96 protein-coding genes (2 of these 96 cut by a window edge) are annotated in these 115,343 nt (G+C 72.3%); 41 read left to right on the forward strand and 55 right to left on the reverse strand.

What is annotated here, in order from left to right:
• Window positions 1-393, forward strand: the end of a protein-coding gene (locus RM704_RS00225; RefSeq protein ID WP_033528624.1) for an ROK family transcriptional regulator. The gene continues 768 nt to the left of window position 1, outside the view; 393 of the gene's 1,161 nt are visible here — the last part of the coding sequence; its start codon lies off the left edge, out of view; it ends in the stop codon at window positions 391-393.
• 90 nt (window positions 394-483) lie between these two features.
• The gene (locus RM704_RS00230; protein ID WP_438828873.1) at window positions 484-660 is read left to right on the forward strand and encodes a hypothetical protein; all 177 of its coding nucleotides are present in this window, start codon (window positions 484-486) and stop codon (window positions 658-660) included.
• A 291-nt stretch (window positions 661-951) separates the two neighbouring features.
• Here RM704_RS00230 and RM704_RS00235 read toward each other — a convergent pair whose 3' ends face one another.
• The 3 genes from RM704_RS00235 to RM704_RS00245 all read right to left on the reverse strand — a co-directional run bounded on the left by RM704_RS00235 (window position 952) and on the right by RM704_RS00245 (window position 3,784).
• Window positions 952-2,328 carry a S1 family peptidase gene (locus RM704_RS00235; protein WP_033528626.1) on the reverse strand — a complete coding sequence of 459 codons (1,377 nt, stop codon included), beginning with the start codon at window positions 2,326-2,328 and terminating at the stop codon, window positions 952-954.
• A gap of 98 nt (window positions 2,329-2,426) precedes the next feature.
• Window positions 2,427-2,948, reverse strand: coding sequence for a GNAT family N-acetyltransferase (locus RM704_RS00240; RefSeq protein ID WP_192829704.1), 522 nt, complete (start codon window positions 2,946-2,948; stop codon window positions 2,427-2,429).
• Window positions 2,948-3,784, reverse strand: a complete 837-nt coding sequence (locus RM704_RS00245) for an SAM-dependent methyltransferase (RefSeq protein ID WP_033528627.1) — start codon at window positions 3,782-3,784, stop codon at window positions 2,948-2,950. The genes RM704_RS00240 and RM704_RS00245 overlap by 1 nt, the downstream gene beginning before the upstream one ends.
• A 268-nt stretch (window positions 3,785-4,052) precedes the next feature.
• Between RM704_RS00245 and RM704_RS00250 the strand changes: the two genes are divergently transcribed.
• Both RM704_RS00250 and RM704_RS00255 read left to right on the forward strand, forming a co-directional pair.
• Entirely contained in the window at window positions 4,053-4,688 is a 636-nt protein-coding gene (locus RM704_RS00250; protein ID WP_033528628.1) for an HAD family acid phosphatase, read from the forward strand.
• Between the two features lie 77 nt (window positions 4,689-4,765).
• On the forward strand, window positions 4,766-5,155 hold the full coding sequence (locus RM704_RS00255) for a PPOX class F420-dependent oxidoreductase (RefSeq protein ID WP_033528629.1): 390 nt from the start codon (window positions 4,766-4,768) through the stop codon (window positions 5,153-5,155).
• A gap of 3 nt (window positions 5,156-5,158) precedes the next feature.
• Here the strand turns inward: RM704_RS00255 and RM704_RS00260 are convergent, their stop codons facing one another.
• From RM704_RS00260 to RM704_RS00275, 4 genes are all read right to left on the reverse strand, one after another.
• Complete coding sequence (locus tag RM704_RS00260; protein WP_033528630.1) at window positions 5,159-5,842, reverse strand: response regulator; 684 nt, start codon at window positions 5,840-5,842, stop codon at window positions 5,159-5,161.
• A 190-nt stretch (window positions 5,843-6,032) separates the two neighbouring features.
• The gene (locus RM704_RS00265; protein WP_033528631.1) at window positions 6,033-8,036 is read right to left on the reverse strand and encodes an FtsX-like permease family protein; all 2,004 of its coding nucleotides are present in this window, start codon (window positions 8,034-8,036) and stop codon (window positions 6,033-6,035) included.
• A 137-nt stretch (window positions 8,037-8,173) separates the two neighbouring features.
• On the reverse strand, window positions 8,174-8,857 hold the full coding sequence (locus RM704_RS00270) for an ABC transporter ATP-binding protein (protein ID WP_033528632.1): 684 nt from the start codon (window positions 8,855-8,857) through the stop codon (window positions 8,174-8,176).
• Window positions 8,858-8,930: 73 nt separating this feature from the next.
• A complete protein-coding gene (locus tag RM704_RS00275; RefSeq protein WP_033528633.1) occupies window positions 8,931-9,299 on the reverse strand; it encodes a hypothetical protein in 369 nt (122 codons plus the stop codon).
• 162 nt (window positions 9,300-9,461) lie between these two features.
• Between RM704_RS00275 and RM704_RS00280 the strand changes: the two genes are divergently transcribed.
• The 3 genes from RM704_RS00280 to RM704_RS00290 all read left to right on the forward strand — a co-directional run bounded on the left by RM704_RS00280 (window position 9,462) and on the right by RM704_RS00290 (window position 14,079).
• Window positions 9,462-10,715, forward strand: coding sequence for a sensor histidine kinase (locus tag RM704_RS00280; RefSeq protein WP_033528838.1), 1,254 nt, complete (start codon window positions 9,462-9,464; stop codon window positions 10,713-10,715).
• A 71-nt stretch (window positions 10,716-10,786) separates the two neighbouring features.
• On the forward strand, window positions 10,787-11,593 hold the full coding sequence (locus RM704_RS00285) for a peptidoglycan-binding domain-containing protein (protein WP_033528634.1): 807 nt from the start codon (window positions 10,787-10,789) through the stop codon (window positions 11,591-11,593).
• 95 nt (window positions 11,594-11,688) lie between these two features.
• Complete coding sequence (locus tag RM704_RS00290) at window positions 11,689-14,079, forward strand: SpoIIE family protein phosphatase (RefSeq protein ID WP_033528635.1); 2,391 nt, start codon at window positions 11,689-11,691, stop codon at window positions 14,077-14,079.
• A gap of 54 nt (window positions 14,080-14,133) precedes the next feature.
• Here the strand turns inward: RM704_RS00290 and RM704_RS00295 are convergent, their stop codons facing one another.
• The gene (locus tag RM704_RS00295; protein WP_033528636.1) at window positions 14,134-16,044 is read right to left on the reverse strand and encodes a phosphatase PAP2 family protein; all 1,911 of its coding nucleotides are present in this window, start codon (window positions 16,042-16,044) and stop codon (window positions 14,134-14,136) included.
• Window positions 16,045-16,140: 96 nt separating this feature from the next.
• Window positions 16,141-17,055 (reverse strand): BadF/BadG/BcrA/BcrD ATPase family protein, encoded by a 915-nt coding sequence (locus tag RM704_RS00300; RefSeq protein ID WP_033528637.1) that lies wholly within the window; start codon window positions 17,053-17,055, stop codon window positions 16,141-16,143.
• A gap of 244 nt (window positions 17,056-17,299) precedes the next feature.
• Here RM704_RS00300 and RM704_RS00305 point away from each other — a divergent pair, with 244 nt between their 5' ends.
• The 6 genes from RM704_RS00305 (at window position 17,300) to RM704_RS00330 (ending at window position 25,589) form a co-directional block, all read left to right on the forward strand.
• Window positions 17,300-18,421 carry an ROK family protein gene (locus tag RM704_RS00305; RefSeq protein ID WP_033528638.1) on the forward strand — a complete coding sequence of 374 codons (1,122 nt, stop codon included), beginning with the start codon at window positions 17,300-17,302 and terminating at the stop codon, window positions 18,419-18,421.
• Window positions 18,422-18,695: 274 nt separating this feature from the next.
• On the forward strand, window positions 18,696-20,018 hold the full coding sequence (locus RM704_RS00310; RefSeq protein ID WP_033528639.1) for an extracellular solute-binding protein: 1,323 nt from the start codon (window positions 18,696-18,698) through the stop codon (window positions 20,016-20,018).
• 127 nt (window positions 20,019-20,145) lie between these two features.
• Window positions 20,146-21,066, forward strand: a complete 921-nt coding sequence (locus tag RM704_RS00315; RefSeq protein WP_033528640.1) for a carbohydrate ABC transporter permease — start codon at window positions 20,146-20,148, stop codon at window positions 21,064-21,066.
• A complete protein-coding gene (locus RM704_RS00320) occupies window positions 21,063-21,965 on the forward strand; it encodes a carbohydrate ABC transporter permease (protein WP_033528641.1) in 903 nt (300 codons plus the stop codon). Before RM704_RS00315 ends, RM704_RS00320 begins: the two co-directional genes overlap by 4 nt.
• A gap of 2 nt (window positions 21,966-21,967) precedes the next feature.
• The gene (locus RM704_RS00325; RefSeq protein ID WP_033528642.1) at window positions 21,968-23,686 is read left to right on the forward strand and encodes a hypothetical protein; all 1,719 of its coding nucleotides are present in this window, start codon (window positions 21,968-21,970) and stop codon (window positions 23,684-23,686) included.
• Window positions 23,687-23,756: 70 nt separating this feature from the next.
• Window positions 23,757-25,589, forward strand: a complete 1,833-nt coding sequence (locus RM704_RS00330) for a hypothetical protein (protein WP_033528643.1) — start codon at window positions 23,757-23,759, stop codon at window positions 25,587-25,589.
• A gap of 81 nt (window positions 25,590-25,670) precedes the next feature.
• Here the strand turns inward: RM704_RS00330 and RM704_RS00335 are convergent, their stop codons facing one another.
• Entirely contained in the window at window positions 25,671-26,354 is a 684-nt protein-coding gene (locus RM704_RS00335; RefSeq protein ID WP_192829705.1) for a nucleoside/nucleotide kinase family protein, read from the reverse strand.
• Window positions 26,355-26,446: 92 nt separating this feature from the next.
• On the opposite strand from RM704_RS00335, the gene RM704_RS00340 reads away from it, so the two are divergent.
• Genes RM704_RS00340 through RM704_RS00350 form a run of 3 tightly spaced genes read left to right on the forward strand, consistent with a single transcriptional unit; the run spans window position 26,447 to window position 30,543 of the window.
• A complete protein-coding gene (locus RM704_RS00340; protein ID WP_033528645.1) occupies window positions 26,447-27,325 on the forward strand; it encodes an ANTAR domain-containing protein in 879 nt (292 codons plus the stop codon).
• Window positions 27,326-27,382: 57 nt separating this feature from the next.
• Window positions 27,383-28,186: an HAD family hydrolase gene (locus tag RM704_RS00345; RefSeq protein ID WP_438828874.1), complete on the forward strand. Its 804-nt coding sequence runs from the start codon at window positions 27,383-27,385 to the stop codon at window positions 28,184-28,186.
• On the forward strand, window positions 28,183-30,543 hold the full coding sequence (locus tag RM704_RS00350; RefSeq protein WP_033528839.1) for a glycoside hydrolase family 65 protein: 2,361 nt from the start codon (window positions 28,183-28,185) through the stop codon (window positions 30,541-30,543). Before RM704_RS00345 ends, RM704_RS00350 begins: the two co-directional genes overlap by 4 nt.
• A 1-nt stretch (window position 30,544) precedes the next feature.
• Here RM704_RS00350 and RM704_RS00355 read toward each other — a convergent pair whose 3' ends face one another.
• The 5 genes from RM704_RS00355 to RM704_RS00375 all read right to left on the reverse strand — a co-directional run bounded on the left by RM704_RS00355 (window position 30,545) and on the right by RM704_RS00375 (window position 35,217).
• Window positions 30,545-31,663, reverse strand: coding sequence for a serine hydrolase domain-containing protein (locus RM704_RS00355; RefSeq protein ID WP_033528647.1), 1,119 nt, complete (start codon window positions 31,661-31,663; stop codon window positions 30,545-30,547).
• Between the two features lie 129 nt (window positions 31,664-31,792).
• Window positions 31,793-33,169, reverse strand: a complete 1,377-nt coding sequence (locus RM704_RS00360; protein ID WP_033528648.1) for a CAP domain-containing protein — start codon at window positions 33,167-33,169, stop codon at window positions 31,793-31,795.
• Between the two features lie 40 nt (window positions 33,170-33,209).
• A complete protein-coding gene (locus tag RM704_RS00365; protein WP_033528649.1) occupies window positions 33,210-33,527 on the reverse strand; it encodes a YkvA family protein in 318 nt (105 codons plus the stop codon).
• Between the two features lie 107 nt (window positions 33,528-33,634).
• Entirely contained in the window at window positions 33,635-34,018 is a 384-nt protein-coding gene (locus RM704_RS00370; RefSeq protein WP_033528650.1) for a hypothetical protein, read from the reverse strand.
• Between the two features lie 275 nt (window positions 34,019-34,293).
• On the reverse strand, window positions 34,294-35,217 hold the full coding sequence (locus RM704_RS00375) for a MurR/RpiR family transcriptional regulator (RefSeq protein ID WP_033528651.1): 924 nt from the start codon (window positions 35,215-35,217) through the stop codon (window positions 34,294-34,296).
• 155 nt (window positions 35,218-35,372) lie between these two features.
• Between RM704_RS00375 and RM704_RS00380 the strand changes: the two genes are divergently transcribed.
• Both RM704_RS00380 and RM704_RS00385 read left to right on the forward strand, forming a co-directional pair.
• Window positions 35,373-35,762, forward strand: a complete 390-nt coding sequence (locus RM704_RS00380; RefSeq protein WP_033528652.1) for a hypothetical protein — start codon at window positions 35,373-35,375, stop codon at window positions 35,760-35,762.
• Window positions 35,762-36,589: a DUF1206 domain-containing protein gene (locus tag RM704_RS00385; RefSeq protein ID WP_192829706.1), complete on the forward strand. Its 828-nt coding sequence runs from the start codon at window positions 35,762-35,764 to the stop codon at window positions 36,587-36,589. The genes RM704_RS00380 and RM704_RS00385 overlap by 1 nt, the downstream gene beginning before the upstream one ends.
• A gap of 67 nt (window positions 36,590-36,656) precedes the next feature.
• Here the strand turns inward: RM704_RS00385 and RM704_RS00390 are convergent, their stop codons facing one another.
• Window positions 36,657-38,369 (reverse strand): cholesterol oxidase substrate-binding domain-containing protein, encoded by a 1,713-nt coding sequence (locus tag RM704_RS00390; RefSeq protein WP_052146183.1) that lies wholly within the window; start codon window positions 38,367-38,369, stop codon window positions 36,657-36,659.
• A gap of 146 nt (window positions 38,370-38,515) precedes the next feature.
• Between RM704_RS00390 and RM704_RS00395 the strand changes: the two genes are divergently transcribed.
• Both RM704_RS00395 and RM704_RS00400 read left to right on the forward strand, forming a co-directional pair.
• Window positions 38,516-39,037, forward strand: coding sequence for a DUF6328 family protein (locus tag RM704_RS00395; RefSeq protein ID WP_033528655.1), 522 nt, complete (start codon window positions 38,516-38,518; stop codon window positions 39,035-39,037).
• A 120-nt stretch (window positions 39,038-39,157) separates the two neighbouring features.
• Entirely contained in the window at window positions 39,158-42,388 is a 3,231-nt protein-coding gene (locus RM704_RS00400) for an amidohydrolase family protein (protein WP_033528656.1), read from the forward strand.
• Here the strand turns inward: RM704_RS00400 and RM704_RS00405 are convergent.
• The 7 genes from RM704_RS00405 to RM704_RS00435 form a co-directional block, all read right to left on the reverse strand.
• Window positions 42,382-43,605 (reverse strand): 4-hydroxybenzoate 3-monooxygenase, encoded by a 1,224-nt coding sequence (locus RM704_RS00405; RefSeq protein ID WP_033528657.1) that lies wholly within the window; start codon window positions 43,603-43,605, stop codon window positions 42,382-42,384. The genes RM704_RS00400 and RM704_RS00405 overlap by 7 nt on opposite strands.
• Before the next feature lie 86 nt (window positions 43,606-43,691).
• Window positions 43,692-44,678, reverse strand: a complete 987-nt coding sequence (locus RM704_RS00410) for a pyridoxal-phosphate dependent enzyme (RefSeq protein WP_033528658.1) — start codon at window positions 44,676-44,678, stop codon at window positions 43,692-43,694.
• 138 nt (window positions 44,679-44,816) lie between these two features.
• On the reverse strand, window positions 44,817-46,034 hold the full coding sequence (locus RM704_RS00415) for an esterase/lipase family protein (RefSeq protein ID WP_033528659.1): 1,218 nt from the start codon (window positions 46,032-46,034) through the stop codon (window positions 44,817-44,819).
• Window positions 46,035-46,223: 189 nt separating this feature from the next.
• Entirely contained in the window at window positions 46,224-46,574 is a 351-nt protein-coding gene (locus RM704_RS00420) for a UBP-type zinc finger domain-containing protein (RefSeq protein WP_033528660.1), read from the reverse strand.
• A complete protein-coding gene (locus RM704_RS00425) occupies window positions 46,571-48,091 on the reverse strand; it encodes an ATP-binding protein (RefSeq protein WP_052146156.1) in 1,521 nt (506 codons plus the stop codon). Before RM704_RS00425 ends, RM704_RS00420 begins: the two co-directional genes overlap by 4 nt.
• Window positions 48,092-48,110: 19 nt before the next feature.
• Window positions 48,111-49,787: an NAD(P)/FAD-dependent oxidoreductase gene (locus RM704_RS00430; protein WP_033528661.1), complete on the reverse strand. Its 1,677-nt coding sequence runs from the start codon at window positions 49,785-49,787 to the stop codon at window positions 48,111-48,113.
• A gap of 97 nt (window positions 49,788-49,884) precedes the next feature.
• Complete coding sequence (locus tag RM704_RS00435; RefSeq protein WP_033528662.1) at window positions 49,885-50,241, reverse strand: VOC family protein; 357 nt, start codon at window positions 50,239-50,241, stop codon at window positions 49,885-49,887.
• Between the two features lie 57 nt (window positions 50,242-50,298).
• On the opposite strand from RM704_RS00435, the gene RM704_RS00440 reads away from it, so the two are divergent.
• Window positions 50,299-51,171 (forward strand): universal stress protein, encoded by an 873-nt coding sequence (locus RM704_RS00440; RefSeq protein ID WP_033528663.1) that lies wholly within the window; start codon window positions 50,299-50,301, stop codon window positions 51,169-51,171.
• A gap of 55 nt (window positions 51,172-51,226) precedes the next feature.
• Here the strand turns inward: RM704_RS00440 and RM704_RS00445 are convergent, their stop codons facing one another.
• A complete protein-coding gene (locus tag RM704_RS00445; RefSeq protein ID WP_033528664.1) occupies window positions 51,227-52,474 on the reverse strand; it encodes a DUF4032 domain-containing protein in 1,248 nt (415 codons plus the stop codon).
• 139 nt (window positions 52,475-52,613) lie between these two features.
• Window positions 52,614-54,536, reverse strand: coding sequence for an AMP-dependent synthetase/ligase (locus RM704_RS00450; protein ID WP_033528665.1), 1,923 nt, complete (start codon window positions 54,534-54,536; stop codon window positions 52,614-52,616).
• Window positions 54,537-54,849: 313 nt separating this feature from the next.
• On the opposite strand from RM704_RS00450, the gene RM704_RS00455 reads away from it, so the two are divergent.
• Window positions 54,850-55,374, forward strand: a complete 525-nt coding sequence (locus RM704_RS00455; protein WP_033528841.1) for a hypothetical protein — start codon at window positions 54,850-54,852, stop codon at window positions 55,372-55,374.
• A gap of 15 nt (window positions 55,375-55,389) precedes the next feature.
• On the opposite strand, the gene RM704_RS00460 is transcribed toward RM704_RS00455, so the two are convergent.
• From RM704_RS00460 to RM704_RS00470, 3 genes are read right to left on the reverse strand one after another with little or no spacing between them, the layout of a single operon-like run.
• Window positions 55,390-56,889, reverse strand: coding sequence for a tripartite tricarboxylate transporter permease (locus RM704_RS00460; protein WP_033528666.1), 1,500 nt, complete (start codon window positions 56,887-56,889; stop codon window positions 55,390-55,392).
• Between the two features lies 1 nt (window position 56,890).
• Window positions 56,891-57,436 carry a tripartite tricarboxylate transporter TctB family protein gene (locus tag RM704_RS00465; protein ID WP_033528667.1) on the reverse strand — a complete coding sequence of 182 codons (546 nt, stop codon included), beginning with the start codon at window positions 57,434-57,436 and terminating at the stop codon, window positions 56,891-56,893.
• The gene (locus RM704_RS00470) at window positions 57,433-58,416 is read right to left on the reverse strand and encodes a Bug family tripartite tricarboxylate transporter substrate binding protein (protein ID WP_033528668.1); all 984 of its coding nucleotides are present in this window, start codon (window positions 58,414-58,416) and stop codon (window positions 57,433-57,435) included. The genes RM704_RS00465 and RM704_RS00470 overlap by 4 nt, the downstream gene beginning before the upstream one ends.
• A 335-nt stretch (window positions 58,417-58,751) precedes the next feature.
• On the opposite strand from RM704_RS00470, the gene RM704_RS00475 reads away from it, so the two are divergent.
• Both RM704_RS00475 and RM704_RS00480 read left to right on the forward strand, forming a co-directional pair.
• On the forward strand, window positions 58,752-60,395 hold the full coding sequence (locus RM704_RS00475) for a sensor histidine kinase (protein WP_052146184.1): 1,644 nt from the start codon (window positions 58,752-58,754) through the stop codon (window positions 60,393-60,395).
• Window positions 60,392-61,096: a response regulator gene (locus RM704_RS00480; protein ID WP_033528670.1), complete on the forward strand. Its 705-nt coding sequence runs from the start codon at window positions 60,392-60,394 to the stop codon at window positions 61,094-61,096. The genes RM704_RS00475 and RM704_RS00480 overlap by 4 nt, the downstream gene beginning before the upstream one ends.
• A gap of 37 nt (window positions 61,097-61,133) precedes the next feature.
• On the opposite strand, the gene RM704_RS00485 is transcribed toward RM704_RS00480, so the two are convergent.
• The 6 genes from RM704_RS00485 to RM704_RS00510 form a co-directional block, all read right to left on the reverse strand.
• Window positions 61,134-61,883: a thioesterase II family protein gene (locus RM704_RS00485; RefSeq protein WP_033528671.1), complete on the reverse strand. Its 750-nt coding sequence runs from the start codon at window positions 61,881-61,883 to the stop codon at window positions 61,134-61,136.
• Window positions 61,880-62,758, reverse strand: coding sequence for an STM4011 family radical SAM protein (locus tag RM704_RS00490; protein ID WP_033528672.1), 879 nt, complete (start codon window positions 62,756-62,758; stop codon window positions 61,880-61,882). Before RM704_RS00490 ends, RM704_RS00485 begins: the two co-directional genes overlap by 4 nt.
• Before the next feature lie 7 nt (window positions 62,759-62,765).
• Complete coding sequence (locus tag RM704_RS00495; protein WP_033528673.1) at window positions 62,766-64,154, reverse strand: STM4012 family radical SAM protein; 1,389 nt, start codon at window positions 64,152-64,154, stop codon at window positions 62,766-62,768.
• Window positions 64,151-64,957, reverse strand: coding sequence for an STM4013/SEN3800 family hydrolase (locus RM704_RS00500; RefSeq protein WP_107072338.1), 807 nt, complete (start codon window positions 64,955-64,957; stop codon window positions 64,151-64,153). The genes RM704_RS00495 and RM704_RS00500 overlap by 4 nt, the downstream gene beginning before the upstream one ends.
• Before the next feature lie 49 nt (window positions 64,958-65,006).
• Entirely contained in the window at window positions 65,007-66,185 is a 1,179-nt protein-coding gene (locus RM704_RS00505) for an STM4014 family protein (RefSeq protein ID WP_192829707.1), read from the reverse strand.
• A 125-nt stretch (window positions 66,186-66,310) separates the two neighbouring features.
• Window positions 66,311-67,279 carry an STM4015 family protein gene (locus RM704_RS00510; protein WP_033528675.1) on the reverse strand — a complete coding sequence of 323 codons (969 nt, stop codon included), beginning with the start codon at window positions 67,277-67,279 and terminating at the stop codon, window positions 66,311-66,313.
• 257 nt (window positions 67,280-67,536) lie between these two features.
• Here RM704_RS00510 and RM704_RS00515 point away from each other — a divergent pair, with 257 nt between their 5' ends.
• Window positions 67,537-67,863: a DUF8820 family protein gene (locus RM704_RS00515; protein WP_033528676.1), complete on the forward strand. Its 327-nt coding sequence runs from the start codon at window positions 67,537-67,539 to the stop codon at window positions 67,861-67,863.
• A gap of 72 nt (window positions 67,864-67,935) precedes the next feature.
• The gene (locus RM704_RS00520; protein WP_033528677.1) at window positions 67,936-68,961 is read left to right on the forward strand and encodes a DUF6745 domain-containing protein; all 1,026 of its coding nucleotides are present in this window, start codon (window positions 67,936-67,938) and stop codon (window positions 68,959-68,961) included.
• A 22-nt stretch (window positions 68,962-68,983) separates the two neighbouring features.
• On the opposite strand, the gene RM704_RS00525 is transcribed toward RM704_RS00520, so the two are convergent.
• The gene (locus tag RM704_RS00525; RefSeq protein WP_033528678.1) at window positions 68,984-69,604 is read right to left on the reverse strand and encodes an L-threonylcarbamoyladenylate synthase; all 621 of its coding nucleotides are present in this window, start codon (window positions 69,602-69,604) and stop codon (window positions 68,984-68,986) included.
• Window positions 69,605-69,751: 147 nt separating this feature from the next.
• Window positions 69,752-71,116 (reverse strand): FAD-dependent oxidoreductase, encoded by a 1,365-nt coding sequence (locus tag RM704_RS00530; protein WP_033528679.1) that lies wholly within the window; start codon window positions 71,114-71,116, stop codon window positions 69,752-69,754.
• A 227-nt stretch (window positions 71,117-71,343) separates the two neighbouring features.
• Between RM704_RS00530 and RM704_RS00535 the strand changes: the two genes are divergently transcribed.
• Window positions 71,344-71,829: a hypothetical protein gene (locus RM704_RS00535; RefSeq protein ID WP_033528680.1), complete on the forward strand. Its 486-nt coding sequence runs from the start codon at window positions 71,344-71,346 to the stop codon at window positions 71,827-71,829.
• A gap of 53 nt (window positions 71,830-71,882) precedes the next feature.
• On the opposite strand, the gene RM704_RS00540 is transcribed toward RM704_RS00535, so the two are convergent.
• The gene (locus RM704_RS00540) at window positions 71,883-72,866 is read right to left on the reverse strand and encodes an aldo/keto reductase (RefSeq protein ID WP_033528681.1); all 984 of its coding nucleotides are present in this window, start codon (window positions 72,864-72,866) and stop codon (window positions 71,883-71,885) included.
• Window positions 72,867-72,895: 29 nt separating this feature from the next.
• On the reverse strand, window positions 72,896-73,861 hold the full coding sequence (locus tag RM704_RS00545) for a DUF1152 domain-containing protein (RefSeq protein WP_033528682.1): 966 nt from the start codon (window positions 73,859-73,861) through the stop codon (window positions 72,896-72,898).
• Between the two features lie 120 nt (window positions 73,862-73,981).
• Here RM704_RS00545 and RM704_RS00550 point away from each other — a divergent pair, with 120 nt between their 5' ends.
• Entirely contained in the window at window positions 73,982-74,764 is a 783-nt protein-coding gene (locus RM704_RS00550; protein WP_033528683.1) for an alpha/beta fold hydrolase, read from the forward strand.
• Here the strand turns inward: RM704_RS00550 and RM704_RS00555 are convergent.
• The 3 genes from RM704_RS00555 to RM704_RS00565 form a co-directional block, all read right to left on the reverse strand.
• Entirely contained in the window at window positions 74,745-75,539 is a 795-nt protein-coding gene (locus RM704_RS00555) for a hypothetical protein (protein ID WP_033528684.1), read from the reverse strand. The two genes, RM704_RS00550 and RM704_RS00555, sit on opposite strands and share 20 nt — an antisense overlap.
• A 106-nt stretch (window positions 75,540-75,645) precedes the next feature.
• Window positions 75,646-76,533 (reverse strand): Gfo/Idh/MocA family protein, encoded by an 888-nt coding sequence (locus RM704_RS00560; protein ID WP_033528685.1) that lies wholly within the window; start codon window positions 76,531-76,533, stop codon window positions 75,646-75,648.
• Between the two features lie 100 nt (window positions 76,534-76,633).
• Window positions 76,634-79,411, reverse strand: a complete 2,778-nt coding sequence (locus RM704_RS00565) for a SpoIIE family protein phosphatase (protein WP_311588659.1) — start codon at window positions 79,409-79,411, stop codon at window positions 76,634-76,636.
• A 329-nt stretch (window positions 79,412-79,740) separates the two neighbouring features.
• Here RM704_RS00565 and RM704_RS00570 point away from each other — a divergent pair, with 329 nt between their 5' ends.
• Complete coding sequence (locus tag RM704_RS00570) at window positions 79,741-81,807, forward strand: DUF1996 domain-containing protein (RefSeq protein WP_033528686.1); 2,067 nt, start codon at window positions 79,741-79,743, stop codon at window positions 81,805-81,807.
• A gap of 536 nt (window positions 81,808-82,343) precedes the next feature.
• Window positions 82,344-83,858 carry a hypothetical protein gene (locus tag RM704_RS00575; protein WP_311589024.1) on the forward strand — a complete coding sequence of 505 codons (1,515 nt, stop codon included), beginning with the start codon at window positions 82,344-82,346 and terminating at the stop codon, window positions 83,856-83,858.
• A gap of 39 nt (window positions 83,859-83,897) precedes the next feature.
• Here the strand turns inward: RM704_RS00575 and RM704_RS00580 are convergent, their stop codons facing one another.
• A complete protein-coding gene (locus RM704_RS00580) occupies window positions 83,898-84,362 on the reverse strand; it encodes an SRPBCC family protein (protein WP_033528844.1) in 465 nt (154 codons plus the stop codon).
• A 309-nt stretch (window positions 84,363-84,671) separates the two neighbouring features.
• On the opposite strand from RM704_RS00580, the gene RM704_RS00585 reads away from it, so the two are divergent.
• On the forward strand, window positions 84,672-85,649 hold the full coding sequence (locus tag RM704_RS00585) for a hypothetical protein (protein ID WP_078937218.1): 978 nt from the start codon (window positions 84,672-84,674) through the stop codon (window positions 85,647-85,649).
• A 102-nt stretch (window positions 85,650-85,751) separates the two neighbouring features.
• Here the strand turns inward: RM704_RS00585 and RM704_RS00590 are convergent, their stop codons facing one another.
• The gene (locus RM704_RS00590) at window positions 85,752-86,117 is read right to left on the reverse strand and encodes a cupin domain-containing protein (protein WP_033528688.1); all 366 of its coding nucleotides are present in this window, start codon (window positions 86,115-86,117) and stop codon (window positions 85,752-85,754) included.
• Between the two features lie 146 nt (window positions 86,118-86,263).
• Here RM704_RS00590 and RM704_RS00595 point away from each other — a divergent pair, with 146 nt between their 5' ends.
• Complete coding sequence (locus RM704_RS00595; RefSeq protein ID WP_033528689.1) at window positions 86,264-88,558, forward strand: MMPL family transporter; 2,295 nt, start codon at window positions 86,264-86,266, stop codon at window positions 88,556-88,558.
• 32 nt (window positions 88,559-88,590) lie between these two features.
• Here RM704_RS00595 and RM704_RS00600 read toward each other — a convergent pair whose 3' ends face one another.
• Both RM704_RS00600 and RM704_RS00605 read right to left on the reverse strand, forming a co-directional pair.
• Window positions 88,591-90,870 carry a M4 family metallopeptidase gene (locus RM704_RS00600; RefSeq protein ID WP_311588663.1) on the reverse strand — a complete coding sequence of 760 codons (2,280 nt, stop codon included), beginning with the start codon at window positions 90,868-90,870 and terminating at the stop codon, window positions 88,591-88,593.
• A 197-nt stretch (window positions 90,871-91,067) separates the two neighbouring features.
• A complete protein-coding gene (locus RM704_RS00605; RefSeq protein ID WP_052146157.1) occupies window positions 91,068-91,751 on the reverse strand; it encodes a hypothetical protein in 684 nt (227 codons plus the stop codon).
• 187 nt (window positions 91,752-91,938) lie between these two features.
• Between RM704_RS00605 and RM704_RS00610 the strand changes: the two genes are divergently transcribed.
• Window positions 91,939-92,262 carry a hypothetical protein gene (locus RM704_RS00610; protein ID WP_052146158.1) on the forward strand — a complete coding sequence of 108 codons (324 nt, stop codon included), beginning with the start codon at window positions 91,939-91,941 and terminating at the stop codon, window positions 92,260-92,262.
• Between the two features lie 92 nt (window positions 92,263-92,354).
• Here RM704_RS00610 and RM704_RS00615 read toward each other — a convergent pair whose 3' ends face one another.
• Complete coding sequence (locus RM704_RS00615; protein WP_033528691.1) at window positions 92,355-93,170, reverse strand: SAM-dependent methyltransferase; 816 nt, start codon at window positions 93,168-93,170, stop codon at window positions 92,355-92,357.
• Window positions 93,171-93,389: 219 nt separating this feature from the next.
• On the opposite strand from RM704_RS00615, the gene RM704_RS00620 reads away from it, so the two are divergent.
• The 4 genes from RM704_RS00620 to RM704_RS00635 all read left to right on the forward strand — a co-directional run bounded on the left by RM704_RS00620 (window position 93,390) and on the right by RM704_RS00635 (window position 96,506).
• On the forward strand, window positions 93,390-93,608 hold the full coding sequence (locus RM704_RS00620; RefSeq protein ID WP_033528692.1) for a hypothetical protein: 219 nt from the start codon (window positions 93,390-93,392) through the stop codon (window positions 93,606-93,608).
• Between the two features lie 170 nt (window positions 93,609-93,778).
• The gene (locus tag RM704_RS00625) at window positions 93,779-94,666 is read left to right on the forward strand and encodes a class I SAM-dependent methyltransferase (RefSeq protein WP_033528693.1); all 888 of its coding nucleotides are present in this window, start codon (window positions 93,779-93,781) and stop codon (window positions 94,664-94,666) included.
• 202 nt (window positions 94,667-94,868) lie between these two features.
• Window positions 94,869-95,948 carry an enoyl-CoA hydratase/isomerase family protein gene (locus RM704_RS00630; RefSeq protein ID WP_033528694.1) on the forward strand — a complete coding sequence of 360 codons (1,080 nt, stop codon included), beginning with the start codon at window positions 94,869-94,871 and terminating at the stop codon, window positions 95,946-95,948.
• 96 nt (window positions 95,949-96,044) lie between these two features.
• Window positions 96,045-96,506 (forward strand): GNAT family N-acetyltransferase, encoded by a 462-nt coding sequence (locus RM704_RS00635; protein WP_192829715.1) that lies wholly within the window; start codon window positions 96,045-96,047, stop codon window positions 96,504-96,506.
• A 25-nt stretch (window positions 96,507-96,531) separates the two neighbouring features.
• Here RM704_RS00635 and hemC read toward each other — a convergent pair whose 3' ends face one another.
• From hemC to RM704_RS00655, 4 genes are all read right to left on the reverse strand, one after another.
• Window positions 96,532-97,464, reverse strand: coding sequence for a hydroxymethylbilane synthase (gene hemC / locus RM704_RS00640; protein ID WP_033528696.1), 933 nt, complete (start codon window positions 97,462-97,464; stop codon window positions 96,532-96,534).
• Window positions 97,465-97,537: 73 nt separating this feature from the next.
• Window positions 97,538-99,778: a bifunctional serine/threonine-protein kinase/ABC transporter substrate-binding protein gene (locus RM704_RS00645; protein ID WP_033528697.1), complete on the reverse strand. Its 2,241-nt coding sequence runs from the start codon at window positions 99,776-99,778 to the stop codon at window positions 97,538-97,540.
• Window positions 99,778-102,195, reverse strand: a complete 2,418-nt coding sequence (locus tag RM704_RS00650) for a bifunctional serine/threonine-protein kinase/ABC transporter substrate-binding protein (RefSeq protein WP_033528698.1) — start codon at window positions 102,193-102,195, stop codon at window positions 99,778-99,780. The genes RM704_RS00645 and RM704_RS00650 overlap by 1 nt, the downstream gene beginning before the upstream one ends.
• A complete protein-coding gene (locus tag RM704_RS00655) occupies window positions 102,195-102,809 on the reverse strand; it encodes a hypothetical protein (protein WP_311588673.1) in 615 nt (204 codons plus the stop codon). Before RM704_RS00655 ends, RM704_RS00650 begins: the two co-directional genes overlap by 1 nt.
• Window positions 102,810-103,195: 386 nt before the next feature.
• On the opposite strand from RM704_RS00655, the gene RM704_RS00660 reads away from it, so the two are divergent.
• Genes RM704_RS00660 through RM704_RS00670 form a run of 3 tightly spaced genes read left to right on the forward strand, consistent with a single transcriptional unit; the run spans window position 103,196 to window position 106,186 of the window.
• Window positions 103,196-104,740, forward strand: coding sequence for a phytoene desaturase family protein (locus RM704_RS00660; protein ID WP_063774491.1), 1,545 nt, complete (start codon window positions 103,196-103,198; stop codon window positions 104,738-104,740).
• Window positions 104,737-105,570 carry a fatty acid desaturase family protein gene (locus tag RM704_RS00665; protein ID WP_052146159.1) on the forward strand — a complete coding sequence of 278 codons (834 nt, stop codon included), beginning with the start codon at window positions 104,737-104,739 and terminating at the stop codon, window positions 105,568-105,570. The genes RM704_RS00660 and RM704_RS00665 overlap by 4 nt, the downstream gene beginning before the upstream one ends.
• A complete protein-coding gene (locus RM704_RS00670; protein ID WP_033528699.1) occupies window positions 105,563-106,186 on the forward strand; it encodes a TetR/AcrR family transcriptional regulator in 624 nt (207 codons plus the stop codon). The genes RM704_RS00665 and RM704_RS00670 overlap by 8 nt, the downstream gene beginning before the upstream one ends.
• Before the next feature lie 69 nt (window positions 106,187-106,255).
• On the opposite strand, the gene RM704_RS00675 is transcribed toward RM704_RS00670, so the two are convergent.
• The 3 genes from RM704_RS00675 to RM704_RS00685 form a co-directional block, all read right to left on the reverse strand.
• A complete protein-coding gene (locus tag RM704_RS00675; RefSeq protein WP_052146160.1) occupies window positions 106,256-107,614 on the reverse strand; it encodes an MFS transporter in 1,359 nt (452 codons plus the stop codon).
• Between the two features lie 107 nt (window positions 107,615-107,721).
• Window positions 107,722-109,926, reverse strand: a complete 2,205-nt coding sequence (locus tag RM704_RS00680; protein WP_078937219.1) for a GAF domain-containing SpoIIE family protein phosphatase — start codon at window positions 109,924-109,926, stop codon at window positions 107,722-107,724.
• Between the two features lie 109 nt (window positions 109,927-110,035).
• Complete coding sequence (locus RM704_RS00685; RefSeq protein ID WP_438828875.1) at window positions 110,036-111,235, reverse strand: PucR family transcriptional regulator; 1,200 nt, start codon at window positions 111,233-111,235, stop codon at window positions 110,036-110,038.
• Window positions 111,236-111,385: 150 nt separating this feature from the next.
• On the opposite strand from RM704_RS00685, the gene RM704_RS00690 reads away from it, so the two are divergent.
• A complete protein-coding gene (locus RM704_RS00690) occupies window positions 111,386-112,873 on the forward strand; it encodes a long-chain-fatty-acid--CoA ligase (protein ID WP_033528700.1) in 1,488 nt (495 codons plus the stop codon).
• A 73-nt stretch (window positions 112,874-112,946) separates the two neighbouring features.
• Here the strand turns inward: RM704_RS00690 and RM704_RS00695 are convergent, their stop codons facing one another.
• Both RM704_RS00695 and RM704_RS00700 read right to left on the reverse strand, forming a co-directional pair.
• Complete coding sequence (locus tag RM704_RS00695) at window positions 112,947-113,288, reverse strand: VOC family protein (protein ID WP_033528701.1); 342 nt, start codon at window positions 113,286-113,288, stop codon at window positions 112,947-112,949.
• A gap of 119 nt (window positions 113,289-113,407) precedes the next feature.
• Window positions 113,408-115,343, reverse strand: partial view of a GDSL-type esterase/lipase family protein gene (locus RM704_RS00700; RefSeq protein ID WP_033528702.1) — the 3' portion only. Its footprint extends 65 nt past the window's final position; only the last 1,936 of its 2,001 coding nucleotides appear in the window; its start codon lies off the right edge, out of view; its stop codon occupies window positions 113,408-113,410.

Consider the following 115,343-nt stretch of genomic DNA (forward strand, 5'->3'; position numbering starts at 1 on the left):
GGCAGCGCCGTCTCGCTATTGAGCATCCCCAGCATCCGGTACCAGGTGCGGGCGGCGACCGGGCGTGAGGTGACGTACGAGGAGATCCTGGACGGTGCGGCCGAGGGGGAGCCGATGTGCGCGCGGGTCGTCGGCGAGGCGGGGCGGGCGCTGGGGATCCTGGTGGCCCAGATCGCGAACTTCGTGATGCCGCAGAAGATTTTGCTCGCGGGGGAGGGGGTGGGGCTGATGGCGGTGGCGGCGGAGGCCGTGCACGAGGCCGTCCGCGCTCATCGGCATCCGCTGGCCGCGCCCGTGCCCCTGGAGACGAAGGTGTCCGACTTCCACGACTGGGCGCGGGGGGCGGCCGTGCTCGCCATTCAGGTGCTGGTGCTCGGTACGACGGAGCCGTAAACGCAGAGTGATCAGCTTCACGGTCCGTAATGTCTGAAGTGGCACCTTTACTCACATCGGCTTCACGTTCGAGGACATATGGTTTACACCATGTCCACTACCCCTGATGTCGTCCTGGAAAGAGCGGAAGTACCGGCGCGAACGGCCGCCGAGGTCAACGAGGAGATCCGGGCGCTCTGGTTCCGGAGCGGTGGGACGTTGAACAGGGAGCAGCGGAGCGAGTACGAGCGTCTGGTCCTGGAGTGGGCGGCGCGCTCCTCCGAGTGACCTGCGGCCGGCATCCCGGCTGCCGGGCCCGGTGGGCGCCCGACCACGGGTCCGGCAGGGCTCGCCGTGTGGTTCTCCACGCCCCTTCGGGCGCCCTGACGGCGCGCCGAAGGGGCGGTCCCGTATCTAGTGCCGCGACAGGCAACGTTCGCCCCGTCGCGACGCCCGGCACGCCCTCTCGCCGCACCGGCCGAAAACCCAAGTACATCCAGTACGAGGGCTTTCGGCCGGCACACCGAGAGCACGCACCGGACGCCGCTCCTTGACGGGCAAACGTTGCCTGCCGCGGCACTAGCCCCAGCTCCGCGAGTACTGGCGGCGGTACGCCTGGCGGTCCTGTTCCGTGCGGATGAAACGGGTGGCCGCCAGGGCGACCATGCTTCCGGCGATCACCAGCAGGCCGGGGCCGACGTTGCGGGGGTCGGCGAGGCGGTCGAGGAGGTCGGAGGCGGCCTCGATGGACTCGACGGATTCCACGGCACCCGGTTCGGCGGAGCCCGGGGCGGCGGCACCCTGGGCGTCGTCCTCGGAGCCGTCGGCCGCGGCGGTCGGTCGGGCGGCGGACTGCGGCAGACCGTTCAGCTGGACGCCGAGGTCGTCGAGGGCGTCGGACAGCGGCTGGAAGAACGTCGTACCGCCCGCCTCGCAGTCGCCGTTGCCGCCCGAGGTCACCCCCAGCGCCACTCCTTCCGAGAAGAGCGGGCCCCCACTGTCGCCCGGCTCGGCGCAGACCGTGGTCTCGATGAGACCGGTGACCGTGCCCTCGGGGTAGTTGACCGTGGCGTCGAGGCCGGTCACCTCGCCGTTGCGGAAGCCGCTGGTGCTGCCGCTGCGGAAGACCCGCTGGCCGACCGCCGCGTCACCGACGGAGGTGATGCGCACGCCGCGGCCGTCGCCGACGGAGACGACGTTGGTCTTGTTGCTCGGCGCGTCCTGGAGGTACTGGACGAGCGAGTAGTCGGCACCGGGGAAGTTGGTCTGGGTCGTCCGGCCGATCTCCTGCCGGCCCTGGTCGTCCGAGAACCAGACGGAGCCCTCGGGGCCGCAGTGCCCGGCGGTCAGCATGAAGTCGTTCTCGCCGTCGGTCACGTTGAAGCCGATCGAACAACGCCCGCCGGTCCCGAAGATCGGCTGCGCGCCGTTGAGCCGCATCGTGTACGCGCCCTCGGTGCGCTCCATCCGCACGGAGCCGCCGATCTCCTCGGCGAGGTCGGTCAGGCTCGACCAGTCCTTCTTGGAGACCGTGCTGTCGGCGCGCACCACCACCTCGTTGGAGGCGGGGTCGATCGACCAGGAGGTGCCCGACACCCGGGGTGCCGAACGCAGCGCCTCCGTGGCGGACTTGAGGTCCTCGCCGCTGTACTCGACCATCTTCGGGCGGGCGCCCGCCCGCTCGACCTCGGCGGCGGCCTTCTCGTCGGTGACGGCGACGACCGGGCTGCCGTCCTCGGCGATCCAGGTGCCCGCCGTCCGCTCGGAGCCGAGTTCGGTCAGCAGACCGTTACCGGTGCCGGACGCGGACAGCACCGCGCTCGGGGTCGCGGGCGGGGTGACGGCGGGTTCGGTCGCCATCGCCGCCTGTGTGACCATCAGGGCCCCGCAGATCACTCCACCGGCGGCCGTCAGCCGCGTCACCCGCTTCACGACTCGTCGTCGTGCGTGCCTCATCGCCTGGCTCCCGAACCCCGTCCGACACGGTGTCAACACCGCCAGGGCGTCCGGTCCTTGAGCGCCCTCCTTTCATACGTGCCGTGGTCGGCACATGTTCACCAGTCCGCGTCGACGTATCCCAACGTCCGGTTCATGGCGATCGCACGGTCGTTGGCCGGGTGGTGGACCGTACGGACGGTGCTCACCCCGCAGATCCCGGCGAACCCGATGCCGAAGGTCTTCATGGCCACCGAGATGCCCCGGCCGCGATGCGCGACCCGCACTCCGGTCATCTCGTTGAACACGAACCCCGAACCGCGCCGGTCCGAGGTGGCCGCCATACCGATCCACCGCTCGCCGTCGAGGGCCAGCACGACACCGCGCGGGTCGTAGGAGGACACCTCGAAGCGGAGCCGGTGGTACTCGTCGTACGGGAAGAAGGCACCGCGCTCGGGGATGTCGGCCGAGCACTCCTTGTTGAGTTCATACAACGCCCGGCGGTGCTCCGGGGTGTCACCGAGTTCGGAGAGCGTCGTCAGCCGGATGCCGGAGGTCCGGCACTTGTCGACGTAGGGCTGGAAACGTGCCAGGTCGAAGTCGGCGACGTCCAGCTGGAGCCGGACCGGGTCGGTCGTCATCAGCGCTTGCCTCCCACTCCGCAGTACATGGCCACTTCCGCCGGCTCGCCGGCCTCCTCGTCGGCGGGCTCCGGGCGCCAGCGCGTGCACGAGACGACGCCCGGTTCGAGGAGGTCCAGCCCGTCGAAGAAGCGGGCCACCGTCTCGGGTGTGCGCTGGTTCAGCCGAGGGGTGCCGTGCGCGTTCCACCACGCCGCCGCGATGTCCACATCGGGCCACCGCGGACTGGTGACGGTGTGCGAGAGCATCAGATGGCTGCCGGTGGGCAGGGCGGCCATCAGGCGGCGCACGATGCCGTGCGGGTCCTCGTCGTCGGTGACGAAGGCCAGCACGTCGAGCAGCATCAGTGCGACCGGCCGGGTCAGGTCCAGGGTCCGCGCGGCGTGTTCGAGGATCGAGTCGACGTTGCGCACGTCCTCGTCCACGTGGTCCGTACGACCCTCGGGCGCGCTCGTGAGCAGGGCCCGGGCGTGCACCAGGACCAGTGGGTCGTTGTCGACGTAGACGATCCGCGCGTCCGGGAGGACGCGTTGGGCGACCTCGTGGGTGTTCTCCGCGGTCGGCAGCCCGGCGCCGATGTCCAGGAACTGGCGGATCCCCACCTCGGCGGCCAGATGGCGCACCGCCCGGCGCAGGAAACGCCGGTCCGCGCGGGCGTAGTCGTGGATGCTCGGATGCAGTCGGCGTATCTCGTCCCCGGCCTTGCGGTCGACCTCGTAGTAGTCCCTGCCACCGAGCCAGTAGTTCCAGATCCGTGCCGCGCTCGGCCGCGTGGTGACGATGCGCCGGTTCAGTGACGAGGAGGGGAAGTCCGAGGCTGCCGGGTTGTCCGTCACGGCATCAACTCCTGGATCTTCTGCGAAGGTGCTTTCGTCCAACGGGCAATGTAGACCCGCCGGTTGGTGTTTGCCGACAGTTCGGCGATCTTCACAGCCCCCGCGGCCCGCTCCCCGGCCGTCGTCCGCCCGAAGAAGGTTCGTCGGGCCCTCTCTACTAATCAGTAACTCTTAGGTAGTCTCCCGGCCACTGTTGGACATGACCATGACCAGTGCGGCGAAGGTTCCGACGACCTCGCCGCTTTGACATGAGAAAAAGGGGACGAACATGACAGCAAGCGGTGTGGGACGCCGCATCACCACGGTCGCCACGGTGGCCGTACTGGGCCTGGGCGCTTCGATGACCGCGGCCGTTCCGGCCGCCGCGGCGCCGAGCACGGCCGCGGTCACCGCGACCGCGGCCGCCGAGGTGGACTACGCGACCTGGCAGAAGGACGTGAAGGCCGTCATCGACACGGCCACGCCCTACATACAGCAGCGCACCGCGAACTCCTCGGGGCAGAAGCTCGCCATCGTCTTCGACATCGACAACACGACGCTGGAGACGCACTACACGCCCTGGTACCAGCTGCCGACCCCGGCCATGAAGCCCTCCCTGGCGCTGGCCAAGTACGCCAAGTCCCGTGGGGTCGACGTCTTCTTCGTCACCGCCCGCCCGGGCATCATCGAGTCGCTCACCGAGTGGAACCTGGAGAACGTCGGCTACCCCGTCGACGGCCTCTACGTGCGCGACCTGCCCGACCTGTTCGGCGAGGTCGCCGCCTACAAGACCGCCTCGCGCGCGGACATCGAGTCCGACGGCTACACGATCGTCGCCAACGTCGGCAACAACACCACCGACCTCGTCGGCGGCCACGCCGAGCGCACCTACAAGCTGCCCGACTACGACGGACTGCTGGACTGACGCCGCTCCACCGTCCGTTCCTCGGGGCACGGCCGCCACGGTCTCCAGGCCGGCGGCCGTGCGCCTAGACTCCGCCCATGGCTGACGAAACCACGCTCGACGTCCTCGGCGCGGGTAAATACCTGCTGGTCACCACCTACCGCAAGAACGGCACCACCGTGCCGACACCGGTGTGGGTGGTGCGGGACGGCGACGCGCTCGGCGTCTGGACGGTCGCCGACTCCTGGAAGGTCAAGCGCATCCGGAACCGCGCCGACGTCGTCGTCGGCCCCTGCGACGTGCGCGGCAACCCCACCGGCGACTCCGTCCCCGCCCACGCGGAGATCCTCGACGCGGCCGGCTCCGCCGCCTACCGCAGGCTCATCGCCCGCAAGTACGGCGTCCTCGGCCGTCTCACCCTGCTCGGCAGCCGACTGCGCCGGGGCGCCGACGGCACGGTCGGCATCCGGATCACCCTCACGAAGTGACCCTCACACGCCGTCACCGGCGTGCCCCGTCCGCCACGCCCACGCCGCGATCTCCACCCGGTTCCGCGCGGCGAGCTTGAGCTGGACGCTGCCGAGGTGGGTCTTGACCGTGGAGAGGGACACGAACATCGAGGCGGCGATCTCCGCGTTGGTGTGCCCCAGCGCGACCAGGCGGACGACGTCCAGTTCCCGTTCGGTCAACGCCTCCCGGGGGCGCGGGGCTTCGGGCCCGGCCCGGTCCTCCTTCTCCGCCGTCACGTGCTTGAGGAGCCGGACCGTCACCGACGGCGACACCAGCGAGTCGCCCACCGCCGCCGCGCGAACCGCCTCGGCCAGCAGGGTCGGCCCCGAGTCCTTCAGCAGGAAACCGCAGGCGCCGCCGCGCAGCGCCCCGTAGACGTACTCGTCCAGGTCGAACGTGGTCACCACGACCACCCGCACCGGATCGACCACACCCGGACCGGCCAGCAGCCGGGTCGCCTCCAGGCCGTCCAGCTTCGGCATCCGGATGTCCAGCAGACACACGTCCGGCCGCACCTCACGGGCCAGCCGCACGGCCGTCTCGCCGTCGGCGGCCTCGGCGACCACGGTGATGTCGGGCTGCGCGTCGAGGAAGAAACGGAAGCCGGTGCGGACCATGTCCTGGTCGTCGGCGATCAGGACCCGGATCGGGCTGCGGTCGTTCATGGGCGCATCATGCCTGAAGGAGAAGGACGCGGGTGCGGAGCCTGTGGGCGAAGGGCCCGCGGGTGCACCAGCCTGGGGGAGAGCCTGCGGATGGAGACCGCGGATGGGAGACCGCGGATGGGAGGCCGCGAGTGGGAGGCTGTGGGCCGGGCGCCTGGGCGTCGACGGCGGACGGCTCGACGAGGGTGTGTCAGTCGGCTTCCTGCGCCCGCTCCGCCGTCACCTTCCGCAGCAGCGGCCGACTCCCGGCGAGCGCCGCGAACATGGTGACCGTGCCGAGGGCGACACAGAGGGCGAGGCGCACGGCCCCCGACGCGTCCGGCTCCAGGTGGAACATCTCGTTCACCTTGATGCCGCCGTAGATCCCGGTCGCCGTCGTACCTCCGGCGAGGACCACCAGCGGCAGCGCGGTCTCCCGTATCCGCGCCCGGTCCAGCACCTTCAGCGGCGTACCCGCCAGCCGCAGCAGCGCGTAGACGCGGCGCCGGTCCAGGACCGTGGCCGCCGCGGTGAGTCCGGCGGAGGCCGCGGCGACGAGGAAGCCCAGGGCCAGTACCGCGAGCCCCATCTCGCCGATGAGCCGGGTCGTCGTGTCGGTCTCGGCGTTGACGTAGTCCTGGGTGAACGGCAGGTTCCCGGGGGAGAGGGAGGACAGCGCGGTCGACGCGGTGTCCAACTGCTCCTGCCCGCCGCGCACATGGGCCACGATGCCCTCGTCGCCCAACAGGAGCCCGTCGTGCGTGTCGGAGTCAGTCGCCTCCACCCTTGCTTTCACACCGGCTTCGGTGAGCAACTCCTGTGCTCTACTGGGGAGTTCGTCCACATCCCCGTGTTCCGCGCGCACGGCGACCTGGCCCCGGTGCTCGTAACCCACGAGGCCGACCTGTCCGACGGTGAAGAACCCGGCGACCAGACCCGCGAGGACCAGACCGCTGACCGTGCGCCAGGCGCCGCGGGGATCGTCGCTGAGCCGGCGCGCGGCCAGCAGCGTCGCCGGACGGCGCGCGAAGCGGCTCAGCAGCCTGCCCAGCATGTCGACGACCCAGGGGCCGAGGGTCCAGAACGCCCCGTACACCAGGACGATCAGCGCGAGTGTCTGTCCCGTGCTCAGCCCGCCGCCGTGCGCGGTGACCGCCACATACAGCCCGATGGCGACGAACAGCACCAGCCGGATCAGCTTCGTCCGGCGCGGATCGGCCTGCTGGGCCACGCCCAGCGGGGAACGCGCCACCCCGCGCAGCGTCGTCACCGCGCTGACGGAGGTGAGCGCGGCCACGGCCGCCACCACCACGAGCAGCCAGGGCAGCCCGACCCACAACTGGCCTGTGTACCAGGTGCCGATGCCGTACGGCACCCGGGCCAGGAGCGGCACCAGCAGCGTGTACACGACCCCGCCGAGGAGACCGCCGGCCAGGCCCACCGCAGCCGACTCGACCCCCGTCATCGCCAGAATCTGGCGGGGGGTCGCTCCGGCCAGCCGTAGGGCGGCGAGCCGCTGCTCACGGCGGGCGGCGCCCAGGCGTCCGGCGGCCGAGGCCAGCACGAGCACGGGGACGACGAGGAGGGCGCCGCCGAACAGGGCTGCCTGCTGGTCGAAGGAGGAGAACGGACTGGGCCCGGTGCCGGTGAAGCCGTCCACACGGGCGCGGGCGGCGAGGGCGTCCAGGGCGCTGCCCTCGGCGGCCCGGGTGATCGCCGGGTCGGTGGGTGCGCGGCCGATGACGGCCACGAGTTCCTCGGGGGAGGCTAGCCCGCCGGCGCCGATCGTGCCGTAGCCGCTCGTGACCGGGAAGCGGTCCGCGAGACGCGTCGCCGGCAGCTCCCGCATCAGCTCCGCCAGGGCGGGCGACAGATAGGTGCGCCCCGGTGCGGGGAAGTCGGCGAGACCGGGCGGGGCGGGTGTCGCGGCCCGGTTCGGCAACTGGGCCAGGGAGACGACGGTGACCGGCCGGTGGTCCACGTACGTCGTCCCCAGTGTCTGTACGGCGGTCGCCTCCTTCGCCGCCACCGCCTCGGGGGTGCGCCAGGCCGTGCGGTCGGCCCGGGTGCCGGAGCCCAGGTAGGCGGCCAGGAGCGTCAGGAGGACGAGGGCGCCGGCCGCGGCGGCCGCGACGGACAGGAGGTGGCTCTGCAGGCCACGCCTGCCGGAGGCGCGGGCCAGGTGCCAGGTGAGGGGCAGGACGGGGGAGCGCATTCTGTGTCTCCGGAGATCGAGGGAAGGGATGACCGGCTGCCTGAACGGCCGGTCGGTTCCGGTTCGAGGGCGGGTGCGGGCTGTCCGAGGCTGGTCGCGCGGTTCCCCGCGCCCTCAAGGCGCCCTGCGTGGGGGGCCTAGGCGACCGTGTACTGGCTGTGGCCGGCGATCCGGCCGTCCCGTACCTGGAGGACGCGGTCGCAGTGGGCGGCCACCTCGGCGTCGTGCGTGACCATGACGAGGCAGGCGCCCTGGTCGCGGGTGACCGAGGTGAGGAGACGGATGACCTCCTCGCCGGTGGTCTGGTCGAGGGCGCCCGTGGGCTCGTCGGCGAAGACGACATCGGGCTCCACGGCGAGGGCGCGGGCGATGGCGACGCGCTGGGCCTGGCCGCCGGAGAGCTGACCGGGCCGCCGGTGCTCCAGACCCGCGAGGCCCAGCGGGGCGAACCAGCGGCGTGCGCGCTGCACCGCCTGGCGGCGCGGTACGCCCTCCAGCATCAGCGGGAGCGCGACGTTCTCCTCGGCGGGCAGCTCGGGCAGCAACTGGCCGAACTGGAAGACGAACCCGAACCGCTTGCGGCGCAGGGCGCTCAGCCTGTTCTCGCCCCAGTGGTCGACGCGTTCGCCGCGCAGCAGCACCTGGCCGTCGTCGGGGCGGATGATGCCGGCGAGGGTGTGGAGGAGGGTCGACTTGCCGGAGCCGGACGGGCCCATGATGGCGAGTGACTCACGCTCGGCGACCGCCACGTCCACGCCGGCCAGCGCGGTGGTGGGGCCGTACTTCTTGACGAGGCCGTTGCCGGCCAGGACGGTGCTCATGACGGTGACGGGTCCTTTCGGGGGGACCGGGGGGGTGCTTCGACAGTGCTGTGCGGGAGCCTCGGAACACCCCCTAGGGGCGCTCGAACTTCCAGGTGACGCTGGAGGCGTCCGCCTTGACGACGGTGACGGGGACGGAGAGGTCCTTGCCGTCGCCGTCCCTGCCCGTGCAGGTCACCTTCGTGCCGGCCACCGCCTTGAGGTCGGGGCACCTCAGACCGGAGGTCTCGCCGCCGATCCAGGGCAGCGGGCTGTACTTCGACTCGGTGCGACCGGCGACGATCTTCCCGCTGAGCGCCTTCTGGCCGTCCACGGTGACGGTGTTGAACGGGTCCAGCCCGGTCGTCGACTCCGTACCGCTCATCGCGTAGGTGAGGGCTCCGCCGCCGACGGCCAGGGCCGCCACGACGGCGGCGGTGATGAGCAGGGGGCTGCGATCCATGAGGTGCTCCTGGTGGAGAAGGGGTGCGGTTGCGACACCCAACCTCTCCCGGGGGCGGGGGCGGCCGCCTCGGCCGAACGGCCAGGCCTGCCGCCCGCCGCGCACGCCTCCTCGGCCGTACGGCCGATACGGGGACCGCAGGCACTGCCTACTGTGATCCGCGTGAACCTCGTGCTCGACACCATGGCATCCCCGGGTGGCGGCCCCGGCCGGCCGGGGCGCCCGGCCAGAGCGGGCTGTGTACGCGTCGGCGGCGTCGTGGCCCTCCTCCTGGCCTGCGGGTCCGACGTCCTCCTCCTGACGGCGGAGGACACCGCCCATCTGTGGCCGCACCTGCTCCCTCTGGCCGTCGGTCTCGCGGCGGTGCTGTGGCCCGAGCACCGCCGGCCGGACTGGCTGACCCCCCAGGTACGCGCGGGCGTCCCCGCCCTCGCCGTCCTGGCGAGTGTCGTGGTCCTGCTTCTGATGCGGGAGACGGGGGGCTTCGGCCCGGGACAGCCGGCCGTACTGCTGTGTCTGCTGGTCGTGGCCGTCCGCACCTGCCCGCCCGGCTGGGCGCCGGCCTGCGGACTCCTCGACGGTCTCGCCCTGGTCGTGCTTCCGCTGCCGTACTTCGTCGTCGAGCCGGGCGACAGCCTCATCGGCGTGGCGCTGCTCCTGGTGCTGCTGGCCGGGATCGCGGCCGCCGTCGCCGCCTATCTGCGCACCCTCGACAACCGGCGGACCCAGGTCGTCACCGAGACCCGCCGGGCGGAGCGCCTCGCCATGGCCGCGGACCTGCACGACTTCGTCGCCCACCACGTCACGGGGATCCTGGTCCAGACCCAGGTCGCCCGGATGATGGCCGCCTCCCAACCCGAGCGACTCGATCCCGTTCTCGCGGGCATCGAGCGCGCCGCGACCGAGGCGCTGGCCTCCATGCGCCGCACGGTCGGGGTGCTGCGCGACCACGAGGAGGAGACCGGGCCCGCCGACCGGCGCCCGGTGGGCGACCTGGCGGGCGTCGACGATCTGGTGCGCGGCTTCGACGGTGTCGGCGGTGTCGACGGCCGCCGCGCCGTGCTGCGCCACGACCCTGCCGTCCCCGACGACCTGCCGCACGAGGTGCAGGCCGCCGCCTTCCGCGTGGTGCAGGAGGCTTTGACGAACGTCCGTCGGCACGCCGCCGACGCCACCGAGGTCACCGTCGACCTGCGCCACGGGCGCGACGGACTGGAGGTCGTGGTCCGCGACGACGGACGCGGCGCCGCCCGGCTGCCGGATGCGGCCCGGGGCGGCGGCTTCGGACTGGTCGGCCTCACGGAACGGGTCACCGCGCTCGGCGGCCGTATCCAGGCCCGGCCGCGCGCGGACGGCCCCGGCTGGGAGGTGGTCGCCGTGCTCCCGAGCGCCCCCCGGAGCCGCCTGCCGGGCTGAACCTCCCGGCCCGGCTTCCCGTATCTCCTCTCGGGGATGGCGGGAGACCGCGTGCACGGAAGGAGAACAGCGTGTCGAAACCGCCCGAACCGGGCCGGACGGCGAAGCGTCCCACGATCGAGCCGACCTACGTCATGCGCCGGCGCAGGACCGAGGCCCTGGCCGAGTTGCTGCGTGAGTTCGAGCAGTTCAAGGGAGCCGACGGCCCCGACGACGAGTACGAGACCGTCGCCGTGCCCCCCACCCCGGCAGCGGTTCCGACACCGCCGCCGTCGGCACGGCCCCCGGCGGCGACGCCCGCACCGGAGCCGAAGCCCGCCCCCGAGCGGATCCTGCCCCGGACGGAGTACGAGACCGAGGAACTTCCCCCGGTCATGGTCGGCGAGGACTTCGGCTCGGACACGGTCCCGCGCGGCGAGGGGCACCGGCGTCGGCAGCGGCGGCGGCCGGCCCCCGGCGACGGATCCGGCCTCAAGCGCGCCGCCGTGATCGTCGGTGTCGGCGCGGCGGCCCTGCTGGGCTTCGGCGCCGCCCTGCTCCTGCCCGGCGGCGGCACGGAGAAGGAGGCACGCGCCGTCACCCCGAGCGCGACCCCGTCGGCCCCCGCGACCTCGGCGCCCGCCCCGGACGACGGCGCCGACCCGGACGGCCCCGGCACCCTCCGCGAGGGCGACAGCGGCCCCGAGGTCTCCGAACTCCAGCAACGGCTGCTGCGGATCCCGAACGTGTACGACAACGGCTCCACCTCGGGGCAGTACGACGTCGTACTGAAGGAAGCGGTGGCGCGCTTCCAGCTCTGGTACGGAATCCGGGGCGACGAGACGGGCGTCTACGGCAACGACACCCGCCAGGACCTCGAATCCCGCACCACCCTCTAGCCCTACGGCCCTCCGTCCCTAGGCGGGGCCAGGACCCGGTACGTCACGGGCGTAGCCGGGTTGTTGCCCCGCCCTGAACGGACCATCCTGGCCATATGGTGACGAAGGCGTCCGGCGCGTCGCGGGCTGCCGCGGCCGGTGAGGCGATGGCGGTGGTCGACGCGCGCGGCCTCGTCGCGGGGTGGAGCGAGGGTGCCCGGCGGCTCACCGGCTACACCGCCGAGGAGGTGACCGGCAGGCCGGCCGACGCCCTGGTGGACGGGGACGCGGCCGCGGTCTGGCGGGCGCTGCTGACGCACGGCGACGCGGTGGTGGACCTGCGCTACCGGGACGGGCGACGGCAGAAGGTCGCGCTGCGGATCTGCCCGGTGCGGGGCGCGGCGGGAGAGCGGCGGCGGTTCGTCGTCCAGGCCACGCCCGACCTGACCGAGCGGGGCCTCGGCGAGCTGGCCTTCAGACAGGCGTCGATGTCCATGTCGGTCTTCGACACCGGGCAGCGGTACCTCCGTATGAACGACTGGGCGTGCCAGGTCATGGGGCAGCCCGAGGAGGAGTTCCGGCACCAGTACTTTCCCGACACCGTGGAGGACGCCGAGCACAGCCGGGGCTTCCTGCGCCATCTGGAGATCGTGGTGGAGACCGGACAGCCGGTCCACTACGAGAGCTGGACCCGCTCCCCGTCCGGTCGGCGCATGCACGCCTGGAGCTTCGAGATGTGGCCGGTGCGGGACCGCTCCGGAGAGCTGATCGGCACCGCGCTCGCCGGCTTCGACAGCAGCGAGCAGTTCTGGGCCCGCCAGCGCCTGGCCCTGCTGAACGAGGCCGCCGGGTCCATCGGCACCAGGCTCGACGTCGTCCGGACGGCCCGTGAACTCGCCGAACTCGTCGTCCCCCGGCTCGCCGACTTCGCCAGCGTCGACCTCCTGGAGTCCGTCCTCCAGGGCGAGGAACCCGAGATGGGACCCGTGGACGAGGGGGTACGACTGCGCAGGGCCGCCCACCACTCCAGTACGCCCGGAGTGCCGGAGGCGGCCATCGCCCTGGGCGCCGCCGACGTCTACCCGCCGTTCTCACCGCCCGCCCGGGCCCTGCGCAGCGGCGAGCCCGTGCTCACCCGCACCGGCGAGCACCACCTCGACTCCTGGTTCGCCCGGCACGGCGCCCGCTCCGCCAAACTCCGGGAGGCCGCGGACCACGACCTCTCCCTGATGGCCGTACCGCTGGTCGCGCGCGGCACCACCCTCGGTGTCGCCGTCCTCGTCCGGCTCCTGACCCCCGAGCACCCCGACGCCTTCGACCAGGACGACGTGTCGCTCGCCGAGGAGCTCTCCAGCCGGGCGGCCGTCTGCGTCGACAACGCCCGCCGCTACACCAAGGAGCGCAGTACGGCGCTGGCGCTCCAGCGCAGTCTGCTGCCGAAGACGGTCGCCGGCCAGGCGGCCGTCGAGTTCGCCTCCCGCTACCTGCCGGCCCTGTCGCAGGCCGGGGTGGGCGGCGACTGGTTCGACGTGATCCCGCTGTCCGGGACCCGGGTGGCGCTGGTCGTCGGCGACGTCGTGGGCCACGGCATCCACGCCTCCGTCACCATGGGCCGGCTGCGCACGGCCGTGTGGGCGCTCGCCGACGTCGACCTGCCGCCCGACGAGCTCCTCACCCACCTGGACGACCTGGTCGAACACCTCGCGGCCGGCGACGGCACGGGGGACGGGGAGATCGGCGCGACCTGTCTGTACGCGGTCTACGACCCGGTGGACCGCAGCTGCTCGATCGCCTCGGCCGGGCATGTGCCGCCCGTGGTGGTGCGGCCCGACGGCAGCGTCCAGGTCGTCGAGGTGGTGGCCGGGCCGATGCTCGGCGTAGGCGGCCTCCCCTTCGAGGCCAGGGAGCTGGAGCTGCCCGAGGGGTCGGTCCTCGCCCTGTACACCGACGGCCTGGTCGAGGCCCGGGACCGTGACGTCGACACGGGCACCGCCGCCCTGTGCGCCGCGCTGGAGGGACAGGCGGACAGTCTGGAGCGCCTCTGCGACACCGTGCTGAAGGCACTGCTGCCCGAGACCCCGGCCGACGACGTGGCCCTGCTGCTCGCGCGTACCCGTGCCCTCGACGCGGAGCAGGTCGCCGTCTGGAACCTCACCGACGACCCGGCGCTGGTCGCCAACGCGCGCAAGCTCGCCACCGAACAGCTCACCCGCTGGGGCCTGGAGGAGGCCGTCTTCGTCACCGAACTCGTGGTCAGCGAACTCGTCACCAACGCCATCCGCTACGGCGGCGCCCCCATCCAGCTGCGCCTGATCCGCGACCGCACCCTCATCTGCGAGGTCTCCGACGCCAGCAGCACCTCACCGCATCTGCGCCGGGCCCGCAGCTTCGACGAGGGGGGCCGCGGCCTGCTCCTGGTCGCCCAACTCACCGACCGCTGGGGCAGCCGTCCGAGCGGCGCGGGCAAGACCATCTGGGCCGAGCAGGCCCTGCCACCGGCTCTGTGAACGCCTGTCGGGGGCGGCGCACGCCACCCCCGACGGACCCGCCGAACCGTGCGGTCACTTCTTGCGCAGGCGCACCGACACCCCGTGCGCCGTGCAGACCTGCTCGGCCGTCCAGCCCTCGACGGCCACGGAGACCTCCGCGAACCGTCCCTGCAGGGACCGCGCCCCGACGACCGCGACCGTGCTGCCGGAACGCGGCGCCTGCGCGGCGTCGAAGCGGACGACCAGCTTGCTGCCCCGCTCCAGGACCGCCCGTCCGTCCACCACGAGGGCGGCGTCGGTGCCCCGGTCCAGCGTCACGTCGAGGACACCGGCCTGCGCGTAGCCGCCGCGCACCCGGACGGTGTGGTCGCCGGTGGCCAGTGTGCCGCCCTTCACCCGGACGTCACCGCGCCCGAACGCCTCCTTCGAGCCCGCCGCGAGGACACCGGCCTCCACGACCGTGCCGCCCGTGTACCGGTTGGCGCCGGCCAGCGTGAGCGTGCCGCTGCCCTGCTTGACGAGCCCGCCCGGGCCGTCGATGTCGTTGCGCCAGGTGTCGGCCGCGTGGAAGCCGCCGAGGGAGGCGTCCAGCGTGACGGTGACATCGGCGTCCAGGGCACCGTAGCCGTCGGCCGCCGCGAACAGGTTGAGCCGCCCCCACTGCTCCCAGCCGTCCAGCAGCACATAGCCCGACGGCAGCGCGGTCGTGCGGAGCACCTCGCGGCGCTGCGCCGCGTCCAGGTAGGGCAGTCGTGTCTCCAGGAGGACCTCGGCGCCCTTCGGCACGGTCAGGTCCTGGGACCTGCCGCGGCGCGGAAGTACGTACGTCAGCTTCGGCTCGACCAGGCGCTCGTTGGCCGCCCGGTCGGCGTACGGGTCCGTATCCGTTCCGGCCGAGTGCGCGTAGGCGAAGAGTGTGTCGGCGGTGGTGCCCGTCTTCGCCTGGAAGTACGTGGCGGCCTGTCGGCGCGCGGCTGCCTTCAGCTCGGCGTTCCTGGGGTCGGCGAGGGCGGCGGCGGCCAGGGCCGTGGCCATGACGCGACCGCCGACGACGTCGAGCGCGGAGTGCATGCCCGAGACGATCCGGTCGTGGCTCGCTTCGAAGGCGCGGGTCACCATCTCCTGGAAGCGCTCCGGCACGGCGTACGCGTAGGCCAGAGCGGCCAGGTGGAGGGCGTTGGTGTGCCCGCTGGGGAAACCGCCGTCCGTGGCCGCGTCCTCGCCGCGCTGGCGCAGCAGCTGGGGGGCGACGACGACGGCGGAGTCGTACACCGGGAACCCGAACTCGTCGGTCCGTCCGGTGTCGACGACCTCGCTGTTCTCGTTCATGCGCCAGGGCCGGGGGTACTGGTAGGAGAACTTGGCGGGGTTGCTCGACGCGAACGGCCCGCGCACGGTGTTGACGAGTTCGGCCACCTTCCCGAGAGCGGAGCTGGTCGAGCCGGCGCCGTTCGCCGATCCGGTGGGAGCGTCGGCGGGGACGGAGTCGCTGATCTTGCCCGAGGGCGTGCCGTCCGGCGCGGAGGTGATCGCGGTGACCGCCATGGCGCCCGTTCGGTACAGCTCGGCGAGGGGGCCGAGACCGCTGATCACCGAGTAGCTCTGGTGCTGCCGGTCGGTGATGAACGCCTCGCGCGCCTGCGCATCCGTCCGGCGGGCGGTGACGCGCTCGCTGTAGCGCACGTTGGCGCGCAGGATCTCGGGCAGCAGCGGGGTGCCGGTGTTCCAGGCGTCGCCGGTCTTCCAGATCTCGGCGAAGCCGCCGAGGGCCCGGACCACGGCGTTGGTCTCGGGGGTGAGGTTCGCCGTGGTGTTGGTCGCGTAGTCGTCGACGAACGCGGCGAACGCGGTGGCGGCCTTCGCCTCGGGGGCCTGCCAGAGGTTCGCGAGGGTCGGAGCGGCGATCAGGCCGGCCGAGACGCCGAGGGAGTTCCTGAGGAAGACACGGCGGTTGAGCGTGTGGTGCCCGGCAGATGACGGCATGGAACGCCGCTCCTTTCGCGGTGGGTTGATCGGGTGCGGGCTGAGCGTGGGGTTGACGCATGACCGGTCGATGTCCGGTCGACGACCGGACGGTAATCAGCGGGTGACCGGTCGGAGGAGAGTACGTGAGAGTGCCAACGCCCCTTCGACCGGCGGCACTTGAAGCACATGCGGTCGCGCGGACGGTACAGCGTCGGCGAGCGCTTCGGCGAATGCCGAGTACAGGGCGGGCCGGGAGAGGATCGTCCCGCCGGCCACCACCACGTCGTCGACGGGGACCTGGCGGGCGGCCAGCCGGGCCACGAGCGCGGCGAGTGCGCGGCCCCCGTCGGTGATCACCCGGTGGGCTGGGGCGGAGCCCTCCTCGGCGGCCTCGAAGACCGCGGGCGCGTGCCGGCCCCAGTCGGCGGACATGGCCGTGGCGGCCTCCAGCGCCCCACCCAGAGCCGGTACCTCGCTCACCCCGAAGGCGGCGACGAGCCGGTCGGCGAGGGCGTCGGGCGCCTCACCCCGGTCGTGCGCGGCCCAGACGGCACGACATGCCTCCCGGACCAGGCCGGCGGCGCCGCCCTCGTCGCCGAGAACCGCGCCCCAGCCGCCGACCTGCACCGAAGCACCGGCGGCGGACCGGCCGACGGCCACCGAACCGGTGCCCGCGACCAGCCCCACCCCCCGCGCGAAACCGGCGGCGGGGACCAGCAGCTCGGCGTCACCCACCACCAGACACGGCACCTGAAGCCGTTCCTGGAGGGCGAGACGTATCCCCTCGCACTGGCGGGGCGTCTCGCAGGCATGGGCGCCGACGGCCACGGCGGACGGCGGGGTGTGCGCGGGCAGCACCTCCCCGACCAGCGTGGCCAGCCATTCGGTCGCGGCCGCCGGGTCGTGCGGCCGCCAGCCACGGCTGGTACGGATGTGGTCGGCGACGGACTCCGTCCCCGCGACAGCGCGGAGATGGGTCTTGGTGCCGCCCACGTCGATACCGACCGCGACGGGCCTCGAATCCGGCACGGAGGGCCTCTTTCGTCGTTGCGTTGCGATGGGCGCAGCGACGGCTGGGCGAAACCGTGCCTGGACACACAGGGTCTGTGGGGGGTGCTAGGGAAGCCCCGGGACGGGCTTCTGTCGGTGCGGCAGGCGAGTACCGCTTGACTTCGTTAGGAAATTAACTAACGAATAAGAGTGCGTCAAGGGTTACGACGCCGGATACCGCACGACCGTGCGGCCGCATGATCGCGGCACGACTGGGGAGACCATGCAACTGAGCGAGAGCGCCCGCGCCGTCTTCGCCGTACTGGCCGCGTCGAGCACCGCCACCCGCCCTCAACTGGCCACCGGGGCACGCCTTTCCAAGCCGACCGTCTCCACCGCCGTGGCCGAGCTGGAGGCCGCCGGACTCGCCGCCCACTCCGGCACCCTCAACGGCGGAACCGGCAGGTCGGCGGCCGTATACGATCTCGGTCCCGCCGCCGGCGCGGTCCTCGCCGTCGACCTCGGCCCCAGCGTCACCCGGGCCCGGGTCTGCGCCCTGGACGGCACCCTGGTGGCCGAGGGCACCGGCCTGCGGGCCGACACCGTCGACGTGGTCGCCGACGCCCTCTCCGGGCTGTCGCCCGGGGCGCCGCTGCGCGCCATCGTCGTCGCCGTCGGCGATGTCACCGTCCAGAGCCGGGAGGGCACGGCCGTCCGCCCCGCCACCGCCAAGGCGGGCCCCATCTTCGACGCGCTGACCGTGGCCCTCCCGCCCGGTGTGCCCGTGCACGTCGAGAACAACGTGAACTGCGCCGCCCTCGCCGAGCTGCACGAGGGCGCGGCCCGCGGCCGGGACACCTTCGGCTATCTGCGGATCGGCGTCGGCATCGGTCTCGGTGTCGTCATCGGAGGTCAGGTGCTGCGCGGCGCGAACGGCGCCGCGGGTGAGGTGGCCCGGCTACCCTACCCGTGGGACGCGGACCGGGAGCCCCGCCACGAGGGCCTGGAGGCGCACATCGGAGCGGGTTCCCTGCTGCGCCGGGCGGCGGACGCCTGGCAGGGCGTGGACGGTGTGTGCCCCGACACGGTGGACGGGCTGTTCGCACTGGCCGACGAGGGGCACGCCACGGCCTGCGCCGTCGTCGGCCGGCACGCCGCCGACGTGGGCCGACTCGCCGCCGCCGCGACCGCCGTCCTGGATCCCGGCCTGATCGTGCTGGGTGGCGCCGTCGGCTCGAAAGCCCGGCTCCTGCCCGGCGTACGGGCCGAACTGGCCCGCCTGAGCTGGCCCACCGAGGTCGTGAGCAGCGCGCTCGGCGACAGCGGCACCGTCGTGGGGGCCAGCCGCCTGGCCGTGGCCCGGGGAATCCAAACCGTGACCGGCGGCGCGGGGGTGAAGCATTGACGGACTCCACCGGCATCTGCCAATGTCCGGACAAGCGCTTTCTAAGTCGGCCGGGACGCCGGCTTGGGGCGAGCGTCCCGCCTGTACTCGAGTACGGCAACCGCACGAGGGCGTGCCCGTGCGGTGACGGCCAGAACGGCCGGGGATACCGCCCCGCGTGGACGACGCGGCCGGGCGAGGCCGCGCCCCCCGGAATGCAGCTTTCCTGCAAAATGCACCCGTGCCGCTCGGTCGGCGCCGTGCTCCGTCCCCTACCGAAAAAAAGGGATCGAAGATGACCACTGTGGGTGTGCGGCGCTCCCGCCGACTCGGCCGCGGCGGTGTGCGCCGCCTGGTTCCCCTCGCTGCCGGCGCCTCGGCAGCCGTCCTTCTGCTCTCCGCCTGCGGAGGGGGATCCGAGTCCGGCGGTACCTCCAAGTCGCTGACGTTCTGGATCTCCACGGTTCCGGGGCAGGACGCGGGCTGGAAGAAGATGGTGGCGCAGTACGAGAAGGAGACGGGCGTCAAGGTCAAGCTCGTCAACATCCCCTACGACGGCTACGCGACGAAGCTGCGCAACTCCGCGCAGGCGAACTCGCTGCCCGACGTGGCGGCCGTGCCGGCGCTCGACCCGATCTGGTCGAACAAGCTGATCGATCTCAGCGACATCGCCAACAACAAGACCAACAAGATCAACGCCAACTTCGTCGCCAAGGACTCGTCCGGGAAGGTGCTGTCCATCCCCTCGGACGTCACCGCCTCCGGCATGTTCATCAACAAGTCGCTCTTCGAGAAGGCCGGCGTCGACTACCCGACCTCGCCCGACAAGACCTGGACCTGGGACGAGTTCATCAAGGCGGCCAACGAGGTCCGGGAGAAGACCGACGCCAAGTACTCCCTGACCTTCGACCAGTCGCCGTCCCGGCTGCGCGCCATGGTCTACGAGATGGGCGGCAAGTACGTCCACGCCGACGACTCCGGCAAGTTCTCGGTGGACGCGGCGACCAAGAAGGCCGTGAACACCTTCGTCGGCTGGAACGACGACAAGACCATGCCGAAGTCGGTGTGGACCAGCGGCGCCGACCCGTCGGCCATGTTCCAGAGCGGTGACGTCGTCGCCTACTGGTCCGGCGTGTGGCAGGTCGCCGCCTACGCGGAGAGCATCACGAAGTTCGAGTGGGCGAGCGTCCCCACCCCCGCGCAGCCGGTGCAGGCCAGTGACGTCAACAGCGGCGGCATGACGGTCGGCTTCAACAACAACGCCGACGCGGCCGCCGCCGCGAAGAAGTTCCTGTCCTGGCTGTACGAGCCCGACCACTACAAGACGCTGTGCGAGACGTCCGGCTTCCTGCCGGTCGAGAGCGGTCTGAACCCGAAGTACCCCTTCAAGTCCGAGGCGGCACAGGCGGCGTTCAAGCTCTACAACGAGTCCATCCCGCTCTACGACCCGATCTCCGGCTACTTCAACAGCGCGCAGACGAACTGGGTGCTGAAGGGCAAGAGCCTCGCCGACGACCCGACCAAGGCGGAGCTCGGCAAGGCGATCAACGGCGAGCAGTCGGCCGACAAGGCCCTGCAGAACATCGTGGACGGCTACAACCAGCAGGTCGGCGGCTGATCGTGGGCCGACGGGCCGGGCGGCGGGGCCGAGACCCCGCCGCCCGGCCCGCGGACCCCACCCACGTGATGCCGGGCTCATGGCCTGAGCCTCCAGGAACCCATTCCACCAGCACGGAGTCAGGAAGATGACCAAACGCGCCCCGGACGCCTCGGACGTGTCCGTGAGCCCGCCCAGGAGACGAAGCAAGTACACCCTCGCCCCGCTCGTCCTCATCTCGGGCAACGTCGTGCTCTTCGCGCTGTTCTTCGTCTGGCCGGCGGTGATCGGGCTCGTCTACTCCTTCACGAACTACACGGGCGTGGGGGCGTTCCAGTTCGTCGGACTGGACAACTACCAGAAGCTGCTCGGGGATTCGACCTTCTACGCCGCGACGACCCGCACGCTGCTGTACACCGTGCTCTTCGTTCCGCTGAACTTCGTGTTGTCGCTGCTCATCGCCAACGTGCTGGTGAGCAAGAACGCCAAGGGCGCGTCGGTCGCCCGCATCTTCTTCTTCATCCCGTGGCTGCTGTCGCCCATCATCGTGGGTGTCCTGTGGCGGTGGCTGTTCGGTGAGAACTTCGGACTGGTCAACTACTTCATCGAGAAGGTCGGCGGCAGCGCCGTTCCCTGGCAGTCGAACGCGGACCTGTCACTGATCGTGGTCGTGGTGGCGGCGGCCTGGGCCTGGACGGGCTTCTCCATGCTGCTGTTCATCGCGGCGATCAAGAACGTCCCGACGTCGTACTACGAGGCGGCCGCGCTCGACGGCGCCGGCCCGTGGCGCCAGTTCTTCAGCATCACCCTGCCGAGCATCGCCCCCACGTCCTTCATCGTCATCCTGCTCAACACGATCCACGCGATGAAGGAATACGCGGTGTTCGCCTCCCTCAACAACGGTGGACCCGGAACGTCGAACAACCTGCTGGTGCAGTACATCTACCAGACGGGGTTCAAGTCGGGCCAGATCGGCTACGCGAGCGCCGCGTCGTTCGTGCTCATGCTCATCCTGATGGCCGTCGCGATCATCCAGATGATGGTGAACCGGCGGGTGGAGAACCGATGACAACCACAGACATGCCACGCAAGGTCGACACCGGGCCCGGACGACCTGTCCGCAAGAAGCGGTCCAGCGGCTCGGCCACCGGTGGGCTTCGGCGCGCTGTTGCCCCGACGACACTCCTGTGGGTCCTCGCGGCCCTCTACGGGGTGCCGGTGCTGTGGTTCGTCCTCAGCTCCCTCAAACCGGCGGGAGACCTGTTCTCCCTGCCGCTGACGGTGTTTCCCGAGGACCCGACCGTGTCGGGTTACAAGGAAGCGTGGGCGAGCGCCAACTTCTCCGAGTACTTCATCAACACGACCATCGTGTGTGTGATCGCGACGATCCTCACGGTGGGAGTCAGCTGCTGCACCGGGTACGCGCTGGCCAAGTACGACAACAAGTGGCTGAAGGCCTTCTTCCTCTGCGTCCTGGCCACCACGATGCTGCCGGCCGAGGTCATGCTCGCCCCGCTGTTCCTGGTGGTCCGCGACCTCGGCTTCTACAACTCGCTCTCCGGCATCATCCTCCCGGCCCTGCTCACCGCGACCGGCTGCTTCATGTTCCGCCAGTTCTTCCTGACGGTCCCCGACGAACTCATCGAGGCCGCCCGCATCGACGGCGCGAAAGAGCTGTCGATCTTCCTGCGGATCATGGTGCCGCTCTCCCGGCCCATCATGCTGACGCTCGCCATCCTGTCGTTCCAGTGGAGGTGGAACGACTACATCTGGCCGCTGCTGATGCTGAACGACCCCGAGAAGTTCACGGTGCAGATCGGCATCCAGAGCCTCGTCGGCGCGCAGAACATCAACTGGTCCGTGCTGCTCGGCGGATCGGTCATCTCCATGGTCCCGCTGATCGTCGTCTTCCTGGTCTTCCAGAAGTACGTCATGAACGCCGACATCAACGCCGGACTGAAGGACTGACCTTGCCCACCCCGCTCGACCACGAGTTCGTCCACGCGGTGGCCCGCGCCGCCGACCGGCAGGCCGGCCCGCTCGCGGCCCGCCCCGACGAGGAACCCGCCGGTGTGCCGCACCGTGGTCTGGCGCGGCGGGTGAAGACCCTGGTCGCGGCGTACCGCTCCCCGGACTCGGCACTGCACGGCAGCGAGCGGGCCGTCGCCGCGGCGACGACCCACCTCCGCGCGCTGCGGGCCACGCAGACCACCACCGGCCTGTTCGCCGGCGGCGACAACGTGCAGTCACCGCCGGACTCCGCGTTCACCGTCAACGACGTGTGCGACGCGCACGTCCTCGCCGCCGACGCGGGACCGGAACTGCGCGATGTCACGGCCGCGCTCGCCGACATCGCCGGCGCCGCCACCGGCAGCCTCCTGACGGGTGGGGTGCACACCCCGAACCACCGCTGGGAGCTGTGCGCGGCGCTGGCCCGGCTGCACCGGTCGTTCCCGGACGACCGGCTGCTCGACCGCGTCGAGGAGTGGCTCGCCGAGGGCGTCGACATCGACGCGGAGGGCCTGTACTCGGAACGGAGCGCCAACTACGCGGCCCATGTGTCCAATCCGTCGCTGCTGCTGCTGGCCGAGGTGCTCGGCCGCGCCGACCTGCTGTACGCCGTCGAACGCAACCTCGCCACGACCCTGGACCTGATCAGGCCGGACGGCACGGTGGAGACCGTCCACTCACGACGGCAGGACCAGTACCACCCGTTCCCGCTGGCGCCCTATCTGCCGCACTACCGGCTGCTCGCGATCCGCACCGGCCGGGGCGACTTCGCCCGGGTGGCGCGGCTAGCGGCCGCCGGCGGCATCGACGACCCCGACCTGCTCGCCGAGACCCAGCTGACCCCGGACCTGTGCCGCGCCCTGCCGGCCCCGACCGCCGAGCCCCTTCCGCGCGACCGGTACCTCACCACCGCACGCCTCGCCTCCCGCGCCTCGGCCACCGCGCACACGGTGGTGTACGGCGGCTCCGACGTGCCCGCACACCGGCGCGTCCGCTCGGGCCTCGCCTGCAACCCCACCTTTCTGCGCCTGTTCGCCGGCGACGCCGTCCTCGACGCGGTCCGTCTCTCGCGGGGCTTCTTCGACCTGGGCCCGTTCCGCGCAGCCGACGTGGAACAGCCCGCCGACAACCGCTACCGGCTCACCGAAACCCTCACGGCCGCCTACTACCAGCCGCTCCCCAAGGAGCTGAGGCGGGACGACGGCGCCTACCGGCTGGGGGACGAGGGACGCTTCTCGGCCGCGATGGCCTTCCCCGACCGGCCCAGGGACGAGGTCTCGCACACGACCCGCGTCGAGGTGGACCTCCGGGAGGACGGCGCCGACCTGCGGATCGACCTCAGCGGACCCCGGGTGCCCTGGGCCCTGGAACTGACCTTCCGGCCGGGCGGCGTGCCCGAGGGCGCCGTCCCCATCGGCGACGGACGCTGGTGCCTGACGACCGGGCCGATGACCTACCGGGTCGGTGACGACGAGATCCGGGTCGAGGCCGACGTCGAGGCGGGCGAACCGCTCGCCGGGCCGGACCGGAGCGACGTACTGCGCTACGACCCGGGCCAGGACCACACCGTGGTGGGCGGCACCGACGCGACGACCGGGAACCGTGTCTACATCGGTGGAGCCGGCCCGCACACACTGACCGTCGCCCTGCGCGCCCGCCGGCCCGCACCCCTCGGGTGACCCCGGCGCACCTCTCCATGGCCACCCCCGGCATGAAGGACTGATCCCCGTGCACCCCACGTCCCCTCCCGTGCACCTCCCGCACCAGCGAGGACCCCTGCACGACCTGCCGTCCACCCCCGAGGCGTACGACGAGGTCCTCGCCTCGGTCACCGAGGAGGCCCTCGCCCGGCTCACCCCCGAGGGCAACCTCGAACACCCCGACTGCGTCGACGACATCGGCGACACCTCCCTCGGCATCACGTCGCTGCTGGCCCTCGCCTGGCAGCGCACGAAGGACCCTCGCCTGCCGGAGGCGGTCGGTCGCAGCACGGACTTCCACCTCCGGGAGCGCGTCTACACGGACGACAACCCCGGCTACCCCAACCTGCGGGTGCGCGACTCCGGCTTCCCGTACGCCCGTTACACCCTGGCTCCCGGCGCCCACCCCATCGGCGACTGGCCGAGCACGGTCTGGGCGCTGCTCCAGGCCGTCAACCTGCTCGACCTCGCCGACGGCCTCCTCACCGACGAACAGACCGCCGCCCTGCGGGAGATGAGCCGCGGCTACTGGCGCTGGCTCACCGAGGCGACCTTCTTCAACCCGCAGGAGGCCGGCAACCAGGCCATCGGCTGCGTCGTCGGCGGCCTGATGCTGGCCCGCCACCTCCCGCCCGAGGACGCCGAGCGGATCCGCGAGCAGGCGATGGCCCTGTACGCCGACGAGATCCGCGCCCACCGGGTACGGGATCGGGGCGCCCTCCTGCCGCCCGAGCACGGCGGCGCCTACGACAACAACTACGGCCCGATCTCCCTGTCCTTCCTCGCCCAGGCCCACCGGGTGAGCGGCGAGCGGATCTTCGCCGAGGACGGGGAGGCGCTCGCCCGCTACATCGACGCACGCCTCACCGTCGGCGGCTTCGACAACGGCGGCCCCCGCTACAGCGAACAGCACTCCGGCTTCGAGTCCGTGCTCGGGCTGCGCTACTTCGGCCACCGCATCGGCGCCGACCTGGGCCGCTACCGGGGCGACACCCTTTGGGGCCGGCACGCGGTCAAGCCGGACGGCGGCGTCGACGGCCACTTCGCGTGGATGCTGGTCTGGCAGATCCAGGACACCACGCCCTGGCACCGCGCCCCGTCCACGCGGCCGGTCCGGCACCAGCTGCGCGCCGGCCGGGTCTCGGTCGCCTTCGACTCCAGGATGACCCCCTCCCTGATCGAGGCCGACGGGACCTACCTCCTCCCCGCCGCCGTCAACCGCCAGCACGGTTTCGGGCCGGTCGTCGACGGCTTCCTGCTCTGCCGCCCCATGGGCGAGATCCGGGTCCGGGACGTCCGGGCCGACGGCCTCGCGGCCAAGCTCGTCACCAAGCCCGTCGTCACCCGCGACCACGTCCTGCGGCACGTCCAGTCCCTGTACGTCACCGACGGCACCCGGCTGTGGACCACGGTCGCCGTCGAACGCCTGCCCGGCGCGCCGTACCTCCTCGCGGGACTGCCGTACGTGGCGGACGACGCCGAGGGCCTGCGCCGGATCGCGGACGCCGACGTGACCTCCGCCGGCGACCTGTGGCTCACGCACCCGGCCGCCGAGGGCCCGGAGTTCTTCGACGCCCGCGCCGACACCACCCAGCAACTCGCCGCGTTCGCCCTAGCCGCCGACCCCCGCGGCTACGGAAACCCCGACGAGGGCTGGTCCCACCTGGTCGCCTCCACGGCCATCGAGGCCACCCCCGCGCCGGGTGCGCCGGACGACCTCGACGTCTTCGCCGTCCGCTACGGCGGCTCCGGCGAGCTCTTCGAGCCCACGTTCGACCGGGTGGCGGAGGGGCTGAGGGTCCGCACGGAGGCGTTCACGGCCGTGATCGGCGACCCGGCGGGCGACGACCGGGGCGAACCGACCCTGACCCTCCGACCCTGACCGCGCCCCGACCCCACCCCCGCGCCCGACCACAGGCCGCACGGACCGGCAGCCCGACGTTCCTGACGACGTCGGGCTGCCTCACCCCCGTTCCGCCCACCCGCCCGCCTCCACTGCGGGCATCGCCGACTCCGGCACCACCAGGTCCGCGCGCGCCCTGGTCGTCGCCACCAGCTCCGCGTTGCGCTCGTCCGTGCGGAGCACCCAGGCGACCGCCTCGTCGTGCCCCTTGCCGAACTCCTCGTGGCGGGCGACCAGACGACGGACGCGCTCGGCCTCGTCGAGATCGCAGAACCACACCTCGTCCAGCCGGGAACGGACACGCGACCAGGGCTCGCCCTCCACCAGCAGATAGTTCCCCTCCGTGACGACCAGGCGCGCGGACGGCGGGACCGGGATCGCCCCCGCGATCGGCTGCTCCAGGGTCCGCTCGAAGCCCGGCGCGTACACGACGTCGTCCTCGTCGTTCCGCAACCGCTCCAGCAGAGCCGCGTAGCCCAACGCGTCGAACGTGTCCGGCGCGCCCTTGCGGTCCCGGCGGCCCAGGCGATCCAGCTCCACGTCGGCCAGATGGAAACCGTCCATGGGGACATGCGCGACCCAGGGCTCGCCGCGCTCGCCGCCCGCGTTGAGCTCCCGGGTCAGCCGCTCGGCCAGGGTGGTCTTCCCCGCGCCGGGGCCGCCCGCGACACCGAGGAGGGCACGGCGGTCGGGGCGGACCAGAGCGGCCGCCCGGCGCAGCAGATCGTCGAAGGTCACAGGCATGAGGAAGACGGTAGACCCGACCGGCGTACTCGGGCACGGACCGGGCAGACGACCCCTGCTGTCGTTCGAGGCGAGGGAAGCGGAAGGTGCCCATGCGTGCAGGACCCTGGTCGGAGCCTCACGGCGACGACGAGGAGGTGCGGGAGGAACTGCTGCGGCTGCGCGCGGAGGCACGGCAGCTGCGCACCCGGACGGAGGGACGGCTCCTGGTCGCCCAGGCCCAGGGCATGCTGCGGGAACGCTACGCCCTGCCGGACGCCGAGACCGCGTTCGCGCTGCTCCAGCGGGCTTCCCAGCAGTACAACGTCAAGCTGCGCACCCTCGTGGAGGCGGCCGTGAGCGCGCCGCGTCCGAGTGACCGCGGCGGGCTGTGGTTTCCCGGCCGGGCCCGGCACGCCGAGCCGACCCTGAGCTTCACCGAGGCACGCGACCGTGGCGTCCGGCGCGGCAACCGGAGCGAGGTCCTGGCCGCCGTCCTCAGCCAGACCCTCGCCGTCGTCGGCACCGACATGGGCAACGTCCAGATCGCGGACCGCACCGAGGGCGGACTGCGCATCGAACGGCACACGGGACACACACCCGACTTCGTCGACTTCTTCGCGTACGTCGGGGACGACGGCACGGCCTGCGCCAAGGCCGCACGGGACGTCGCCCAGGTGACCGTCCAGGACGTGGCGACGGACGCGGTGTTCACCGAGGACGCCCGCTCCGCGATTCTGCGCGCGGGCAGCCGAGCCTGCCACAGCGTGCCGCTCACCAGCGCCTCCGGGCTGTGCGTGGGCATGGTCTCGGCCCATTTCGAGCGACCCCTGAAGGGGTTGACGCGCGCTCAGCTCAAGGCGCTGGCCGTCGCCGCCGCGGAGACGGGCGAGTGGCTGGCCTGGTACGACCGGACCGTCGTCCTGGACGCCCTCGAACACCTGCACGCTCTCGGTCGCGCCCACGCGGGCGACAGCATCAGCCGACGGTGAGAGCGGTTCTCACCCGTGCGACCCACTGACTCCCGCCCAGCGGGGAACCCCCACCCCATGACAGAGACGCCCCGGCCGACCGCCTCGACGGAAGCGACGCACGTGACGGAATCGACGGAATCCACCGAACTGGGCCTGCCCGGGCGGATCCGCGCCTGCCTCTTCGACCTCGACGGGGTCATCACCAAGACCGCCGTCGTGCACGCCGCCGCGTGGCGAAGGGCGTTCGACGAGTTCCTGCGCCGACGCGACGGCGACGCCTTCCGGCCCTTCGACCCCGCCGCCGACTACGACCAGTACGTCGACGGCCTCCCCCGCGCCGACGGCGTCCGCACCTTCCTGGCCTCCCGGGACATCCACCTCCCCGAGGGCACCCCCGACGACCCGCCCGACGCCCCCACCGTGCACGGCCTCGGCAACCGCAAGAACGAGATCCTGCTGGACCTCATCCGCACCGACGGCGTCGAGGCCTACGACGGCACCCTGCGCTACATCGAGCGGGTCCGCGCCCACGGCCTGCGCACCGCGGTCGTCTCCTCCAGCGCCAACTGCCGGGACGTGCTGCGCTCCATCGACGCCGAGCACCTCTTCGACGTACGGATCGACGGAGTGGTCGCCGCCGAACGCGAACTGCCGGGCAAACCACGCCCCGACACCTTCCTCGCCGCGGCCCACGACCTCGGCGTCGAACCCGCCGAGGCCGCCGTCTTCGAGGACGCCCTCGCCGGCATGGACGCCGGACGCGCGGGCCGCTTCGGACATGTCGTCGGCCTCGACCGCGTCGGCCAGGCCGACGCCCTGCGCGCCCACGGCGCCGACATCGTCGTGAAGGACCTGACGGACCTGGGGGAGTGGGCGTGATCGCACACAGGTCGTACGGCGTCGCACCGTGGGCGCTGCGCGAACAGGGGCTCCACCTCGACGTCCTGCCCCAGAGCGAATCCGTCTTCGCCCTCGCCAACGGACACATCGGCTGGCGCGGCAACCTCGACGAGGGCGAACCCCACGGGCTGCCCGGCAGCTACCTCAACGGCGTCCACGAACTGCACCCGCTGCCGTACGGGGAGGCCGGCTACGGCTACCCCGAGTCCGGGCAGACCGTCATCGACGTCACCAACGGCAAGATCCTCCGCCTGCTCGTCGACGACGAGCCCTTCGACCTGCGCTACGGCCGGCTGCGCTCGCACGAACGCGTCCTCGACCTGCGCGCGGGTGTGCTGCGCCGCAGCTGCGAGTGGACCTCCCCGGCCGGCACGACCGTCCGGGTGCGCTCCACCCGCCTGGTGTCCTTCACCCAGCGGGCGATCGCCGCCGTCGCCTACGAGGTCGAGGCCGTCGACGGCGAGGCACGGATCGTCGTCCAGTCGGAGCTGGTCGCCAACGAGCAACTGCCGCGCCGCGAGGGCGATCCCCGGGCCGCCGTCGCGCTGGAGTCCCCGCTGGAGCCGGAGGAGCACCTCGCCGACGGGACGCGGCTCCGGCTCGTCCACCGCACCCGGCGCAGCGGTCTGCGCGTCGCGGCCGCCGCCGACCATGTCCTCACCGCGCCCGGTCACATCACCACCGGCGGCGAGAGCAGGGACGACGTCGCCCGCCTCACCGCCACCACCGTCCTGGCGCCCGGCGAGCGCCTGCGGGTGGAGAAGACGGTCGCCTACGGCTGGTCCGGCACCCGTTCGCTGCCTGCGGTCGGCGACCAGGTGGACGCCGCCCTCTCCGCCGCGGCGTACGGCGGCTGGCCCGGCCTCGTCGACGAACAGCGGTCGTACCTGGACGACTTCTGGGCCCGCGCCGATGTCGAGGTCGACGGCGACGCGGAGATCCAGCAGGCCGTACGGTTCGCGCTCTTCCACGTCCTCCAGGCGGGCGCCCGCGCCGAACAGCGGGCCATCCCCGCCAAGGGCCTCACCGGCTCCGGCTACGACGGCCACGCCTTCTGGGACACCGAGGCGTTCGTGCTGCCGCTGCTCTCCCACACCGCCCCCGGCGCGGTCACCGAGGCGCTCCGCTGGCGCCAGAACACCCTGCCCGCCGCCCGCGACCGCGCGGCCCAACTGGGCCTGGAGGGCGCCGCGTTCCCCTGGCGGACCATCGACGGCTCGGAGCGCTCCGCGTACTGGCCCGCCGGCACGGCCGCCTTCCACGTCAACGCCGCCATCGCCGACGCCGTGGTCCGCCATGTCACCGCCACCGGCGACACCGCCTTCGAACGCGACACCGGCGTCGAACTCCTCGTCGAGACCGCCCGGCTCTGGCGCTCCCTCGGCCACCACGACCACCACGGCGCGTTCCACATCGACGGTGTCACCGGCCCGGACGAGTACAGCGCCGTCGTCGACGACAACACGTACACCAACCTCATGGCGCGCGGGAACCTCCTGGCCGCCGTCGACGCCGTCGAACGCCACCCCGACCGGGCCCGGCGGCTCGGCGTCGACGACGAGGAGAGCGCCGCCTGGCGCGACGCCGCCCAGGCCATGCACATCCCCTACAACCACGAACTGGGCGTCCACGAACAGCACGCCGGGTTCACCCGCCACCAGCGCTGGGACTTCGAGAACACCGGGCCCGACCAGTACCCGCTGATGCTGCACTTCCCCTATTTCGACCTCTACCGCAAACAGGTCGTCAAGCAGGCCGACCTGGTCCTCGCGATGTACAAGTGCGGCGACCACTTCGACGACGACCAGATGGCCCGCGACTTCGCCTACTACGAGCCGCTCACCGTCCGTGACTCCTCCTTGTCCGCCTGTTGCCAGGCCGTCATCGCCGCCCAGGTCGGCCACCTCGATCTCGCCTACGACCACCTGACCGAGTCGGCGCTGATGGATCTGGCGGACCTGGAGCACAACACCCGCGACGGCCTCCACATCGCCGCCCTCGCCGGTACGTGGACGGCGCTGGTCGCGGGCTTCGGCGGGATGCGCCACCACGGCACGACCGTCGGCTTCGCACCCCGCCTCCCCGAGCCTCTGAGCAGGCTCGCCTTCAACGTGGGGCTGCGCGACACGTGTCTGCGCGTGGAGATCGAGCACCGCCACGTCACCTACGTCCTGCTCTCCGGCGACTCCCTGACGATCCGCCACCACGGCGAGCCGGTCACCCTGCACGGGGACAAACCCCGGCGCCTGGACATCCCGGCACCCAAACCACCCGGCCCGGCGCCGGACCAGCCGCCGCACCGGCGACCGGGCCGCCACCGGGGCCGGCCGGGCTGAGTCAGCCGCAGAACGTGGACTCCAGCGTGCGGTTCACCGTCGCGTAGACGGTGGAGTTGTTGGACGTGTTGGCGAACGAGGTCACACTGCGCTTGCCGTTCTTCGAGGTGAACGCCCAGGTGTAGTAGCCCTGCACCGTCCCCGTGTGCCCGTACACCGAGACCCCGCAGGACAGGTCGCGCCTGCGCAGCCCCAGCCCGTACGCCTGGGTGCTGTTCACCGGGGTCCACTTCAGCATCTCCTTCAGCCCGGCCGCCGAGGTGAGCTTGCCCTGCACCAGCGCGGACATGAACTTGTTCAGGTCCTTGGCGCCGGACACCAGGCCACCCGCGCTCTGCGCCCACGACGTCGTCTGCTGTGTCGAGTCGATCTTCTTCCCGGTGGAGTCGGCGGTCATGTAACCGCGCGAGTGCGTGCCGGGGATCGTGTTCTTCGGGTGGACGTAGAACGTGTCCGCCAGCTTCAGCGGCTTGATGACGCGGTCCTGGTACGCGGTCGCCACCGGCTTCTTGGTGATCTTCTCGATGAGCATGCCCGCGACCACGAAGTTGGCGTTCGAGTACGCGTAGGACGCGCCCGGCTTGTTGGTGAGCGGCTCGGCGAGCGACAGGTCCATCAGCTGACGGTAGGTGAACACCTTGTTCCGCACCTTCTCGAACCCCGCCACGCTGGGGGAGAAGAGGGTGTTGGCGTAGTCGTACAGCCCGCTGCGGTGGCTGAGCACATGGCGCACGGTGATCTTCTTGTCGGGCAGCAGCCCCGGCAGGTACGTGTTGACGGAGGTGTCGAGCTTGATCTTGCCCTCGTCGACCAGTTGGAGAAGGACCACCGCCGTGAACGTCTTGGTGACGCTGCCGACCCGGATGCGGTCGCCGGTGCCGAGGGCCCGCTTGGTGGACCGGTCCGCGACACCCTCCGCGAGGTGGTGCACCTTGCCGTTGTCGTCGATCCTCGCGAACGCGCCCGGCGCCCCCTGCGACAGCGCCGTGCGCAGCGTTTTTCGCAGCTCGGTCGTATCGGGCCCCGCCGTCGGGGCCGCGTGGGCGGGGACCGTCAGCAACGACAGCACGACCGCGCCCAGCGCCGCCACGCCACCCGTGCCCACCGTTCTCGAAACCATCTGATTCGTCTCCTGTCGCCTGCCGTCATCGACAGGGTGCATTGGAGTCGAGTGGTAACGGAGAGTCAAGTAGCCAGGTGTGGGCGCGAGTTGAGCGACTCGAAAGAGGGACAGTTCGGGAGATCGGTTTCAGCCGCCGAACAACTGGGTCCAGTAGGTGCCGGCCGCGCCGCCTCCGGCGAAACCGATACCTATATGGGTGAAGCCGGGTTTGAGGATGTTGGCCCGGTGGCCGGGGCTGTTCATCCAGCCGCGTACCACCTCCGCGGCGGAGCGCTGGCCGCACGCGATGTTCTCCCCGATGGAACGGCGGGTGGAACCGGCCGCCGCCGCGCGGTGCAAGGGTTCGCGGCCGTCGGGGGAGGTGTGGGAGTAGAAGGCCCGCGCCACCATGTCGGCGCTGTGCGCCTGGGCGGCGTCGGTGAGATGAGGGTCGGGGGAGAGCGGCGGGAGGCCGGCCCCGGCTCGCTCGGCGTTGGTGAGGGCGATGACTTCGGTGGCGGTCCGGTGGAGGCCGGCCGGGGAGAAGGGCTGGGCCCAGAGCGCCGTCCAGTAGACGGTTCCCGAGCGCGGATCGCTGGCGTGAGCGAGGCCGGTCTCGGTGCAGGCGGGTGCGCAGAGGGTCTGCCTGGCCCGCGGGTCGGAGAGGCAGTGGTCCATGAACTCGGCCGGGGTGCGGGGGCCGGAGACCAGGTGTTCACCGATGGTGAGGTAGGCGTAGCCGGTGGAGGTGACGCGTTGGTGGACGGAGACGCCGTCCCTGCCTTCCGCGGCGAGTCGTCCCTGCGCGGCCATGGCGGTGGCGTGGGCCCGGGCCGCCGCGGTGAGCCGAGGGCTCAGGGTGACCGGAGGGGAACCCGCGCCGGCCCTGGTGGAGTTGGCCACGGCGAGGAAGTCGTCCGGGACGGGGGCCGGTGAGGTGGTGGTGCGCACGGCACCGGCCGACGGGGGTCTGTCGCGCCCACGCGGCGGAGCGGCGGTGGGCGCCGCCCCGCGCCCCTGAAGCGGCGCTCGTGCGGGTGTCTCCTCCTCCACCACGTCCACGCCGAAGTCCCTCGCCACGCCCGCCAAGCCGTCCGCGTACCCCTGTCCCAGTGCCCGCACCTTCCAGACCTGCCCCTTGCGGTACAGCTCCGCCAACAGCAGTACGGACTCGCGGGTGGGTCTCGGGGGAGTGAAGCGGGCGATCGGGCGGCCGTCGGCCGTCGTGACGAAGAGGGTCGGGGCGGGCAGGTGGCCCAACGGTGTGTCGGGGACCGCCGGGCTGATCGCGAGGGTGAGGCGGGTGGCGCCGGGGCGCAGGCGCGGTGGGTCCACCGTCAGCGTGTCGCCGGTCAGCCGGGCGCCCGGGGCCGTCGGCTGGTTGTAGAAGACGAAGTCCGCGTCGCCGCGGACCCTGCCGGTGTCGTCGGTGATGAGGGCGGAGACGTCGAAGGGGCCCGGCACCCTGATCGTCAGGGTGCCGCTCGGCAGCGGGGCGTTGCCCCCGGGTACCAGCTCGTTCATCGGCGCCGTCCGTCGCAGTGACCGTCAGCCCGACAACGTCTCATCCCCGCAGGGCGGTTCCCGTGCCCTCCTGCCGCTCCATGGCGGCCAGGGTGTCCTGGCGGCCGGAGCGCATGGACCTGATCGCCAGCAGGAGGACGCCGATGTCGTCCAGGTAGACCGGGTCCGGCACCAGGTCGGTCGGCAGGACGAGATAGAGGACGGCTCCCCAGAAGACCCACTTGGGGCCGGTGGGCAGTCCGGCCCGGCGCAGCTCGCGCCGGGTGCGGACGAGCCGGAGGAGCAGCCAGACGGCCGCTCCGAGAAGCGCGGCCGCGACCACCGCGACCGCGACGATCACCCACGTCCAGGAATCCATCGGTCCCGCCCCTTCGTCGGCCGGCCGGGCGGTCCGCCCGGCCGGTGCCTGTCCATCGTCTTCCCTCCGGCGGCGCCGTGTACCGCGGCGCGCGGGGGCGGGACGGGTCAGTGCGCGGCGCGGGCCAGATTGTGGTCGACGAGCGCCTGACTGACGGCCCGGATCGAGCGGGCCATGTGGTTCAGCTGCATGACCTCGGCGGCGTACATCTTGATGGTGTGCTCGATGACCGACTCGGACATGCCGAGGCTGGGCAGCTCGGAGCGGGCGGTCTGCAGGGCGGTGCGGGCGACGCGGATCTCGTGCTGCACCTGGATCTGTGCGTGGCGGGCGAGCAGCACGGGGTGGCGCATCATCGCCGGGTAGGTGCCGTAACGGGCCGGCACCAGCTCGCGCAGCCACTTGGCCGCCGACCTCTCCCAGTCGTAACTGCCGGGTGTCTTGACCTGACACGGCCAGTCCGTGCGGAGGGGCGAGGAGGTGAGGGCCATGTTCAACGCTCCGGTCTTGCATCGACGCCATTGGGTGCAGCGGGTGGGAGTCTGGGCGGCCCCGGTCTAGGGGATGGCCGGGGCCGCCTCACCCGGGGCGCCGTGGCGGGTAGGAGCGGACGGACCCGGGTGGACGACGTGACCCGGATTCCCCCGGGCCACGATCCGGGAGCAGTATTTATATATACCCATGAGTTTGCAAGGACATGAAAAAATTCATGCCGGGAAAGATGTGAATAATCCCGTGCTGTCCTGACCAGATGGGGCGAACGGGATCAGTCCCGCAAGAAGAACTGGTGCTGCTCCGAGACCTGCTCGTACGCCTCCAGTCGGGCCTGGGTGCGCTCGGGGTCGGCGTCGGTCATGGCCTGGAGCAGGGCCGAGGACATCATCACGGGCGCCGCGTAGGAGTCGAAGACCAGGCGTGAGCCGGTGCCGGTGGCGAAGACGGCGTCCGCCTCGTCCGCGAGCGGCCCGAGTGCCAGATCGGTCACCAGCGCCACCTTGAGCCCGGCACCGTGGGCGACCCGCAGCGCGGTCAGGGTCTCCTGCGCGTGCCGGGGCATGGAGAACGCCAGGACCCAGGTGCCGCCCGCCTCACGTGACTGCAGCAGCGCGTCATAGGCGACCGTGCCGCCCTTCGTCACCAGCCGGACATCGGGGTGGATACGGCGGGCGGCGTACGCGAAGTACTCGGCGAGCGCGCCGGAGATCCTGAGGCCGAGGACGGTCAGCGGGGCCGAGCGGGACAGGGCGCGGCCGATCTCGATCACCTGGTCGGGGTCGGCGAAGTCCCGCCGCAGGTTCTCCAGGTTCTCGATCTCCGCGTCCACCGCGGCCTGCAGCTCGTTGCTGCGGTCCGCCGCGGAGATGCCCGGGGCGCTGCCGAGGGTGGCCAGCGCGATGGCCTGGAGCCGCTCCCGCAGCGCGGGGTAGCCGCTGAAGCCGACGGCCGCCGCGAACCGGGTCACCGAGGGCTGGCTCACGCCGACCCGCTCCGCGAGGTCCGTGATCGACAGGAACGCGGCCTCGGTGATGTGCTCGATCAGGTACTGGGCGATCCGCCGCTGCCCCGGGGAGAGCCGGGGACCGTCGAACAATTCCCTCAGCCGGGACGTGGGCGACTGCTCGGTCTCCGGGGCGGTCCGCCCCGACGTGATCGCTGATGCCTGCGCACGTGCCTGCTGCGGCGATGGCACCCGCGCGCCTCCTTCGTCTCCCACGAGCACTCAACATAGCCCACGGCCCGCGCGGGCCCGGGCGGATCCCGCGACCTGCGAGAACCCTGTTTCGGGCACACCATGGGGGTACCCGGGGTACCCGCACCCTGTCGCTCACCCGAGGGAGAAGACTCGTGACCCTGCCCAGTCTGCCCGTGTCCCAGGTGGAGGTCGTGCTCTGCGACTGCTCCGCCCAGGACGCCGAACGTGTCTTCGCCTGCCTGCGTGCCCACTTCGAGTCGGACCGGCGCCCCGACGACCCGCCGCACGAGACCGGCACCGACCGGCCCACGATGTGGACCGGCATGTACGACACGGCCGCCGCCGTCTCCACCGGCGCCGGCCGGCAGCCCGAGCCGCCGACCGCGCCCGTGACGGTCGAGGTCCAGGGCAGTCCGCCGGCCGTGCGGCTGCTGCGATCCGCCCTGGAGGAGGAGTACCGCGTGCGTCAGGTCGGCGTGGAGGCCGGTGACCAGGAGGTCCAGCTCCAGCTGCGGGTCGAGGGTCGGGAGGGGCGCGGCTGATGACGACTCTCGGGGTGGGGACCGGCCGCGCTGCACGAGGTTCGGTGACCGAGGGCGCGGCCCGCGCGGGACTGACCGCGCGGGGCGTCATCTATCTGCTGGTCGGGGCACTGGCCCTGCAGATCGCCTTCGACGGCAGTTCGGAACAGGCGGACCGGCAGGGCGCGCTGGAGCAGATCTCCGAGCAGCCGCTGGGCTCCGTGATGCTGTGGGCCCTGGGCATCGGCCTGGTGGGCATGGCGCTGTGGCGGCTGTCGGAGGCCGTGTTCGGGGCGGCGGGTCCCGACGGCCGCAAGTGGACCAAGCGGCTCGCGTCCGCCGCGCGCTTCGTCTTCTACGCCTTCGTCGCCTACTCGGTGCTGAACTTCGCGGCGGGCGGGAGCAGCGGGGGAGGCGGCGGTGGCTCCGGCGACGAGCAGTCCCGGGACGTGACGGCCCGCGCGCTCGAACTCCCCGGCGGCCAGTGGCTCGTGGGTGCGGCGGGGGTCGGTGTGATCGCCGCCGGCGGCTGGATCGGTGTACGGGCCGCGATGCGCTCGTACCACAAGCACCTCAGGCTCGGCGAGATGTCACGGCGGACGCGCCGCCTCGTCGACATCACCGGGGTGGGCGGCGGCGTCGCCCGGGGCCTGCTGTTCGCCGCGGTCGGTGTCTTCGCCCTCCGCGCCGCGATCGCGTACGAACCCGACAAGGCCAAGGGCCTCGACGACACCCTCCGCTCCTTCGCCGACACCCCCGCGGGTCCGGTGCTGCTGGCCTGTGTCGCGGTCGGACTGGTGCTGTTCGGGCTGTTCTCGTTCGCCATGGCGCGCTGGCGCAAGGTGTGAGGCCCGCCGGGGGGCCGGGCCGGCCGGAGAGCGCGACACGGTACCTCCGGCCGGCCGTCGTATGTGCTTACGGGAACAGCCGGTCGAGGAAGGCGTTCCCGTAGACCCGATGCGGGTCGAGGCGGTCCAGGACCTCTCTCGCGCCGGCCCAGCCCGGCCCCGCGCCGTCGTCGAAGGACTCCGGTACGACGGTGCCGAGCACCTCCTCGTCGCTCCAGGCGGCCTCGTCCGTGTAGGCCCAGCCCTTGGACCACTCGACCCGGGTGAGGGCGTGGCCGCCGTCGTACGTGGCGAGCAGGGAACGCTCCAGCTCGCGGAAGAACGCCTCGGCGTCCGGCGTCCCCGGCAGCGTCAGCACGTCCAGCCACACGGCGGTGTCCCACTCGGGCCGGTCGGCGCGCGGCCGCAGGGCCGACAGCAGCGGGGCACGCGCGCCGGCCACCCCGACGTCCGCCGGATCGTCGAGGCCGGTCACCCGGATCTCCACCGACCCGTTGACGGGGAACCGCCCCCGGGCCGCGTACGCGGCGAGCCGCTCCCGGTAGAACGTCGCGAACTCGGAGACCACACGCTGCACCTGGTCCCGTGAGGTGAGCACCGCGTACCCGTTGGCCGTCACCCGCAGGGTCGTCGGCTTCAGATAGAGCAGCGTGTTCTTGGACGGGCCCCAGATGTCCGCCGAGAACGTGGTCGTCAGCCCCAGCGAAGCCGTGGTCAGCTGGGCCTTGCCCAGCACCGGCGCGAGATACCAGGCGCCGTCGGACACCATCCGTCCGACGAGGTCGGCGACCACGGTCGGCACGTTGTCCGAGAAGGGGTAGTTGTACGGCGAGGTCACGTGCCGTGAGGTGAGCGGGCGGGTCGGCTCGACGCTCCACACCTTGAACCACGGGAACTCGGTGAACGCGAACCAGATCGCCTCCAGGCGCCCCGCCTCGTCCAGGAAGCTCGCGAAGGTACGCCCGCCGCTGCCGGGTGCGGCGAACAGCTCCCCGGCGGGGATGTCGGTCCTGCTCAGACACCGCAGGTTGGCGTTGGTCCCGACGCGCAGCACGACCTCGGTGACCAGCGCCCGGCCGACATGGGTGAGCAGCGCCGCCCCGTCCGCGTCGTCCCGCCCGTACGTCCGCAGGACGTACGCGTCGCTGTCGGCGTCCCACACCACCGCCGTCAGCGACAGGACGAGATTGCTGAGCGAGCCGTACGTGTGACCGGGCGGCCGGGTCTCCCCGACCGCCGGCACCGCCGTGCCGTGCGCGTCGACGGCGAGGGCGCCGCCGATCGAGAGGTCGCCGGGCGCGGGGCAGGCGGTCACACCGAGGCCGTGACCCTCCAGGAAGGTCAGCAGTCCTTCCAGTGAGGCGCCGGAGCCCACCCGCACGGCCGCCGGGTCGATGGACTCCAGCGTCATGGCGGTGAGGTGCGTCGTCGTGTCGACGAGCAGCACCGGGGCGTCGGCGGCGGTGTCGGGGGTGATCGTCAGGGGCGACCAGCCGTGGGAGAAGCCGCGCGCACGGACCGTCCAGCCCTGCCCCCGTGCCCAGTTGACGACCGCCACCACCTGCTCCGCATCGGCCGGCGCGCACGCCCACAGTCCGGACGCGGTGATCTCCCCGTCCCAGTTGCGGTACACCGACCTGTACAGCTCGACGTCCGAGGGGAAGCCAGGCAGTTCGGCCGCGGCGGCGGCCGGGTCCTGGCGGACGAGCTGCGGGGTGAGGGCGAGCGCGGCGGTGCCGAGGAGAAACCCCCGGCGGGACGGTGCTGAGGAGTCGGTCACGGTGATCACGCTAGGCTGGAAATGACACACGTGACCGATCCGTCTACCGGATTCACTCGTGTGAGTGAAGATGTGAGGGGGCGTGCCTGTTCGGCGAGGCCACGGCACCATGCGGGGACGGGGACATCGACCGACCGGGAGGACCTGTGACCGAGGTGCACGGCAACCAGGACCGAGGCCGCGACGAGACCGAGGACGAGCGGGCGGACCGCCGCTGGAGCGAACTCATCCAGGAGGTGCGGGTCGCCCAGACCGGTGTGCAGATCCTGTTCGGTTTCCTGCTCACCGTCGTCTTCACCCCGCGCTACGACAGTCTGCCGCAGACCGAGAAGACCATCTACATCGTCACGGTCGTCCTCGGCGCCGCCGCCACCGGCGCCCTGATCGGCCCCGTCTCCTTCCACCGGATCGTCGCCGGCCGCCGCATCAAGCCGGCCGCCGTGGAGTGGGCGAGCAGACTGACCGTCGTCGGTCTGATCCTGCTCCTCGCCACGATGACGGCGGCACTGCTGCTGATCCTGCGCGTGGCCACCCACGACGGGTACGTGCCGTGGCTCGTCGGCTGTGTGGTCCTCTGGTACCTGCTGTGCTGGTTCGCGCTCCCGGCCTGGATCCGCCGCCGCCACGCCGGCGACGCACCCCCGGCGCGCCGGCCCCCCGGCCGGTGACAGCCGCCGCCCGCACGCCGACGGGTGAGGCCGGGCGCCGTCACACCCGCGGGTGACGTCCCCGATGGCGTGAATGGCGGTGTTGCCCGTGGGCCGTGCGGTGCGCGAGCGTGCCCTGTCATGGACCGTGACCAGAGTCGTCCCACCCCACCCCTGACCCGCCGCCGACTCCTCGCCGCCACCGGTGCCACGGGTGCCGCCGCTGTCCTCGGTACGGTCGGCCCGGCCGCAGCCGCCGCCGCCCGGCCCCGTACCGCCGGTGCCGGCCTCTCCCTCACCTTCACCCGAGCCACCAACGGCTCGGCGACCCTCGCACCCGCCGGCGACACACTGATCGCCGAGATCCAGAGCGGCCTGTGGTCGCTTCCGCGCGGTGGCGGCAAGGCGGTCCCCCTCACCCCGGCGGGCCTCGAACCCAACCGGCCCGTGTACTCCCCGGCAGGCGACCTCGTCGCGTTCTGCGCCTACCAGGGCGGCGGCTTCCACTTGTGGACCATGCGCCCCGACGGCTCCGACCTGAGGCAGCGCACCGACGGCCCCTGGGACGACCGGGCACCGGCCTGGTCGCCCGACGGCACCCGGCTCGCCTTCGGCTCCGAACGCGGCGGCGACCCCGACGCCCCCTCCGGCGGAAGCCCGTACCGCATCCACGTCCTGCACCTCGGCACCGGCGCCATCACCCCCGTGACCGGCCTGCCCGAACAGGACGGCCCCCTCCAGGACGGCCCGTGGGAGGACTTCGACCCCACCTGGTCACCGGACGGCACCCGGCTGCTGTTCGTGCGGGGCAAGGTCGTCGTCTCCGGCACCACACCGACCGTCGAGGCCCGCACGGTCGCCGCCGTGGCCGCCGACGGCACCGGCGCGGTGACCGTCGAGCACACCGAGACCGCCGCCGCCCAGGTCATGACCCCCGCCCTCGCCGCCGACGGCCGACTGGCCCACCTGCGCACCACGGCCTCCCCCAACGGCTCCTGCACCCTCGTCGTCGCCGGGCGGCCCGTCCCGGTCGACGGTGACCTCGCGCCCGTGCCACCCCGCTGGACGGCCGACGGCCGACTGCTGCTCACCCTGGACGGCAGGTTCAGCCTCGTACGACCCGAGGATCCCGCACGGGCGGAGGACATCCCCTTCGAGGGCGTGCTCCCGGTGGACCGGCCGCGCTACCGGGTCAAGGAGTACGACCTCGGGGAGGAGCGGGCGCGTCCCGTCCGGGGCATCCACCTGCCCGCCCTGTCGCCGGACGGCCGCCGCATCGCCTTCGCCGCCCTCAACTCCATCTGGCTGGCCGGCACTTCGGGCGGCCGCCGACCGAAGAGGCTGCGCCGGTCGCCGCCCACCCGCACCCTGCTCGCGCCCTCCTGGGCCCCCGACGGACGATCGCTCGTCTACGCCGACGACCGAGACGGCCTGCTCGGCGTGTACCGACACGATCCGGCCACCGGCGAGGAGACCGCCCTCGCGACCGGCGGCCGGGTCATGCCCGCGCTCTCGCCCGACGGCGAGCGGCTCGCGTGCCTCGACATGGCCGGCCGGCTCGTCGTACGGGACCTGGCGAGCGGTGCGGAGCGCGTCCTCGTGGCACCGCTCGGCGGGGGCGGAATCCCCGGCAGGCCGAGCTGGTCGCCCGACGGCCGGTACCTCGCACTGTGCGATCGCAACCGTCTGGGCGCCCGCTTCCGGGAGGGCTACAACCTGATCCGGATCGTCGACGCCACGACCGGCGCCGACCGGCTGCACGCGGTCGCGCCCCACACCTCCCTAGCCGACCGCTACGACTCCGGGCCCGTCTGGTCACCCGACGGACGCTGGATGGCCGTGATCGTCGAGTCCGCCCTGTGCCTGCTGCCCGTCACCCCCGACGGCACCCCGCGCGGCACGCTCCGCACCCTCACCACCGAACCCGCCGACCACCCCACCTGGTCCGGCGACTCCGGGACCCTGCTCTACCAGTCCGGCACCCGGCTCCGCCTGATCGACGTCTCCGGCGACCACGCCCGCACCGTCCGGGTGCCGCTCGACCGCACCCGGCCCACCCCCGCCGACACCGTCGTCCACGCCGGGCGCCTGTGGGACGGCACCGGCGAGACGGTCCGCGACGACGTCGACATCGTCGTACGCGGCGGCCGCATCACCGCCGTCGAACCGCATCGCGGCAACCGCCGCGCCGCGCTCCGCCGGGTCGACGCCTCCGCGCACACCGTGATCCCCGGCCTGTGGGACAGCCACACCCACCCCTGGCAGAGCACCTACGGCAGTCGCCAGGCCACCGCACAGCTCACCTACGGTGTCACCACCGCCGTCTCCCTGGGCGGCTTCGCCCACGAACAGGCCCGCATCCGCGAGGAGGTGAACGCCGGCCGACTCGCCGGTCCCCGGCTCCTCACGACCGGCGAACTCCTCGACGGCGCCCGGGTCGCGTACAGCATGGGACGCGCCCACCGTACGAAGGCCGGACTGCGCCGCACCCTCGAACGAGCCGAGGCGCTCGACTGGGACTTCGTCAAGACCTATGTGCGGGCCCCCGGTTGGGTGATGAGCGAGGCCGCGCGCTTCGCCCACGAACGCCTCGGCGTACGCACCGGCGGCCACCTGCTCTCCCCGGGCGTCCAGCTCGGCCAGGATCTGACGACCCATCTCCAGGCCACCCAGCGCGCGGAGTTCGGCCACGCCATCACCGCGAGCGGACGCGCCTACGAGGACGTGGTGGAGATCTACACCGGGCAGGGCGTGGACTTCTCCCTGATCGCCACCCCCTTCACGGCCGCACCCCTCATGGGCGCCGACCAGGCGCTGGCCGACGACCCCCGGGTCACGGTCGTCATGCCGCCCTGGGACGCCGCCGTCGTCCGACAGGGCGCGGGCGTCCCGCCGACCCCCGCCCAACTCGCCGCGCTGCGCACCGAGACCGACATCTACCGGCGGATCCTCGCGGCCGGCGGCATCGTCGCCCTCGGTACCGACCAGCCGCTCGGCCCTGTGGGTCTCTTCCTCCACCTGGCCCTGCGCGCCCTGCACGCCGGCGGCCTCACCCCGGCCGAGACCCTGCGCACCGCGACCGCCCTCCCGGCCCGCCTCTTCGGCCTCGACGACGACCTCGGCACGGTCGAGACGGGCAAGCTCGCCGACCTGACGATCGTCGACGGCGACCCCTTCACGGACTTCGCCGACCTCGTCCGCACGACGTCGGTCCTGCGGGGCGGAACGCCTTACACCACCGAGGAGTTGGTGGCCGCGTACCGGCCCGCCGCCCCACGTGCGAAGGCCGCCGGGACGGAGGAGGACTGGTTGGAGGTCGGCCGGTTGATGCGCCGCGACGGCTGCTGCCACGACGGCCACGGAGGTCAGTGATCGGTGCCCTTGCCGATGAACAGTTCCGCGAAGGTCGACGCGGCGGCGGGGGAGCCGAGCACACGGCGGAGCCTCGCGGTGGCGGCGCCTGCCCGGAACGGGTCACCGGACGACGGCCCGTGCAGCAGCTCCGCCAGCCACTGCGAGAACTCCTGGTAGTCCCAGACCCGGCGCAGACACGCGTCCGAGTAGCCGCGCAGCCCGCTGTCGTCGCCCTTGCCCAGCCAGGCGATCAGGGCGTCCGCCAGGAGCAGGGAGTCGTGCAGGGCCAGGTTCATGCCCTTCGCGGCGATGGGCGCGACGAGGTGCGCGGCGTCACCGGCCAGGTACAGGCGGCCGTACGCCATCGGCTCGGTGACGTAGTCGTGCATGTCGAGCACCCGCTTCTCGACCAACGGGCCCTCGGCGAGCGGTCGGGCGCCGGGCGCCGCGAGGCGGGTGTGCAGCTCGGACCAGACCCGGTCGTCCGGCCAGTTCGCCGGGTCGTCGCCGGCCGGGACCTCCAGGTAGTAGCGGGTGACCTCGGGGCTGCGCGCCATGTGCCCGGCGAAGCCACGGGGATGCACACCCAGCACGACGCAGTCGGACGACGGGGGTGCCTCGGCGAGCAGCGCCAGCCACCCGACGCCGTGGTCGTGCCGGGCGACCGTGGCGTGCTCGGCCGGCAACGCGGTCCGGGTGACACCACGGGCTCCGTCACAGCCGGCGACGAACTCGCAGACGAGGACGTGCCGTTCACCGGTCGCCGGGTCCAGGTACGACACGGACGGGCGCTCGCCGTCGACGTCGTGCAGCTCGACCTCGCGCACACCGAACCGGATGTCGCCGCCCCGGACGTCCGCGTACTCCCCGACCAGGTCCGTCACCAGCAGCGGCTGGGGGTAGACGTAGTGGTGGTGACCGGTGATCTCCGTGTACGGGAACCGCTGCCGCTCACCGGCGAAACGGAACTCGAACTCCGTGTGCACCGGGGCCCGTTCCACGAGCCGGTCGGCCAGTCCGCGCCGTTGGAGCGCACGCACCGCCCACTCCTCCAGGAACCCGGCCCGGGGGCGCCGCTCGATGAACTCTCGGCTCTCGGTCTCCAGCACCACACAGTCCACGGAGGCGGCGCGCAGGATGTTGCCGACGGTGAGCCCGGCCGGTCCGGCGCCGACGATGACGACGGGGGTGCGCTCGGGCGGAGTCGTGCCCGGGAGGGGGGTGGGGGTGGTCACCCGAGCATTATGCCGGGTGACCGGGTGGCCGGTGAGCGACCTCAAGTGATGGGCGGGACACGGGCGTTGGGGCCAGCGGTGCCGGGTCAGCGCACCTCGAAGCGGCGCGCCCACTCCGTGATGTCGGCCGTCGTGGCGTTGCCGCCGCAGACCACGAGGCCCAACCGGGCGCCGTCGCCGACGCGTTCGAGGACCTGCCGGGCGGCGGGCAGCAGACAGCCGGCGGCCGGTTCCGTCCACACCTTGCCGTGCTCGGCGAAGTCGAGGACCCCGCGCACCGCCTCGGCGTCGGAGACCACGAGGACGTCCTCGACGAGGGCGGCCGCATGGTCGTAGGTGAGCCGGGAGACGGAGGGCGCGCTGAGGGTGGTGACGACGGAGGAGAGCGGGACGGTCACGGGGCCGCCGGCCGCGATCGCCTCGGTCATGGCCGTGGCGCCGACGGTCTCCACGCCCCAGACGCGGACGCCCGGCAGCAGGGCCTTGAAGGCGGCGGCGACACCGGCGACGAGGCCGCCGCCACCGATGCTGACGAGCACGTCCGTGGGCGTGCCGGTGTCCGCCGTCGCCCCGGAGTTCGCCAGGTCCTCGGCGAACTCCAGGCCCACGGTGCCCTGACCGGCGATCACCCACGGGTCGTCGAACGGGTGGACGAGGGTGAGGCCCTCCGACCGGAGCCGCTCGGTGAGCGCGAACGCCTCCGCCATCCCGTCGGTGAGCCGCAGCGAGGCACCGGCGGCCTCGACGAGGTCCACGGCCCGCCGGGGCGCGGAGCGGGACATCACCACGGTCGCCTTGATGTGCAGCGCGGCGGCCATGTGCGCCAGCGCGATGCCGTGGTTGCCCCCGCTGACCGCCACGACCCCGGCCGCCCGCTCGGCGTCCGTCAGCGTCAGCAGCTTCGCCGTCGCACCGCGGGCCTTGAACGAGCCGGTCCGCTGCAGCAGTTCCAGCTTCGTGGTCACCGGGGCGCCGAGGAGCGCGGACAGTCCCGGGCTCGCCACGGTCGGTGTCCGTACGACATGCCCGGCGATGCTCGCGGCCGCGTCCCGGATCTCGGAGATCCCGATCAACCTGTCCACCTCGTTCTCGATGCCCCGGCGACGGCCGGGGCCCCGGCCGTCCGCATTCCGACCTTGATCGAGCGGAGCCCGGAGGTCAAGCGGCGGCCGGCACCCGACCCGATCGGGTGCCTGCCGCCGAGGCCGCGCTCAGTCGGGCAGGCGGTCGAGGATCCACTCGCCGAGTTCGGCCGTCATGACGGCGTGCGGATCGTTCTCGGCGGAGAGCACGAAGTCGTCGAGCTCGGACTCGTCCGGCGGCAGCTCGTGGATGTCGACGTACAGGTCCTCCTGCCGGTCCAGGTCGCGGACGCAGACCGCGCTGACGGACGGCACGAAGCACACCGACCGGTGGGCCAGGTCCACGTTCTCGCCGAAGGAGGTGAGCACGTCACCGACGAGGCCGAACGATTCGAGGGTTCCGCCCGGCGCCCCGTCCAGTTCGGGGAAGCCGCCGGTGGTGATCGTGTGCGGGCCGCCGAGGACGCCGTTCAGTACGGCCACTTCCGCCGGGTCGCCCTGCTGTTGGGCGAGGAAGTGCGTGCCGTCGAAGAGCGGCCCCGCACAGCTCAGCGTCTTCGCCCCGGCCCGCACGCCGTTGCCCACGCCGTCGCCCCGTCCGCTGGACACGCCGAGCAGCCTCGGAATGCGGGGCCATCCGCCGACCTGTTCCAGCCGCTGCTTGAACTCCGTCCGCAGCGGGCTCTCCTGGGCTGTGCCGTCGAGGGCGTCCAGGTAGCGCCAGAGCATCTGCTGCGAGGCCGGGCTGCCGATCTGCCGCAGATAGGTGTCGTCACCGGCCTGGGCGAGGTAGTGCGCGAACGCCTGCAGCCCGATCGGCACCCACGCCCCCCGGTGCGGGCTGTCGTACGACAGGTAGACGCCGACCCGGTGGTCCATGCGCTGCATCTCCATCTTCGCCAGCGCGTACCGGGTGACGATGCCGCCCATGCTGAACCCGCCGGCGAGCAGCCGGGTGTCGCCCAGTTGCTCGGCGACGGTCCGCAGGATTGCGGCGGTCACCGTCTCGGCGTTCCGCAGGATCGACTCGCTGCGCTCGTCGAATCCGACGAGGACGAGGGTGCGTCCACGGCGCCGAAGCTCGCTGATGAACGGGTACCGCCCGTTCTCCAGCGCGTCCCAGAGCCAGTCGAAGTCACTCGGCCCGAGGTTGAACCCGTCGGCCAGGACGACCGGCCGGACCATCCCCTTGTGCCCCTCCCCGTAGTACACCCGGGCGCTGCCGCCTGGGAGTTGCCACTCCTCGTCGGCCACCGGCGCCTGTGCGACGGCCCGCCCGCCTAACGGGGTGACGAGCCCGATCGACCCGGCGGCCTTCCTGGCTTTCCCGGCTTGACTGTCGGCCATGAACGTCCCCTTCCACACTGCTGACAATGACTCCGGGGACAGACTCGGCAGGCGAAGGATGCAGTAGGCACCCATCGCGGCCGTTTCACCTGTTCGGCCCAGAAAGTCATTCCGCGACGCAGGGCAGGGGCAGACGCAGAGGACGGCGACGGGGACGGGGGACGGGGAAGGGGAGCGTGATCCGGGCGGTCACCGAAGGGCTTCGGTCCAGTTCGCCGGGACGCGGCCCGCGGGGCCCGGGGACGGCTGGTCGGCAGGGCGGCTGAGGGGCGGCGCGAGGTCGGGCCCCGACTCGTACATCTCGTCGGTCTCGTAGTTCCAGAACCACGACTCACCGGGCTCGTAGCTCTGGACGAAGGGGTGCCCGGTGGCCCCCGCGTGGGCGGTGGCGTGCTGGGCGGGGGAGGAGTCGCAGCAGCCGACGTGACCGCACTGGGCGCAGCGCCGCAGGTGGAACCACCAGCCACCGGCCGCGTCGCACTCCACGCATCCGTCGCCGCTCGGCGGGACGGTCGGATCGATTCCGGCGGGCAGGGTCATACCGTCTCCTCGGGCGTCGTGTGGGAGGTGTGGGCCGCATCGTCGTCGGTATCGTCGGCGAGCCTGAGGTCCAGGTCGGCCGCCGGTGCCGTCAGGGGCAGGAAGACCTGGAAGCGGGTCTCGCCCGGCCGGGAGTGGACCTCGATGTGCCCGTGGTGCTTGTTGACGACGATGCGCCAGGAGATGTCGAGGCCGAGCCCGGTGCCCTGTCCGACCGGCTTGGTGGTGAAGAACGGGTCGAAGATACGGCCCTTGATCTCCGCCGGGATGCCGGGACCGGTGTCACGGAACTCGACCAGCACCTGATCCCGGTGGTCGAGCGCCGTCCGTACCGTCAGGGTGCCCGCACCGCCCGTGTCGTTGATCGCCGCGACGGCGTTGTCGATCAGGTTCGTCCACACCTGGTTCAGCTCCCCCGGATAGGCGGGGATGCGCGGCAGCGTGCGGTCGTACTCCTTCACCACCTCGATGCGGTCGCCGATCTTCCCGGACAGCATCAGCAGGGTGCTGTCGAGGAGTTCGTGGACGTCGGCGTTCTGGTAGGGCGCGCGGTCGAGCTGCGAGTACTGCTTCGCCGCGTCGACGAGCTGGGTGACGCGGGTCGTGGAGTCCTCGATCTCGTTCATCAACAACTCGGTCTCGACGGTGTAGTTCAGCCAGCGCACCGCTCCTTCGAGGGTGTGCTCGTCCACGGCCCGCGCGACCTGCTCCAGCCACGCTGTGTCGAGTCCGGCCTGCACGAAGTTCGGCGCGAGCTGCCACCCGCCGGAGATACCGTGGTCGTCGAGCCAGTCCGTCAGCTCGTCCTCTCGGTCGGAGGCCTCCAGCGGACTGAGCGGAGTCGCCTTGGCGACCTGCTCGGCCGTGCGTTCCTGCAGATCGACCAGCGACTCCAGCATGGCCCGCTTGTACGGCCCGGCGGCGATCGCCCCGAGCTTGTGCCGCATCCCGGCCACCCGCTCCCGCAGCGCCGAGGTCGCCCGGACGGCGGCCGCCGCGGGGTTGTTCAGCTCGTGCGTCAGTCCGGCCGACAACGAGCCCAGCGCCAGCAGCCGTTCCCGCTGGTTGATGGTCCGCTGGGTGTTCTGGCTCCCGAAGAACAGGCCCTCCAGCAGATGGACGGCCATGGGGAACCAGTCGCGCATGATCTGGGCGAAGGCGGCCGCCGGGAGGACGAAGAAGCGGGAGGGAACCGTGACCCGCATCGAACCCTTGTAGCGGGCCTGGTCCGCCTGGTCGCCGAGATACGCCTGGAAGGCGCCCGCGTACACCCCGACCTGGGAGCTGCGATTGACCTCCACGTCGTCGTCGCCGACCTGCCGTGACAGCACCACCGTGCCCTCCAGGAGCACGAAGAAGCAGGTGGCCGGCTCGCCCTCCCGGTAGACATGCCCCGGTTCGAACCGCTCCACCCGGCCCTCGCGGCACAGCCGGTCCAACTGCTCGTCGTCCAGCTTCTCGAACAGGAACAGCCGGCCCAGCTCGGCCCGGTCGCACGGCGACGGCTGCCCGCTCATGACGAGACCTCCGCACCGGTCATGACTGCTCCAGATACCTGTGCACCAGCATCACGGCCATCGCTCCCTCTCCCACGGCCGACGCGACCCGCTTCGCGGACTCCGACCGCGCGTCCCCGGCGACGAACACACCGGGCACATTGGTCTCCAGGTGGTACGGCGGCCGGTCCAGCTCCCAGCCCGCCGGCGGGCCCCCGTCCGGGGTCATGTCCGGCCCGGCCACGATGAACCCGCGCTCGTCGCGGAGCACGGTCCCCTCCAGCCAGTCGGTGTGGGGCTCGGCGCCGATGAACACGAACAGCCACTGCGCGTCGACGAGTTCCTCCCGCCCGCTCGCCACGTCCTTCAGCGTCAGCTGCTCCAGCTGGTTCGTGCCGTGCGCGGCCTCCACGATCGTGCCGGGGCGCACGAAGATGTTGGGGGCCTCGGCGAGCTGCTGGATCAGATAGTGCGACATGGACGCGGTGAGCGAGTCGCCGCGGACGAGGAGGGTGACCGACTTGGCGCCCCGGGACAGGTACATCGCCGCCTGCCCGGCCGAGTTGGCGCCGCCCACGATGTACACGTCGTGCCCCTGGCAGCCGGCCGCCTCGGTCAGGGCGGAACCGTAGAACACCCCGCAGCCGGTGAGGTCCGCGCAGCCCGGCGCGGCGAGCTGCCGGTACGACACGCCGGTCGCGAGGATCACGCTGTGCGCGGCGACCGCCGAACCGTCGGAGAACCGGACGGTCCGCGCGGACCCGTTCACTTCCAGGGCGCTCACCTCGCGGGCCGAGAGGATCTCCGCGCCGAACTTGGTGGCCTGACGGCGCGCCCGGTCGGTGAGCTGGCCGCCGGACACCCCGTCGGGGAACCCGAGGTAGTTCTCGATGCGTGAACTCTGGCCCGCCTGCCCGCCGGTCGCCGACCGCTCGACGAGGAGCGTCCGCAGCCCCTCCGAGGCCCCGTACACGGCCGCGCCCAGCCCGGCCGGTCCGCCGCCGATGACGACCAGGTCGTAGAACTCCTGGGCCGGCGTGGTCGCCAGCCCCACCCTCTCCGCCAGCTCCGGGTCCTCCGGCGCCACCAGCGGCGTACCGTCCGGGGTGACGACCAGTGGCAGCCGCTCGCCGTCCGCGCCGGCCGCCGCGAGCAGCCGCCGCCCCTCCGGCTCGTCCGACGAGAACCAGCGGTACGGCACCTGGTTGCGCGCCAGGAACTCCCGTACGCCCGACGACCGCGCCGACCACCGGTGTCCGACCACCTTCGTCGTGCCCGCACAGGCGCGGTCGGCGGCCCGCCAGGCCTGGAGCAGGTCGTCCAGGACCGGATAGAGCTTCTCCTCCGGCGGGTCCCACGGCTTCAGCAGATAGTGGTCGAGGTCGATGACGTTGATCGCGTCGATCGCCGCACCGGTGTCGGCGTACGCCGTGAGCAGCACCCGCCGCGCCCCCGGATAGACGTCCAGGGCCTGTTCCAGGAACTCGATGCCGTTCATCTCCGGCATCCGGTAGTCGGCCAGGATCACCGCCACCTGGTCGCCGCGCAGCTTCAGCTCCCGCAGCGCCTCCAGCGCCGCCCGCCCGGACTCCGCCCGGACGATCCGGTACGACTCGCCGTACCTGCGGCGCAGATCCCGCGCCACCGCACGGGACACCCCGGGATCGTCATCCACCGTCAGGATCACGTTCCGCGCCGGACCGACAGCCTGCGTCATACTCCTCCGCCCCGAGACCAATGGGCCCATCGTATGTTCGACCGTGCTGCGGCGCGCGGTTTCCGCGGTGCCACCTGCCGGGACACCGACAGCGGCGTCAGCTCCGGCGCGGGGCCAGGACGCAGAACTCGTTGCCCTCCGGGTCCTGGAGCACGACCCAGGGCTCGTCGCCGGTCTGCCCGATGTCCGCGTGCCGGGCCCCGAGGGCGAGGAGGCGGGTGACCTCCGCCTCCTGGTCGAGGGGGCGGAAATCGAGGTGGAGGCGGTTCTTGCGGTCCTTGACGTCCGGGCTGCGTCCGAACAGGAGGCCGGGGAGACGGTCCGGCGCCGGGCGGATCTCGTACTCCTCGGGCGACTCGTCGACCACCACCCACCCGAGCGCCTCGGCCCACCAGCGCCCCAGCGCCACCGGATCGGCCGCGTCCACCAGCACCTGCTCCCACTGCAAGGTCATGCGGCGAGCGTAGTGAAGACTGGGCCCGTCAGCCATGTGACGACCGAGAGGTGGCCGATGACGACGCGCCCGATCACCGCCGCAGTGGACGGTACGCCCGAGAGCCTCGCCGCGCTGGCGTGGGCCGGCCGGGAGGCCGTACGCCGGGGCCTGGCGCTGCGGGTGGTGCACGCGTGGCGGTGGGAGCCGCACGAGGCGATCACCGTGGACCGGGACGGACAGGAGCGGTGGGCCGGGCAGGCCCTCGCCGAGGCCGCGCGGGGTGTCACCGAGCGGCACCCGGAGCTGGAGGTGACGACGGACCTCGTGGAAGGCCCGCCGGTCGACACGCTGGTCGGCGCCGCCGAGCACGCCGAGACCCTGGTGCTGGGCTCGCGCGGACACGGCGCGGTGGTCGGCTTCCTGCTGGGCTCCGTCGGGCAGCAGGTGATCGTCGGGTCACCGCGTCCCGTCGTGCTCGTGCGCGCCGAGGACAACCCGAGCGCCGAGGCCGCCGGACGCGAGGTCGTCGTCGGCCAGCAGGGCACGCCGGAGGACAGCGCCGACGTGCTGCGGTTCGCGTTCGAGACGGCGGCCGCCCGGGGGGCCTCCCTGCGCGCGGTGCGGGCGTGGACGCTGCCCCCGCTGTACGCGTACAGCCCCGGCTCGCTGAAGCTCCTCGACGAGGCCGGCGGGCTGGAGCCGTACGAGAAGAAGGCGCTGGCCGCCGCGCTGGGGCCGTGGCAGGAGCGTTTCCCCGAGGTACGGGTCGTCCAGCACGTCGAGATGGGCAGCGCCGGGCAGGTGCTGCTGTCCGTGGCCCAGCGGGCCCAGCTGATGGTCGTCGGGCGCCGAGCCCGCCGCACGGCCGTCGGCGCCCGCATCGGCTCGGTCGCCCACGGCGTCCTGCACCACGCGCGCTGCCCGGTGGCGGTGGTCCCTCACAGGTGACGCGGGCGGGCGGCCTCTGCCGCCTGCGGCGGGTGGCCGGGGCGCGCGGGGTGGCTCAGTCGGTGGTGTCGTTGTGCGGCTTCGGTGGCAGTGGGGGTGGGGTGGTGGGCAGGACGTTGTCGATGTAGTCCTTCACCGCCGTGTCCAGGCCGATGTCGTGCTGGGCCCGCTCGGACAGGTACCAGCGGTGTTCGAGGAGTTGGTGGTAGATCTCCGCCGGGTCCATCGAGCCGCGCAGTTCGAGCGGGACGGCCCGCACCGTCGGACGGAACACCTCCCGCACCCAGCGGTGGGCCAGCACCTCGGGGCGGGCGCCGAGGGGATCGCCCGGGGCGTAGTCGTCCTGGGTGGCCATCCAGCTCTCCAGGTCGTTCAGCAGCCTGCGGGCCTGGTTCTCCTCGGTGTCCAGACCGGTCAGGCGCAGCAGCTGCCGCTGGTGGTGGCCCGCGTCGACGACCTTGGGCACGAAGGTCACCGTGTCGCCGTTGTCGGCATGCTCGATCTGCATCTCGGCGACGTCGAAACCCAGGTCGTTCAGACGGCGGATCCGGCGCTCGATGTAGTGGTACTTCCCGGCCGGGTACACCGACCTGCGAGTCAGCTCCTTCCACAGCCGGTGGTAGCGGGAGCAGATCTCGTTGCCGAAGTCGATCGGGTCCACCGACGGGTGCAGCGCCCCGGACGCCTCCAGGTCCAGCAGCTCGCCGCTGATGTTCACCCGGGCCAGATCGAGGTCGTACTCCCGCTGCCCGGAGCTCAGCCGCGCGTGCAGATCGCCCGTCTCGGCGTCCACCAGATACGCCGCGTACGCGCCCGCGTCCCGCCGGAACAGCGTGTTGGACAACGAGCAGTCGCCCCACGCGAATCCGGCCAGGTGCAGCCGCACCAGCAGGACGGCGAGGGCGTCCATCAGCCGGTGCATGGTGGCCGGGCGCATGGTCGTCTCGAACATCGAGCGGTACGGCATCGAACCGCCCAGGTGCCGGGTGATCAGCACCGACTCCAGTGGCTCGCCCGCCTCGTCGAGACGTCCGGTGACCACCCCGAGTGCGTCCACCGCGGGGATGCCGATCCGGTCGAGGTCGCGCAGCAGTTCGTACTCGCGCAGGGCGGGCCGCTCGGCGAGTTCCTTGACGGCGACGACCTCGTCGCCGGCGCGGGCGTAGCGCACCACGTGGCGGGAGATGCCGCGGGGGAGCGGCACGAGGTGGTGCTGGGGCCACTCCTCCAGCGGCAGGTGCCACGGCAGTTCGAGCAGCAGCGCGGGGTGTTCCGGGTTGGTGGCGCTGATCTGCAGTGCCATGGGTCCTCTGCCTTCGTCTCACGGTGGTGCGGTGTGCGTTCGGGCAGGCGGTCTCCCCGCCGGTGCCTGGAGCATCTCCGCATCCGCAGGACCCTTTCGTCAACAGCGGCTCGGCCTGTGGGCGGAGGGGGCCGCGCGGTCAGTGCCGGGCGCGCCGGAACACGTCGTCGGGGTCCGAGTCGTCCCAGCCCGCGATCTCCTCCGAGAGGGTGCGGCGGGCGGTCCGCGCAGAGGTCGCGTACATCGCCTCGATCTCGGCCTCGTACCGCTGGACGATGGTGTCCCGGCGCAGCTTCATCGACGGGGTCAGCATCCCGTTGGCGAGGTCGAAGGGTTCGGGCAGGATGCGGTAGACACGGATCGACTCCGCGCGCGACACCGTGCTGTTGGCCGCGGCGATCGCCCGCAGCACCTCCTGCCGCAGCGCGTTCTCCTCCCGCGCCTCCCGCCCCAGCAACTCGCCCGGCGCGGACAACGACATCCGCCAGTGCGCGAGGAACTCCGGGTCCAGCGTGAGCAGCGCACCCACACAGGGCCGGTTGTCGCCCACGACGACCGCCTGGTGGATCAGCGGATGCGTCCGGAGCTGCTCCTCCAGCGGCGCGGGGGCCACCCCCTTGCCCCCGCTGGTGATGATGATCTCCTTCTTGCGGCCCGTGATCGACAGATAGCCCTCGGAGTCCAGCCGCCCGATGTCCCCCGTGGCCAGCCAGCCGTCCTGGAGCGCGGCCCGGGTGCCCGCCTCGTCGTTGACGTACCCCTGGAACACCGAAGGCCCGTTGACCAGGATCTCCCCGTCCCGCGCCACCCGGATCTCGGTGCCCGGCAGCGGACGGCCCACGGTGCCGAACTTCTCCCGGCCCACCGGCTGGGCGGTGATGCCCCCCGCGGTCTCGGTCAGGCCGTACCCGTCGTGGATGAGGATGCCGATGCCCGCGTAGAACAGAGTCAGGTCGCGGTTGAGGGGGGAACCGCCCGAACAGCCGCCGCGCACCCGGCCGCCCAGCGCCGCGCGTAGTTTGCGGTACACCGTCTTCTCGAAGAAGGCGTGTTGCAGCTTCAGGTCCATCGCCGGCCCGGGACCCGTGTCCAGCCGCTGCCGCTCCACGGCGAGGGCGTGGTCCTGGGCCGTGCGCACCGCCCGTTCGAACAGCGGCCCGCGGCCCGCCTGTTGGGCCTTGCGCAGGAAGTTCTTGTAGATCCTCTCGAAGAGGTACGGGACCCCGAAGAGGAACGTCGGCCGGAACGACCGCAGTGCGGCGGACAGCGCCTCCTCGCTGAACTCGGGCTCGTGTGCGAGGAGCAGCCCGCCGCGCAGACACATCCCCTGGATCATCAGACCGTAGACGTGCGAGAACGGCAGGAAGGCCAGGATCGCCGGCTGTTCACCGGGCGCCGCCGCCGTCTGCCGCCAGCCGGCGAGCAGGGCGTCACAGGGGCTGGCGAGGCTGCGGTGGGAGAGCGCGCAGCCCCGGGGCCGGCCGGTCGTGCCCGAGGTGTACGCGATCACGGCGGTGGAGTCCGGCATGACGATGCGGCGCAGCGAGTCCACCGTCGCGTCCGGTACGTCCCGGCCCGCCTCCACCAGCTGCGGCAGGGACTCGGTGTCCAGCTGCCAGACGTACCGCAGCAGCGGCAGCTTGGCGCACACCGAGCCGACGGTCATCACACCCAGCTCGTCCTCGACGACCACGCCCACACAGGCCGCGTCCCGCAGGATCCACTCGATCTGGTCGCGCGACGACGTCGGACAGACCGGCACGATCTCGGCGCCCACGGCCCACAGCGCGACGGCGAGCACCGTCCACTCGTACCGGGTCCGCGCCATCACGGCCACCCGGTTGCCCGGACGGATCCCGGACGCGATCAACCCCTTGGCCAGATCGGTCACTTCGTCCCGTGCCTCGGCCGCGCTCACCCGCGTCCAGGTGTCGGGGGAGGCGCTGTCCCGGCGCGCGATCTGCGGCAGAGCGGGATCGCGGTTCGCCGTCTCGAACAGCGGATCGGACAGCCCTCCGGCCATGACGGGGCCCGTCGGTGGAGCGATGCCGAAGTTGCCCATGCGACGCTCAGAACCTTCCCTGCACGCGACCTCGCCGACGGTGCGCCAACCGGCGGTGATCGAACGTAGCGTACGGCGCCGACGACCGCTCGGGGAATCGGCAAGTCGGCCTGCGCGTATCCGCACTGTGGGCCGTGAACGTGATGTGCGGCACGTGGGCGCCCCCCTTCGCGGGATCCTCCCGGCAATCGTCGCTGCACACGGCTTGATCACCTCTGACCGGCGGTAATGCCCCAGACCCGGACGTCCGACGGGTGTGGCACTGTGGTGCGCGCGACGCGGGAGGTGTCCCGCCGATGTGGAGAGGTGGACGGTGCGCGAGCCCAACGTGATCGGGGACTGGCAGGAGTACGACGGCGACCTGGCCGGCCTGCGTGTGCGCGTCCACGGAGTGGAGTGCGCGGAACCCCCACGGGGACGCGACGACGCCGCCGAGGGGCTGACGTACTTCCGGTTCCGGGTGACCGTGGAGAACCGGGGCAGCGACCACGTCGGCCTCCACCTGGAGGACGGCCAGCTCGACATCCGTACCGGCCCCGACGGCGAGAGCGCCTTCCTCGACTGGCGCAACTCCAAGTTCATCGAGGGCTACGACCTCTACCCGCTGCGCCGCGCCACCTCCGTCCTGTACGCGGCCGCCCCGGAGGCCCACCTCACCCAGTTCGACATCCAGGTCCAGCTGCGCGCCGACGAGGAGTGGACCGAGCGGTATCTGTGGTCCGGCGGCATCGGCGTGGACGAGGACCTCCTCGACCCGGCGGGCGGTCCGGGCCGAGCGGACATCGCCGGGCAGATCAGCGCCTTCCTGCACGAGGAAGCGGAGCGGGGCGCGAGCTGAGCGCCCGGCCCCCGCTCATCCGGCCCGGGCCGTGCGCCTGCCGGTGACCAGCCGCCTCAGCAGCGGCCAGGCCAGCAGCACGGCGATGATCACGTACACCGTCACCGAGAACGGTGTGTTCACCAGACCGGAGACGCTGCCGTCACTGATCTGCAGGGCCCGTCGCAGCTGCTGCTCGGCGCCTGGACCGAGGATCACACCGATGACGGCGGGCAGCACCGGCAGGCCGTAGCGGCGCATACCGAAGCCGATCAGACCGATGATCAGCAGGATCACCAGGTCGATCACCTCACCGCCGACCGCGTACGCGCCGACCGCCGCGAAGAACAGGATCCCCGCGTAGAGGTACGGGCGCGGGATGCGCAGCAGCTTCGCCCACACCGGGGCCAGCGGCAGATTGAGCGCGAGCAGCAGCACCATGCCGACGAAGAGCGAGGCGATCAGGCCCCACACCAGGTCCGGCTCGCGTTCGAAGAGCAGCGGGCCGGGCTGGATGCCGTACTGCTGGAAGGCGGCCAGCATGACCGCCGCGACCGCCGTCGTGGGCAGCCCGAGGGTCAGCATGGCGACGAGGGTGCCCGCCGCCGAGGCCGACGCCGCGGACTCCGGGCCCGCGACACCCTCGATGGCGCCCTTGCCCCACTCCTCCTTGTGCTTCGACAGCCGCTTCTCGGTGACGTACGACAGGAAGGTGGGGATCTCGGCGCCGCCCGCCGGGATCGCGCCGAACGGGAAGCCTATGAACGGGCCCCGCGCCCAGGCCTTCCAGGTCCGCCGCGCATCGGAGCGGCCGAGCCACGGCCGGCCCACCGGGATCGGCTCCGGCGGGGTGCGCCGCAGATGCGCCGCCACCCACAGGGCCTCCCCGATGGCGAACAGACCGACCGCGACGATCACCACGTCGACACCGTCGGCGAGCTGGAGGGAACCGAAGGTCAGGCGCTGCTGGCCGGTCATCTGGTCCAGGCCCACCAGCCCGATCGTCAGGCCGATGAGGAGGGACGCGAGGCCCCGGACGCGGGACGAGCCGAGGACGGACGTCACGGCGATGAACGCCAGCACCATGATCGCGAAGTAGTCGGGGGCTCCGATGTCCACGGCCAGCTCGGCGACCTTCGGCGCCAGCGCCACCAGCAGGACCGTGCCGACCATGCCGCCCGCGAAGTGCCCGATGGCGGCCGCCGCCAACGCCTGCGCGCCGCGCCCGGACTTGGCCATCGGGTTGCCCTCCATGGCGGCGACCACGGCCGCGCTCTCCCCGGGCGTGTTCAGGAGGATCGAGGTGGTGGAACCGCCGAACATCGCCCCGTAGTAGATGCCCGCGAACATGATGAACGCGCCGACCGGGTTCAGCCCGTACGTCACCGGCAGCAACAACGCCACCGCCATGGCGGGCCCGATCCCGGGCAGCACACCGATCGCCGTGCCCAGCAGGACACCGATCGCGGCCCACAGCAGGTTGATCGGGGTCAGGGCCGTGGCGAAGCCGTCGAGGAGGGAGCTGAGGGCGTCCATGTCAGAGCACTCCCATCAGCGGGCCGCCGGGCAGCGGCACCCCGAGCAGGTTGTCGAACACGGCATAGGTGACCAGGGAGATGACGGCCGCGATGAGCGGATCCCGGTCCAGGCGCCGGCTGCCGAGCGCGTACGCCGCGCCCCAGAACAGCAGGGCGCCGGATATGGGGAAGCCGAGCGGTTCGATCAGGACGGCGGCGCCGAGGAACACCCCGGCCAGCAGCAGCACCGTGCGCCAGTCGGCGGGCTCCGACAGGTCGATGTCCTCGCCGCCCTCGGCCTGGCCCCGGCCGCCGCGCAGCACGTCCACCGCGAGCAGCGCCGCGACCAGCAGCAGACCGCCGCCCACCACCACCGGCACGGTCCTCGGGCCGACCGGCCCGCGCTGCGCGATGTCGACGTCCATGGTGAGCGCGTCGGTCAGGACCAGGACGCCGAGCGCCAGCAGCAGGACACAGACGCCGAGCTCGGAGTGGTCGCGCAGCCAGGAGCGGCGTGCGTCGGCGGCTGCCGGGGGAGTGCCGGTGGTGTCCGTCTCCGTGGTCACAGGCCCAGCTCCTTCAGTACCGACACCACGCGCCTGTCCTGGGCGTCCAGGAAGTCGCCGAACGCGTCGCCGGTGAGGAACGCGTCGTCCCAGCCGTGTCGCTTCATCGACTGCCGCCACTGGGGCGAGTCGTGCAGCTCCTCGATCAGCCGGGTGAGCTTGTCGCGCTCGGCCTCGGTGAGACCGGGCGGGGCGACGATGCCGCGCCAGTTGGTGAAGTTCACGTCGTAGCCGGCCTCCCGCAGGGTCGGCGCGTCCAGCCCCGCCACCCGCTTCGGGCCGGTCACCGCGAGCAGCCGCAGCTCGCCCGCCCTGATCTGGTCCAGGTACTCGCCGACGCCGGACACCCCGAAGGAGACCTTGTCGCCCAGGATCGAGGCGAGCAGCTCACCGCCGCCGTCGAAGGGGATGTAGTTGACGTCCTTCGGCGCGATCCCGGCGGCCTGCGCCATCAGCATCGGCGCCAGATGGTCGGGCCCGCCCGGCGCCGAACCCCCGCCCACCGGCAGCTTGCCCGGGTCGTCCTTCCAGGCCCCGACGAGCTCGTCGATCGTCTTGTACGGGGAGTCCTTCGCGACCACCACGACGTCCTGCTCCTCGGTGAGGCGGGCGATCGGCGTGGTGTCGGCGAGGGTCTTCGGCGCGTCGTTGGAGCGGACGGCGCCGACGACACCGAGCCCCATCGACATCGCGAGCCTGCCGTTGCCGTGCTCGCTCACCAGCCGGCTCAGCCCGACCGTGCCGCCGGCGCCCGGCAGATTGAACACCTCGATGTTGTGGCTGAGCCCGGCGTCCTCGGCGTTCTTCGCGGCCGTCCGCGCCGTGATGTCGTAGCCACCGCCCGGTGTGTTCGGCACCATGAAACGCAGACCAGGGATCTGCGTGCCTGTCTCGCTGCCGCTGCCGGTGGTCAGCAGGGGCGGTCCCACGAGCACGAGCAGGGCCGCCCCGAGCAGGGCGAGCGGGGTGCGCAGCTGCACGAATGCCACCACCTGTCGGTTCGGGTCGAGGGGGGAAGGGTGACCTGGGCCACATCGTGCCCGCGCGGGACGGAGCTGACGCCCTTGCGGAAGCAACGGAAGTTGTGGTCGTAGTGGTCACGGCCCCTGTCACCTTATGGGCACGTCCCCCACACCTCCCTTTCCCGGATGGGACGTGGGCGCCATGATTGTGCGACCCACCGCACAAGGCGGCGCCCCGGCCGCGAGACGCCCGACGTGGCGTCGGCACGAGAAACGAGCGAGACGCCCGGGACGGCGTCGGCACGAGAGAAGAGTCCGTCGTGGTGTTCCGTCGCCATACCCTCGCAGGCGAGATGCTGGTCCTCCAGCTCGCCATCGTCGTGGTGGTGCTGCTGGCGGTCGCGGCGGTCTCGCTCACGCAGTCGGCGGCCACCTTCAACCGCGTCGAGGGCCGCCGGGTCACCGCGCTCGCCGAGCAGCTCGCCGCCAACCCGCTGGTGCGCGACCGCCTCGCGCGGCCCGTCGCGCACGAGGCGCTGGCCCCCCTGGTGAACTCCACCCAGACCCAGTCCGGAGTCACCTCGGTCACCGTCGCCGACGCCGACGGCCGGATCGTCAGCTCCACCGACCCCACGGCGATCGGCGACCCGATGCCGGTGGGCGAGGGCGCCGTCGCGGGCCGCGGCTGGTCCGGCTCACTGACCCTCGACGGCAGCCGCGAGCTCGTGGCCCAGGTTCCCGTGCTCGGCGCGACGACCAACGACAACCTCGGCCTGCTGCTGGGCACCGTCATGATCGGCGAGGCGTCCCCCACCGTGTGGCAGCGCCTCAGCGGCGCCTCCTCCTACCTCCTCGCCTACCTCGGCATCGCCAGCGGCCTCGGCCTCGTCGGCTCCTGGCTGCTCGCCCGGCGCGTCAAACGGCAGACCCTCGGCCTGGAGCCCCAGGAGATCGCCGGCCTCGCCGAACACCGCGAGGCCATGCTCTACGGCATCGCCGAGGGCGTGGTCGCCCTGGACCCCCACCACCGGCTCACCCTCGTCAACGAGATGGGCCGACGACTGCTGGACCTGCCCGAGGACTGCGTCGGCAAGAGCCTCACCGACCTCGGCGTCGAGGGACGTCTGCGTGACGTCCTGGCCGGGGCCCAGGAGGAGGCGCCCCACCAGCGCGACGAGGTCGTGATCCGCCGGGGCCGGGTCCTGGTGATGAACCGCATGACGGTCACCAAGGACGGCCGCCACCTCGGGTCCGTCACCACCCTCCGGGACCGCACCGAGCTGGCCCGCCTCGAACGCGAGATCGGCTCCTTCCGCAGCTCCTCCGAGCTGCTGCGCGCCCAGGCCCACGAGTTCGCCAACCAGCTGCACACCATCTCCGGGCTCATCCAGATCGGCGAGCAGGACGAGGTCGTCCACTACATCCGGGCGCTGAGCCGGCACCGCCACTCCCTGGACGTCACCCTCAGCCGCCGCGTCCGCGACACCGCCGTCGCCGCCCTGCTCACGGCGAAGACCTCGCTGGCCGCCGAACGCCGGGTCGCCCTGCGGATCTCGGACGCCACCAACCTGGACCGGCTCGCCCCCGAGGACGCCGCCGACGTGGCGACCGTCGTCGGCAACCTCGTCGACAACGCCGTGGACGCGGCCGCCACCACGACCGCGTCCGACGACCCCGACCGCTGGGCCGGCGCCGACGCCCGGGAGGCCTGGGTCGAGGTGGAACTGCGCCAGGACGCCTCCAGCGTCGAGATCGTCGTCCGCGACTCGGGCCCGGGTGTGGCCCCCGAACTCGCCCGTGAGGTCTTCTCGCACGGTTTCACCACCAAGGCCGCGCGGGAGGGCGAGCGCGGCATCGGCCTGGCCCTCACCCGCCTGGTCTGCGAACGCCACGGCGGTGAGATCTCGGTGACCAACACCCCCGACGGGGCCATGTTCACCGCCCGCATGACCGTCAGCCACCTCGCCGACGCGGTGGCGGAAGGAGCGACACCATGACCGGCACGAGCAGCCCACCCGGCACCATCGACGTGCTCGTGGTCGACGACGACTTCATGGTGGCCAGGGTCCACCGCACCTTCGTCGAACGCGTCGAGCCGTTCCACGTCGTCGGCGTCGCCAGCACCGGCGAACAGGCCGTCGCCGCCGTCGACGAACTCCGCCCCGACCTCGTCCTCCTCGACCTCTACCTCCCCGACGGCTTCGGCCTCGACGTCATACCGCGGCTGCGTACCGCCGGGCACGACTGCGACGTCATGGTCATCAGCGCCGCCCGGGAGGCCGACAGCGTGCGCGGCGCGGTCCGCCACGGCGTCGTCGACTACCTCCTCAAACCCTTCGAGTTCGAGGAACTGCGCTCCCGGCTCCAGCGGTACGCCGCCCAGCGCGGCCGGCTGCTCACCACCGTCGTCCGCGGCCAGGCCGACGTGGACCGGGTCCTCGCCGGAGCCACCGCCCCGGCGTCGACGGCCGGCGCCCTGCCCAAGGGCATGAGCGTGGAGACCGCCGAGCTGATCGAGGCCACCCTCCGCGCCGCCGACGGCACCCTCTCCGCCACCGAGTGCGCCACCCTCACCGGCATCTCCCGCGTCAGCGCCCGCCGCTACCTGGAGTACTTCCACAGCACCGGCAGCGCGGACGTCTCCCTGCGCTACGGCGTGGCCGGGCGCCCGGAGCGGCGCTACAGCTGGCGCATGTGATTCCTGCGGCCCGCCCCACCCGCGGGCGTCGCCCCGGTCACAGCCCCAGGTGCCGCCGTACGACGTCGACGACCTCCCGCGGCCGGTCGTTGAGGTAGAAGTGACCGCCGGGGAAGACACACAGCTCGGTCGGTCCGTCGGTGTGGTCGCTCCAGGCCCGCGCGTCCGCCACCGGCGTCACGGGGTCGGTGTCGCCGGTGAGGACGGTGATCGGACAGGTCAGCCGGTCGTCGGGGCGCGGCTCGTACGTCTCCAGCGCCTTGTAGTCGCCGCGCAGTGCGGGCAGGACGAGTCGCACCAGCTCCTCGTCCTCGAAGACCTGCCCGTCGGTGCCGCCCAACCGGCGTACCGCCCGGAGCAGTTCGGCGTCGCTGCCGCGGTGCAGCTCGGGGCCGACCCGGACCGCGGACGGCGCCCGCCGCCCCGAGACGAACAGCCGCACCGGCGTCCGGCCGGCCGCCTCCAGCGCCAGTGCCGCCTCGTAGGCGACGACCGCGCCCATGCTGTGCCCGAAGAGGGCGAGCGGCCGGTCGTCGTCACCGGTGACGGCCTCGACGATCCGCTCGGCCAGTTCCCGGACGCTCTCCGACGGGGGCTCGGTGAAACGGTCCTGTCGCCCCGGGTACTGCGCGGCCAGTACATCGGCCGCCGGGGCGAGAGCCAGCGCCATGGGGTGGTAGGCGCTCGCCGAACCACCGGCGTGCGGCAGACACAGCAGCCGCACGGCGGCCTCGGGCGCGGGCCGGTAACGCCGTACCCACGGACCGCTGTTGACCGCTGAGGTCATGGACTCACTCGCATTCCGATTCCTCGTCGCGCCGCCGGCGTCGGCACGCGTTCCAGGACGCCGCCCGCGAAGACGTCGTACAGCGGGAGCGTTTCCAGGTGAACGTAGCCGATGTGGCAGTCGCAGACGGACAGCGGGCAGGGGCGGGGGGCGAGTGCCGAACGGAAGGATCCGTCGTAGAGATTGCCCAGTTCGGTCTTGACGAAGTGACAGCGCCGGACCGTGCCCTCACCGTCCACCGATATGACCGTGGAGCCGGTGCGGCAGGCGCGGCCCGCCGAGCGGTGCGGGTGGCGGCTGAAGGGGAAGAGCGGGTCCAGCCCGGTCCAGAGCGCCGCCTCCTCGTCGGTGTAGGTGTGCCCCTCGGCGGCGTTCACCCACAGATACACCTGCTCCGGCAGCTCCGCGCGCAGTCGCCTGGCGTGCTCCAGGTGCTCGGGCAGTCCGACGATCCCCACGCTGAAGCGGATTCCGCTCCCGGCCAGTCGCAGCGCCTTGCCGAGGAACCGGTCGTACGGGGTCTGGCCGGGGTGGTACGTGCACCACAGGGCCACCGTGGCCGGGTCGGCCTCCGCCAGCCATTCCGTGCGGCAGCTCAGGTTCGTCTGGATCGCCACCCGGTCGATGTGCGGCTCGTGGGAGAGCTCGACCAGGGCTCTGCGGTACCAGGAGCGCACCAGTCCCTCGCCCCACGGCGTGAACAGCACCGAGAGCCGGTCGCCGGTCTGTTCCCGGGCCCATGCGCTGAAACGGTCCAGGGCCGCACGGTCCGCGCGCAGTTGTTCCGAGGAGTCACGGCGCTTGGCGAAAGGGCAGTAGGGGCAGTCGTAGTCGCAGGAGGCGAGCGGGCCCCGGTAGAGGATCGTCAGGTCCATGGGGGCGTCACTTCAGCTCGTACGCGGCCATGGCCGCCCGGACGGCGGGAGAGAAGAACTCGGGACCGATGGCGTCCGAGTGCGCCAGCCCCTCGTCGGAGAGCCTCAGCAGGTCGCTCTCCGTGTCCGCGAGCCAGCCGCGCGCGGCCAGCAGGTCCAGCTCCACCGCGAAGTCCTCGTACGGGTCCGACCCGAACCGCCGCCGGTAGTCCTCGACCGGCAGCCCCCGCGCCTGCAGCAGCGACTGCAGCAGATGGCGACGCCGCGCCTCGTCCTCGTCGACCGCACGACCGTGCAGCGCCCGGCCGAAGTCGCCGGTGGTGGTGTAGTCGTCGATGATCGAGCGGATCTGGCCCATGTTCACCGCGTAGTCGAAGGAGTAGTGCACCTTCGACGTGTACGAACGGGCTCCGCAGCCCAGGCCGATCATGCCGTCGGTCTGGCAGGCGTGGTCGTCCGGGCCCTGCGGCGGAGCGTCCGCGCGGCGGAACATGCGCATGGAGACCTGCTCGTAGCCGTGCGTGAGGAGGTGGTCGCGGCCCTCGCGGTAGCGCCGCAGCCGCTGCTCGTCCCAGTCGCGGTCCGCGAGCTCCGGGTCGGCGTTCCGGCCGAGACCCGTCAACGGCCGCACGTAGAGCGGGTAGAGGTAGATCTCCTCCGGCCGCCACGCGAGGGCCGCGTCCAGCGACAGCCGCCAACTGGCCGCCGTCTGCCCGTCGATGCCGTAGATCAGGTCGATGTTCAGGACGGGGACGGCGGCGTCCCGGATCCGTGACAGCGCCGCCTCCACGTCGGACCGCCGCTGCGGTCGTACGGCCGCGCGCGCCTCCTTGGGCACGAAGCTCTGCACGCCCAGGCTCAGCCGCGTGGTGCCCCGCTCGGCCAGTACGGACAGCCGGTCGGCCGTCGCCGTGGCCGGGGAGGCCTCGACCGACAGCGGGATCGCCCGCAGGTCCGCGCCCATGTGCCGCTCGGCGATGTCGCACAGCCGCTCCAGCTCCGCGGCCTCCAGGAACGTCGGGGTGCCCCCACCGAACGCGGCGTTCGCGAACCGCACCGGCTCCGCGTCCCCTAGGGCCTCCCGCACCGCGATCGCCTGCCGTTCGAGGGCGTCGAGATAGCGGCCGGTCAGCCCGTCGGGCGCGCCGATCCGCGTGAAGAGGTTGCAGAAGCCGCAGCGCACCTCGCAGAACGGTATGTGCGCGTACAGCGACAGCGCCTGCCGTGACTCCCCGGCCCACAGCTGGGCGAGCCGTGGTGCGCCGGGCAGCTTCCGGTACGCCGTCTTGTGCGGGTAGGCGTACACATAGTGCTGGTAGGGGCGAACCGCTGCCCCGGTGACGGCCCTGCCGGCGGCGCCGGCCCCGGATCGGGGCCCGGTCTCGATCACGCTCATGCGGACGGCTCCAGGAAGAAGTGGCTGTAGGGGACGGTCCACACGGCCTCGTGGCCGAGGCGGTGCCCGGTGTAACCGTCCTCGCCGTAGGTGGTCCCGTGGTCGGAACAGACGACGGCGAAGCAGCGCCGCCGTGAACTCATCGCGGCGAAGAGCCGGCCGATGTGCCGGTCGACGTACTCCAGGGCCGCCGCGTGCGTGGCCAGGCTGTCGCCCGCCTCACGGGTGGCGCCCGGCAGATGGAACCAGTTGGGCTGGTGCAGCGCCGAGACGTTGAGGAACAGGAACAGCCGCTGCTCGGCGGGGAGTTGGGACACGACCCGCTCGGCACGGGCCACCTGGGACTCGAAGGACGTCGGTGACGCCACGGAGAACTCCGGTTCCCAGTGGCTCTCCTGGAACAGGTCCGGCAGGACACTGCCGAGCGCCCCCTGCTTGTTGAAGAAGCCGACGCCCCCGATGCACACCGTGCGGTAGCCGTGCGCGGCGAGCCCCGAGACCAGGTCGGGGCTGTCGAAGACGAAGGTGCGCCCCTCGGTGGTCTCGCTGCCGGCGAACCGGCCCGCGAAGAGCCGGGGATGCGGTCCGGGCGCCGCCGGGGTGGGCAGGAACCCCGCGAACATCGCCTGGTGCGAGGCGTAGGTGAAACTGCCGGGCGCGTGCCGCTTCTCCCATGTGCCGCCCGGCAGACGGGCGGCCAGGTTCGGCAGCCGGCCCTCCCGCACGAGCCGCACCGCCACGTCGTACCGCAGGGTGTCGAGGGTGAGCAGCAGCAGGTCGTCCCGGCCCACCACCTCGTTCATGTCGGGCGGCCGGACGGTTCCGGGGGGCCGCTGGGCCGTGTCGGCCCGGTCAGAAGGATGCATGGTCTTTCCTTGCCTGGGGGTGGTGCGAGTGCGTCGGGAGCATCGCGCTCCGCACCGCCGCGAGTTGGGCCGCGTAGGTGTCGAGGCCTTCCGCCGGGCCACCCGGCAGTCCGGTCAGCCGGGGCAGCAGATCGCCGAACGCGTTGACCTCGCCCACCGTGAACCGGCGCCAGCCGATCGCCGGGAGCAGGTCCACACCGACGCACAACGTGTCCGGGAAGCAGGCGGCGGCCCGCTCACAGGTGTTCAGCGCCTGCCGCCAGCGGTCGCCCGCCGCGTCCACGACCGAGGTCAGATCGCCCCGTGCCCCGCCGAGATGGAGGTTCGTCATCGGGAAACGGCTGGTGCGGACGACCGCGTGCGTGGCCCGGCCCGCCACGACCAGCACCCGGAGATCGGCGGACCGGCCCTGCGCGGACGCCTTGGGCAGCCAGCGCTCGATGTGCAGGCCGTCGGCCGCGAGGGCGTCGACGATGCCGGCGATCTCCCGCTCGTCCGAGTAGCGCCGCACCCGCAGGGAGTTGTGCAGCCGCGGCGGGGCGTGCGGGCCGCCGTCGGCCATCTCCACCGAGGTGGTGGCCCGCAGCCGCCCGCCCGCCGACGACTCGACGGCCAGCACACCCGACGCGGAGGAGCCGTGGGCCGGTTTCACGAAGACCCGCGGCATGCCGTGCTCCCGCATCACCGCCCGTACGTCGTCCCAGCCGCGCACCGTGACCGTGTCGCCCGAGGTGGGCGACGGCGGCACCGGGACCCCCGCCGCGGCGAGCCGGGCGTGGCACAGCCGTTTGTCGAACAGCACCGCAAGGTCCGCGGGACCGTCCAGCCGCACCCCGCCCCGCAGGGAGGCCACGGCGGCCAGGAAACGGGTGTACCAGGTGGCCGAGCCCTCCACCCGCGTCGGGTCCTCGACGTCCCGCAGCAGCCGGTCCACCTCGGCGTTCTCACCAGGCGAGTCCAGTCGGACGATCTCGTCGTCGGCGAACTCGTGGCCGCCGTCACGCAGCACGTCCCGCCACTCGACGACCCGTGGCACACCGACGCCGGCCGCCTCGGCCGCCGCGACGAACAGCCCGACCCGACGGTTCTCCCCGTTCCCGACGACCACCCACCTGTACGGGCCCGGCCCCGCGCCCGTCGCACCGGTCCAACCGGCCACACCCATCCCCCTCCACCCGCGCGCGACCAAGCGATCCCGCGACAACCGCCCCAGCGACAACCGATCCGGCGACAGCCGACCCCGCGCCGGCCGATCGGCGACGACCGGCCCCGCGCCCACCGACTACGCGTTCACTCGCCCACCGCGACGAACCGCCACACCGTGCCGTCCTCCTCCTCGTCCGACTCGGCGTCGTCGGCGTCGACGTCGACCTGGACCCCCTCGGCCTCCAGGGAGTCCCGGAGGCGGTCCCGTATCGCCGCGCTGAGGTAGTTGTGGTGCAGGTCCAGGGTGGTGAGGTGGGTGAGCGGCTGACCGGTGAGGAGCGCGGTCGCGCCCTCGTCGGTGAGGACGCCCATCGACACGTCCAGGACGTCGAGGCGGGCCACCACCGGGGCGGCGGCCAGGGCCGCGCAGATGTCGTCCTGCATCTCGCTGTTGCGCAGCGCCAGATGCTTGAGGGCCGGGAGCCGGGTGCCCGCGAGGATCGGCGCCAGGTCGCTCACCTCGGAGTCGCCGCCGTACTCGGAGGTGCCCAGCCACAGGTCCAGCTCGACGAGGGCCGGCAGATCGCTGCCCGCGACTCCCCGGACGGCCGCGACGGGCATGCCGCCGGTCTCCACCGTCAGCCTCCGCAGCCGCTCGTGCCGCAACGGCGGGAAGACGAGCCCCTGGCCGCCGCGCACCCCGAACTCCTCCAGTTCCGGGAAGGCGTGCAACAGCGGGCTCACATCCCCCTGGTTGATCCAGGAGATCTCGCACTCCTCCATCACGATGTCGCCGAGGAACAGCGCGCGCAGCGAGGGCAGCCGGTCCTTCGCCGCCACCAGGGCCGCGACGATCTCCTCGGGGCCGTTGTCGTAGGCGTCGCTCCAGGCGCCCACCACCAGCGCCCGCACCTTCTCGGTGTCGACCGAGGCCAGGAACCGGGCGAACGCCTCCTCCCAGGCCTCCTCGCTGTCGTACGAGTCCACGGCGACGGCCCAGGCCACCGACTCGGGCGCGGGCAGGTCGGCAGCACCCTGAGGGTCCTTCACCGACGTGGGGAAGCGGTGGACCGGCAGGTCGTGGAACTCCTCCAGATGGCTCCCGATGGTCATGTGCGCCCCGCCCCTTCGTTCCATGTCCGTGGACGTGGCCGAGTCCCTGCCCGGTCCGCCCGCTGCGCACCCGGAGCGCACAGCGCCGCCGGGTAGAGGAGTTCTACCAAGCCGCACTGACACCGTGTGCGGCGGACCCCTGTCCTGTGGACGAACACCTGCGCTCGCCCCGGCGAACCGCCGTGCGGGACCGATTGTCAGTGGCTGCCCCTACGGTCGTCTCGTGGCACGGGGAGTGCCCGACGGGAGGGAGAACCATGTACCGGCAAGGAGACGTCCTCATCGCGCCGTTGGCGGAGAGCGCCGTGCCCCGCGGCGCGCTCGACGCCGCGTCGGAGCCGCGCGACAGGCGGGGCCGGCTCGTCCTCGCCCTCGGCGAGGTCACCGGTCACGCGCACGCCGTGGTCGGCCCCGGCCGCCTGATCCGCGAGGCCGACGCGTTCGGACCGATGCTGCTGCACGTGCCGGAGGGCGCCCGTGTCGTCCACGAGGAGCACGCGGCGATCTCCCTGCCCAAGGGCTGGTACCGCGTCGTCCGCCAGCGCGAGTACGTGCCGGGTTCGGTGCGGATCGTCGCCGACTGAACGCATGGGGGAGAGGGCGGCCGTGAGGCACGGCAGCCGCGGGGACAGGCAACGGGATACAGGAGGAACGGCGTGAACGAGCAGGCGAGTTGGCGGGCGGTGGCGGCGGCCACGGGCACGGGCGACCGGGCGCGGACCGAGGCGGGTGTGCGCCTCGCGTACCGGCGGGCGGGGCTGCCGGAGCCCGAGCGGATCGTGTGGGCCCGCTCGCCCCTGGCGGCGGTACGGCTGCTGTCGGGAGCGGCCGTGGAGGACGGCGAGGCGCTCCCCGCGACCGGGGCGAGCGTCCGTGACGCCGTCCGCAACAGACCGCTCGCCGCCGCCCGCGCCCGGCTGCACACCCGGTTGGGCCCCACCGGCTGGAGCGACCACTGGCGGGCGACCGGGGCCGACCTCTGGGAGACCACCCGGCCCCTCGTCGACCGTGTCCGCACCGGTGTCGTCGAGGCGCTGGCCCCCGCCGACCGCAAGGAGGAGACCGGCGTCCGGCTGCTGCTCCTGGACGCGGTCCTGGGCCAGCACGACGCGGCCTGGCTGTCCGCCTTCGACGCCGCCCCCGAGCTGGACGCACTCGCGGAGGTGGCCCGCACGGCCGGCTGGTGGTGGCCGTACGAGAGCGTCGCGGTCGTCGCCGAACGGCCGGTGGAACTGCACCGCGACGAGGCGGGCCGTCTGGACCGCGGCGACGGTCCCGCGCTGGCCTTCGGTGACGGCTTCGCCCTGCACGCCTGGCGCGGGCTGCCCGTCCCCGGTGAATTCCTCGACCGGCTCGCCTCGTTGACCCCGGAGCGGATCCGTGCGGAGGAGAACGCGGAGCTGCGCCGGGTGATGCTCGAGTACCACGGTTACGACCGCTACCTGGAGGAGTCCGGGGCGCAGCCGGTGCACCGCGACGAGACGGGTGTGCTGTGGCGCATAGCCCTGCCCGGCGACGAGGACGTGGTGATGGTGGAGGTCGTCAACTCCACGCCGGAGCCGGACGGCACGAGTCGCACCTACTGGCTGCGGGTGCCGCCCACCACGACCACGGCCCGGGAAGGTGTGGCGTGGACCTTCGGCCTGAGCGCCGAGGCGTACGAGCCGCTGCGGCAGACCTGAGCCCCGGCGCCGTGCTCGGCCCTCACTCGAACCGTGAGGTGTCGCCCGCGCCCTTGCGGATGATCTCGGCCTCGCCGCTGGAGAAGTCGATGACGGTCGTCGGTTCCGTGCCGCAGTCCCCGGAGTCGACCACCGCGTCGACCAGGTAGTCGAGGCGCTCCTTGATCTCCCAGCCCTGCGTCAGCGGCTCCTCCTCGTCGGGCAGCAGCAGGGTGCTGGAGACGAGGGGTTCACCCAGTTCGGCGAGGAGCGCCTGGGCCACCCGGTGGTCGGGGATGCGCACTCCGACAGTCTTCTTCTTGGGGTGCAGGAGCTTGCGGGGCACCTCCCTCGTCGCGGGGAGGATGAAGGTGTAACTGCCCGGTGTCGACGCCTTCACGGCGCGGAACACGTCGTTGTCGACGTGTACGAACTGGCCCAGCTGCGCGAAGTTCTCGCACACCAGGGTGAAGTGGTGACGGTCGTCGAGCTGCCGGATCGTACGGATCCGCTCGATGCCGTCCCGACTGCCCAGCTGGCACCCGAGCGCGAAGCAGGAGTCCGTCGGATATGCGATGAGCCCACCCTGACGAATGCTGTCGGCCACCTGCCCGATGGCGCGCGGCTGGGGGTTGTCGGGGTGCACGTCGTAGTACTTGGCCATTGACCGAGCTTATGCCCAACCCCGACCCGAGCCCCGTGATGGGGCCGCGGGCCCCGAAAAGGGGCGCGGGGAACCGCGACCCGCCGCGACCGACCCGCGGCTGAACGACTGCGCGCGGTCCCCCGATCCCGCCGACCGGCGGTGCGCCTACGCTCCGCTCTCCCGGAGCATGTCCTCACGCTCGACGATCTTCACGCGCTCACGGCCCTGCGGCTCACCGAGCGCCTTCTCCGCGGCGTCGAGCTTGTACCAGCCCTCCCACGTCGTGAAGCGCACGTTCCGGTCCGCCAGGAACGCGTCGACGGCCTCCGGCGCGGGCGCGGACGGCTCGTGCAGCCGCCCGGCCGCGAAGTCGTCCAGGAGGTTGGAGACGGTCTCGTTGGCGTCGCCCTTGGTGTGCCCGATGAGGCCGACCGGACCGCGCCGGATCCAGCCGGTGACGTACGTCGACTGCAGGTGCGCGCCGGTCTCCTCGATGACCCGGCCGCCCTTGTCCGGGACGGTGCCCGTCTCGACGTCCCAGGGCAGCTTGGGCAGCTTGTCCGAGAGGTAGCCGACCGCGCGGTAGACGCCGGTGACGTCCCAGTCCTTGAACTCTCCGGTGCCCTTGACGTTGCCGGTGCCGTCCAGGGCGGTGCGCTCGGTGCGCAGGCCGACGACCTTGCCGTCCTCGCCGAGGATCTCGGTGGGCGACTCGAAGAAGTGCAGGAACAGCTTGTGCGGACGGTCGCCGGTGTCGCGGATCGCCCAGTTCTCCAGTGTCTTGGCGACCATGTCGGCCTGCTTGTTGCCGCGCCGGGTCGCGATGGAGCCCTCGTCGTAGTCGATGTCCTCGGGGTCGACGATGACCTCGATGTTGGGGGAGTGGTCCAGCTCCCGCAGCTCCATGGGGGAGAACTTCGCCTGCGCCGGGCCGCGGCGGCCGAACACGTGGATCTCCAGCGCCTTGTTGGCCTTCAGGCCCTCGTAGACGTTGGCGGGGATCTCGGTGGGCAGCAGCTCGTCGGCGGTCTTGGCGAGGACACGGGCGACGTCGAGCGCCACGTTGCCGACACCGAGGACGGCGACCTTCTCGGCCTCCAGGGGCCAGGTGCGCGGGACGTCCGGGTGACCGTCGTACCAGGAGACGAAGTCCGCCGCGCCGTAGGAGCCGTCGAGGTCGATGCCGGGGATGTCGAGCGCGCGGTCGGCCGTGGCGCCTGTGGAGAAGATCACGGCGTCGTAGAACGCGCGCAGATCGTCCAGGTTGATGTCCGTCGGGTAGTCGACATTGCCGAAGAGACGGATCTGCGGCTTGTCGAGGACCTGGTGCAGGGCGGTGATGATGCCCTTGATGCGGGGGTGGTCGGGGGCCACGCCGTAGCGGATCAGTCCGAACGGCGCGGGCATCCGCTCGTAGAGGTCGATGGACACACCGGGCTCGGTGGCGACGTCGGACTTCAGCAGCGCGTCGGCGGCGTAGATCCCGGCGGGTCCGGCTCCGACAATGGCTACCCGCAGAGGGCGGGGCATGTTCAGGTTCCCTTCGAGCGGAAGAAAAGCGTCTCGCCGGCAACCCTAAACTAAGGCAACCCTTACCAGGTACGCGGGTCGGGTCTATGACCTCATAAGCCGATCTTATGCCACGCGGGGGAATGGACGGACGGCGGGGGAGCCGGGAAGCGGCCGGCGAATGGCCGCGGAACGGCCGCCGGGCGGCAGTGGAGAGAGCGTCGGCGCCGACCCCCGGCCGAGGTGATGTGTTTGCCGCGGCGGTGAACGGCAACGCGGTTTCCATGACTCGACCGAACAAAGACCCGAATGAGAACTCCGCGTCCGCCGAGACGGCCGCGGCCAAGGCCCGCCGGACCACCTCCAAGGCGACGGCACCGGCCACCGCGTCCGCGAAGACGGCCGCGATCAAGATGGACGACGCGACGTCGTCCGCCAAGGCCGGCGCCGGACGCGCGGCCGACGTGGCCGGGCGCGCCGCCGACAGCGCGAACGGCGCCGTGCACAGCGCCGTGAAGGGTGTCGAGGCGGGACGGCAGGCGGTGGTGCAGGCCTCCGGCCAGGTGGCCGCCGGCGCGAAGACGGCCATGACCGTCATCGCGCACCGCAAGCTCGTCGCCGCCGGTGTGGGCGCGGGCCTGACCGCCCTGACCGCCGCCTCCTACGCGGTCGGCCGCCGCTCCGGCCGCCACGTCCACGGCCCGATCACCCGGCTCACCGGCGGCCGTATCTGAGCTGCCTGCGGGGGTCGTCCGGTGCGATGCGCCGGACGACCCCGCACGCCGTCCTACCAGCGGCCTTCCACCTGCTCCTTGATCCGGCGGTCGTACAGCTCCCGGATCGCCGTGAGCGTCTCGCCGGACAGCTCCGGCAGGGCGGCGGCCGACGCGTTGGCGCGGGCCTGCTCGGGCGTGCGGGCACCCGGGATGACCGTCGTGACGCCCGGCAGCTGGATGATCCAGCGCAGCGCCAGCTGGGCCGGGGTGAACCCCTCGGGTGCGAGCGCGGCGAACTCGACGGCCGCCTCCACCCCCGTGCCGAAGTCGACACCGGAGAAGGTCTCGCCCTGGTCGAAGGACTCGCCGTGCCGGTTGTAGGTGCGGTGGTCGTTCTCCGCGAAGACCGTGTCCTTGGTGTACTTGCCGGACAGCAGCCCCGAGGCCAGCGGAACGCGGGCGATGATCGCGACCCCTGCCTTCTCCGCCGCCGGGAGGACGTCGAGGAGCGGCTTCATCCGGAACGGGTTGAGGATGATCTGCACGCTCGCCACGTTCGGTCGGGCGATCGCCGTCAACGCCTCGGCGCAGGTCTCCACGCTGACCCCGTACGCGGCGACGCGCTCCTCCTCGACCAGGGTGTCGAGGGCGTCGAACACCTCGTCCGAGGAGTAGACCGGCGTGGGCGGGCAGTGCAGCTGGACCAGGTCGAGGCGGTCCACGCCGAGATTGCGGCGGGAGCGGTCGTTCCAGGCCCGGAAGTTGTCGAGGACGTAGTTCTCGGGGACCTGCTCCACGCGACGGCCCATCTTCGTCGCGACGAACACATGCAGATCGGGCCTGCTCCGCAGGAACGTGGCGATGGTCTGCTCGCTGCGCCCGTCGCCGTAGACGTCGGCCGTGTCGAAGAAGGTCACCCCCGACTCGGCCGCGGTCTCCAGCACCGCGAGGGCTTCCTTGTCGTCGACGTCTCCCCAGTCGGCGCCCAGCTGCCATGTGCCGAGACCGACCACGGACGCGTGCTGACCCGACCTACCGAATGCGCGTTCTTCCATGGCGTCAGTCTGTCACCTGTTCCCCGTGGTCAGTGCGGGAAGGCGCGCGGCGGACGCTGCCGGGGCAGCTCGTCCCGGAACTCCGCGACCACCGAGCTGATCTGCCGGGTCAGTTCGGTCTTCTCCAGCCGGTCGAGGTACAGGTTGCGGCGGGCCAGGCCCACCGCGTCCACGCAGAAGTACAGCGCCATCAGCGGATTGACGAAGAGTTCGCTGTCCCGGGTGCGGTCGGTGAACCGGACATCGCCGAACTCGCCCCGCACGGCCGCCGCGACCGAACCGTTGACGATGCTCGGATGGGTCGGCGTGGCCCGCTGGGCGTGAGCCACCGCGTCCAGGTAGAGGGCGCCCTCGCGGCTGTCACGGGGCAGCGAGAACGCCCCCAGGTAGGCGCCGTCGCGGTCCAGCGCGGCCAGGTTCTCCAGGACCAGTGAGTGGTTGACCCCGTGGTAGGCGTCCACGCCGAAGCCCAGGCAGGCCACCAGCCGCTCCGGGACCTCGTCGAGGCCGCCGACGGCACCCAGGCTCGCCATGTCCTCCTCCGGTGTCCCGAGCCCGTGCTCGTCGCCGCGCATCAGGATGTCGGTGCCGCCGTCCACCAGGACGACGGCGTCCACCCCGCCCAGATGCCCGATGAGCGCGCGATAGGCGGCCCGCAGGGGTGCCACACCCGTACGGGACAGCGCGTACACGGTGCTGGGCATCCCGTGCAGGTCCAGCCACTCGGCGAGGGCGCGCTCGGGGAAGTACTCGCCCCGGAAGTCGGTCTCGGGTCCGACCGCCGCGACGTCCTGCTCCAGCCACACGTCGAGGCTCAGGCCGTACAGGTCGGCGAAGGAGAGGTTGGCGAGATGGACCTCCTTGCCCGCCGACCGCAGGGCGAGGGCCAGCGGCAGCCCGGCGTAGACGTCGAAACCGCCACCGGCACCGGCTATGAGCACACGCCGCGCGTCGCGCAGCCGTGTGAAGAACGGGGGTTGTCCGAGGGAGAACACCGGGGGAAATTAGCAGGACGGCGCAGGGGGCGCGCACGATTTACGCGGGCCGGGTCACCGGATACCGTACCGGTCAGTAACCGGACCGCACCGGGCCGGACCGGACCACAGGAGGCCTCCATGCCGCAGCTCGAAGTCGACGGCGCCGCGCTGACGTACGACGACGAGGGCCCCCGTGAGGGCGACGGTGTGCCCCTGGTGTTCGTCCACGGCTGGACCGCGGACCGCCACCGCTGGGACCACCAGGTCGCGCACTTCGCGAAGAAGCGGCGCGTGATCCGCCTCGACCTGCGCGGACACGGCGAGAGCGGCGGCGCCGGGGTGCGCACGATCGAGGAGCTGGCGTCGGACGTGCTCGCGCTCCTCGATCATCTGGAGGTCGAGCGGTTCGTCCTGGTCGGACACTCCATGGGCGGCATGATCTCCCAGACCATCACCCTCGCCCACCCCGAGCGGGTGGACCGCCTGGTGCTCGTGAACTCCATCGGCCGCATGACCTACAGCCGGGGTCGCGGCCTGCTGATGGCGGCCTCCACCCGCGTCCCCTTCAAGCTGTTCGTCGCCGCGAACATCCAGCGCGCCTTCGCGCCCGGCCACCCCCGTGAGGAGATCCGCGCGTACATCCGCGCCTCCGCCGCGACCCCGCGCGAGGTCGTGATGACCCTGTACGGCGCCATGCGCGCCTTCGACGTCCTCGACCGCCTCGGCGAGATCAGCACGCCCATCCTCCTCGTCCACGGCTACCACGACATCCAGCTCCCCGTCGCGCAGATGCTCCGCATGGCCAAGGCCTGTCAGGACGCCGAAGTGCGGATCCTGGACGCCGGCCACGAACTCCCCGTGGAGAAGCCGGCGGAGCTGACCGCCACCCTGGACCGCTTCCTCACCGGCTCCCGGGTCTGAGCCCGCCGCCGATCCACGCGCCGAGGCCCCCGAGGGAGCGGAGCCGCCCGAGCACGGCGCCGACGAACGCACGGGTCCTGGGCAGCCGGTCGATGTCCGCGGCGAGGGCCAGGGCCGCGCCCGTCCACGCGAAGCCGAAGGACCACACGGAGAGCCACTCGCACAGGTAGAGGGGGGTGACCAGCCAGTCGTCGCCCACCTCGGTGACCGCCGCCGCGGCGGCGAGCGCCATGAACACGAGGATCAGCACCCCGGCCACGAGATAGGGGCGCCGCGCGTGCGGCCGGTCGGCGATGCCGGGCGCCCGGTACATGGAGAGGCAGAAGGCCGCCATCGCCGTCAACAGCGCGACGGCGAAGACCTGGTGGAGCACGGAGACCGTCGTCTGCCCCGCGTCGCCCCCGGATCCCGGAGCGGTGGGGAAGAGGGCGACGCCCAGGGCGCAGGTGCCGGCGACGGTGCCCAGGATGTCGTTGAACCTGTCGAACCGGTAGACGATCAGGAAGATCCCGAGCGCGCACATCGCGCCGACGAAGATGTCACGGGTGCTCGTGTAGTACGAACCGCTCATCGAACCGGGCCAGGCGTCCGCCCCCGATCGGCCGTCGAGCCGTGCCGCGATCCAGTTGCCGGCCGGCAGCGCGAGGGGGAGCAGGACACCGATGACCCCGACCCCCAGGCGCAGCCGCATGACCGTCCGCTCGTCCTGGTCCCTCATCCGGGCCGCCGCCCCGCGCCGCAGGGGCTCGGCGGCGTCCCCGTCCGTCGTGCTCACGGGCACCTCCTCACCGACACACGCGCGGCGAAGCCGTGTCCGCCACCGGACGATGTCCGGTAATTGTCGAACGCAAACTCGAACGCGGGTCGGCGAGTTGGGCTCGTCAGCCGGTCAACCGCCCTTCCGCGGTGGCCAGCAGCTCCGTCACGCGCAGCGCGAACGCGGCGTCGCACGGATGCGGACGACCACCGCGGGCCGCCGCCGACAGCGCGTCCCCCGCCCGCACGAGAGCGGGTACGGCCCCTTCGTCGGTCGTGGGCAGGACGGTCGTCCCGGTCCGGCCGCGCAGCTCGACCGTGGCGCCGGAGGCCGCGGGCGGGGCGGTGAGGCTGAGGGTCAGGGTGCTGGACGCCCCGCCGGTGTGCAGAAGGACCAGATGGACCGTGTCCCTGGGCCCGCGCACGGCGGCGGCCACCTTCTCCACGTCCCCGAGGACCGGCAGCAGCACGGACAGGGCGTGCGGGCCGACATCCCACAGGCCGCCCTTCTCCCGCCGCCAGGGCGAGTCGGCGAAGGGACTGTCGCTCTCGTCGTCGAACAGCGACCCGAACCACTCCGCACGGCCCGTGAACCAGCCCCCGTGGGCGGCCTGCTCGGTGATCCACGCGTCGATCGCGGTCTGGAACCGGGCGGTGAAGAAGACGACCGAGGCGACCCCGGTCTCCTCGACCGCCCGGACGACGGCCCGCCCCTCCTCGACGTCCGTCGAGAGCGGCTTGTCGAGCAGCAGATGACAGCCCGCCCGGGCCGCGCGCACCGCGATCGGTGCCTGGACGGAGGGCGGCAGGGCCACGGCGACCGCGTCCACGTCCGCGAACAGGGCGTCGACGTCCTCGTACACGGGCAGCCCGCCGTGCCGGTCGGCCAGTTCCTTGGCCGCCTCCGGGCGCCTGCCCCACACCCCCGCGAAGTCCAGCTCCTGGTGCGCGCTCAGCGCGGGGGCGTAGGTCATCTCGGCCCAGGGTCCGGTTCCGAGCAGTCCGATACGCATGCTTCGGTCTCTCCTTGTGCGTTGGGTGCCGTGTCCCCCTGAGCCCCCGGAGCCCTGCTGAGCCCTGAGGAAGCTTCGGGACCGGCCTGTCCGACGGCCGTCAGGGCAGCGCCTGTTCGGTCCAGATCGTCTTGCCGGTGGGGGAGTAGCGGGTACCCCAGCGCTGGGTGAGCTGGGCGATGAGATACAGGCCCCGCCCGCCCTCGTCGGTCGTGGCGGCGTACCGCAGATGGGGCGAGGTGTGACTGCTGTCGGTGACCTCGCAGATCAGCTGCCGGTCGTGGATGAGGCGGACCCGGATGGGGCCACCGCCGTACCGGATGGCGTTGGTGACCAGTTCGCTGAGGATCAGCTCGGTGGTGAACTCCAGCTCCTCCAGGCCCCATGCGGCCAGCTGCCGGGTGGCGTCGGAGCGCGCCCGGCGGACCGCGGCCGGGTCGCCGGGCACCTCCCACTCGACGACACGGCCCGTGTCCAGCGCCCGGGTGCGGGCGACGATCAGCGCGATGTCGTCGCTGGCCCGGCTCGGCGGCAGCGCGTCGAGCACGGCCTCGCAGGTGCCCTGCGGAGAGGTGTCGGCCCCCGCCAGGGCGCTGCGCAGAAGTTCGAGGCCGTCGTCGATGTCCCGCTCCCGGTCCTCGACGAGACCGTCCGTGTACAGCACCATGCGGCTGCCCTCGGCGAGGTCCAGCTCGGCCGTCTCGAAGGGCAGTCCGCCGAGACCGAGCGGTGGGCCGGCCGGCACCTCGGGGAAGTCGACCGTGCCGTCGGGCCGGGCCACCGCCAGCGGCGGATGGCCGGCGCGGGCGACGGTGCAGCGCCGCGAGACCGGGTCGTAGATCGCGTACAGGCATGTCGCCCCGGTGATCGGGGCGATGCCGTCGAGGACCGCCTCGTCCTGGTCGATCCGGCTGACCATCTCGTCCAGCAGCCCCAGGATCTCGTCCGGCGGCAGGTCCAGCGCGGTGAAGTTGTGGACCGCCGTGCGCAGCCGCCCCATCGTGGCCGCCGCGTGCAGACCGTGACCGACCACGTCACCCACCACCACGGCGACCCGGGTGCCGGACAGGGGCAGGACGTCGAACCAGTCGCCGCCCACTCCGGCCTGCGCGGGCAGATAGCGGTAGGCGACGTCCAGGGCGCTCTGCTCGGGCAGGGTGCGCGGCAGCAGGCTGCGCTGCAGGGTCTCGGCCATCGTGTGCTCGCGGGTGTAACGGCGCGCGTTGTCGATGGAGACCGCCGCGCGGGCCACGAGCTCCTCGGCGAGCGCCAGCTCCTCCTGGTCGAAGGGCTCGGGCTTCTCCGAGCGCCAGAAGTTGGCTACCCCCATCACCAGCTGGCCCACCCGCAACGGCACGGTGATCAGCGAGTGGATGCCGTACTCGACGACCTGCGCGGACCGTTCGAGGTCCTGGGCCCGCCAGCCGGGTGCCCGGCTGAGGTCGGCCACGAGGGTCGAGGTGCCGCTGTCGATGCTGCGGGCCTGCGGCGAGGAGGGGACCAGGTCGATCCGCTCGCCCACCTTGTACAGCGGGGCGTCCTTGCGGATCCCGCTGCTCGCCGTGCGGCGCAGCGTGGTGGCCGTCTTGGGCTCGTCGCCGCTGAGCGCGGCCGGGGCCAGGTCCACGGTGACGAAGTCCGCGAACCGGGGGACCGCCACCTCCGCCAGTTCCTCGGCGGTACGGGTCACGTCCAGACCGGTGCCGACGCCCACCCCGGCGTCGTAGAGCAGCCTCAGCCGCTCCCGTGCGGCCTCCGCGCGGCCCGAGAGGGCACGCAGCTCGGTGGAGTCGCGGAGCGTGGCGACGCTGCCGGAGGGTGCGCCCTGGAGATCGGTGGGCCGCTGGTTGACCGCGAGCAGCCGGTCACCCACCAGGTGCACCTCGTCGTTGGCGACCCGGCCCGAGGCCAGCAGGTCCGCCACGTGCGCCTCGAGGCCCAGGGAGTGGACGTCCTGCCCCTCCGCGTCCGCGGGCAGGTCCAGCAGCCGGTGCGCCTCGTCGTTTGCGAGCAGCAGGCGGCCCCCGTCGCCGACGATGATCACGCCCTCGCGCACGGCGTGCAGCACCGCGTCGTGGTGCTCGTACATGCGGGTCATCTCCGACGGGCCGAGCCCGTGGGTCTGCCGCAGCAGCCGTTTGCTGACGAGCGCCGTGCCCGCCGTGGCCAGGGCGAGGGCCGCCGCGGCGGCGGCCAGTACCAGGGGCAACTGCTGCTCGGCGACCCCGCCCACGTTCTCGGTGGTGATCCCGGCCGACACCAGGCCCACCACCTTGCCGTCGGGATCCTTGACCGGCACCACCGCCTGGACCAGCGGTCCGAGGGTGCCGGTCACCTCCTCGGTGAAGGACTCGCCCTTGAGCGCGGGCTCGACGGTGCCGACGAACTGCTTGCCGATGCGGTCCGTCTTCGGATGGGTGTAGCGGATCCCGTCGGTGTTCATCACGACGATGAAGTCCACCTTGGACTGGACCCGCGCGGCCTCGGCCCTCGGCTGGAGCACCTCCGTCGGATCGGGTGCGCTCAGCGCCTCCCGGGTGCCCGGCGCGTTGGCGAACGTCTCCGCCACGGCGAGCGAACGGTTGTGCGCCTCCTTGGAGCTGTCGTGCCGTACCTGGAGGACCAGCGCCACCACGGCCGACACGACCAGTACCAGCACGATCACGACCTGCAGCAGGAACACCTGCCCGGCGACACTGCGCCCGCTCAGCGCCGATCGCAGTCCCGAGAGCGGGCCCCACCCGTGTCCCGGCTCCCGACTCGCGCCGCCGTCCGATCCGTGCGGTACCTGCCGGGCGCTGTCGTCCCGGCCCTGCGCAGGCCGACTCTGGGGACGGCGGGTCGACTGAGAGCGAGATCGACCCAGGAGACGGACCATGTGCCCATGTCTACACTGCCCCGCGCCCGGAGGCGAGAGGGGGTCGAGCGCCGCCGCGGCCGACGCCGTCGGCAGCCTGGCGGGGAGAGCGCTTGCTACCCCTTTGACCATGTGTGATGCCCTGCTACCTGTCAAATTCCTGTGAATGTGCGAGACGTTTGAACACATCGGGGTCCGGCTCCGTATAGGGCTGGGGTTTTTCATGCCCGGACCCGACCACGACGTTGTAGGAGCTATCCGTGGGACGCACCACCAGGCGCAGACGCCCATCCGGAGCACGGCGCGCGACCTCCGCCGCGATCGCGCTGATCTTGGGCGGAGGCGGTCTCGTGGCCGTCAACGTCTACGCGTCGGCCACCGAGGGCGGTTCGCCCGACGACGCGGTCGAGCAGGTGAACTCCGCCGCCGGCACGATCGACTGCCCGGACGTCGGCAGCGCGCTCACGCAGGTGCCCGAGGGGGCGCGGGAAGGGGTCGACAAGGAACTCGCCGCCCTGGACCAGCAGATAGCCGAGGCCTACCAGCGGCTGCAGAACTCCGTCCAGGCCCAACAGCAGGACAGCGGCTTCGCCGACAACGCGATCATGAACCCGCTGAAGGAGAAGCGGACGGCGACGATCGAGCGGATCGCGATCGCCATCGGCCGCGTCGGGGACCGCCCCGAGGGACTCGACGCCCTCGCCGGCTGCGAACTGCGTCCCGCCGAGAACCAGAACACCGGTCAGGACGACGGTCGGAACGGCGGGGACCAGGACGGCGCCGGCGACCAGAACCAGGGCGGTCAGGGTGACCAGGGCGACCAGCAGGGCGGTCAGGGACAGCAGGGCAACGGCGGTCAGGCCGGCAACGGGCCGGTGGCCGCCGACTACGCCGACATCAGGTCCGTCCAGCCGAACGCCGGGAGCAGAGGCGGGCAGAACGGCTCCACCGGCTCCTTCAGCACCGACTGCGGGGTGAACGCGGGCGGCCTGTTCAACTCGGACAACGTCATCGTCGCCCCCGGTGTCTCCAACGGCGCCCACCACTTCCACGACTACGTCGGCAACCAGGGCAACAACGCGTTCGCCGGCGACGATGACCTCGCCGCCGCCGACACCAGCTGTGAGAACCAGGGCGACAGGTCCTCGTACTTCTGGCCGGTGATCCGCCTCCAGAACGGCACCGCCGAGCAGGACGCCAACGCTCCCGGCGGCGGCATCGAGGGCAACGCCGGTGAGATCGTGACGCCCAAGGAGGTCACGATGACCTTCGTCGGCAGCCCGCAGGGCGAGGTCGTGGAGATGCCGCGGCTGCTGCGCATCATCACCGGCGACGCCAAGGCCTTCATCAACGGCCCGGCCAACGCCAACGCGTCCTGGAGTTGCACCGGCTTCGAGGACCGGCAGCTGAAGGACAAGTACCCGCTCTGCCCCTCCGGCAGCGCCGTCGTACGCACCTTCGAGTTCCAGAGCTGCTGGGACGGCCGCAACATCGACAGCGCCAACCACCGCACCCATGTGGCCTTCGCCGCCGCGGACGGCAGCTGCGCGGCCGGCTTCAAGGCCATTCCGCAGCTGGTCCAGCGCATCGTCTACGACGTCGACGCCCCGAGCCTCCAGGACGGCGGCCGTACGACCCCGCTGTTCGCCGTGGACTCCTTCCCCGAGCAGCTCCACAAGCCCGTCACCGACCACGGCGACTTCATCAACGTCTTCGACGAGGACCTGATGCGGGCGATGGTGGACTGCATCAACGACGGCCGCGAGTGCGACGCGGCCGACCTCGGCGGCGACCAGGGTGGCGGTGACGACCAAGGAGACGGCGGCGATCAGGGCGGCGACCAGGGCGGCGACGCCGGTCAGGGTGACGACCAGGGCCAGGACCAGGGCCAGGACGGCGGTCAGGGTCAGGGCGACGGTCAGGGTCAGGGCGACGGCCAGGGTCAGGACGGCGGTCAGGACCAGGGCGAGGGCCAGGGGCAGGAGAAGCCGGGCAACAATCAGGGCGACGGCGCCGACCAGGGCCAGGATCAGGACGAGAACACGGCCGAGCCCACCGAGACCGCCCAGGCACCCGGTGGCACGGACGACCAGGCCGACCAGGGCGACGACAAGGAGCCCCAGGTCCTCGGCTCGGTGAAGGCGACCCAGCGCGGCAACGCCGCCGACACCGACACCGACGCCGGCGACAAGGGCGCGGACGACGCCGGGGACGGCGGTGAGGCGGCCGCGGCCCCCGAGCAGACGCCCGCGGCGAACGTGCCGTCGGCCGCCGGGCAGCCCGGGGCGCAAGGGTCCGAGTCGGCGACGGGCAGCCTCGCCGAGACCGGTTCGCAGCTGTGGCCCGCGATGATCGGTGGCGTGGCCGTGCTCGCCGGTGTCGTACTGCTGCGCCGGGTCAGGCGCGGGAACTACTGATCCCGTACCGCCACTTGGAGAGGCGGCGCCGGCCGCGGCGCTGTGCGTGGCCGGAGGGTGGACGCCGATCGTGAACCTCATCGGCGTCCACCCGCTGGGCCTCTACGGGAGTTCGGCCGTCGTCGAACGGGTGCGCGTCGCCCGGGCCGATCCTGCCGCCGGTCCTCGCCCGGGCGTCCCCCGTCCGCCGCGCCCCCGACCCCGCCCCCGATCCGTCCCCTGCGGCGGAGAACCCGTCGCCCGCCGGGCGAACCGGAAGGTGACCCCGGTGCGTCCACCAGCTGTGGGGCCTGTACTTTTCACGCACCGACCGGAGGTGCGACCGATGCTTTCGCGCCAGCTCTCGGGCGGTGGTCACGAAGTGAAATCGATCTCTTCCCGCGCCCGAGAATCACCTGTCGCGGCATCGAGTTTCGGCCGTACACTGACAATTCGTAAGCATGCGGGTGGAGTTGACGGGGGGATCCGAGATGTCCGGGGATCAGTACGGTGTAAGAGACCAGGACGGGTGGAGTCACAGCTTCGTCGTGCCACCGATGCCGTCGGCACCGCCCCCCGGCCCCGCGGACGGCTGGCGGGCCGTCGGGGTGGGTCTGCTGAACCTCAGCGGTCTGGGACTCGGTTACGCGCTGATGCGCCGCCCGCTGCTGACCCTGCTGTGCTGGGCGGGCACCGGGCTGCTGCTCTTCTCGGTACTGCCGGCCGACCCTGACGGCGTCTCGGGCACCACGCTCACCGTCTACGGCCTCTTCCTCCTCATCACGGCGGCCCACGGAGCCTTCCTGGGCCTGCGCAACCGCCTGGTGTGGCCCGCGAAGTCCCCGCTCGCCATCGCGCTCGGCGTCCTCCTCCTCGGCGTGCCGGTCGCGAGCGGTCTGCTGTACGAGACCGCGCGCAAGGAAGCCGTCGAGGAGATGCTCCTGGACCGGCTGGAGAAGGCCGACGAGCTGGTGGACAAGGCCTCCGGCGAGTCCTTCTCGACGACCCAGTCCGAGTACCGCAGGGCTCTGTCCGCGTACGACGACCTCAGCACCGACCACCCCGACTCCCGGGCCGCCGAGAAGGTCCCGGACCGGCTGAAGAACTTCTACACGACGGTCGGCGCCCCCTACGAGGAGCAGGAGTACTGCGAGGCGGTCGCCCCGCTCGAGTACCTGCGTACGGTCCCGCAGACCGTGAGCAAGCAGGATCTCGGCTCGCTGGCCGCCTGGCCCGACGACCGGCTCGCCACCTCGCTGTACGAGTGCGCCTCCGACAGCCTGGCGGGCAACACCGCGGGCTGGCAGGACCAGTTCAGCGACCTCCTCACCACGTTCCCCGACTCCGACCAGGCCGCGAAGGTCGGACCGGACGTCAAGGCGGCCGTCGACAAGGCGGTCAAGGCCGTCGGCGGCGACGACCCGTGCACCGCCGTGGACCAGCTGGAGACGCTCGGCTCGCAGGTCAAGGCGTTGCCGGGGGAGAAGGCCGGGGTGGCCGACGCGCTTTCCGCCGCCTCCGGCAAGGCCGAGGACGCCGCCTCGGCGGGTGTCTACACCTGCGGTGTGGACCAGTACAAGGACGGCGACTTCGCCGAGGCGGTGACGTCGATGAACGACTTCGTCGACGCCAACAAGAACCACAAGAACGCGCCGCGCGCCAAGAAGATAGCGATCGCCGCCGAGATCGCGCAGGAGGTCCCGGAGGCGGGCAAGAAGCTGCCCACCACCCGGACCGGCGGCAGCATCTCCGTCACGGTCAAGAACGACAGCCCCGACGAGATCCAGGTCATGTACACCGGCCCGGTGACCGGCACCTTCACCCTGAAGGGCTGCTCCACCTGCACCAGCTACGACTGGAGCAGCACCCTGGTCTCCAGCTTCAAGCCGTGCAGCGGCAACGACAAGTACCCGCAGCGCACGATCAGCCTGCCGGTCGGCACCACGTACTTCCTGCACAAGCCGAAGGGCGACAACGCCTCCAGCGCCGCCTCCGACACGGCCAAACTGGAGTCCGGCTACATCTACACAGAGTGCGCCTACGTGACCTCGGGCTACGGCCTGAACTCCTGACGGGCGACCGGGCACGGTGATCCGGAGGGCCGCGGCGGCTCAGCCCCTGCGGCCCTCCACCCACCCGGCGACGTCGTCCAGGTCCTTCGCCACGGCCTTGCGTACGGCTCGGGCCCCCACGGGGCCCATGATCCTGGCGAGCAGACCCGCGACGGCGCCGGTCGTCCGGGCGGAGAACGTCATCAGGATCGTCGTCGACGCCGGTCCGTCGGCCCGCAGCACCCACTCCGAGACATAGCGGGAACCGTGCGACTCGGCCTCCACCACATAGCGCTCGGGCGGCTCGCTGACGGTCACCCACATCTCCTCGGTGGCGTCCTTGCCGAACATGCGACGGGTCTCCCGCCACCGTGTGCCCACCCCGAAGCCCCCGTCCGTGAGGACCTCGACGCTCGTGACACCGCTGAGCATCCGATCCATGTTGCCGAGGTCCGTCAGGGCCTCCCACACCCGGCCCTGGGACGCGGCCACCCGGCGCTCGACGACGACACTTCTGCTGGTCATGCCTCCCATGAAAGCACCGGGTGCGGAAGGCCGCCCCAGGACGGCCGCCGTGCCGGGGCGGGCACCGGCCGGCGCGCCAGGTTCCGTAACCGGGGTGCGTAGTTCTACGGACGACCACGCGGGAGGGGTTCTGCGAGGCTTGGATCTTCGGATGCGGCCGGGACCGGTGAGGCCGCATGGAAGGGATCCGGCCGTGGGTATCCCTCCTCCACGCGTTCGACCACGACATCCCGCCGCCCTGCCCCGCGGCCCCGTGGGGCGCTCCGGCTCCGCCGCCGCACCCCGTCCACCACGACCGAGGAGAACCCGATGACCGAACGCCCCGAGGGTGCACCGGCACAGCCACAGCCGCAGGACCAGCCGTCCGCGTCCCCGCCGGGGCAGGCGCCGCCCCAGACACCCACGCCCACCCAGGCCGAGATACCCGCCCAGCCGGCCCAGGCCCAGGCCCAGGCTCCGACGCAGGCGGCCGTCCCGAGCGCCTACCCCTACCCGCATCCGCAGTCCCCGGCGCCGAACCCCCAGCCCGCGCTCGGCTACGGCCCCCCGGTCGCCCCCGTGACCGCCCAGGCCAACCCGTACGGTCAGCCGCCGGGTGGCTATCCGCCGGGTGGTTATCCGCCCCTCGGGGCACCGCCCGCCACGGGCGCCGGCGGGCGTGCCGTGCTGTGGGCCCTGGTCGGCGCGGCGGTGGCCTCGGCCGCCTGGGCCGGCGGGGTCTTCCTGCTCGGCAAGGACGACACCGAGGCGGACCTGCGTGGCTATCAGGCCAAGTCGGACATCTGTCCGTCGGTGGACTACTCGTCCTTCAAGAACGAGTACCCGGAGGAGGACGACGCCCCGGTCAACAACTCCCTGAAGCACGCGGCCCTCGACCAGAGCTACTGCAGCATCTCGCTGAAGGAATCCTCGTCCTCCACCATCTCCGACGCGTATTTCTCGGTCCAGATCGACCTGCACAAGAAGACCGACCCCGGCCCCGAGTTCACCGCCTTGTGGTCCGAGTACGACCAGCGGTACGACGACTACGAGGTCGACGAGGTCGACGGCTTCGGGGACGAGGCGTACGTCATCACCGAGGACACCACCTCGGGCGACGACACCAGCGGCAGCCGGTCGGCCACCCTCGCGGTGCGCGACGGCTGGATGACGTACGAGATGCGGTGGAGCGCCTACGGCTCCAGCTACGACAACGTGAGCATGCCGGACGTGGACGAGGTCGTGGAGTGGCTCAAGAGCGACACGAATTCGACGCTGGACAACCTGCGGGAGTCCGACGGCATCTAGCGCGGGCGGACGGATGGGCGGGTGAGCCGGAGCGGCCGGCTCGCGGACGGAGGCGGGGTGCGTCGCACCACCGCCTCCGCTCCCTCGCGCACCCCGATCGGCTCAGTCGCCCTTCGCCTTCGCGTAGTCCGTCGCCATCTGGCCGGCGAAGTCGTACAGCAGGCACTGTTCGTCGCCCACGACCCACGCGTCGTGCCCCGGCGGACACACAAAGGCGTCGCCCGGTCCCACCTCGCCCTCACCGCCGTCGTCCATACGGATGTGCATGCGGCCCTTGACCACATAACCGTTGTGGTGGACCTGGCAGCTGTCGGTGCCCGCGATGGGGGCGACGGACTCGGACCAGCGCCAGCCCGGCTCGAAGGTGGCCACTGCGAAGTCGAGCCCGGTCAGGTGCACGGCTTCGAGGTGACCCTGGGGGAAGTCGCGCCGCTCGTCCGGCTTCTCGACCGTCTTGATCTCCAGCATGACGGCTCCTTCCGTTACGTCCCACCCCACTCATCGTCCGCCTGTCAAGCCGGAGCCGCCAACCGGGGGCGGTCGCCGTCCTGAGGTGCCGGACCACCGGCGGCGTCGTGTAATGAGGGCCGGAGATCGCTGCCGTGGGAGAGACGATGCGCTCAGGTCGTTCCGGTGGGAAAGGCGGGGCCGAGGCCACGGGGGGCGGACTGCGGCGACTCGGCGAGTGGTGCGCCCGGCACTTCGTGATCGTCATCGTCGCCTGGCTGGTCGCCCTCGCGGCCCTGCAGGTGCTGAACCGGTCCTACGGCGGCGACTACTCGGACAACTTCTCCCTCCCGGGTGTGCAGTCCCAGAAGGGCCTGGACGTCCTGAAGAAGCACGACCCTGCGGCCGGCGGTTACGGCAGCCAGATCGTCGTGCACGACACCGACAAGGCCCTCACCTCGCTCGGCTCCCAGATGTCCGAGACGGTCGGCGACCTGCAGAAGCTGCCGCATGTGCTGTCGGTCCAGAACCCGCTGACCGCGCCCACCACCCAGCCGTCACAGTCGTCGGGGCAGTCGCAGCAGCCGAACGTCGGCCCCCTGTCCTCCGACCAGAAGACGGCGTACATCACGATCCGCTTCGACGTGCAGCCCTCGACCCTCGGGGACGGCTACCTCGACGGCGTGGACGACTCGGTCCAGCCGCTGCGGTCCGCCGGCGCAGAGGTCGAGTACGGCGGACCGCTCGGCGAACTGGCCCGTCCCGCCGCAGACGATCGGGTGAGCGAGCTGATCGGCTTCGCGGTCGCGATCGTGGTCCTGCTGGTCGGCTTCGGCAGTGTCATCGCCGCCGGACTGCCTCTGGTGACAGCGTTGCTGAGCGTCATCGGCGGCCTCGCGTGCCTCGGTCTGCTGGCCGCCGCGTTCACGTTCGCGACCGTCTCGCCGACCCTGGCGACGATGATCGGGCTCGGCGTCGGCATCGACTACGCCCTGTTCCTGAGCACCCGTCACCGGCAGAACCTCATGGACGGCGACGACCCGGTGCGGGCGGCCGGCCGCGCCGCCTCCACCAGCGGCCACGCCGTCCTCGTCTCCGGGTGCACGGTGATCGTGGCCCTCGCCGGGCTGTACGCGTCCGGTGTGAGCTTCATCGGCAAACTCGGGCTCGCCGCCGCCGTGACCGTCGTCTCCGCGATCATCGGCGCGCTCACGCTGGTCCCGGCCCTGCTCGGGCTCATCGGCGGACGCATCGACCGCTACCACGTCCGCAAGCCCGTCGCCGAGACCGGCGCCGACGCGGGCGAGGAGATCAGCGGCACCTGGCACCGCTACGCCCAACGCGTGGCACACCATCCCTGGCGGTTCCTGGCGGCCGGGGTGACGACCGTGGTGATCCTCGCGATCCCCGTCTTCTCCATCCAGCTCGGTCACATCGGCGACGGCGCCGATCCCACCTCCTTCACCGACCGCCGTGCCTACGACCTGATGACCGACGCCTTCGGGCCGGGCTCCAACGGTCCGCTCACCGTCGTCGTCGACCAGACCTCGGTGCCGTCGTCGGACCGTCAGAGCCTGCAGAGCACCGCGCAGAAGAACCTGGACGCGGTGGCGGGGGCGTACGCGGTCACCCCGCTGACCCCCACCCAGGACGGGGACGTCCTGGTCGGCACGGTCTACTCCGAGAAGTCCCCGGAGAGCGCCGACACCACCGACCTGACCAACCGCCTCGTCGACGACACGCTCCCCGCCTCGGTCTCCGGGACCGCGGCCGAGGGGTACGTCACCGGGACCACGGCCTCCCAGGTCGACTTCCGTGACATCGTGGCGAGCCGGCTGCCCGTCATCATCGCGGTGGTCGTCGCCCTCGCCTTCCTGATCATCCTCGCCGTCTTCCGCGGCCTCCTGGTCGCGGTGAAGGCGGCGGTCCTCAACGTGCTGTCCATCGCGGCCTCGTACGGCGTCGTCGTCGCCGTCTTCCAGTGGGGCTGGGGCGGGCCCGCCCTGGGCGTCAACGGCAAGGTGCCCATCGAGAGCTATGTCCCGATGATGATGTTCGCCATCATCTTCGGCCTCAGCATGGACTACGAGATCTTCCTGCTCTCCCGCGTCCACGAGGCCTGGTCGCGCACCGGGGACGCCCATGCCTCCGTGGCCCACGCGCTGGAGATCACGGCCCGCGTCATCACCTGCGCGGCCCTGATCATGGTCAGCGTCTTCGCCGCGTTCATCGTCAGCGACAACATCGTGGTCAAGATGCTGGGGCTGGGCCTCGCCGTCAGCGTCCTCATCGACGCGACGGTCGTCCGCCTGCTCATGGTCCCCGCGGTGATGACCCTCCTGGGCCCCCGTGCCTGGTGGACCCCGCACTGGCTGGACCGGTTGATGCCGCACATCGACGCGGAGGGGGACACGGCGAAACGGCCGGTCCCGCAGGGGCGGGACCGGCCGCTCGGCAGCTGACCGGCTTCAGCCGGAAGAGATCTGACGGCTCGTCAGAATGTCAGCTTCCAGCTGTTGATGTAGCCGGTGTCGAGGCTGGCCACGTCCTGCACCCGCAGTTTCCAGGTGCCGGCGGCGGTCTCCGAGGAGGCGTCCACCGTGTACGTCTCGACCACGTCGTCCGCCGAGTCGGACGACGAGGAGTTCTTCAGCCGGTACGCGGTGCCGTCCGGGGCCACGAGGTCGACGACCAGGTCACCACGCCAGGTGTGGACGATGTTCACGTCCACGGTGAGCGCGCTGGGCGCCGCGCCGGCCCGGTAGACGTTGATCGGCGACTCCACGGTGGAGTTGTCGGGGATCTGGTAGTCGGCGGTGTTCTCGAACACCGACTGGTTCCCCTCCTCGTCCACGCGCCAGGCGAAGCTCGCCGTTCCGGTCTCACCGGCCGCGTCCGTCACGGTGACCGTCGGCGTCCAGTTGCCGGCCGTGGTCGGCGTACCGGAGATCCGGCCCGTGGCGGCGTCGATGGACAGGCCGTCCGGGAGGCCGGTGGCCGCGTACGACAGGGCGCCGGCGTTGGTGGACGACGCCTGGACGTCCAGGGTGACGGCCTGACCGGTCAGGGAGTACTGGGCGGCCGGCGGGACGACCGTGACCCCGTCGAGGATCCGGGAGCCGACGTTGATCGCGGCCCAGGCGTTGGCGGTGTTGTTGTAGGTCACCGAGCCGAGCCCGTAGAGGTCGGCGGCGGCCTGGAGGGTGGCCGTACGGGCGCCCGCGTAGTTGGTCGTGGACGTCATGTACGTGGTCAGCGCCCGGAACCAGATCTTCTCGGCGGCGTCCCGGCCTATCGGGGTCACCGGAAGCCCGTCGAAGGTCGGCGAGTCGTAGGAGACGCCGTTGACGACCTTGGCGCCGCTGCCCTCGGAGGCAAGGTAGTACCAGTGGTTGGCCGGGCCCGAGGAGTAGTGGACGTCGACGTTGCCGAGCGTGGAGGACCAGTAGTCGCGCGAGGAGCCGTCCTTGCTGGGCTTGTCCATGTAACGCAGCGGTGTGCCGTCGCCGTTGATGTCGATCTTCTCGCCGACCAGGTAGTCCCCGACGTCTTCGGGGTTGCCCGCGGCGAACTCGACGGCGGCGGCGAAGATGTCGGAGGTCGCCTCGTTCAACCCGCCCGACTCACCGCTGTAGTTGAGGCCCGCGGTGACCGAGGTCAGGCCGTGGGTCATCTCGTGCGCGGCCACGTCGATCGAGGTGAGCGGGTTTGCGTTGCCCGATCCGTCACCGTACGTCATGCAGAAGCAGGAGTCCTGCCAGAACGCGTTGACGTAGTTGTTGCCGTAGTGCACCCGGCTGTACGGCGCGACCCCGTCGTTGCGCAGCCCGTTCCGGCCGTGCACGTTCTTGTAGTAGTCCCAGGTCAGCGCCGCGCCGTAGTGGGCGTCCGCGCCCGCGGTCTCCAGGTCGGCGGTGGTCCCGTCGCCCCAGATGTCGTCGGAGCCGCTGAAGAGCGTGCCGGTGCCGGAGGAGCCCCGGTTCAGGTTGTACGTGCGGTGGTTGCCGCGGTCGGCGTCGGTCAGCGTGTACGACGAGCCGGACTGGCTGGTGCCGAGGGTGACCGTGCCGCTGTACCGGGTGTTGCCCGTGCCGGTGTGCACGGCCTCGTACTCGTACAGCTTCTTCCCGGTCTGCGCGTCGGTGATGACGTGCAGCTCACTGGGGGTGTCGTCGTGCTGGAAGCCGCTGACGACGGTCTCGTAGGCGAGGGTCGGCTTTCCCTTCGCGGCCCAGACGACCTTGCGGCTGCTGTCCGGAGCGGTCTTGGTGGATCCCTCCTCCTTCGCCGCCGCGACCGCCTGCTTCTCGGCGGTGGCCCTGCTGACCTCGGCGCTGAGGTCCGACACCTTCAACTCGGGCTTGTAGGCCCGCGTGACGCTCTCGACCGAGCCGGACCTGGCGGCGTGGACGACCAGGTCGCCGCCGAGCACGGGCAGGCCGGCGTAGGTGCGCTCGTAGCGGGTGTGCACGGTGCCGTCGGCGTCCTTGACGACGTCGCGGACCCGCAACTCCTCCTGGCTGCCGAGGTCCAGGCGGTCCGCGGTGGTGTCCGTGGCCTTCTCGGCCTGCCGGACGAGGGTCGCCCGCTGTGCGGGGGTGAGCTGTGCGGGCAGTGCCCCTCGGTCCGCCTTGGCCGCCGTGGGACGGGCGGTGCCTTCGCCGCCGTCACCACGTGCGATCGCGGGGGCGCCCGGGACGGCGACGGCGAGGACCGCCGCCGCGACCACGAGGGCGGCTGTGGCCGTGGTGCGTCTGTGGGGGGTGGATCTCACGCGAACTCCTTTGCTGCGGCCGCGTCGGACGAGCGGCCGTACGAAGGACCCGGTGCACGGGTCGAGGCACCGGGTGGTGCAGGGAGTACTGCGATGCGGATGCGCGTGCGCCGTCGTGAGACGGAGTGTGCACAGAGTGACAGATGTGGAGCTGCTGTGTCAGGAGCACAACAAGTGTTTGGCCGGAAAGTGATCGATCATCGAACGCTGGTGACCAGCCGCTCCCCGGCGGCGGCCCGCACCTCGGCCTCCTCCATGGGGTCGTCCCGCAATTCCGTCAGCCGCTCGTGGACGTGCGGCAGACCGGGGGCGAGGGCGATCCCCGACAGCCGGGCGTCGGATTCGCAGTCCCACAGCGACTCGGTGTAGGCGAAGTCGAGTCCGGCCGGCGCGGCGGACGCCAACGCCTTGAGCAGGGCGGGCCGTTCGTAGGAGTGCGGGGTGCGCGGCCACAGCCGGCGCAGCACCGGCGCCGCCTCCGCGCCCGCCGTGCCGAAACGGGCGATCCCGGCGGCCAGGAGGGCGGGCCCGCACCACTGGCGTGCCGCTTCGTGCGCCACGAGCTCCGCCGGCAGTAGGGGCAGATCCCGGGGCGTGCCATGCTCCGCCAGCACCTGGACGCCGATCCACGACAACCACGGCCGCCCGTCCGCCGCCCAGGCCCGCGCCTCGGGGACCGCGAGCGGGCCGAGCCGCAGGACCGCGGACACGAGCCCCGGCAGGGGCAGTTCGCCGTTCACCTCCGCAAGGAGGGGTACCAGTGGGACGAGCCCCGGCTCCGGCGGACGCCCGCCCAGACAGCGCAGGGCCCGGATCCTGGTGTGACGGGCCGATCCGCCGTCGGCGAGGACCTCCAGCAGCCGGCCACCGCTCGGACCCACATCGGTCGGGTGCGGTCGGAGCGGGTGGACGGGTGTACGTGTTTCGGCCCCCCCGCCAGCGCGTCCAGGGCTCGGAGCGCCACAACCGCGGCCCGTCCCCGCCGAGTCGATCCCGAGCGACGCCGGCCAGGTCGTCCCACCACTCGACCGGCCAGGCGTCCGCCACCGACTCCAGCACATCGGTCCAGTGCTCGCCCTCGCGGACGTACGCCCGCAACGTCTCGCGCGCCTCGACCGATCCCGACAGGGCAAGGAGTTCCAGCATCCCGGTGGCCCGCTCGCAGTCGTCCCCGTCGCCCCCGAGGAGGGAGACCACGGGGTCCAGCGCGAGACCCGACTCCCTCACCAGGCGCGCCGGATACAGAGAGCGGTCGTCCACCACGGTGTCCCACCGCCACTCCCGCGGCACGACCTCGCGGACCGCCGCGGCCGCCTCCTCCGGCTCGCCGAGCGCACGCAACGCGCCCAGACCGCGCCCGCGTTGCAGCAGCCCTTCCAGCGTGCCCGGTGAGGCGTACACCTGGCCGCTCGCGGTGTCGTCGGTCATCGCCGCGAAGCCTGCCGGAGACGCCCCACCGGCACCAGCCCTTTTTCAGCGGCCTCTCACGGCTTGCGGGCGAGACCGCCGTGTTCGGCGACGACCTCAGGGGCGGGGTCCGTGGTGTCCGGGCGCCAGAGGGGGACCGAGACCACGCCGGGGTCGAGGAGTTCCAGGCCGTCGAAGAAGGACGTGATCTCCTCGACGGTACGCAGGTTGTACGGCACGGCGCCGCTCTCGTTGTAGCCGTCCTGGGCCTGCTCGAAAACCGGGTCGATGCCCCGCGAGCCGTCGTTGATGGAGAGGTAGCTCCCGGACGGCAGCGCCCCCATCAGGCGCTCGACGACGGAACGCGCCCGGTCGTGGTCGGCGACGTGGCCCAGGATGTTGCTGAGGATCAGCGCGGTGGGCCGGCTGAGGTCCAGGGTGTCGGCGGCGGCCGCGAGGATGCGGTCGGGGTCGAGCACGTCGGAGTCCACGTAGGCGGTCGCCCCCTCCGGGGTGGACTGGAGCAGGGCGCGGGCGTGGGCCAGGACCAGGGGGTCGTTGTCGACGTAGACGATCCGGGACTCCGGGGCGATCCGCTGGGCCACCTCATGGGTGTTCTCGGCGGTCGGCAGCCCCGTGCCGACGTCCAGGAACTGCCGTATGCCCGCCTCGGTGACCAGGTGGGTGATGTTGCGGCGCAGGAACGCGCGGCTGCTGCGGGCGATGGTCACGATGCCGGGGAACACGGCGGTGTAGGCGTCACCGGCCTGCTCGTCGACGGGGTAGTTGTCCTTCCCGCCCAGCCAGTAGTTCCAGATACGGGCCGAGTGCGGCACCGAGGTGTCGATCTTCTGATGCGCAGCCGGACCGGGCGTGGTCGCGTGGTCGGTCATGTCTACCGTCCGTCTTTCAGCCGAAGCGAGGAGTTTCGGACACAACCTACGTCCCGACACCCCTGCCCCGTACGCCAGTTCACCATTTCCGGTACGTCCGAGCAGGGGTTTCCCGGCACGGACGCGTCTCGCCGGCCGGACGGGGAACTTCCGGGCCGGGGTCGCACGTCCATCCGGGTGAGGCTGGACGCACGCGGTGCGAGACGGAAGTGGGTTGCCATGACGACGAACGACCCGGGCACGATCGAGACCACGCTGGCCGACGGCCGCCGCATGACCCTGTCGCTGCCTCCGACGGACGCGGGATGGGCCGCCGACGGGATCAAGGCGCTGCGCGCCGTTCCCCCCACCCACACCGGACGCGGAGACACCCCTCCCGCCCTCCCCGAGCGCCCCGCCCTCCCGCTGGAGGTCGCACTGCTCGGCTTCGGGGCGTAGAAACCTGCCGGGGTCCGGCCGGGGCCTCGTCCGGATCAACGACTCTCGCCGCGGCCGGCAGGGAAGACCGGGCCGTCGGAGGAGTACGTTGAGGAGTCCGACTGAACCGAACCACGGAGCGGACCCGCTCCGGCACAGGGGTCGGTGAGCGGAGGCGAGGGGGAGTCGGCGTGCCGGACGGATGGCAGTGGGACCCCACGCTCTTCCAGGGAAGCGCGGCGTACTACGAGCGGGGCCGGCTCCCGTACGCCACCGGGTTCGCCGAAGCCCTCGCCGGGTCCCTCGGTCTGGACGGCGGCGGCCGACTCCTCGACGTCGGCTGCGGACCCGGGATCGTCCTGCTGCCGATGGCGCGGTACTTCACGGAGGCCGTCGGCGTCGATCCGGACGAGGACATGCTGGCCGAGGCCGAGCGCCGGGCCGGACACCTGGGGGTGAGCAACGCGCGCTGGGTGGCCGCCCGCGCCGAGGACCTGCCGGCGGGGCTGGGGACCTTCCGTACCGTGGTGTTCGCCCAGTCCTTCCACTGGACGGACCGGGACCGGGTCGCGGCCACCGTGCTGCGGATGCTGGAGCCGGGGGGCGCGCTCGTCCACGTCAGCGACCTGAAGGACCCGGTCGCTGAGCCGGTGGTGTCGCCCGCGCCGGTGCCTTCGCCCGCACCGGTCCCCTCACTCGCGCCGCCGTCGTCGCCCGCGCCGCCGTACGACCGGATCCGGGACCTGGTACGCCGGTATCTGGGCCCGGTGCGCCGCGCGGGGCAGGGAGTACTGGTCGACGGCACACCCGGTGGAGAGGCGGCGATCATCGAACGCGCCGGTTTCGAGGGCCCCGCGCGACTGGTCGTGCCGGCAGGGGAGATCGTCACCCGCAGTCCGGACGACATCGTCGCGTGGGCGTTCTCCCGGTCCGATTCGGCGCCGCACCTGTTCGGCGACAGACGTGCGGACTTCGAGCGGGACCTGCGGACGCTGCTGGCGGCGACGGCCCCCGACGGCCGTTTCGCGGAGCGCCTTCCGGCGACCGAGATCAGGATCTGGCGGAAGCCTCCCGGGTGAGCGGTGCCCTCGTCGTCGGCCGGCCGGTCGTGGGCTCGTCGGCCGGTCGGTCGTCGGTCCGGCGGCTTCGGGGGTGCCCGCTGGGCGGGCGGCCGGTGGCACAGACGTGCGGGTAGGCTCGACGGGCCTTGCGAGCCGGAAGGAACGACCAGATCATGCGTGTCCAAGCGAACGTGCCCCGACGTCGGACGGGGGCGGACAGGTGACCGGCGGCGACGAGCCCGTCCTCCTGCACACCGACGGCCGGGCCGCCCATATCGTCCTCAACCGGCCGAGGGCCCTCAACGCTCTCGACCACACCATGGTGCGGCGCGTCGACGAGGCGCTCACCGCCTGGGAGCACGACCCGGCCGTGGAGACCGTCGTCGTCACCGGCGCGGGGGAGCGCGGACTGTGCGCGGGCGGCGACATCCGGGTCGTCCACGACGACGCCCGGGACGGGGACGGCACCGCCTCGGCCGCGTTCTGGCGCGACGAGTACCACCTCAACGCCCGCATCGCCCACTACCCCAAGCCGTATGTCGCCGTCATGGACGGCATCGTGATGGGGGGTGGCGTCGGGATATCCGCGCACGGCAGCGTCCGGATCGTCACCGAACGGTCGCGGATCGCCATGCCCGAGACGGGCATCGGCTTCGTCCCGGACGTCGGCGGCACCCGTCTGCTGGCCCTCGCACCGGGCGAACTCGGCACCCTCCTCGCCCTCACCGGCACGGCGATCGGCGCCGCCGACGCCCTGCTGTGCGGCCTTGCCGACCACTACGTGCCGTCCGCGTCACTCGGCACGCTCCTCGACGACCTCGCCGAACTGCCCGCCCAGGACGCCGTCGCGCGGCACGTACGGCAGCCGCCGCCCGGCGAGTTGGCGCAGCGACGGGAATGGATCGACGCCTGCTTCGCCGCCGACGCGGCCGAGGAGATCGTCCGACGACTGCTCGCCCACGGCGACCCGGCGGCGAAGGAGACCGCGGAGACCCTGCTGGCCAAGTCCCCCACCGCCGTCAAGGTCACCCTCACCGCCGTGCGGCGGGCCCGAAGCCTCGGCTCCCTCGAACAGGCGCTGGACCAGGAGTACCGCGTCTCCTGCGCCGCCCTGGCCACGGCCGACCTCGTCGAGGGCATCCGGGCCCAGGTCATCGACAAGGACCGGCGCCCCCGGTGGAGCCCGGCCACGCTCACCGACGTCACCGACGCGGACGTGCACCGCTTCTTCGCCCCGCTCGGCGACCGTGAACTCGGCCTCGGCCCTGGCCCCGGCCGCACCGACCACGACAACACCTAGGCTGCCGGCGTGACCTCCACCCCCAACACCCCCGACTCCCCCCACACCCTCCGCATCAGGCCCGGCTCCCCGGCCGACGCACCGGCCATCCTCCGCATGCTCGACTCGGCGGTGGCCTGGATGAACGCGCGCGGCAACACCGAACAGTGGGGCACGATCCCGTACTCCGAGCGACCCGACGGACCGTCACGGATCGACCGCTACACGACCGAGAACACCCCGTACATCGCGGAGTGGGACGGCACACCCGTGGGCGCCCTCGTCCTGGACTCCGGCCCCAGCCCGCAGATGCCGATCCCCCCGGCCGACGAACCCGAGCGGTACGTCCGCCTCCTCGTCTCCGAGCGCCGGCACGCCGGCCACGGCATAGGCGCGGCGCTGCTCTCCCACGCCGTCGACGAAGCCCGCCGCGCCGGGGTGGGACTCCTGCGCGTCGACTGCTGGGCGGGGGGCGGCGGCAGCCTCGTCGCCTTCTACGAACGCAACGGCTTCACCCCGACCACGCCCTTCCTCTCCGACGGCTGGCCGGGGCAGGTGCTGGCCCGCAGACTCGACTGACCTGCGGGCCGGGCGTCGGCGTAAATCAGTGCGGGATGCCGTCGATGAGGTCGCGGGCGCCCTGGCGGAGGAGGGCCACCGCGACGGAGGTGCCCAGGGTGGCGGGGTCGAGGCGGCCCGCCCATTCGTGGGCGTTGAGGACGGTCTTGCCGTCGGGGGTGAACACACAGGCCCGCAGGGAGAGTTCGCCGCCGCGGTCCGTGCGGGCGAAGCCGGCGATGGGGCTGTTGCAGTGGCCCTGCAGCACATGCAGGAACATACGCTCGGCGAGGGTCTCCCGGTGGGTGTCCGGATCGCCGAGCCCGCTGACCGTGTCGATGGTGTCGCTGTCGTCCTCCCGGCACTGGAGCGCCAGCACGCCCGCGCCGATGGGCGGCATCATCGTCTCGACGGGCAGGATCTCGCTGATCACGTCCGCACGGCCGATCCGCTCCAGCCCGGAGACGGCCAGCAGCAGCGCGTCCGCCTCGCCCGCGGCCAGCTTCTCCAGCCGGCGGTTGGCGTTGCCGCGGAACGGCACACAGTCCAAGTGCGGGTGGGAGGCGGCTAGTTGCGCGGTACGCCGCACGGAGGAGGTGCCGATACGGGTTCCGGCGGGCAGCTCGTCCAGGGTGCGCCCGGCGGGGTCCACGAGCGCGTCACGGATGTCGTCCCGCTTCAGGAACGCCGCGAACATCGTGCCCGCCGGGAGAGGCCGGTCGGCTGGGATGTCCTTCACACAGTGCACCGCGAGATCGGCCTCGCCCGCGACGAGCGCGGCGTCGACCTCCTTGGTGAACGCCCCCTTGCCCTCGACCTTGGAGAGATCGCCCATCCACTTGTCCCCGGTCGTCTTCACGGGGACCACCTCGGTGCGCAGCGCCGGGTGGAGCACGGCGAGTTCGGCGCGTACGCGCTCGACCTGCGCCAGAGCCATGGGTGAGTCTCGGGAGACGATACGAATCAGGTCCTGCGACATGAAGGCACGATAGCCCCTCGGGACGGGCCCTCGTGACCACCTTCGGTCCCGGCCCCGAGTCCGGCCGCCGCCGTCATACGTCCGCCCGCTGGTACTGCCCGAGGAAGTCGAACTCCCCTTCGGTAGCGCGGAACAGGAACATCGCGTCGTGGTTGTATCCGTTGTCCGAGGTGTACGCGACGGTGCGGCTGATGCCGGTGTAGGACACCTCCCGCATACGGCGCACGATCGCGCCGCGCTCCCGCAGGGCCGCGTCCCCGCTCGTGCACGCCTCGGCCAGGAACAGCACCGCGTCGTACGCCTCCGCCGCGTACCGGCCCGGCCGTTCCCCGTAGCGTTCCTCGTACTCCTCGGCGAAGGAGCGGGCCGCCGGGGTCGCCGTCGGATCGATGAAGGCGGTGGCGAAGACCCAGCCGTCGGCCGCCCTGCCGGCGCGTTCCAGGAACCGTGGGCCGAAGGCCCGTTGGGTGGCGACCCGGGCCCCGGAGAACCCGGCCTCGCGCAGCGCCGCGGCGAAGGCGCCCGCCCGTTCCTGCCCTCCGCTGAACACGACCGCGTCCGACCCGGCCGCGACGACCCGCGCGGCGAGCGCGGTGTGGTCGAGCTTCCCCGCGGCGACGCTCGTGGTGGTCGTCTCCCTGCCGTCGCGGCCGAGGGCCCGCTGGATGTAGTTGCAGAGGGTCCAGGCGAAGTCGCCCTCGGCCCGGTCCTCGACCAGGAACACCTTGCGGGCGTCGGTCTCGCCCGTGAGATAGATGTTGCACGGGGCGGCGAGCAGGTCGTCCGTCGGCGAGAGCTGTGCGTGCGAACGAAGCGTGGACGCACCGGCGTCCCTGACCCGGGACGTCACCCCGACCGACACGGAGACGACGGGCAGCACGGCCCGCGTGTACGTGGTCTCCGCGGCGAGGAAACAGGCGTCCGTGGTCGGTCCCAGCACCGCGAGGACCTGGTCGTCCTCCACCAGCCGGGTCGCCCGGTCCAGGGTCCGGTCGGGCTCGCCCCCGTCGTCGTACGCGCGCAGCGTCAGCCGCAGCGGGCGGTCGTCGTCGGCGTTCACCCGCGCGACGGCCAACCGGGCGCCGTTGAGCTGGGCCCGCCCGACCTCGCCGGTCGTGCCGGAGAGGTCGCCCTGGAAGGCGACGACGAGTTCGGCGCGCGGGCCGGACAAGGGCGGGCTTCCCGCACCGGGCTTCCGCTCGGTCTTGTTCCGCCACCACCACGCCCCGGCGCCGACCGTCAGCAATCCGGCCGCCCCCATGGAGCCGAGCGCCAGGAAACCACGGCGACTCGTGGCCCGAGCCCCAGTCCGTGCCTGCTCCTGAGTCCGGGCCCCGGCGTCCGGCTCCTTGAGCGACGTCACCGTCACCACGTCCGGGAGCGACGCCGACGGTGCCGGTGCGGTGACCCGGGTCGGCTCGATCGCCCCCATCGCGAGCACCGCCGCCGACCGCTGCGCGATCAGCCGGGTCACCGGCTCCGGCAGCCACCGCTCCCGATCGGCCGGCACCGCCGCGTCCAGCGCCCCACGGACCTCGACGGCGGTCGGCCGGCGCGCCGGGTCCTTGTCCAGACACGCCCGTACGACCGGCTCCAACGCTCCCGGGATCCCGGGCAGTTCCGGCTCGTCGTACACGGTGCGCAGCAGCACTCCGGCGGCCGCCCCGGTGCCGAACGGCCGGACGCCGGTCGCGGCGTGGGCCAGGACGCAGCCCAGCGAGAAGACATCGCTGGGCGGGCCGATCCCGGCACCGCGCGCCCGCGCCTGTTCGGGCGACAGGAAGCCGGGGGAGCCCACGATGACGCCGGTGGACGTGAGCGCCGTACCCTCCGGCGTGCGCGCGATACCGAAGTCGATCAGGCGCGGACCGTCCGGGGCCAGCAGCACGTTGCCCGGTTTGACGTCGCGGTGCACCAGTCCTGCCCGGTGGACCGCGTCGAGCGCCTCGGCGAGCCGCAGCCCCAGCACACACACGGACGCGGGAGACCACGGCCCGTGTCCCTCCAGTGCCTCCGAGAGCGAGGGGCCCGGTACGAACGGGGTCGCCAGCCACGGGTCCTCCGCGTCGGCGTCCGCGTCCAGCAGGGGGACCACCCAGGGGCTGTCCACCTGCCGGGCCACCTCGATCTCCCGGCGGAACCGGGCCCGGAACCCGGCGTCGTCGGCGTGGGACGCCCGGACGACCTTCACCGCGGCGAAGGCGCCGCCGGGCGCGCGGGCCAGGAAGACGACGCCCATGCCGCCGGCGCCGAGCCGCCGCAGCAGGCGGTAGTCGCCCAGCCGCGACGGATCGGCGGCGCGCAGCGGCTCCATCAGGCGGTCAGCGGCGCCGGGCCGCCGTACACGAACGCTCCGTTCTCGACGCGCCAGAGGTAGCCGCCGGTGCCGTCGATGACCGGCAGACCGACCTTCTGGAACGCGTAGGTCCGGGTGACACCCTGGTACTTGGCGGCCCGCAGCGCGGCGAGCAGCTCCTCGCGGGTACGGCTTCCGGAGGGGAGACCCGCGAGCGACGTGAGCACCATCGACGTCACGTCGTAGGCCTCCGCCGCGTACCGGGGCGGCGCCTTCTTCCACCGCTTGCGGTAGGCGTCCACGAACGCCTTCGCCTCGGGGACGTCCGCCGGGTCGACGACCGGTGCGACGATCGTCCACCCGTCGGCGGCCTCCTTCGCCGCCGTGAGGAAACGGGGGTCGAGCAGGGCGGGTCCGGCGGCGCGGGCACCGGTGAAACCGCGCTCGCGCAGGGTCCGGGCGAACGACGCGGCCCGGTGGGACAGCCCGGCGAAGGCGAACGAGTCGATGTCGGCGGCCAGCAGGTCGTCCACCGTGTCCCCGAAACCGGTCCGCATGGTGCTGACCACGCGGGGCACGTACGGCTGACCGGCCGCCCGCAGTTGCTTGCTCAGATTGGCGCTGACCTCCCAGCCGTAGTTGTCGGCCGCCCGGTCGACGACCACCCCGACCCTGCGGGGCCGGGTGCTCCGCAGGAACGCGTCCATGTAGAACGGCAGCAGCGAGTCGGGCAGGCGGGCGTGCAGGAACGAACGGAAGCCCTGCACGGACAGGGCGATGGCGCCGGGGGACACGGCGACCACGGGCAGCAGCGCGGCGTCGTAGGCCGCCAGCGCGGACTGGGCGGTCACGTCCGTGGTCGGGCCGACCACGGCGAGCACGGCGGGATCGTCGGCGAGCCGCTTCGCCACCCGGGCGGACTCGGCCGCGTCGCCGGCGTCGTCCTCGGTCCGCACCTCCACCTGGAAGGGAGCGTCGCGTCGGGCGTTGAACTCCGCGACGGCCAGGCGCAGTCCGTTCTCCTGGGCCCTGCCGGTGTCCCGCTGGTCGCCGCTGAGGTCGCCGTGCAGCGCGACGGTGTAGGCGGGCCGCCGCGAGGAGGCGGACGCGGCCGGCTCCCCGTTCCCCGAACCGCCATCGTCCCGGCCGAGGGTCCACCAGGTCGTGCCGCCCCCTGCGGCGAGCAGCGCACCCGCGCCGCCTAGGAGGACACGGCGCCTCGCCGGGGCGGCGGTGGTTCCGCCGGACGCCACGGGCACGGTGTCGCCGGAGCCGGGTGTCGGGGGCGGCGCGGGGGTGCCGGGGAGGCCGACGTCCGGTGTGGTCGCCGAGGCGGCGTCCGCGCCGGTGGCGCCGGCGGAGATCTCGGTGCGGTCGATGTCCGGCAGAGCGAGTGCTTCGGTGGAGCGCCGGGCGATCAGCCGGACCACCTCGTCGGGCAGCCAGGACTCGTAGGCGCCGCCGCCGGGCGTGCGGGCCGCAGTGGCGGAGGGCTCGGCCGAAGTCCCCTCGGCCGAAGTCCCGTCGGCCGAAGTCCCCTCGGCCGAGGGCTCGGCGGCCGAGGGCTCGGCGGCCGGGGGCTCGGCGGACCCGGCCGGGGTGGCGGCGGCCGTGCCCTCCTCAGCCTCCGTGGGCAGCAGCTCCCGTATCAGCTCCGCCACCTCGGGGCGGTCCGCCGGGTCCTTCTCCAGGCAGCGTGACAACAGTTCGCCGAGAGGGCCCGGCACACCGTCGAGGTCGGCCGGGTCGTGCACGGCCCGGTAGAGGAGGGCGTCGAGGGCCCCCGTGCCGAACGGGGGCCGGCCCGTCGCCGCGAACGCCAGGACGCAGCCGAGGGAGAACACGTCGCTGGGCGCGCCGATGGTTCGGCCGCCACGCCCTTCGGCCTGCTCCGGGGAGAGGTAGCCGGGCGTACCGACGACGAGCCCCGTCGCGGTGAGTCCGCTGTCCTCGGGGGCCCTTGCTATGCCGAAGTCGATGAGCCGGGGCCCGTCCGCCGCCAGCAGGACGTTGCCGGGCTTGAGGTCCCGGTGGACCAGCCCCGCCCGGTGGACCTCGCCGAGGGCCAGCGCCAGCCGGCCCCCGAGGACCCGCAGCCCGAGCTCGCCGAGCGGCCCGTGCGTGGCCACGGCCTCGGCCAGGGACGGGCCGGGCACGTACGCCGTCGCCAGCCACGGCGCCTCCGCGTCGGCGTCGGCGTCGATCAGCGGCACCGCCCAGGGGCTGCTGACGCGCCGGGCCACTTCCACCTCGCGCCGGAACCGCTCCCGGAAACCCGTGTCCTCGGCGTACTCCGCCGCCAGCACTTTCAACGCCACGAGTGAACCGGCGGGCGTACGGGCGAGGTACACCACGCCCATACCCCCGGCGCCGAGCCGGCCGAGCAGCCGGTGGTCGGCGATCCGTGCCGGGTCGGACGAACGCAGTCGCTCCATCAGCCCTCGCCTCCGCCCAGCTCGTATGCCACCCGGTCGAGCATGGTGGTGGTGCCGCGCGTCATGAACTGCTCCAGTTCGTCGACGGTCCAGCCCTCGGCACCCTTGATCGACACCGTCATGGTGACCGGGCCGAGCCGGGTGATCATCCACCGGTAGTCCGCCTTGCCGGTGCCGGTGAGGTAGACGCCCGTCTCCAGGACCGAGTCGTCGGCGTAGTTGTTGCCGCGCATACCGCGGGGGGTGCCCACGGACATCAGTCCCGCTATCCGCTCGTCGGCGCGCACCTGCTGCTCGGGGCAGCGCAGCGCCTCCTCCAGCGTCGCGGACACATGGTCGTCGGCGTCGAGCACCGCCGTGTGCACCGTCACCGTCGCGGTCACCCTGACCGTGCCGCGCTTTCCGGTGCCGGGCAGTTGGCTGTACAGGGAGAGGGAGCCCAGTACGTCGTCGGAGAGCGCCCGGCGCTGCCACCGGCACTCTTCGTCGAGCAGGGCGATGGTTCCCTCGGCGCTGCGGGCGAGCGGCTGGGCCTCGAAGCCCGAGCCCCAGTCCTGTGGCCGCATCGCGACCGCCTCCGCCAGCGCGGCGCCGTCCTCCCTCCCGCGCGGCACGCGATCGGGGTCCGCCGTGAACGGTGTGGCGGACGGTGTCGCCGTCGGCTCCGCGTCCTCCGCCGACCGCTGTCCGGACGCGGAAGCGGAAGGCGTCGCCGACCCGGACGCCGTGGGCCGGGGCGTGTCCGCCTGCTCCGCCGCCCCCGCGCTGCAACCGCCGAGGAACACCGCCGCAGCGGCCCCCGACGCGGCGGCCCTCAGCCGCCAACCCCCTCCAGGTCCAGCCGTTTTGTCGCCCAACGCCCGCCCCCTCCACCGCACTGCCCCGTGTGTGACCGGTGATCGTACAGAGGTACGCAATCCCGGCGGGAGCGGTTCCCGCGAGTCTCTTCGCACACGCCCGAACCATTGACGCGGAGGATGAACGGTCCCACTCTGAACGTATGTTCAGAACGAATGTTCAGAACGGCGGCCGGAGAGCGGCCGGTTGTGAGGGCGGTCATGCCGATGTGGTGGTGATCGGCGGCGGCATGGCCGGCATGGCCACGGCGCTGCGCCTGCAACGGGCGGGGCTGTCCACGATCGTGCTGGAGGCGCACGGCCACGCGGGCGGCTGCGCCGGGTACTACCGCAAGCGAGGCTTCTCCTTCGACGTCGGCGCGACGACGCTGGTCGACTTCGGCCCCGGAGGTGTCGGCGGCGAACTCCTCGCCGCTGTCGGCGTCCCGCCGCTGCGCGCCGAGGAACTTCCGGGCTACCGAGCCCATCTGCCGGACCGTCAGGTCGTGCTCCACCGCGACCGGGCCGCCTGGCACGCCGAACGGCTGCGCGAACTCGGCGACACCGAACGGCATCGCGCGTTCTGGGATCTCCTCGACCGGCTCGCCGACACCTTCTGGCGCGCCAGCCGGGCGGGCGTACGGCTGCCGATCCGTGGCCCCGCCGACGCCCTGCACGACCTGCGGGCGGTCGGCTGGTCGGGGCTTCCGTACGCCCGCCATCTGAACCGCACCCTGGGTGACGCGCTGCGCGCCCACGGTCTGCGCGCCGACGCCGCGCTGGTCGGGTTGCTCGCCATGCTGGTCGAGGACACCGTCCACACGGGGGTCGACGACGCGCCCCTCATCAACGCGGCGCTCGGGGTGACCATCCGGGGCGCGGGCCTCAGCAGACACCACGGCGGCATGCACGGCTTCTGGCGGGTGCTGGTCGCCCGCTACCGGGAACTGGGCGGCACGCTCCGCACCGCGTGCCGCGTCTCCCGGGTCCGGGGCGCTCCCGGCGCCTATGAGGTGACGACACGTCGAGGTGCCTTCCACGCCGAGCGGATCGTGTGCGCTGTCCCGGTGGCCACCGCCGCCACGATCTGCGCGGGACTGCCGGTGGCCCGCCGGCTCCGCCCCTACCTGGAACGCGACGAGGACGCCCTCGGCGGCGCGATCGTCGCCTTCCTCGGGGTGCCCGAATCCGAAGTGGCCGAGCAGGAGTTGACGCACCATCAACTGCTGCACTCCTACGACCGTCCCCTGGGCGACGGCAACAACATGTTCGTCTCGGTGTCCGCACCCGGAGACACCCTCAGCGCACCGTCCGGCCATCGGGCCGTGATGCTCTCGACCCACACCGACCTCGCCGACTGGCGCGACCTCGACGCGGCGGAGTACGGGCAACGCAAGAAGGAGGCCGGGGAACGGCTCCTCGCCCTCGCGCGGCGCGCGTACCCACGGCTCGGGGAGCGTGCCGTGTTCGCCGAGACGGGAACGCCCCGCAGCTACGAACGGTTCGGTTTCCGCCCCGAGGGCGCGGTCGGCGGTGTGCGCCAGCGCCTCGCCAACACCAACCAGCACGCCGTACCGCACGATCTCGGCGGCCCCGGTCTGTGGCTGGTCGGCGACACGACCTGGCCGGGGCTCGGCACGGTCGCCTGTGTGCTGGGCAGCCGCATCGTCGCCGAAGGACTGCTGAAGGAGAGGAGACGCGCGGGATGAGCACATCCGACAATCCCGGCCCGACAGGTTCGAACGGCCCGGCCCCGGGCCTGCCCACCCTCGCCGAACTCGGCGACGACCTGCTCGTCACCACACGTCGGCAGCGGATCGTCGCGCTGGCCCGTCCGGGCGCCGGGGTGCTGTTGTTCACGGGCGCGGTGTGGCTCGGCTGGTGGTGGCTGACGCCGCTGATCGTGTTCGGGATCTTCGTCGCCGTCGTGACCGTCACCCATGACGTGGTGCACCGCACGATCGGCCTGTCCCCGCGGGCCACCGACTGGGCGCTGTTCGCGATGGGGCTGGCCCTGCTGGAGAGCGGGCACGCCTACCGGGCCACGCACACCCAGCACCACCGCCGCTTCCCGCACCCCGACGACCCGGAGGGCCACCCCGCCGACCTGTCCCTCCTGGGCGCGGTCTGCTACGGCCCCGTCTTCCTCGTGCGCCTGTGGATCTGGTCCTACCGGCGGGGCCGCGACCGCCGCTGGCTGCTGGTGGAGGCGGCGGCCCCGTTCGCCGCGCTCACCGGGGGAGTGCTGCTCCTGCCGTACACGCCGGGGCTGCTCCTCTATACGGTGATGGCGATCGTCGGCAGCTGGGTGTACCCGCTGCTGACGGTGTATCTGCCGCACCACGACTACGGAGACACCCCGTTGACGCAGACCCGCACGCTGCGCGGGAGGATCATCCCCGCCGTCTTCCTGGAACTCACGTACCACCTGGAGCACCACCTGTACCCGGGGGTGCCCAGTCACCGGCTGCCGGAGCTGTCCCGCAGACTCGAAGGCCACTTCGCCGCGCACGGGGTACGGCCGGTGCGCGTTGTCTGAGCACCGAGGTTCTGGCGGCACCCGTGACCGGGTCCTGGAAGCAGCCCTCGTGTGCCTGGTCCGCCACGGTCACGGCGGCACCACCGCACGGGCGGTGGCCCAGGCCGGCGGCTTCGCGCCCGGGGTGATCTACTACCACTTCGCGGACCTGGACGACCTGTTGGTGGCGGCGCTGGAACGGACCAGCGGGGCACGCATCGACCGCTACCGTGCCGAACTGTCCGGCCGCGACCGCGCCGTGGCCGTGATCGCGCGGCTGCGCGAGCTGTACGACGAGGACAGCCGGACCGGGCACATCGCCGCCGTCCAGGAGTTGTACGCCGGGGCACGGCCCGGAACGCGGCTGGCGGCCCAGCTGGCGCTGGAGACCCGGAAGTGGGAGGAACTGGCCGAGGAACAGCTCACGGTCCTCCTGCGCGGCAAGCCCCTGGCGTCCGTGGTCCGCGTGCGGGTCCTGGCCGGGGCGGCCGTGGCCTTCTACCTCGGTATGGAAACGCTCACCCACCTCGACGGCGACCGTTCCCGTCCGGAGACGCTGTTCGCCCAGGGGGCCCGCCTCGCCGCGATCTTCGACCGTGTGCCCCGCATGAAGAGACGGGCGCGCAGGGTGAGATGAGCGAGGGGGCCCTGAACCGCCGTCACCGGTCGTGGGCGGGGCGCGGTGCCACGTGCGGCGTCCGGCTCCCTACCGGGCCTCGCCCGTCGCCAACCGCCCCTTCACGAGGGCGGATTCAGCGGGTTCCGACCCGGTGCCCGAGCCCGTGCCCCCGCCGTTCCTGCGGATCAGCGCCACGCCGAGCACCGCGAGGAGCGAGGCCGCCGACAGCGTGTACAGGCCGCCGTTCGTCGTGCCGGTGGTGTCCTTGAGGTAGCCGAAGAGCGTGGGGGAGACGAAACCGCCCAGGTTCCCGATGGAGTTGACGACGGCGAGCCCCGGCGCCGCGATCTTCAGGTCGAGTCCCGACTGCGCCATCGGCCAGAACAGGGTGGCCGCGCACTTGCCGCCCACCGCGGCGAGCGTGATGGCCGCCAGGCCGAACCAGGGGGAGCCCAGCGTGGCCAGGAAGGTGCCGGTGGCGGACAGGGTCAGGGCGACGGCGAGGTAGGGGCGGCGGTCGGGGGCACGGTCGGTGAACCGGCTCATCGAGTACATGGCGATCACCGCGCAGATCCAGGGGATCGCCGACAGCAGCCCGACCTGGAACGGCGACAGTCCGCCGATCTCCTCCACCAGACTGGGCAGCCAGAAGGTGATCGCGTACCCGGTGAGGGCCATCGCGAAGAACACCGTGGTCAGCAGCGCCACCTGAGGGTGGATCAGCAGCTTGAGCCGCGACACCCTGGGGGCCCGGCTGCGCGCCTCCTCGTCCCGTGCGACGGCGGAACTCAGTGCCTGCTTCTCCTGCGCCGTCAGCCACGGGGCGTCCTGGATGCGGGAGACGAGGAAGAAACCGGCGACGAAGCCGACGGCGATCGACAGCAGCCCTTCGAGCGCGAACATCCAGCGCCAGCCGGCGAACCCGCCGACCCCGTGCAGTTCCAGGAGCGCACCCGTGATCGGCCCGGTGACGATGTACGCGGTGGCCGAGCCGCCCAGGAAGATCGCGCTTGCCCGGCCACGGCTGGAGTCCGGCAGCCACTGGGTGAAGTAGAGCAGGACACCGGGGAAGAAGCCCGCCTCGGCGACACCGAGCAGGAAGCGCAGCCCGTAGAACATCCATACGTTGTGGATGAAGCACATCGCCACGATCACCAGACCCCAGGTGATCATGATGCGGGTCAGCCAGACCCGGGCGCCGAATCGCTCCAGGAGCATGTTGCTGGGCACCTCGAAGAGGGCGTACCCGATGAAGAACAGCCCCGCGCCGAGCCCGTACGCGGTGGCGCTCACCCCGACGTCGGCCCGCAACTCGTCCTGGACGAAGCCGACGTTGGTCCGGTCCATCTGGTTGATCAGCAGCATGAGGACGAGGATCGGCAGCATGCGGCGCAGGAACTTGCCGACCGCACGCCGCTCGGCATCGGGTATGAGGACGTCAGACATCGTTGTCTCCCTCCACCTGTTCATGTATCTGAACAGCCGTCACGTACGTAGGAATGGCGGGAACCTTACGGAGGGCCCGCTTCCGGGTCAATGGGTTGGCCCGGTGATCAGGTATGTGAACTGGGGTGAAGGAGGAGCAGCGCGATGTCGTCGCTGCGCGGCGCGGAGCGACGCGCGTGCTGGACGAGGGAGTCGGCGACGGTGTCCATGGCGTGCGGACCGGAGGGGTCGGCGCGCGCGAGGGCGCCGGCCAGAGCGTCGACCGCGTCCTCGATGTCGACGCCGGGGGCCTCGACGAGCCCGTCCGTGTAGAGGGCCAGTACGGAGCCGGGCGGCAGCGGGATCTCGGTGGACGCGTAGTCGGTGTCGGCGTCGATGCCGAGGAGGAGTCCCGGTGGCAGGGGAAGGGGCTCCGTGCGGCCGTCGGGGTGGCGCAGCAGCGGGGGCGGGTGGCCGGCGCCGGCGAGGCAGGCGGTGTGCGCGCCCAGGTCGAGGTGGACGTAGAGGCAACTGGTGAACAGGTCGGGGTCGAGGTCGGTCAGGAGCCGGTTGGTCCGGGCGAGCACCTCGTCGGGGGCCGCCCCGGCGGTCGCGTGGACGGCGGTGCGGACCTGCCCCATCAGGGCGGCGGCGCGGACGTTGTGCCCCTGGACGTCCCCGATCGCCGCCGCGGCCGTGGTGGGACCGAGCCGGATGAGGTCGTAGAAGTCGCCGCCGACGTCCATGCCGCGGGTGGCCGGGAGATAGCGCGCGGCCACGTCCAGCCCGGCGACCGGGGGCAGGGTGTGCGGCAGCAGCCCCGACTGGAGGTTGTGGGCGAGCTGGTGCTTGGTGTCGTACAGCCGGGCCCGGTCCAGGGCCTGGGCGATCAGCCCCGCGGTGGAGGTGAGGACGGCACGCTCCTCCGGCGGGAACGGGTGGGGCTGTTCGTAGGCCAGGACGAGGGAGCCGACCGGACGTCCCGAGGTGATCAGCGGCAGGAAGGCCCAGGCGCCCATCGCGTCCTGGAGGACAGCCGGCGGATAGGCCCGCTCCAGCTCGGCGAACGTGCTGAAGAAGGCGGGGACACCCGTGGTGAGAACGTGCACGGCGGGGGTGTCCGAGGTGAGCGGGACGGTGTCGAAGCGCTCCATCAACTCGGCGGTGTAGCCGCGGTAGCCGATGATCCGCAGTCGGCCGTCCTCCGCCGTCATCAGGGCCAGAGCGGCCGCCCCGAACGCCGGCAGGACCTGCTCGGCGACCTGGTCGACCACGTCGCGCACGCCGACGGCCTCGGTGAGCGTCGCGGCCAGGTGCATCAGGTGGTACAGCGTCGTGGCCCGTCCCGTGGCGGGCGAGGTGGCCGGACGCGACGCGGCCGACGAGGAGACCGGAGCGTGGGCGTGCGCCGAGTGGGTGGGCGTGATGCGCACGCTGATGCCGGAGGCGTCCGGCACCAGGCGGAAGGAGAGCCACCGGTCCGGTGGGCGCAGGGCGATGAACGACACCGTCTCACGGCTGAGCATGGCCGCCCGGTAGCTGTCCTCGGCGATCGGGTCGGCCAGCCAGCGCAGCGCCTCCCACGGCTTGGTGCCGAGCAGCTCGGGAATGCCGGCGTCGAGCAGCTCGGCGGCCTCGGTGCTGAGGAAGGTGATCCGCCCGTCCGCGTCCAGCGAGCAGCTGCCACCGGGGAGGCGTTCGGCGAAGTCGACCGCGGCCTGCGCCTCGGCCGGCCCCGCGAGCCTGCGCCGCAGCGGCGGCAGCATCACCGGCTCGGCGGCGGGCCGTACCCGGTGACCGCTGTCCGCCGCCTTCCGCAGGAGCAGGCCGAGCCGGTGACAGGTGGCGGTGATGGCCTCCCGCTCCCGGGGACTCGGCTGCGGCGGGTGCGAGGCGGGCCAGTGCAGCACCAGACCGCCCCAGACGTCCGTGCCCGTGGTGATGGGGGCGGCGGCCAACGTGAAGCGGTACGGCACGACCAGCGCCATCCGTGGATAGCGGCGCGCCAGCTCCTCCTGGCCGCCCACCCACACCAGCCGCCGCTCGCGAACCGCGTCGGTCACCGGGGAGGGGGCCTTCAGCGCCACCCGCGCCCAGGGCATGGAGATCTCCCAGGGGACCCCGCCCAGCACCGCCAACTGCAGCACCGGCTCGTCCGGCGGCAGCAGATACACCGCCGTCACCGAGGCGCCGCTCTCCCGGGCGAACTCGATCAGGGCGGACTGCAGCAGCTCCGGACCGCGGGCGCCGGTACCAGGCACGTCCTCACCCGCCCCGGACCGGTTCGACGGGTCGGGCGGGCAGCCGCCGATCGTCACCCATATGCGGACCATACGCCCACGGGGCGGCGGCAGCATGTGGATGAGGCGCCCCGGCGGGTGCGGTGCGGCGCGACGACCGGTGCGGACGCGGACGCGTGTACGTGGGGGACTCGGCGGTGACTCAGCCCGGTTCGGTGGATGGCGGCTCGATGTGCCCGGTGCCGGGGTCCCGGACGGCCAGGAGGGCCGCGCCGATGTGCGCCACCGCGCGCGGGTCGGAGAGGGACAGGGCCGTCAGCTCCTCGACGCGACGCAGCCGGTAACGGACGGTGTTGGGGTGGACGAACAGGCTCCGGGCCGCGGCCGTCGCCGAACCCGCGGCGGCGAACCAGTGCTCCAGGGTGCGCAGCAGACGCGCACGCTCCGCGACCGGGAGGTCGACCACGGGCCGCAGGACCACCCCCACCAGGTGCGCCGCCTCCGCCGGCGCGGCGGCGACCACCATGGCCAGCGGGTCGTCGTCGAACCGTGCCACGCCGGGACCACCGCCCCGCAGCCCGGCCAGCGCGAGCCGGGCGAAGCGCAGCGCCTGCGGGGTGTCGCGCAGGGAGTGGAAGCTCGGGCTGACCCCCACCCGGGCGCGGGTCCGGCGCAGGACCCCCAGGCAGGCGTCTTCCGCCGCCGGTGTGGGCAGGGCGATCAGGCCGATCTGCTGGTCGGGCAACAACCGCCAGGAAGAAGGGAGTTGCGCCTGGCGCAGCCAGGCCTCGACCCCCGCCAGCGGCTCCTCGCCGGGAGCGCCGGCCGCCGCCGCGGCCACCGCGTAGGGCCCCCGCTCGGGCAGGCCCAGTTCGCGGGCGGCCTCCCACAGCGTGGTCCGGTCGGCGATGACACCCGTGAACAGCGCCTCCACCAGCGCCGACCGCCGGGCCTGCCCCCGCGAGGTCAACTCGGCCGCCGTCTCCCGGTAGGCCGCCGCGACCGCCTCCGCGTACAGGCCGAACAGCGCCCAGATCTCCGCGGACTTCGCCACCAACTGGTCGGCGGAGACCTCCGGATGGGTACGCGCCTCCGCCACGATCTCCGTCCACAGCAGTTCGAAGCCGACCCGGTACGCGTGCAGGGTGTCCGCCAGCGGTACGCCCTGCTCGGCACGGACACGCCCCGTCTCCCGGGCCGGGCTGGGGTCCGGGGCGGCACCCGCACGGAGGTGGTTGAGGATCAGGTCAGCGTTGGCCGTGCACGAGCGGCGCAGCGAGTCGAAGGGGATCAGCGACTCGTCGTCGTAGGCGTCGACGTCCGACCGGATGCGCCCCGCGATCCGCTCACCCAGTTCCGGCAGCCTGGAATGCAGTGCGGCGGCCACGCCCGAGATGTCCATCGCCGCAGCTTAGCGCCCACGTTTTGTTCCCCCGGACAACGGCGGGGAGTGGGCGCTGTCGTCCGGCCCATAGGCCGCCGCCGTAGGCGGCAGCACGATGTCGTGCAGGTGAACAGCGGATTTCGACGACGACTTTCGTGGAGGCGGGCCATGGCCAATCTGGCGGACTACCTGGTGGAGACGGCGCAGCGACAGCCGGGGCGTCCCGCGCTGCGGCTGGGAGACCAGGTGACCGGCTACGCGGAGCTGGACGAGCGCAGCGCCCGCGCCGCCGCGCTGCTGAGGGCCGAGGGCGTACGCCCGGGGGACCGGGTCGCCCTGATGCTGCCGAACGTGCCCGAGTTCGTCGTCCTGTACTACGGCGTGCTGCGTGCCGGAGGCGTCGTCGTCCCGATGAACCCGCTGCTGAAGACGCGAGAGACCGAGTACCACCTGACCGATTCCGGGGCGGTGCTGCTGTTCGAATGGCATCAGGCGCCCGGTGAGGGCGCACAGGGCGCGGCCGCCGCCGGTGTGCGGCACACGGCCGTCGAGCCCGCGGCCTTCGCGGAGGCGCTGGCCGGACACGAGCCGCTGCCCGCCGTGGCGGAGACGGCGGACGACGACGTGGCCGTGCTCCTCTACACCTCCGGCACCACCGGCCGCCCCAAGGGCGCCACGCTCACCCACGGCGGACTGCGGCACAACACCGAGGTCAACACGGTCCACGTCCAGCGGATGACCCCGCAGGACGTGGTGGTCGGCTGTCTGCCGCTGTTCCACATCTTCGGCCAGATCTGCACGATGAGCGTGGCCGTGCGCGCCGGCGCCTCGCTCACCCTGATCCCCCGCTTCGAGCCGCAGGCGGTGCTGGACGCCGTCGCACGGGACGGCGCCACGGTCTTCGAGGGCGTTCCGACGATGTACGCGGCGCTGCTGCAGCATCCGGCGCGGACGGACGTGTCGACGCTGCGGATGTGCGTCTCCGGCGGGGCCTCGCTGCCGGTGGAGATCCTGCACGGCTTCGAACGACGCTTCGGCTGCGCGGTGCTGGAGGGCTTCGGCATGTCCGAGACCAGCCCGGTGGTCACGTTCAACCACCCCGACCGGCCCCGCAAGGCCGGCTCCATCGGCACCCCGATCCAGGACGTGGAGGTGCGACTGCTGGACGACAAGGGCCAGGACGTCGCGCCCGGCGAGGTCGGTGAACTGGCCGTACGGGGCCCGAACGTGATGAAGGGGTACTGGAACCGGCCCGAGGAGACGGCGGCCGCGATCCCGGACGGCTGGCTGCGCAGCGGCGACCTCGCGCGCCAGGACGACGACGGCTACCTCTACATCGTCGACCGCAAGAAGGACATGATCATCCGCGGCGGCTACAACGTCTACCCGCGCGAGATCGAGGAGACCCTCCACGAGCACCCGGCCGTCGCCCTGGCCGCCGTGGTCGGGGTGCCGCACTCCCACCTGGGCGAGGAGATCGCGGCCGCGGTCGTCCTGCGGCCCGGCGCCCACGCCACCCCCGACGAGCTGAGGGAGTTCGTCAAGGACCGGGTCGCCGCGTACAAGTACCCGCGCGAGGTGTGGCTCATGGACACCCTGCCGACCGGCCCCAGCGGCAAGATCCTCAAGCGGGAGATCGCCGCACCGACGGGATGACACGACCGCCGGACACCGTACTGGCCGGTCTCCCGCACCCGGGACGAAGACGTGAGCCCCCCTGCCGGACGGCTCAGAGCGGACCGCCGCCGAGACCGATCTCGTTGCCGTCCGGATCGTGGTACGTGACCTTGCGTACGCCGTTCGCGTAGGTCTCGCGGCTGCTGGGATCGAGCCCTCGATGGGTGATCCCGGCGATGCGGGCGTCGAGGTCGTCGACGAAGACGGTGTGCAGCGCGTGACCGGCCCGTCCGGGCCGGTGCTCGATATAGAGATAGCGGTGCTCGGCCAGCTCCCACACGGCCTCCGTGTCGTTCGGGAAGAACGTCGGCGGGGAGCCCAGCAGGCGCTCGTACCAGGAGAGCGCCGCTGTGTAGTCGTTCACCGGGATACCTGCGAAGAGGACGACGGCCATGCTGCCATCGTAGGGGGCACCGGCTGCCACCGGTCGTACGTGATCATGTCGCGGACCCCCGCTCGGTGGCCTCGTTCGGCGGCGCACCGAGCGGGTCCCGTGCCCTCGCACGGTGTGCCTCAGCCGCCGATCCTCGCGGCGACGACCGGCGCGAGGCGGTCGGCGATGGCGCGGTGTCCCTGGTCATTGGGGTGGACGGAGTCGGTGAGGTCTCCGGAGCCCAGCCAACCCGTGGTGTCGACGAAGGAGACCCGGGAGTCCCCGCCCGCGATCGCCTCCCGCACGGCGGCCTCGGTCTGCGGGACGAACCGTCCCCGGAAGGTCTCCAACGCGAAGATCCAGGCCCCGGGGTGCGCGGCGCGGACCTTGCGCAGCAGACTGGTGTAGGCGGCCTGGAACTGTGTCGAACTCACCCCGTGGCCCACGTCGTTGGTGCCCAGGTTGATGACGACGGCGTCCGCCCGGTAGCGGGTGAAGTCCCAGTCGGGCGTCGCCGCGTTGGGGTTGAGTCTGCCGTACTGCCGCTCCAGCCCCACGCAGCCGTCCGCCGTGGCCACCAGGCAGGCGCCCCCCTGCGCGATCTGGGTGTGCTCGGTGCCGAGCCGTTCCCCGATCAGCCAGCCGTAGGCGGTCCGGGCGTTCTGCGACGTGGTCGTGCCCACCGTGATCGAGTCGCCGACGAACTCGACCGTCCTGCTCGGCGCCGACGGGGCGAACGTCGTCGCGCCGCTGTCCAGGACGAGCCCCTGGAAGACGGCGTCACCGCGATAGGAGCCCGCCACCACCTGGTAGTTGACCTGAAGGGTGTGGCGGCCGGCCGACAGCGCGGCCGGTGTCAGGTTCACCGTCCCCTTCACGTCGTCGTAGAACCTCACGGGCCCGTCGTCGATCCGCGCCCAGAAGTCGATGGTGTTCCGCTGCTTCAGCTGGACGGTCCGCCCGGTGAAACCGACGCGGTAGTAGGCCCCTGCCCAGTAGGGCGTGTACGCGGTGGCGGAACCGGTGGTGTCCCAGCGTCCGACGAACTTGATGTTCGGGTCGCCCGGTTGTCCGGGCGCGGCGGCCCGCGTGGTGGCGGACGCGGTCGCCGTGCCGTTCAGCGCGCCGCTGACGACGGGCGCCAGCCGGTTCGCGAACTTGGTGTGCCCCGCCTCGTTGGGATGCCCGTTGCCGTCCTCGTAGTCGGTGCCGTCGGCGAGCCAGCCCGTGGTGTCGACGTACCGCACCCTGCCGTCCCCGGCACTGTTGCGCGCGCCGACGGCCGCCCTGGTCTCGGCGACGTACCGCTTCTTCAGGGTCTGCACCGCGAAGAGGACCGCGTCCGGGTACGTGGCCCGGACGTCCCGCAGCAGGGTGGTGTACGCCGCCTGGAACTCGGCACCGGTCACCCCGTGCCCGATGTCGTTGGTGCCCAGGTTGATGACGACCGCGTTCGCCCGGTAGCGGGAGAAGTCCCAGTCCGACCCACCCGTGCTGCCGACCTTGAAGAACTGTCCGCTCAGACCCGTGCAGCCCGACCGCGCGACGAGGCAGTACCCGGCGCGCGCGATCCGCGTGTGCCGCATGCCCAGCCGCTCGCCCGTCTTCCACGCGTACGAGTCCAGGGCCAGCCGGTCGGTGAGCGCCCCGGCGGTGATGGAGTCCCCGACGAACTCGATCAGCCCTGGTGACGCGCCCGGCGCGACCGTACGGGCACCGGAGTCCAGGACCAGCCCCTGGAACACCGTGTCGCCGGACCGGTAGGCGATCCGCAGGGAGTGCGTGCCGGGTGCCAGGGGGCGCGGGGTGAGGTTCACCGTGCCACGCACGCCGGCGTGGAAGACGTCCGGGCCGCCGTCGACGCTGACGTAGAAGTTGACCGCGTCCCTGGCTCGCACCTTCACCGTGGTGCCGGTGAAGGACGTCTGCACGTACGCGCCGGTCCAGTGCGCGACGGCCGTCGTTCCGGAACTCGTGTCCCAGCGGCCGACGTACACGATGTTCGGGTCGGAGACCGAGCCGTCGCCCGGCGCGGCCCGCGCCGGGGTGACACCCGCCAGCGACAGCAGACAGGCG

This window comes from Streptomyces gottesmaniae (assembly GCF_031845845.1).
In the GTDB taxonomy this organism is placed as follows: Bacteria; Actinomycetota; Actinomycetes; order Streptomycetales; family Streptomycetaceae; genus Streptomyces; species Streptomyces akebiae.

Coding starts and splice junctions, on each gene's coding strand:
- RM704_RS00230 (WP_438828873.1), top strand. CDS start 484: ATGTCCACTACCCCTGATGTCGTCCTGGAAAGAGCGGAAGTACCGGCG.
- RM704_RS00235 (WP_033528626.1), bottom strand. CDS start 2,328: ATGAGGCACGCACGACGACGAGTCGTGAAGCGGGTGACGCGGCTGACG.
- RM704_RS00240 (WP_192829704.1), bottom strand. CDS start 2,948: ATGACGACCGACCCGGTCCGGCTCCAGCTGGACGTCGCCGACTTCGAC.
- RM704_RS00250 (WP_033528628.1), top strand. CDS start 4,053: ATGACAGCAAGCGGTGTGGGACGCCGCATCACCACGGTCGCCACGGTG.
- RM704_RS00255 (WP_033528629.1), top strand. CDS start 4,766: ATGGCTGACGAAACCACGCTCGACGTCCTCGGCGCGGGTAAATACCTG.
- RM704_RS00260 (WP_033528630.1), bottom strand. CDS start 5,842: ATGAACGACCGCAGCCCGATCCGGGTCCTGATCGCCGACGACCAGGAC.
- RM704_RS00265 (WP_033528631.1), bottom strand. CDS start 8,036: ATGCGCTCCCCCGTCCTGCCCCTCACCTGGCACCTGGCCCGCGCCTCC.
- RM704_RS00270 (WP_033528632.1), bottom strand. CDS start 8,857: ATGAGCACCGTCCTGGCCGGCAACGGCCTCGTCAAGAAGTACGGCCCC.
- RM704_RS00275 (WP_033528633.1), bottom strand. CDS start 9,299: ATGGATCGCAGCCCCCTGCTCATCACCGCCGCCGTCGTGGCGGCCCTG.
- RM704_RS00290 (WP_033528635.1), top strand. CDS start 11,689: ATGGTGACGAAGGCGTCCGGCGCGTCGCGGGCTGCCGCGGCCGGTGAG.
- RM704_RS00295 (WP_033528636.1), bottom strand. CDS start 16,044: ATGCCGTCATCTGCCGGGCACCACACGCTCAACCGCCGTGTCTTCCTC.
- RM704_RS00305 (WP_033528638.1), top strand. CDS start 17,300: ATGCAACTGAGCGAGAGCGCCCGCGCCGTCTTCGCCGTACTGGCCGCG.
- RM704_RS00310 (WP_033528639.1), top strand. CDS start 18,696: ATGACCACTGTGGGTGTGCGGCGCTCCCGCCGACTCGGCCGCGGCGGT.
- RM704_RS00315 (WP_033528640.1), top strand. CDS start 20,146: ATGACCAAACGCGCCCCGGACGCCTCGGACGTGTCCGTGAGCCCGCCC.
- RM704_RS00320 (WP_033528641.1), top strand. CDS start 21,063: ATGACAACCACAGACATGCCACGCAAGGTCGACACCGGGCCCGGACGA.
- RM704_RS00335 (WP_192829705.1), bottom strand. CDS start 26,354: ATGCCTGTGACCTTCGACGATCTGCTGCGCCGGGCGGCCGCTCTGGTC.
- RM704_RS00340 (WP_033528645.1), top strand. CDS start 26,447: ATGCGTGCAGGACCCTGGTCGGAGCCTCACGGCGACGACGAGGAGGTG.
- RM704_RS00345 (WP_438828874.1), top strand. CDS start 27,383: ATGACAGAGACGCCCCGGCCGACCGCCTCGACGGAAGCGACGCACGTG.
- RM704_RS00355 (WP_033528647.1), bottom strand. CDS start 31,663: ATGGTTTCGAGAACGGTGGGCACGGGTGGCGTGGCGGCGCTGGGCGCG.
- RM704_RS00360 (WP_033528648.1), bottom strand. CDS start 33,169: ATGAACGAGCTGGTACCCGGGGGCAACGCCCCGCTGCCGAGCGGCACC.
- RM704_RS00365 (WP_033528649.1), bottom strand. CDS start 33,527: ATGGATTCCTGGACGTGGGTGATCGTCGCGGTCGCGGTGGTCGCGGCC.
- RM704_RS00370 (WP_033528650.1), bottom strand. CDS start 34,018: ATGGCCCTCACCTCCTCGCCCCTCCGCACGGACTGGCCGTGTCAGGTC.
- RM704_RS00385 (WP_192829706.1), top strand. CDS start 35,762: ATGACGACTCTCGGGGTGGGGACCGGCCGCGCTGCACGAGGTTCGGTG.
- RM704_RS00400 (WP_033528656.1), top strand. CDS start 39,158: ATGGACCGTGACCAGAGTCGTCCCACCCCACCCCTGACCCGCCGCCGA.
- RM704_RS00415 (WP_033528659.1), bottom strand. CDS start 46,034: ATGGCCGACAGTCAAGCCGGGAAAGCCAGGAAGGCCGCCGGGTCGATC.
- RM704_RS00420 (WP_033528660.1), bottom strand. CDS start 46,574: ATGACCCTGCCCGCCGGAATCGATCCGACCGTCCCGCCGAGCGGCGAC.
- RM704_RS00425 (WP_052146156.1), bottom strand. CDS start 48,091: ATGAGCGGGCAGCCGTCGCCGTGCGACCGGGCCGAGCTGGGCCGGCTG.
- RM704_RS00430 (WP_033528661.1), bottom strand. CDS start 49,787: ATGACGCAGGCTGTCGGTCCGGCGCGGAACGTGATCCTGACGGTGGAT.
- RM704_RS00435 (WP_033528662.1), bottom strand. CDS start 50,241: ATGACCTTGCAGTGGGAGCAGGTGCTGGTGGACGCGGCCGATCCGGTG.
- RM704_RS00440 (WP_033528663.1), top strand. CDS start 50,299: ATGACGACGCGCCCGATCACCGCCGCAGTGGACGGTACGCCCGAGAGC.
- RM704_RS00445 (WP_033528664.1), bottom strand. CDS start 52,474: ATGGCACTGCAGATCAGCGCCACCAACCCGGAACACCCCGCGCTGCTG.
- RM704_RS00450 (WP_033528665.1), bottom strand. CDS start 54,536: ATGGGCAACTTCGGCATCGCTCCACCGACGGGCCCCGTCATGGCCGGA.
- RM704_RS00460 (WP_033528666.1), bottom strand. CDS start 56,889: ATGGACGCCCTCAGCTCCCTCCTCGACGGCTTCGCCACGGCCCTGACC.
- RM704_RS00475 (WP_052146184.1), top strand. CDS start 58,752: ATGCTGGTCCTCCAGCTCGCCATCGTCGTGGTGGTGCTGCTGGCGGTC.
- RM704_RS00480 (WP_033528670.1), top strand. CDS start 60,392: ATGACCGGCACGAGCAGCCCACCCGGCACCATCGACGTGCTCGTGGTC.
- RM704_RS00485 (WP_033528671.1), bottom strand. CDS start 61,883: ATGACCTCAGCGGTCAACAGCGGTCCGTGGGTACGGCGTTACCGGCCC.
- RM704_RS00490 (WP_033528672.1), bottom strand. CDS start 62,758: ATGGACCTGACGATCCTCTACCGGGGCCCGCTCGCCTCCTGCGACTAC.
- RM704_RS00495 (WP_033528673.1), bottom strand. CDS start 64,154: ATGAGCGTGATCGAGACCGGGCCCCGATCCGGGGCCGGCGCCGCCGGC.
- RM704_RS00500 (WP_107072338.1), bottom strand. CDS start 64,957: ATGAACGAGGTGGTGGGCCGGGACGACCTGCTGCTGCTCACCCTCGAC.
- RM704_RS00505 (WP_192829707.1), bottom strand. CDS start 66,185: ATGGGTGTGGCCGGTTGGACCGGTGCGACGGGCGCGGGGCCGGGCCCG.
- RM704_RS00510 (WP_033528675.1), bottom strand. CDS start 67,279: ATGACCATCGGGAGCCATCTGGAGGAGTTCCACGACCTGCCGGTCCAC.
- RM704_RS00515 (WP_033528676.1), top strand. CDS start 67,537: ATGTACCGGCAAGGAGACGTCCTCATCGCGCCGTTGGCGGAGAGCGCC.
- RM704_RS00525 (WP_033528678.1), bottom strand. CDS start 69,604: ATGGCCAAGTACTACGACGTGCACCCCGACAACCCCCAGCCGCGCGCC.
- RM704_RS00530 (WP_033528679.1), bottom strand. CDS start 71,116: ATGCCCCGCCCTCTGCGGGTAGCCATTGTCGGAGCCGGACCCGCCGGG.
- RM704_RS00540 (WP_033528681.1), bottom strand. CDS start 72,866: ATGGAAGAACGCGCATTCGGTAGGTCGGGTCAGCACGCGTCCGTGGTC.
- RM704_RS00550 (WP_033528683.1), top strand. CDS start 73,982: ATGCCGCAGCTCGAAGTCGACGGCGCCGCGCTGACGTACGACGACGAG.
- RM704_RS00560 (WP_033528685.1), bottom strand. CDS start 76,533: ATGCGTATCGGACTGCTCGGAACCGGACCCTGGGCCGAGATGACCTAC.
- RM704_RS00565 (WP_311588659.1), bottom strand. CDS start 79,411: ATGGTCCGTCTCCTGGGTCGATCTCGCTCTCAGTCGACCCGCCGTCCC.
- RM704_RS00575 (WP_311589024.1), top strand. CDS start 82,344: ATGCCGTCGGCACCGCCCCCCGGCCCCGCGGACGGCTGGCGGGCCGTC.
- RM704_RS00580 (WP_033528844.1), bottom strand. CDS start 84,362: ATGACCAGCAGAAGTGTCGTCGTCGAGCGCCGGGTGGCCGCGTCCCAG.
- RM704_RS00585 (WP_078937218.1), top strand. CDS start 84,672: ATGACCGAACGCCCCGAGGGTGCACCGGCACAGCCACAGCCGCAGGAC.
- RM704_RS00590 (WP_033528688.1), bottom strand. CDS start 86,117: ATGCTGGAGATCAAGACGGTCGAGAAGCCGGACGAGCGGCGCGACTTC.
- RM704_RS00595 (WP_033528689.1), top strand. CDS start 86,264: ATGCGCTCAGGTCGTTCCGGTGGGAAAGGCGGGGCCGAGGCCACGGGG.
- RM704_RS00615 (WP_033528691.1), bottom strand. CDS start 93,170: ATGACCGACCACGCGACCACGCCCGGTCCGGCTGCGCATCAGAAGATC.
- RM704_RS00620 (WP_033528692.1), top strand. CDS start 93,390: ATGACGACGAACGACCCGGGCACGATCGAGACCACGCTGGCCGACGGC.
- RM704_RS00635 (WP_192829715.1), top strand. CDS start 96,045: ATGCTCGACTCGGCGGTGGCCTGGATGAACGCGCGCGGCAACACCGAA.
- hemC (WP_033528696.1), bottom strand. CDS start 97,464: ATGTCGCAGGACCTGATTCGTATCGTCTCCCGAGACTCACCCATGGCT.
- RM704_RS00645 (WP_033528697.1), bottom strand. CDS start 99,778: ATGGAGCCGCTGCGCGCCGCCGATCCGTCGCGGCTGGGCGACTACCGC.
- RM704_RS00650 (WP_033528698.1), bottom strand. CDS start 102,195: ATGGAGCGACTGCGTTCGTCCGACCCGGCACGGATCGCCGACCACCGG.
- RM704_RS00660 (WP_063774491.1), top strand. CDS start 103,196: ATGTTCAGAACGAATGTTCAGAACGGCGGCCGGAGAGCGGCCGGTTGT.
- RM704_RS00665 (WP_052146159.1), top strand. CDS start 104,737: ATGAGCACATCCGACAATCCCGGCCCGACAGGTTCGAACGGCCCGGCC.
- RM704_RS00675 (WP_052146160.1), bottom strand. CDS start 107,614: ATGTCTGACGTCCTCATACCCGATGCCGAGCGGCGTGCGGTCGGCAAG.
- RM704_RS00680 (WP_078937219.1), bottom strand. CDS start 109,926: ATGGTCCGCATATGGGTGACGATCGGCGGCTGCCCGCCCGACCCGTCG.
- RM704_RS00685 (WP_438828875.1), bottom strand. CDS start 111,235: ATGGACATCTCGGGCGTGGCCGCCGCACTGCATTCCAGGCTGCCGGAA.
- RM704_RS00690 (WP_033528700.1), top strand. CDS start 111,386: ATGGCCAATCTGGCGGACTACCTGGTGGAGACGGCGCAGCGACAGCCG.
- RM704_RS00695 (WP_033528701.1), bottom strand. CDS start 113,288: ATGGCCGTCGTCCTCTTCGCAGGTATCCCGGTGAACGACTACACAGCG.